The organism is Archangium sp. (genome assembly GCF_057119385.1).
This window is the reverse complement of the sequence record NZ_DBNGVP010000001.1, coordinates 1-114,234: the sequence shown is the minus strand read 5'-3', so window position 1 is coordinate 114,234 and position 114,234 is coordinate 1. Positions and strand designations below refer to the sequence as shown.

Sequence of the window (114,234 nt, the reverse complement as noted above, 5' to 3'; positions counted from 1 at the left end):
GTGGAGGCCCTCTTCAAGCACGCCTTCAAGGAGCGGCTCGACACCCACACCCGGGCACGGCTCAAGAAGATCGGCATCGACCTGGATCACCCGTTCCTCGTGGCCTACTCGGTGCCGACCTGGTTCGCCGCCGTGGGGGTGTGCTCCGAGGTCCTCTTCCCGGACCTGTCCAACGAGCAGGCCCGCTACAAGATTGGCCGCAAGCTGGTGGACGGGTACGGCCAGACCACCATGGGCCGGGCCGTGTTCGCCATGCTGCGGATGCTGGGCTGGGAGCGCTCGCTGGGCCGGATTTCCCGCGGGCTGCAGTCGGGGACGAACTTCCTGTCGGCCCGGACCCGCTTCCTGCCGGATGGCGCGCTCGAGGTCACCTTCGAGGTGATGCCCGAGTTCTTCGCCGCCCTGGGCACCACGCCAGGCATCGACCCGCACTTCATGCACGGCAACATGGACGCGATGATGGAGCTGGTGGGCGCGCCCTTCACCCGCAGCGAGCTACAGCCCATCGAGCCCGGCTCGCAGCGCGTCGTCTACGTGCTGCGCCGCCCGGCCCCCTAGCCGCCGCCTAGTCCTCCAACGGCTCGAAGTCGGCCTTGCCCGCGCCGCACTCGGGGCAGTACCAGGTGTCGGGGATGTCCTCGAAGGCCGTGCCCGGCGCGATGCCGGAGTCGGGATCGCCCACGGCCGGGTCATAGATGTACTGGCACATCATGCAGCGGTAGCGCTTTTTCATCCCGTCTCTCTAACTCCGGCCGAACCACCGGCTCAACTCCACCGGATCAGGGCTCGCTCGCGTTCATGTACCCGGCGATGCGCAGCCTCAGCCCCAGCGGGGTCAGCGGCATGAACCAGGCCGAGAGGCGGTTGGAGAGCCCGGGTACCACCACCGGCTTGCCCCGCATCAGGCCCCGGAAGCCCGCCTCGGCCACCTGGCGCGCGGTGCTCGTCCCCATGGGGCCGCTGAAGAGCCGGGCCTTCTGGTGCTCCCCCGCCCGCGCGGCGAACTCCGTCTCGGTGAACCCCGGGCACAGCGCCGTCACCCTCACCCCCTGCCCCTTCAGCTCCCCGTGCAGCGCGGTGGAGAAGGACAGCACGTACGCCTTGCTCGCGTAGTACACGGACATGAACGGGCCCGGCGTGAAGGCCGCCAGCGAGGCCACGTTGAGCACGTACCCGCGCTTGCGCGCCACCATCCCCGGCACCAGCTCGCGGGTGAGCGCGGTGAGCGCCCGGACGTTGAGATCCAACATCCCCACCTGCTGCTCCGCGGGCAGCACCTCGAAATTCCCCGCCAGCCCGAAGCCCGCGTTGTTCACCAGCACCTCCACGTCCAGCTGGCGCGTCTTCAGCTCGTTCACCACGGTGGACACGCCCTCGGGCGAGACCAGGTCCGCCCCCACCACCACCGAGGGCACTCCATGGGCCTGCTGGAGCTGCTCCGCCAGCTCCTGCATGGGCCCGGTGCGCCGGGCCACCAGCACCAGCGCATACCCCTCGCGTGCCAGCAGCGACGCCAGCTCCCGGCCGATGCCACTCGAGGCGCCCGTCACCACCGCGTACCTGCGTGCCCGCACCATGTCGTCCATGACGCCACGCTTCCAAGGGAGCGAGCCCGGCGTCAATGGCCATGTGGATCGCCCGGGGTGTACCTTCTGGGGGAACCCCATGAAGCCCTCTCCCATTGACTGGCGTGCGCGCCTGGAAGCGTGTGGATTCGAAGGGGCGGAGCTCGTGCCCGCCACCTACGCGGCCCACGTGCTGTGGTCCCGGCGCGAGCCGCTGGCGGCGGAGGCGGCGCTGCGCGAGCACCTCGACCAGCAACCGGACGACAAGGACTCGCTGAAGATGCTCATCTCCATCCTCCAGGAGAACGGGCGCGCCAGCGAGGTGGTTCCGCTCCGCCGCCACCTGTACGAGCGGCGCTGCCACGAGCTGCGCATCCCCGAGTCCGCCCGGGACGCGGCCATCGCCTACATGGAAGCGGCCGAGTCCGGTGGCCCCCCGCCGGAGCGCATGGCCGACGCTCATGTCGCCGCGCTCTTCGACCTCTACGCCCCCAGCTTCGACGACAGCCTGCGCGGCTTCCTCTCCTACCGCGCGCCCGAGCGGCTCATGGACGCGGTGCGCTCCGTGCTCGGCGGACGGCGGGAGCTGGACGTGCTCGACCTGGGGTGCGGCACCGGACTGGCCGGTCCCCTCCTCCGGCCCTTCGCCCGGCGGTTGGAGGGCATCGACCTGTCCACGGGCATGCTCGACAAGGCGCGCGAGCGCGGCGTGTACGACGTGCTCCGGGCCGGGGAGATCACCGCGGAGCTCGCCGCCTCCCCGGCGAGCCATGAGCTCATCGTCGCCGTGGACGTACTCGTCTACTTCGGCGCGCTGGAGACGCTCTTCCAGCACGTGGCCCGGCGGCTCGCGCCCGGCGGCCTGTTCGCCTTCACCGTGGAGAAGGGCACCGCACCCGGGTACCGGCTCCAGCCCACCGCGCGCTACGTCCACCACCTCGATTACCTGCGAGGTTGCGCCAGCGCGGCCCACCTTCACCCGGTGTTGGAGCGGGAAGAGACCCTGCGCAAGCAGGCCGGACAACCCGTCACCGGCCACGTGGTCGTGCTGTCCAGAAGTGAAAGCCATGTGGCCCCACCGGTGGAAGGCGGGTCTTCCTGAGGGGGGGTCGGAAAGCGCGCGGTCCACACGCTATGCTCCGCCCCCCATTGAATCTGGGGTGGACTCCATGACCTCACAGGTCGAGACGGTGGCAGCGAAGATCCAGGGCTACACACAGGACCTGGGCAACTCCGGCGCGCAGGGGCGCCGGCGGTTGCAAGCCATCGAGGGAATGGCCGATCACATCACCCTGCGGCGCATCGAGGGGTTGGGCATCCAGGAGGGGTGGCGCTGCCTCGAGGTGGGCTGTGGCAGCGGCTCCATCGCGCGCTGGATGAGCTACCGGGTGGCACCGCACGGCCACGTGCTCGCCGTGGACACGAACACCCGGTACGTGGCCGGCGCGGCCAGTGCCATCCTCGAGGTGCGCCAGCAGGACGTCCCCACGATGCGGCCTCCCGAGAAGACCTTCGATCTCGTGCACTCGCGGATGCTGCTCCAGCACCTGGCCGAGCGGGAGGAGCTGGTGGAGCGGCTGGCCGCCTCGCTCAAGCCGGGCGGCTGGCTGTTGCTGGAGGAGATGGAGACCTTCTCGCTCTTCCAGAACGAGACGGGGCCCTTCCTCCAGGTGGTGGAGATCATGCACGCCATGGGGCGCGCCGCGGGCACGGCCGTGGACTGGGCCCGGACGCTGCCGCGTACCTTCCAGCGGCTGGGGCTGCAGAACGTCAACGCCGAGGGCGAGATGCTCTACTTCTCCGGGGGCAGCCCCACCGCCGAGTTCCACCAGCTCACCGGCGAGCAGTACTGGCCGTACGCGGAGAAGATGCGGCTGCTCACGCGCGAGCAGTTCGACCAGTACTCCGAGCGGCTGAAGGATCCGAACACCTGGTTCTACGGCCCCACCATCTTCGGCGTCTGGGGCCAGCGTCCACCCGCGTAGCCGCGGAAGGCCGCGCTCAGCGCCGGCCGCGGATGATGATGGGCCCGGACTTCTTCTTCCGGGGCAGGGCCTTCTTCAGCTCCTTCTGGATGTCCAGGTACTCGGGGTTGCCCGCGTCCTGCTTGAGCGCCTCGGCGATGAGCTTCAGGCCCCGATCGGGCCGCCGCCGCGTCTGGGCGTACAGGTTCGCCAGCGCCACCTTCTCCTCCAGCGAGGCCTCGTTCGCGTCCATGATCCGCTCCAGGGAGACCAGCGCCTCCTCCTTCTCGCCGGCCTGCTCCTGCAGCCGCCACATCCGAGAGAGCGCGGGCACCAGCCGGGGATTGTGTTGGAGGGCGGAGCCGTAGTCCTCCTTCGCGCGCTTCAGGTCCCCCTGCGTCTCGTGCACCCGGCCCCGGACATAGAGCGCGCGGGCCGAGTCCGGCTGCGCCTTCAGCGCCTGCTCCACCGCCGCCAATGTCCCGGCCTTGTTCCCCAGCGTCAGCCGCGTCTCGGCGAGCCGGGCGATGAGGTCCGCGTTCTGCGGGTACTTCGCCACCGCCGAGGCCAACAGCGCCTCCGCGTCCGCGTGGCGCTCGAGCTTCGTGAGCACCCGCGCCTTCAGCGCGACGAAGTCCGGCTTCGTGGCCTCCTCGCCCTGGACGGCCGCCAGGTCCTGCTCGGCGTACTCCGCGTAGCCACTCTGGAGGAAGTAGCGGGCGCGCAGCTTCCGCGCCGCCGTGAGCCCCGGCTGCTCCTCCAGGAGCCGGTCCATCAACTTGCCGGCGAGCACCTCGTCCCCCTTGGCCAGGAGGATCTCCGCCTCCACCACCTTGGCGTCCACGTCGTCCGGGCGCTCGCGCAGGATGCGCTCCAGCGTCTGGAACGCGGCCTGGTGCTCGCCCATCTCCGTCTGCAGGTGCGCCAGCTTGAGCACGTCCAGGTCCCCGAGCTCGTCGGCCTCGCGCAGCTCCAGCAGCATGCTGATGGCCTCGCGCAGGCGCCCGTCCTGCTCGTGGCGCTCGGCGATCTTCCGTTTGATCTCCGGCGCCTGCCCCGGATTGAGCGTCATGGCCCGCTTGAGCGCCAGGATGGACGCCCCCGTGTTACCCTCCCGGCGCCGGGCCTCGGCCACCAGGAGCAGGGGCTCGGGGTTGTCGGGCTTCAACCCCGAGGCCGCCTCGAAGGCCCGCGCCGCCTGCTCGGGCTCTCCGCTGTCGAGCAGCGCCTGGCCCTCGCTCATCTTCGCCTGGAACTTCTGCTCCTGGGTTTGAACGGAGAGTGTGTCCGGGTCCTTGCAGGCAAGCGGCAGCAGCAGGGGCAGGACGCAGAGCAGGCGGGGAAATGTCGATTGCATCGCTGAGATGCAGGGTAGCGGATGTTATCCTGCGCCGTCGATGGACCCATTCGTTCGGCGCCTCGTGGAGAGGCTCCATGATCCCGCGCGCCCCCTGTCGCGCAACCGGCACTTCCACACGTTCGACACCCCCGAGGGCCGGATGGCGCTGAAGGTGTCTCGACGGCTGAAGAGCCTCCACCAGGACATCCTCGCCTGTGTGCGGGAGGGCCGGCGCGCCCGCCTCTTCCGCCACATCGACGCCGAGGGCGAGCACCGGCTCGAGCTCCACTTCGAGCGCATCGCCGGCCGCCGCGTCTCCCACTTGAAGGCCGCCGAGCTGGAATTGCTCGCCCAGCTACCGGGCGTCCGGGACGCACTCGCAGGCGACCTCTGATTTCCCTGGAGCACCGGGTGTCCGGTCCTTCAGCGGTGAAGGACCGTGGACGGCGGAAGATCCCGGAAAATCCCCGTGGAGCCACTCCTCGTGGAGCAACCCCTCGCGAGCACTCCCGCTCTGGGGGTGAAGCACCGGGGCTACCGCCCGGGGAAACCTGTCGCCCGGATGACTCTTGCTCCGGGGACTCGCTATGCTCGACAGGCCTCAAGCCCTGCCATGACCGCGACGCCCTCCTCGAACCTGCCTCCTGACGAGCTGGCCGAAAGCCTCTTCCAGCCTCAGTACCAGCCCCTGTTGCGGGCCATCCTCGATAACGCAGCGGAAGGACTGGCCGTCGCCGACGCGAAGGGCCAACTGCTCTACTTCAACGACACGGCCCGCCGGATTCTCGGCGTGGGACTGGTGGACGCCGCGCCCGAGGCGTGGAGCGAGCGCTATGGCGTCTTCCTCCCGGACACGACGACGCGCTGCCCTTCCGAGCGGCTGCCCATCTACCGCGCCCTCCAGGGCGAGGCGTCGCCCGAAGAGGATCTCTTCATGCGCAACGAAACGCACCCGGAGGGCCGGCACGTCCACTCGATCGCCCGGCCCGTGCGCGACAGCCAGGGGAAGATCCTCGGGGTGACGCTCAGCCTGCGCGACACCCACGAGCAGCGGATGGCCGAGGCGGATCAGCGCCGCACCGAGCTGCGCTTCCAGCTCCTGGTGGAGTCCGCGCAGGAGGGACTGTGGACGGTGGACGTGGACGGCCACACCATCTACGCCAACCGCTACCTGGCCCAGATGCTGGGCTACACGGTGGAGGAGATGCTGGACAGGACGCTCTTCGACGTCATCTGTCCCGAGGACATCCCCCTCATGCAACGGTACGTCGAGGAGCGGCGCCAGGGCAGGTCCGCCGTCCTCAACGACTTCCGCATGGTGCGCAAGGACGGGACGGTGCTGTGGACGCTCGTCTCCACCGGCCCGCTCTACGATGAGACCGGCAGGTACATCGGGGCCATGGCGATGATCACCGACATCACCCAGCGCCGCCAGGCCGAGGAGCAGGTGCGCCAGCTCAACGCGGAGCTGGAGCGCCGCATCGCCGAGCGCACCGCCCAGCTCGAGTTCTCCAACCGCGAGCTGGAGGCCTTCGCCTACTCGGTGGCGCATGACCTGCGCGCCCCGCTGCGCAGCATCTCCAACTTCACGCTCGCCCTGTCCGAGGACTGCGCCGACAAGCTGGATGCCACGGGCCTGGACTACCTGCAGCGCATCCGCGCCTCCTCGCAGCGCATGGCGGAGCTCATCGACGGCATCCTCGCGCTCTCGCGCGTCAACCGCACCGAGTTCGTGGAGACGGACGTCAACCTGTCCGGCATCTCGCGCTCCATCTCCGAGCAGCTCCAGCGCTGGCAGCCCGAGCGCAGCGTGCGCTTCCAGCTCCAGGACGGCCTGGTGGACCGCGGGGACTCGCAGCTGCTGCGCCTGGTGCTGGAGAACCTGATGGGCAACGCCTGGAAGTTCACCCGCGAGAAACCGGTGGCGGAGATCGAGTTCGGCACGCTGCCGGAGACGGGCCCTGGGCGCGTCTACTTCGTCCGGGACAACGGGGCGGGGTTCGACATGGAGTACCAGAAGAAGCTCTTCGGCGTCTTCCAACGGCTGCACACGCAGCAGGAGTTCGAGGGGAACGGCGTGGGACTGGCCACCGTGCAGCGCATCATCCGCCGCCACGGTGGGCGCGTGTGGGGTGAGGGCCGGGTGGGCCAGGGCGCGGCCTTCTACTTCACCCTCCACGAGCCCGCCGCACCCGCGGCGCCTCCCGCGCCCCGCGCGGCCAGCGGTACGTGAGGAACCGCCATGTATGATCCGCACCAGCGCATCATCCTGCTCGTCGAGGACAACGAAGATGACGAGCTGATGACCCTCCGGGCCTTCCGCAAGAGCAACATCCACAACCCGGTGGTCGTCGTGCGCGACGGCGCCGAGGCGCTCGACTTCCTCTTCCTCCAGGGCCGGCACGCGGACCGGGATCCAGACATCCGGCCGCAGGTCATCCTGCTGGATCTGCACCTGCCTCGCATCGACGGCATCGAGGTGCTGCGGCGCATCCGCGCCAACCAGCACACCCGGGCGCTGCCGGTGGTCATCCTCACCTCGTCCAAGGAAGAGCGCGACCTGGTGGAGGGCTACGAGGCGGGCGTCAACAGCTTCGTCCACAAGCCCGTGGACGTCACCGCCTTCTTCGAGGCGGTGCGGCAGCTGGGCATGTACTGGCTCGTCCTCAACGAGCTTCCTACCCCGAGACGGAGTGTCTGATGGCCACACCGCTCCACCTGCTCCTCATCGAGGACTTCGAGGACGACGCCCTGATGGTGTTGCGTGAGCTGCGGCGCAGCGGCTACGACGTGACCCACAAGCGCGTCGAGACAGCCGAGGCGCTGGCGAGCGCGCTCGACTCGGGTCCCTGGGACGCCATCATCGCCGACTACGCCCTGCCGCGCTTCGACGCGCTGGCCGCCTTCTCCCTGGTGCAGCAGCGGGGACTGGACGTGCCCTTCCTGATCGTCTCCGGACAGATTGGCGAGGACACCGCCGTGGCGGCGATGAGGGCCGGCGTCCACGACTTCCTCCTCAAGGACCGGCTGAGCCGGCTGGGACCCGCCGTGGCGCGCGAGCTGCGCGAGGCGTCGCTCCGGGCCGAGCGCCGGAAGATGCAGGAGCAGCTGCTCCTGTCGGACCGGCTCGCGTCGCTGGGTCTGCTGGCCGCCAGCGTGGCCCATGAGATCAACAACCCGCTGGCCTCGCTCATGGCCAACCTGGACTTCGTGCTGAATCCGGAGGCGGGCTCGACGACCGTCTCCGCGGACCAGGAGCAGGCGCTGCGCGACTGCATGCTGTGCTCCGAGCGCATCCGGGAGATCGTCCGCGACATCAAGATCTTCTCCCGGCCGGACGAGAAGCAGCGCGGCCCGCTGGACGTGCACCGGGTGCTCGACTCGTCGCTGCGGATGGCGTGGAACCACATCTTCCACCGCGCCCGCATCGTGAAGGACTACACGGCGGTGTCCCCGGTGCTCGGCAGCGAGGCGCCCCTGGGCCAGGTCTTCCTCAACCTGCTCGTCAACGCCGCGGACGCCATTCCCGACGGGGACAGCACCACGCATGAGATTCGCGTGGTGACGCGCCAGGACGGGCCCAACCACGTCCGGGTGGAGATCCACGACACCGGCCGGGGCATCCCCGCGGAGCTGCGCGAGCGTATCTTCGAGCCCTTCTTCACCACCAAGCCGGTGGGGGTGGGCACGGGCCTGGGACTGGCCATCTGCCGCCGCACCCTCAACGAGATGGGCGGGGAGATCTCCGTGGACAGCGAGGTGGGGCGCGGCACCGTGTTCCACCTCCGGCTGCAGACGGCCCACGGCGACGCCGAGAAGCCCGAGAAGCCCGCTCCGGGCAAGGTGCTCAAGCAGCGGCTGCTGATCCTCGATGACGAGACGGTCGTCGGCCGGGCGCTCCAACGGCTGCTGCAGGCGCACTGCGAGGTGCTGGTGCTCAGCCAGGGCCGGGAGGCGCTGGCGCTGCTGTCCGCGGGCCGGCGCTTCGACGCCATCCTGTGCGACCTGATGATGCCGGAGATGAGCGGTCCCCGGTTCTACGAGGAGCTGTCACGGCTGGCGCCCGAGCAGGCCAGGCGGGTCATCTTCATGACCGGCGGAGCCTTCACGGAGCAGTCGCGCGCCTTCCTGGCCACCACGGGCATGCCCTGCATCGACAAGCCCGTCGAGTTCCAGCGGCTGCGCTCGCTGCTCGCCGCGATGCCGCCGCTGAGCGAGGAAGAGGACGCCGCGACCAAGACGGCGTGAGGGAGGCGTGAGCCCCCTTTCAGGAATGTGACCGATATCCCCTCTCCCGGAGGGCGAGGGGAAATGGGCGCGGACGGGCTCAGCCAGCGGTGAGGTTGAGCCGGGGCCCCTGCGCTTGAGGCACCCCGGGCAGCATCGGCGCCGGGTTGAGCGCCAGCAGGAGCAGGCTGCGCACCGCCTCCGTGAGGTCCTCGCCCACGCTGGCCGCGCCCGCGGGAGCCCCATGCAGCTCCGGCGGAACCGGATGGCCCACCAGCACCACCGGCATGCGGATGTCCCACGCCAGGAAGTGCGCCAGCTTCACCGCCGGCTCCGAGGCATCGAACAGCAGCGCGCCCACGCCCCCCGAGCTGAACGGGCGCCACAGCGGCCTCGCCGCCTCCGCCGGAGGCAGCACGCAGAAGTCCAGGTGCAGCAGCTCGTTGAGATCCAACCGCCCCAGCGTCCCGAAGCCACTCCGCACCGCCGCGGGCTCGGCCGCCACGGCCGCGATGTCCGGCAACTGCGACAACAGCCGCCGCGCCACCGCCGGGCCGCTTCCACAGACGAAGACCTTGGCCGTGGCCTCGCGCGAGGGGCCCCTGCCCCGGAGGATGCGTCCGCGCAGTGAGTGCAGCTCCGCGGGCCCGAGCAGCGGACCCGAGCCCTCGTCCCGATCGGGCTCGGACATGCGGGCCACGCCCTTCTGGAGGAGCGTGTGCAGCACGCCCACCACCTCCAGGTCCGTGGCCGGCGCCAGGTCCAACACCTCGCCGAGCGCGCGCGGCTGGCGCAACAGCTCCACCACCTGCGCCGTCACCGGGTGCTGGTCCTGCGTCAGGTCCGCCTCCGGCGCGAGCACCAGCCGCACATTGCGCGCCGGCAGCCCGGGCAGCAGCCGGTTCACCTCGTCCGCCTGGCGCATCGCCTCCAGCAGGGCGTCGTCCACGGCGCGCTGGATGCGGGGCTTGCCGCCCGTGTTCCCCGGCGAGAAGGTGAAGGAGCCCTCGGCCCACACCAGCAGCCGGAAGAGGGCCTTCTCGCCCTCGGCACGGCCCACCCGCGCGTTCACCGGGCGGCCGTCCACCACGACGATCTCCCCGCGCTCGCTGCCCCGCTCCAGCGTCAGCTTCCCGCTGCGCTTGTTCATCCCGAGGATCTGCATCAGATCCGGAATGCTCAGCTGGCTGAGCGAGCCTTCGATCTCCTGCACCTCGCTCTTGAGGTCCTTCGCCGCCTCGTTGCGGCGGAAGACGTGCTCGATGCGGGAGAGCACCTCGTCGATGTTGAAGGGCTTGCGCAGGAAGCCGTCGCGCAGGCCGCGCAGCTTGTCCGCCTCGAACTGGCCGGTGGAGACCACCACCGGGATGTCGTCCGTGCGCGGGTTGGTGCGCAGGATGTTGATGAACGTGCGCGCGTCCAGCATCCGGCACGCCTCATCGAAGAGGATGAGATCCGGATGGCGCAGCACCGCGACCTCCAGCGCGCGCGAGCCATCCGGCGCGTAGTGCACCTGGTAGCCCCGCGTGCGCAGGGAGCGCGACAGCGGACGGACCGACTCGAGGTCGGGATCGGCGATGAGGATCTTTCGAACCTGGGCCATGGTCGCTCCCTACCGGGTCAGTACGGCTGAAGGTCGTATTCGGCCTGCAGGCGGGTGATGAGCCCATCCACCACGGCCGTGTCCGACGAGTGGAAGCCCCACGTGGCGCCGAGTCCCCGGCGCTGGATGAGCGCGTACGAGGCCGTCTCCGACATCCAGAGGATGAACTCGTGCCGGGCCATGCGCTCGTCCCCCTCCAGGAAGACGGGCGTGAGCGCCGGGTGCGAGTCCAGATCCCCGCGCCGCCCCAGCAGGTAGATCCGCGAGGCCATCTCCGGCGAGGCCGACTCCAGCCCCTGGGCAATGGGCAGGTCCGCGCGGATCTCCGGCCCGCCCACGTACAGCAGCCCGCGCGAGCTCGGGTCGCGCATCAGCTCGCGGGCGATCTCCGCCTGCAGCTCGTCGAAGAGCACGTCGGACACCTTGCCGCGGCGCGAGGGCTCCGCGTTGTCCTCCACCGGCAGCTTGGGGCTGGAGGCATTGCCGAGCAGCAGGTCCACCTCGTCCCAGAAGGGCAGCGTGTCCAGCATCAGCTTGCGCTGCAGCGAGCAGCGCCGCTCGTCCATGCGCCGGCGGCACCGGTGCACCAGCTCGTCGAAGTCCTCGCCGTCCTTGGGGAAGGTGCTCGCCCCGCCCACCAGCGCCAGCGGCAGACGCGACTCCACCTCCTGCGCCTCCGGCTCCGCGCGCACCGCGTCCAGCGCGCGCCGCACGAACATCATCGCGCCGAAGAAGTCCGTCTCCGGCAGCAGCAGGTAGAACTCCTGGTCGCTCGCCTTGGCGATGACGTCCGAGTCCCGGACGATGCGCCCGAACGCCTTGATGATGCCGCGCACCGCCAGCTTCGCGTCCGGCACGCCCAGGCGCATGCGCACCAGCGGCAGGTTGTCCACGCTGAACGTCAGCAGCGAGAACATCCGCCCGTAGCGCCGCGCCTTGTAGATCTCCTTGGAGGCGTAGTCCGTGAAGTAGCTGAGGTTGTAGGCGGCCGTGTCCCTGTCTCTCAGGCCCAACCGCTGCAGCGCCAGCATCCTCCGGCCGTTCTTCACGCCCACCGCCGCCGAGTCGCCCAGAATCTTGGCGTAGCGCACGTGCTCGGAGCGGAAGTCACCGGCCACCGGATCCGACAGCTGCGCCAGGCCCATGATCTCCCCGGCGATGACGAAGGGGACGTAGAGCACCGGCGAGCGCTCGTCGCGGGCGATCCACGGCATGGCCTCGCGCAGACGGTTGCCGAGCGGCCCGTCCGGGCTCATGCGCTCGGCGAGGAACTGCTTGTCCAGCAGGCCCCGGTAGGCGCGCAGGACGAGGTGCCCCCGGTCATCGGCGATCCACAGGGCGGCGCTCTGCGCATCGCAGACGGCGGCGAGCTCGCCGGCCACCCGCTCCTGGAGCCACTCGAGGTCCGGCTGGGAGAGGAACTCCAGGCAGCGCTGGTGGAGGTTCTGGTAGCGGGCGAACTCCAGGTTCTCGGTCTGGAGCTGGGAGCGCTCGCGGCGCAGCTGGACGCGCTCCATGGCGCGCTCCACGGCGAGCAACAGGTCCGTCTCGTCGACGGGCTTGGTGAGCACCACCGCCACCCCGGCGCTCAGCGCCATGGCCGAGCCCTTCACGTCCGTGCGCTGGGTGACGAGGATGACCTCCTGCTCGGGGTCGCGCTCGCGCAGCTTCGTGGTGAGACCGAAGCCGTCCATCTCGGGCATCACCACGTCGGTGATGACCAGATCGAAGGCCTCGTGCGTGGCCGCTTCCAGGGCCTGGGCCGCGTTGGCGGCGGGGACGACGAGGTAGCCCTTCCGGGAGAGCATGTCGGAAGCGAGCTGCCGGAAGAAGTTGTCGTCATCGACGACGAGGATGGGGCCAGCCACAGCGGAGGACTCGACGAGCAGGGGGGAGACGGCGAGGTTACCGGCCCGGGAGATCCGGGACAACGCCCGTGAAGACGAAGGAGACGGGCCCGCGGAGGCGCACGTCCGACAGGTCCGAGGGCACCCGGATATGCAGGTCCCCGCCCGGCAGCGTGACGCGCAGCCAGGCATCCGCCGGGAGCCGCCGGGCGAGCACCGCCGCCACGGCCGCCGCGCACGCCCCGGTGCCACAGGCCTCGGTCAGGCCACAGCCCCGCTCCCACACCACGGCGGCCATGCCCTCCTCCGTCAACCGCACGAACTCCACGTTGGTGCGCTCCGGGAAGTCCGGGTGGCGCTCGAGCACGGGGCCCAACCGGGCGGCGTCCTCCAGGGGCTGATCCAACAGGACGAGGTGGGGGTTGCCCATGTTGATGGCGTAGCCGCGCAGCCCGGCGTGGCCGGGAACCTCCTCGCCCAGGAAGGGCTGGCCGGTGGCGCCCGAGGGCAGGTTGGGGGCGATGAGCCGCGCGGGCCCCATGGAGATCTCCACCTCGGCGACGCCGTCCGTGCCGTACCCGGGCATACACGTGAGGATGCCGGCGCCCGTCTCCACCTCGATGCGCTCGGGCTTCTCGCCGGAGTGGTCCACCAGGTACTTCACCGCACAGCGCAGGCCATTGCCGCACATCTCCGCGATGCTGCCATCGGCGTTGTGGACCACCATGCGCGCCAGGGCCGTCTCCGAGGGCAGCAGGCTGAGCACCCCGTCCGCGCCAATCCCCCTGCGCCGGTCGCACAACCACTGGGAGGACTTCGCGTCGATGTCCGGGCCACCCTGCCGGTAGTCCAGCACGATGAAGTCATTGCCGAGGCCGTGATACTTGAAGAAGAACTCTGCCGTAGTGCTCATGGTCGTCGGGTCTCTTCAGCCCGGGTCATCGGGTTTCTGGGTGGACGCGGGTGCCGCAGAAGGGGGTGTGCTCCCCTTCGGACGGCGAAGCAACTCATTCTTGACCGCGTTCAGCTCGGCGTTGGCCCGAGCGTAGATGTCCTGCACGGTGTCCGCTCCCTTGCGGGCCGAGAGGCGCTTCAGGGAGGCCAGCTCGGACTCTTGCTCCTCCAAGCGTCGTTTCTGCTCGGCCAGCGTCAGCTCGCGCTCGGCCAGGGTGGACTTCAGGGCGTCGAACTCGCCCTGCAGCTGCTCGAGCTCCTCGGACATCTCCAGGATGGCCTCGGAGTCCGACACCGGCTTGCGCGCCTGGAGCTGCTCGATGCGCTCGCGCATCTGGGCCCGCTCCGTCTCCAGCATCTGGATGCGGTCGGCCAGGGCCTGGGCCGCCCTCGCCTTCTCGGCGCGCTCGGCGTCGAGGAACTTCACCGCCTCGGCGGAGGCCGCCTCCAGCGCCGTCACCCGGCCCTCCAGCCGGATGCGCGCCGCCCGGGCCACCGTGAGGTCCGAGTTGAGCCGCTCGCGCTCGGAGACGAGCGTGCCCTTCTCCATCTCCAGCTTGGCGAACTGCTCCTGGATGGCCTGCGTGGAGCCCTCGCGCTCCCGGAGCCGCCGCTCCGCCTCCTCCGCCCGCGACTCCAGCCCGGCCTGCTTCGCCTTCGCGGCCTCCAGCTCGCCCCGGGCCTCCGCCAGCCGCGTCTCCAACGCGTCCGCCGAGCCCCGCGCCTCGGCCACCCGCTCCCGCTCCGCCTCGCGCTCCTCCTGGGAGCGGGCCAGCTCGGCGCGAAGGGTCTCCAGCTCCGCCCGGGCCGTCTCCAGCCCGCCGCGCGCCGTCTCCAGCGCCTCGCGGACACTCCCGAGCTCCGCGCGCTCCTCCTCCAGGGCCGTCTCCAGCGAGGGCGCCTTGCCCGCGATGCGCCGCGCCGACTCGAGCTGCAGGGTGACCAGCTCCATCTGCTCGTGCTCGGCGGCGAGCCGCGTCCGGACGTCGGCCACCTCCTTCTGGAGGTGCGCGATGTGCATGTCCCGGTCTCGCAGGCCCTGGTGCGCCTGCTGGAGCGCCATGGAGGCCTGATGTGCCTGGAAGCGGGTCATGTCGAGCTGCGCCACCTGGGCCCGCAGCGCCTCCAGCTCCTGGTCCTTCTTCGCGAGGTCGTCCCGGAGTCCCTCCAGCTCCATCCGCACTTCCAGCGCGTCGCGCTTGCGGGTGTCGCGCTCGGTGGAGATGGCCTCCTCGCGTGCCCGGGCCTCCGCGAGCGACTCCTTCACGGCCGCCAGGCTCGCGCGCTCCTCCTCCAGGGTGGCCCGGAGCGCCGCGGAGTCCCGCCGGGCCTCCTCCAGCGCCTCGAGCCGGGCCCGCTCGCGCTCGTCCGCGCCCGCCCGGGCGGACTCCAGGTCCGAGCGCGCCTCGGACAGCGACTGCGCCAGGGCCTCGCGTCCGGCGCGCTCCTCCTCCAGCTTGCGCCGCGTCTCCTCGAGGGACGCCTCGGACAGCTCGCGAGCGCGATCCAGATCCAGGCGCAGCGCGTCCCGCTCCACCTCGAGCCCGGCGCGCACCTGGGCCAGGAGCGCCTCCGCCTTCTCGCGCTCGGACGCGCGCGACACCTCGGCCTCGGTGAGCTGCCGCCGCTCGGCTTCCAGCTGCGTCCAGGCGAGCTCCAGCGACTCCTCGGTGCGCGTCCTGTTCGCGCGCTCCGCCTCCAGCTCGGCCCGGACGGCCGTGAGCTGCCGCCGCTCCTCCTCGAGCTCGGCGAGCACCCGCGTGGTGGACTCCTTCGACGCGCCATGCGCCTGCCACGCGGACTCGAGCCCGGCCCGGGCCAGGGCCAGCTCGGACTCCAGGGCGGTGCCGCGCTGACGCTCCGCCTTGAGCTCGGCCCGCGCCTGCGCCAGGGACTCCTCCACCAGAATCCGCTGCTGCCGCTCCACCTCGAGCCCGGACTGCACCTCCGCCAGCTCGGACGCGAGCCCGGTGCTCCCCTGCCGCTCGGCGTCGAGCCCGGACTGCACCTCGGCGAGGGCCTCCTCCGCGCGGGCCCGCTGCTGGCGCTCCTCCTCGAGCCCGGCCTGGAGCCGCGTGCGCTCCTCCTCCACCTGGACGCGCTGCTGCCGCTCCGACTTCAGCTCGGCACGGACACTCGAGAGCGCCTCGCGCGTCTCCTCGAGCCGCTGGTGCTCCGCCTCCAGCCGGGCCTGGGCCTGGGCAGTGGCCTCCTCCAGCCGCGCCCTGCCCTCGCGCTCCAGCTCCAGCTCGGCCAGCGCCTGCTCGCGCTCCTCTTCGGCCTTCGCCCGCGCCTGCTGCTCCGCCGTGATGGAGCCCTGCGTCGCCTTCAGCGCCGCGTCGAGCCGGGTGATCGACTCCACGTCCGAGGAGCGCACCCGCTCCAGCTCGGAGAGCGTCGCCTCGGCCTCCACCACGCGCCGACGGAGAGCGCCGCGCTCATCGGCCCACTGCTGGCGCTGGGCCTCCAGCCCGGCGAGGGCCCGCGAGGCCTCCTCCCGCGCGGCGGCCTCCACGCGCACCTGGTTCTCGAGCCCCTCGGCGCGCGACTCCTGTTCCTCGCGAGCGGCCTTCTCGCGGGCGGCCTCCGCCTCGGCCTGCTCCGTCCGCGCCCGCTCCTGCGCCACCCGCGTCTCCGCGCGCTGGCGCTCCTCCTCGATGGTCTCCTCCAGCTCGGCCGCGGACCGGACCCGCTCCTCCTCGAGCGACTCCAGGCTGCCCCGGGCCTCGTGCAGTTCCTGCTCGAGCCGGGCCGCCGCCGCGCGCACGTTCTCCTCGGCGCGAGTCCGGGCCTCCACCTCGGCCGTGAGCCGCTCCAGCTCGGCGCGTGCCGCCGTGAGCTCCGTCTCCAGTCCGCGCCACTCGGCCTCGCGGGCCGTCAGGCTCACTTCCGCGTCGCGCCGGGCCGCCTCCGCCGCCGACACGCGCCGGGAGCCGTCCTCCACCTCGCGCGTCAGGCGCGCCAGGTCCGCGTCACGCGAGCGCAGCAGCGAATCGGACGTCTGGCGGGCCTGCTCGGCCCTGGCCACATCCGACTTGAGCAGCTCCACCGCGGCGAGCGACGTCGAATATTGCTCGGCCAGACGCAGCTCGCGCTCACGGGCCGCCTCCACCTGCCGCCGCAGCTCCTCGGCCTGCTCCCGCGCGCGCTCCGCCGAGAGCCGATCCTTCTCGCGCTCGACGCGCAACCCGGCCAGCTCGTCCTGCAGCTCGCGCAGCTGGGCATAGGCCTGGGTGAGGCGCTCGCGCGACTCCTCCAGGGTGGTGTTCAGCTCCTCGCGGCGGGCGCGCTCCAGCCGCAGCGTCTCCTGGGAGCCCAGGGTCTGGACCTCGGCCTCCTTCCGGGCGCGCTCCGCGGCTTCCAGCTCCAGCCGCTGCTGCCCGAGCCGCCGGTCCGCGTCGGCCACGCGCTCCAGGGCCACCTGCAGCTCCAGCTCGGTGCGGCGCAGGCGGGAGGACAGCTCATCGCGCTCGCGCGTCGTCTCCGGGGTGCCGCGCGCCTGCTCCAGCTGGGCGGTGAGGCGGGCCACCTCGTCGCGGGCCAGCTCCAGGGCGGGCTTGAGCTGCGTCACCTCGTTCTCGCGGTCGGTCAGCTCCGCGCGCAGCCGGGTGAGGGACTCCTTGAGGCGGCCGGTGCGCTCCTCCCACCCCTTGGAGCGCTGGGCCACCTCGTCCAGCTTGCCGCGGGTGAAGGCGAGCGGCTCGGGAGGCAGCTGCACCCAGGTGGGGTCCACGATGCGGGCGGGCTCGGCGCCGGCCATCACCACGTAGTAGGCGGCCTCGCTGCCCCGGATGAGGGAGCCGTCCACCTGGAGGCCATCGCCCTTCTCGAAGGCGAGCTGGTAGCCCAGCACGGGCGCCTGCGTGGCGACCTCCACGTTCGGGAAGTGAGGGGAGAGCGCATCGAGCAGCTGCCCGTACGTGGGCGGCACGCCCTCCTCCGTATCCATGAGCTGCCAGAGGGCGAGCCCGGCCGTGTTGCGCAGGCCGCCGATGAGGTAGCCCTGACGGCTGACGAGCCGCGCCAGCTCGGCCAGGAGCGTGGGGGCGCGCACGTAGGGGGCGAGGTCGGCGACGAGCACCAGGTCGAAGCTGCCGGGCTCGAGGTCGTCGTAGATGTTGGCGCGGTAGCGCAGCGAGGCGCCGCCATGGGCCTTCTGGGCCGCCGCCACGGCCGCGAGGTCCGCGTCACAGGCCACGACGGTGCGGGCGCCGCGCTCCAGGAGGAAGCGCGCGCTCTCGCCGCCGGTGGTGGCGACCGCGTCCACCTCCAACACGCGACGGCGTGCGAAGAGGCTCTCCGCGAAGATGTACCGGGGCAACAGCTCGCTGGTCCCCAGGCGGCGGAATGTGGGATGCATGAGTAGGGCCGGCCGAGTATAGCCCTGGAGACGGTTGTCCCAAGGAAAGCACTGGGGCCGGGAAATCGGCTCGCCGCCTGGACGTTCGGGGAGCAAGCGACATGAATCCCATGATGAACCCACAGCAGAACCGCCCGGGCTTCGGCCGCCGGGCCACGAGCGCCTTCACGCGGCTGCTCATCACCCTCCTGATTCTGGGCCTGGGAGGGGCGGTGGCCTTCCTGCTCTCGCAGCTCAACGCGCGCACCTTCACCCTGGCCCAGGAGAACGGGCAACTGGTGGTGATGAAGGGGCGGATGCTGCCCACGGGGGCGGCACCCTACCGGCCAGGTGACGCGCGGCTGGCGGACGCCTACGCCCCCCTGCCCACCGAGGGCCGGGACGTCTCGGGGCTGCTGGAGCAGCGCTTCACCGAGCGGGACGAGCTGGACCGGGCCCTCTTCCCGATACTGGAGGGGCTGGCCCGGCCGCGGGTGCAGTCGGACGAGCCGGCGGTGCTGGAGAAGGGACTCTACTTCCTGCGTCGGGCGGAGCTGCTGTCCGGGCTGACGGAGGAGCAGCGCCGCACGCTGGAGACGATGAAGGCGGACGTGGCCTTCTTCCAGGCGCGGCAGAAGCTGGAGGAGGCGCGGCGGGACGTGACGGAGGCGCTGACGCAGCTGAAGCTGGCGTCGGAGAGCCGCAACCGGAACACGCAGCGGGCCAACCAGATGCTCACCGTGGTGGGCCCGGCGGCCCAGGCGCTGGAGAAGGCCCTGAGGGCGGTGGACGCCAGCCTGGCCGAGTCCGGCTCCTCCCCCACCCCGTCCGGAACGGGCCTTCCCCCTCCGGCTCCCGAGGGCCAGCAGGCAACGCCCCCGCCGCAGCCGCAGGGCACCGGGGCCACGCCGCCGCCCACGACGGCGCCGGCGGGAGTGCGCACCAGCGACAGCGAGACGCAGCAACGCCCCCAGTAGCGGGCCGAGGAATTTGCCCTGATGCCCTCCGGAAGCTAGGTGCGCGGGTTGGCTCCAGAGCGAGCCCACCCAAGGAGGGGAAGAGAATGCGCAAGACCATCCTCATGGCGGTCCTGACCGCGGCGCCGATGCTGAGCTGTGTCAACAACGCGCCCGCGGAGGAAGCGTGGACGCTGAACACCATCGCCGATGCCCGCAGCGGCATCGCCACGCCGGTGGATCTGGGTCCGCCGGGAGACTCGCCGGGCGACATGTTCGTGTTCGACCAGCCGTTGTTGAACGAGGCGAAGGAGACGATCGGGAGCAACAGTGGCTACTGCGTCCGGACGCTGCCCGGGCAGTTCAGCGAGTGCCAGTGGACGCTGACGATGGCCGACGGAACCATCACGGTGGCGGGCCGGGAAGCCGAGACGGGCACGTCGCGGATTCCGATCATCGGAGGCACGGGCACCTACGAAGGGGCGAGCGGCGTGCTGACCACCACCCCCAACGGTGACAGGACGTTCACCCAGGTGCTCACGCTGCTGAAGCCGAAGAAGTAAAGGCGTGTCCGCGTGGGATATATCTGAGGGCCCCACGAGGAGACGCACTCCATGACGATGACGCCGGTTCCCCCCGAGATGAAGCGACTCGAGCCCTTCGAGCTGGCCCTGCGCGAAGCGGGTATGGGCTACCCCGAGGTGACCGAGGACTTCCCGTGGGGGCACCGGACGCTCAAGGTGAAGGGGAAGGCCTTCGTCTTCCTGTCGCTGACGGGCGAGGGCCTGTCGATGTCCATGAAGCTGCCGCAGTCGAACGGCGCGGCGCTGATGCTGCCGTTCGTTCAGCCGACGGGGTACGGCCTGGGCAAGAGCGGCTGGGTGTCCGCCAGCTTCGGTGCGCGTGACACGCCGCCGCTCGACATGCTGCGCAAGTGGCTGGACGAGAGCTACCGGGCGGTGGCGCCCAAGAAGCTCGTGGCACAGCTGGGCGGTGCGGCGGGAGCACCCAAGACGGAGGCCGCGCCCACCAGGACCCGGAGCGCACCGGCCCGGAAGTCCGCGCCGGCCGCGGCGAAGAAGACCGCGACGAAGAAGGCTCCTGTGAAGAAGGCCGCGGCGAAGACGGCCCCCGCCAGGAAGCGAGCTCAACGCGCCTGAGCTCATGGGCGCGGGCCCACCGGATGGCGGCGGTCATGTTACGGTGACCCACCTGAAAGGTGGTGCACATGAACGAGCCCGGGGCGGGCACCCCCCAGCCTGGAGGCACGCGGGCGCGAGGGGTGACGGACAGGCGGCGCGAGCTGGCGCGGCTGCGGGGGCTGGAGGCGGAGAGCGACGCGGCCCTGCTCGCCGCGCTGCCCCCGCTGGGGACCGAGGTGGAGGGGCTCGTCCTGGAGCGAGTCCTCGGCCAGGGCGGCTATGGCACCGTGTACCTGGCCCGGCGGGAAGGCCGGCCGTACGCCGTCAAGTTCACCTCCCTTCCGCGGGCGGCGCAGTGGGCGCTGCGGGAGCTGGGCGCCATGGTGCGCATGGAGACGGTGGGCGGCGTGGGCCTGCGGGGCCATGGCGTGTGGCCGGCCGAGCAGCCGCTCTTCCAGTTCATCGTCATGGACTACGTGCCCGGCCAGGAGCTGTACACCTGGGCCCTGCACCCCCACCGCACGGCCCTGGAGGTGGTGGAGGTGTTGCTGGACCTGGCGCGAGAGCTGGGGGCGGCCCACGGGGCGGGAGTCGTGCACCGCGACGTGAGGGGTGACAACGTGCTGGTGCGCGAGACGGACGGGCGCGCGCTGCTGGTGGACTTTGGCGTGGCGACCTTTCCGGGGGCGCCGCGCGCCACGGGGCCGGAGGTGCCCGGGTGCCGCGAGTACCTCAGCCCCGAGGTGGTGCGCTTCAACCGCGGAGAGCGCGAGCACCACGAGGCCAGTGGGCTGGATGACCTGTGGTCGCTGGGGGTGATGACCTACCGGCTGCTGACGGCCAGCTACCCCTTCCAGGGGCACAACGCGGCGGAGCTGGAGCGGGCGATTCTCCACGAGGCACCCGAGCCGCCGCACGTGCGCAACCCACGCGTGCCCCAGGCGATGAGCGGGCTGTGCCTGCGGTTGCTGGAGAAGGAGCCGCACGCGCGCTACCCGGACACCCAGGCGCTGGACGCGGCGCTGATGGAGGTGAAGCGCGGGGCGGACGAGACGTGGAAGGTGCCGCTGCGCGAGCCCGGTGAGGCACCCGCCACGAAGGACGAGCCGCCCGCCGTGGCCGGGCAGCGTCCACGGCGCGGCCACCGGGGCGCGGTGCTCGCGGGCGGACTCGTGCTCCTCGCGGCGGCATGGCTGTCCCTGTTCCTCTTCACGGGGGCGCCCTCCATCCCACGCGAGGGGACACCGCGAGCGGCCCTACCCGAAGAGTTTTTTCCGGTCGGGTGGGAGCCGGCGGGCCAGGAAGTGGCGCCCCCGAGGAAGGGGCCGGAAGGTGATGGCGGCGCGGCGCCCTCCGGGGCCACCACCCCCGCGCCCGTCGCCAGCGCGACGCTCGCAAAGGACAGCCAGCGCGTGAAGACCGCACGCAGTGCCCCTCCTCCGTCCCGACAGAAGCAGCAGGCGCCAGCCACGGGCCCCATGGCCGCGGGCATGGCCGCCGTGTGCACCCTGCTCTCCGGCTGCCCCGGCGCCCAGGTGCGCCCACCGCCCCCGCCCGTGGAGTGCCCGGCCGGGGCGGTGAAGGCCATGGAGGAGCTGGGCGTCTTCGAGCCGGGGTACCCCATCGGCACCGCCCTCACCGCCCCCAACCTGGGGCAGAGCATGATCACCGTGCGCGGGGGCCCCGTCACCGTGGTGACCATGGACGACAAGGGGAAGCTGGAAGCGGGCTCGGCGCTCTCGGGCCAACTCATCATCGGGAAGGATCGCGTATACGGCCGCCTCACCGAGGCCAGGACGCCCCGGGGAGACACCTTCCCCGTCTGCTTCCAATTCATGCACCGGGACAAGCCGGGCGTACCGATTCGGGGAGAGGGCCCCGGACCGGAACTGCCCCGCATCACCTCCTTCGCGGCGGTGATACCCGTACGCCGCTTCGAATAGCCGCAGCGCGGTGAATCCACCTGGACAAGGCGCGCCCGAACACAGCGAGGCCAACGGCGGAAGTAACTGGTATACTGGCTCACTCTGGAGGTTCTCTCCCCTTCATGCCTGCCCTGCCCGCCGCCCTCGCCGTGCTCGCGCTCCTGGCGAGCGTTCCCGCCGCTGCCCAATCCAGCCCCGCCACCACGGAAGCGGGAGGGGGGCGCCAATTGATGCTGTCGGTGGACGCGCCCGAGCGGGAATACGAGGTACGCATCGGCCCCAATACCCCCCTCAACCTGTTCTTCGACGTGCCGGTGCAGCTCGTCGGACTGGAGGAGCGCGAGCACTTCCGGCGGGTGACAGTGACAGGCGACTCCCTGCTGCTCATGGCCTCGCGTGCGCTGAAGCCAGGGCAGCGGCTGCACATGCCGGTGCGCTTCCTGGACGGCCAGGTGCCAGCGCAAGTGGAGTTCCTCCTGGTGGTGGTGCCCCCAGCCCAGGCCGAGCACCATGTGGAAGTGTACCGCCCGCGCTCCATGGAGAGTGGCCGGGAGCAGGCGCGGGAGGAACGCGAGAAGGCGCGGCAGTGTCAGGCGGAGCTCGCGGAGCGCAAGAAGCTGTCGGGCCTCATGGGCCTGCTCGTCTCCAGGCTGATGAACGCGGAGGGCGTGGTCACCCGTGAGTTCGTCGACGCCCTCACCCGGCTCGCCGGAGAGCAGCTCACGGCGTGGGAGCCCATCAGCTACCGCGCCACCAGCCCGGACAGGGGGAACCCTGAAGTGCAACCCAGGAAGGTACGCGTGGCCATGGAGCTATGGCTGAGCAATGCGAGCACGCTCCCGTGGTTGGCGGCGGGCGCGGAGCTGGTGTCCGGGAGTGGCGTCCGGTGGAGCGCCACGGTGTGGCAGGAGGCACCGGTCCTTCCCGGCCCGCGCAAGCAGCGCGTGGTGGTGGAGGCGGAGATGCCGGAATCGGAAGCGCGAGGCGACTTCCTGCTGGAGCTCTGGGAGGAGGGCCGGACGAGGCCCGTCACCTTTGGCGGTGTGTCCTTCCCGTGAGACGGCTCACATCCGACTGGTTCATGGGAGGATCAGACCCGGTGATACCCTGGGTGAACACAGGGAGGCCCCATGCCAAAGAGACCTTTGCTGTTCCTGCTTTCCATGCTGACGAGTTGCACGGCCTTCGGACCGGACGGCACCATCCCCATGGCCCTCCACAGGGACATGGTGAATCGCTTCAAGCACTGCCCGCTGAGCAATGAAGAATGGATGGACAAATGCGGTGAAGACTACTGGAGCAGACTGCCCTCGCAACAAAAGAGATGTCCTGACGTATGTAAACCCAGGGATTAACAGGAATGGCGCATGAAATGGCGCAAAGTAGTGTCCACCTTACTCGTTCTCCTTATGCCTCTGCCCCTTGTCTGGTTGGTCTACATCGCCATGTCCGGGCATGGGTCCAGTGCGCAGATGACGCTGCCCCCGGGTAGGGCGCTCATCCCCGTACTCTCTCATGAGGAGCGCATGCGCCTGACCACCTATGCGCATGACTGTCGCACGGACGCGGACTGCGATCCTCCACTCCGCTGCGCCTACGACGTACCGACAAGCCGCTACCACTGCACGGACAGTTTGTGCACGGGGGATGAACATTGCCCACAAGGCTTCACCTGCATCCCCTGGTCCGTTGAAAATGACAAGGACCTGATCGGTATCTGCTCGCTCACCGGCGTGCGCAAGGAGGGGGAACTCTGCGAACGCCTGCCTGAAAGCCCGAAGGACGGCTGTGCCAAGGGCCTCTTCTGCCATGGGTTCTGCGGTCGCCCATGCCGGGTGGACGAGTCCGCCAGTTGCCCGAAGGGGTACTATTGCCGTTCCGACGAAGAAGGTTCCTACTGCATGCCCACCTGTGAAGACCGTCCCTGTCCGGCGGACCAGCGCTGTATCGGGTTGATGGCAGGACAGGGGTCTGTCTGCATGACGATTCATGGACAAGATTGCGAGCAAACCCCCTGTCCGCAGGGCCAGCACTGCACACTCAACGCCAATCCGCGCACTCCGGGTCACATGTGGATGGAATGTCTGCAGGGTTGTGGCACGAGCCAGCCTCCCTGCCCTGACGGAACGGCCTGCTTCCTCTTTCAATGCCGCAAGTCGTGTGACCCCGAAAACCCCACGACTTGCGGACCCGCTTTCCATTGTGGCCGCAAACACCCCAGTCAGCCCTGGGTGTGCCTTCCGGGCTCCAAGACTTGAACGCAGGGCGTTGCACTGCCCTATTCCATTCCAACCATGACATGTCGCACTCGACTGGCTGCACTGCTCGGTCTTCTACTGCCCTTGCCGCTGCTGTGGCTGCTTTTCACCTCCTTACCTGGCCCTCACCTGGGCAGGCCACGCGCTCAGCAACCGGATGTCATTCCCATGCTCACCGACGTGGAGCGGCAGAACGTGCTCACCTATGGCCGGGAGTGCAGCACGGACGCGGACTGTGATCCGCGGCTCCGCTGCTTCTTCAGTATGGTGACCCAGGACAGCTACTGCGTGGACAGCCGGTGCATGACGGACCAGCAGTGCCAGGATGGATTCACTTGCCAGACCTATAAAGCCAGGAATGGCAATGATCTGCTCAAGGCTTGTTCGTTGGTGGGAAAGCGCAAGGAGGGAGAGGTGTGCGCCATGTTCACCCGCGAGCTCCAATACGGATGTGAGCGAGGCCTGTTTTGTCATTTCCGGTGCGGCCGTCCATGCCAGGTGGACGACCCCAGGAGTTGCCCGGAAGGCTACTTCTGCGAGGAGCATCCCGCGGCCGTGGGTGCCGCCTGCCAGCCCACGTGCGAGGGACGCACCTGTCCCGAGGGCCAGCAATGCGTCTCCGTGGGCGGACGTGTCTCCATCTGCGCCACGGTGCATGGGCAGAACTGCAAGCAGACCCCCTGCCCAGAGGGACAGGTTTGTACGTTCAGTGAATATCCCCAGCCGGCGGACGAGGTATGGATGGGCTGCGCGCACACCTGTGGCCCCACGGAGGATGATACACCGTGCCCTGAAGGAACCGTCTGCGAGTTGTACCGGTGCCGGAAGACTTGCACTCCTGGCGTTTCCACGACCTGCGAACCGGGTTACAGCTGTAAGCGGCAGCCTGATGACAGGTGGCTTTGTAGACCCGACCACCGGACCGAGGGTGAGGATTGACACAGCCCTTCCCGCCGATGGGAGCCTCCACCGAGTTCGCCACACCCCACGAAATCCATGAAATGGCGCATGGTGCTGCCCGCGGTGCTGGTGCTCCTCATTCCCTTGCCCCTGGTGTGGCTGCTCTCTATCGCCATGTCCAGACCCGAACCCGGTGCGCGGATGGAGTTGCCCCAGGGCAGGAGTCTCGTCCCCATGCTATCGCGAGAGGAGCGTCTGTCCCTGCTCACCTACGCCCATGACTGCCGCACGGACACGGACTGCGACCCTCCACTCCGCTGCTCCTACGACGCGCCGACACAGCGTCACCACTGCACCGACAGTCTATGCACAGCGGACGAACATTGCCCGCAGGGCTCCACCTGCATTCCGTGGTCCGTTGAGAATGGCAAGGATCTGATCGGAGTCTGTTCCCTGATCGGCACGCGCAAGGAGGGAGAACTGTGCATGAGGTTGCCTTCGGACCGCGAGGACGGCTGCATCAAAAGTCTTGTTTGTCAAGGGTTCTGCGGTCGCCCATGCCGGGCAGACCCGCCCGACAGCTGCCCGGAAGCCTCCTTCTGTCATACGGGGAAAATAAGCTCTTCCTGCCTCCCCACATGTGAAGGCCGTCCCTGCCCAGCTGGCCAACGGTGTGTTCAGCTATTAGGAGAACACGCGTCTGTCTGCATGGCAGTCCATGGATACGACTGCGAGAAAGCCCCCTGCCCCCAGGGATTGAAGTGCATTCGAAACACGTATCCGAGCACTCCGGGCCATATCTGGATGGAATGCCTCCAGGGTTGTGGTGGGAGCAGACCGCCCTGTCCTGAGGGGACAGCCTGCTTCCTCTTCCAGTGCCGCAAGACATGCGACCCCGAAAACTCCTCGGCCTGCGGACCCGATTTCTCCTGCGGTCGCAACCATCCCAGCCAGCCCTGGGCGTGTGTTCCGGGCCTCCCTGAAGAAAATTGAGCATGGACCTTGTCGCTCCCTACTTCTCTGAACCATGACATGGCGTACTCGACTGGCCGCACTGCTCGGTCTTCTGCTGCCTCTACCACTGGTGTGGTTGCTGTTCCTGTACGGCCATGGACCCGGAGATGACAGGGTGTCGTCACCCGCGCAGCCAGGCCTCATTCCCATGCTCACGCCCGGCGAGCGTCAAAGCCTGCTCACCTACAAGCAGGAGTGCCGCACGGACGCGGATTGCGAACAACCCCTCCGCTGCTTCTTCAACATGCTGGTGCAGCACAGTTACTGCGCGGACAGCACGTGCATGACAGAGCAGCACTGCCCGGAGGGATTCACCTGCCAGACCTGGGCCGCCAACAACGAGCGGGATCAACTCCGCACCTGCTCGGTCGTGGGAGTCCGCAAGGAAGGAGAGGTATGCGAGATGCTCCCCCGCGAACGCGAGGATGGTTGCGAGCGGGGCTTGCTCTGCCGGAGCCGGTGCGGTCGTCCGTGCCGGTTGGAAGACGCCTCGACCTGCCCCGAAGGCTCCTTCTGCGAAGATGATCCATCGGGCCCCTCCTGCCAACCGACGTGTGAGGGGCGCAACTGCCCCGAGGGTCAGCGGTGCGTCTCCAGAGGCGGGCGCATCTCCGTCTGCGCAGAGGTTCTCGGACAGGACTGCCAACGGAACACCTGTCCCCAGGGACAGGTCTGCTCCATCCATGAGTCCCCCAAGCATGCGCACACGGTGTGGATGGACTGCCTGCAACCCTGCGGCACCCAAGATGCTCCTACTTGTCCCGAAGGGACGGTCTGCCATCTATACCGATGCCGCAAGTCTTGTACTCCCGAGGACGCCTCAGCCTGTGAAAAGGGATTCAAATGCGGACGCCGCCCCGGAGAACCTTGGACGTGCATACCGGACACACGGTCCGCGCAAGAGGGTTGACCCCTCCCTGCGCCAATAAACGGAGCAGCACATGACAAATGAGCGCGCGCCCCGCGCTGTAAACGCTTTTGCAACGCGCGCCCCGATTTACAGCGCGAAGCTCCAGGCAGCAAACCCCGCACGTCCTTATCCGCCGCTGGACTTCGAAAGTACAGTCCGCCCCGCCTCCAGACAGCGGCGTCCACCCAGCGTCCGGGAAGGAGCCGCCTTCCACCGGAGGCAGGAGCGTTGCGCGCATGGGTTCGGGTTTCCGCAGGCAGACCGTCCGGGGCAAGGAGGCCACGAAGCATGTCCTCTTCTCACACCAGGGCACGGACTACCTCGTCGTCTGGCGGATGGGCTCCACCCCGAACGGGCTGGAGCACTACCTGGTCCGTCCGCGCAGCCACGGGCACGTGGGCGAGCCCCTGGAGGCGGAGCTGTTGCCGCACGGAGCGCCCGCCCCGGCACACCAACGGCTGGAGGAGCAGGTGCGGATGGCCTCGCGGCTCGTGCACCCGGCCATCGAGCGCGTCCTCGGACTGCACACGGCGGGGGACGAGACGTTCCTCCTCAAGGAGCATGTGGATGGCTGCTCCCTGGGGACGGTCATCAGCTTCAGTGTGCTGCGGGAAGACCGGTGGATGTCCGAGCCCTTCTGCCTCTACGTCGCCGGTGCGGTGGCCGAGGCGCTGCACCACCTCCACGCCGCGACGGATGAGGAAGGCCAGCCGCTGGGGCTCGTCCACCGCGCGCTCAACCCCTGTGGGATTCGTATCGGGTGGGAGGGAACGGTGAAGCTGGGAGACTTCGCATCGGCGTATTCACTGCTGCCCCAGCGGGTACCGACCCCCGGGGGGCTGCTGCGGGGCGAGCTCGAGTACGCCGCGCCGGAGCGCCTGGCACATCTCCGCACGGCCGTGCCGGACGCCCGCTGGGATGTCTTCTCGCTGGGCCTGGTGTTGCTGGAGGCGCTGACCGGAAACTGCCTCTATGGGCTGACCTCCTTGCAGGCAGCGGCCGGCCTGCCGGCGAGGCGCACCCTCCCACGGAGCACGGTGCGCGCGGAGCGGCCGAGCTGGGCCAGGCCCGAACACCTGAAGGCACTGGCCGCGGCCTTGCGTCCCGAGCACGTGGAAGAGGCCCTCCAGGGGGTGTCGGCGCCTGTGAAGCGCCTCGTCCACAAGGCGCTGCGCGTCAACCCCGACGAGAGGTACGCGACCGCAGCGGAGTTGCGGGACGACCTCCAGGAGAACCTCCGAGCCTCGCGAGAACAGCCTTATGGAGCGCGCATGGCCGCGATGGAGCTTCTCATGGCCCGGACCGAGGCGGCGGGCTCGCCCCGAAGGCAGGGAGCCTCGCTGATGGAGCGGGGCATCTTCCCGGAGGACGTGCCCGGGTATTCGTGAAGGCTGGAGGACATTCCCCCTGCCCACTCTTCATCGCCCGGGAGCCGGCTCTGTTCATTGGTGCTCGTGCCAGCGGCCTACCGGCGTCACGAACCCGCCCCCCGCCTTATCTCCGGGAAGCGCGCCCTTCCGGCGTGCATCCCGATGCTTCGAGATCCCGACGTCCCCAGCGATGACCCGGCGGAGGTCCTCGCCGAGGTGGCCCGGCGCCTGGGCCTGCGCTACTCGCGAACCCACGTGCGAGAGGTCCTCGCGCGCCATGCGCAACCGGGCACCCTGTTGGCCCTGGCGCAGGAGGCTCCCGCGCTGGGGCTGGACGTCACGGCCGGCCAGGGAGACCTGGAGACCCTCGATGCCCTGGATGCGGACGAGCTGCCCGCCATCCTCCACTTCCAGTCCGGACCCCAGGGGGGCTTCGGCCTGCTCGAAGCGGTCATCCCGCCTTCCGAGGACACGCCGGGCGGCTTCCGCATCTGGGACAGCCGGCGGGGCAGCCGGGAGATGGATCGGGACACGCTCTCGGCCCTCTGGTCGGGCGTCGTGGTCTTCCTGGAGTACGGCGGCGAGGGCGAGCCCGAGCCGGGCTATCTCCGTCACCGCGCGCGGGAGCTGCTCCTCCGGGAGTGGAAGCTGAAGACGGCCCTCGCCGGCCCGTCCGCCTCGCCCTGGATGCGTGGGGCCCTGGCCGCGCTGGTGGGCGTGCTGCTCGTGCTGGCCGTGCTCGCCCAACCTTCCGGGCTCCGGCTGCCCACCGCGCTGCTGGCCCTGCTCTGTGGAGTGGGACTCACGGCGTCCCTGGCGGCGCTCTCGTGGACCCGAGGTGGCAAGGCCTCGCGCCTGTGCGGAGGTGGTGGACCGCTGGACTGCGAGAGCGTGCTGCTCTCCGCCTGGGCGAGTCCCGCCGGAGTGCCACTGGCCGGGCTGGGCACCGCCTTCTTCGGAGCCCTGTTGCTGGTGCTGTGCACCGCTCCGCTCGGCGGAGGCCCCGTGCAGGCGTGGCTCACGGGAGCGGCCTTCCTCCCCACCCTGCCCCTCTCCCTGCTCCTGGTCGTGGCGCAGGTGCGGATGCGGCGCTTCTGCACGCTCTGCATGATGGTGCACGCGGTGGACCTTGGCGGCGCGGCCGTCTTCCTCCTGGGAGTCCTGCCGCACGGGCCCACACCGCCTCCGGGGCTGCTCCCCGCCGCGCTGTTGCTGGTGCTCCTGCTCGGGCTGGTGCTGTCCTCGGCGGTGCCCCTGCTCTCCCGGGGCGGCGAGGGCGAGTCCCTCCTCCGCGAGCACACGCGCCTGCTGCGCTCTCCGCTGGCGACGCTCGCCCAGCTCTCCCAGGAGCCACGGCTGAACCTGGACGGAGAAGCCCTCGGTCCCCGGCTGGGAGAGCCGGACGCACCGCACGTGCTCGTCGTCCTGGCGCACCCCGCATGCAGCCACTGCGGCCCCGTCCTCGAGGAGCTGGAGGCGCTGGTGACTCGGCGGGGAACGCAGGTGCGCGCACACGTGGCACTCGCGCCCATGGATCCAGATGACCCGGGAGACCAGGCGGCATGCGAGGCGCTCGCGGCGGCCGGCGTGGCCTGGGGAGGCGAGGTCTTCCTCCAGCTCTTCCGCGCGGCGAAACGGGACTCCGCGCGCCTGCGGAACGCCGGGGATCCCCTGGCCCTCGTGGCGGCCGATGCCGGACAGGAAGCCGGAACACTCAGGGCCGTACGGGAGAGCGCCCGGGACCGGGTGCGCGCGGCCGCGGCGCTCAAGCAGCGCCATGCCCGGGGCCTGCCCACGCTCTTCCTCGATGGCCGCCGCTGCGAGGCGCCGCTGGCCCATGTCGCCGTGTGGCTCGACCCACCTGCCCTGCTCGACACCCTCACGCCCCGGGCCTCCTCCAGCGAGCCCCACCACGACGGAGCACACGCACCATGACGACCCGCTCACCCGCCCGGCCCGTGCTCTTCGTGGGCTCCCGCGACGACGCTCACATCTCCGAGCTGGCGCGCCGGGTCGAGCAGGAGGGAGTCGAGGCCCTCGTGGTGGACACCCTCACCTTCCCGCAGGAGACGCGCCTGTCGCTGACGGAGGGCCTCGACGGCATCATCCTGGATGGGCGGCGGCTCGAGCGGCCCGGGTCCATCTACCTGCGCAGCTACCACGCCCATCCGCTCACCTTCGGCGTGGACGCGCGGGAGGCGATGGACGACGACTGGCGCACCACGCTCGTGGCCTTCCGGGAGAAGACCACGCTGCTGCGCGGGCTGGTGGGGCGCTGGGAGGCCATGGGTGTGCCGCTCTACAACCCGCTCGCCTCGGACTGGCGCACGCCCAAGCCGGTGCAGCTCGCGCTCCTGGCGGACGCGGGGCTGCCGGTGCCAGAGACACTCTGGACGAATGATCCGGAGGCGGTACGCCGGTTCGCCGCGGGCCGGCGCGTGGCCTACAAGCCCGTCGAGGGGGGCGCGGCCACGCTGGAGCTGGGGCCCGAGGATCTCACCGGCGCACGGCTGGAGGCGCTGGAAGCCGCGCCCGTCACCTTCCAGGAGTTGATGCCCGGCGAGGACGTGCGCGTCTACGTGCTCGACGGGGAGATCATCGCCAGCCTGCGCATCATCTCGCGCGCGCTCGACTTCCGGCAGAACGAGGAGCGCATCGAGTCCTTCGAGCTGCCACCCGAGGTGGCGCGCCAGTGCCTCCGGGCCGCGGAGGTGGTGGGGCTGCGCTGGACGGGGATGGACCTCAAGCGCGACGCACGGGGCACGCTGCGCTTCCTCGAGCTCAACGCCTCGCCCATGTTCCTCGGCTTCGACGCGCGCGCGGGCACGGACCTCCTCGGACAGCTGGCGAGGGCGCTCGTGCGAGCCGCGCGCATTCCCATTCCCTGAGCCCACGAGCGGCCGAGCGCCCGTGCCCGAGGCAGGCGGGCAATCGGGCACGGAATGGCTTCTCGGCTCTCCTGGACTGGGCTCTCTCCGGGAGTCGTTCTCTCGAATGCAGGTTCATCGAGCGCCTGCGGCACGTGGGATGGACCCGCGCGCCACCGAAGCCTGGAGAGACGACCATGGAGCCGAAGAAGGAGAAGAAGGTCAAGAAGATCAAGGAGCTCTTCGTGCAGGACCTCGCTCGCATCGAGGGTGGCGCCGGGGCGGAGAAGGGCCCGAAGTGCCCGGACATCACCACCTACGCGTGTGGCGAAGAGCCCGTGGGCTGTCTGGCCTGCTGAGCATCGCCGTTGAATCCGGGCAGAGGCCGGTGGGGCTCCCCCACCGCCCTGCCGTCCGGCCCCGCGGTCCGTTATCGCCACAACCCGGCGAGCACCGTGCGTGAGGCCACGAGCACGAGCGCGCCGAGCACCAGCGCGATCAGCACCAGCAGCACGAGGAGCCGCCCGGAGCGTGGACGCATGACGGTGCGCAGCTCCTCGGTGAGTGTCAGGTCGTCCTCGTCCTCCTCACGCGGGTGCATCCTTCAACCCTCCATCTGATTCTCCACGAGCGCGCGGTAGCGCCCGCCCTCGCGAGCCAGCAGCTCCTCGTGGGTGCCCTGCTCCACCACGCGCCCGCGCTCCAGCACGACGATGAGGTCCGCGCGGCGGATGGTGGAGAGCCGGTGCGCCACCACCACCACGGTGCGGCCGGCCACCTCGCGCTGGAGCGACTCGGTGATGGCGCGCTCGGTGGTGGCATCCAGGTGGCTCGTCGCCTCGTCGAGGAAGAGCACGCGGGGATCCCGGTAGATGGCGCGCGCGAGCTGCAGCCGCTGCTCCTCGCCGCCGGAGAGCCGGATGCCGGACTCGCCGATGCGCGTATCCAGCCCCTTGGGCAACGCGAGCAGGTCATCCAGGCACGCGGTGCGAGCGGCGTGCATCAACCGCTCCGGGTGGGGCCGCTCGTCGCCGAGGGAGATGTTCTCCGCGAGCGTGCCATCGAAGATGTCCGTCTTCTGGAAGACGTAGGCCACCGAGCGGCGCAGGCCAGAGGGAGGCAGCGACTCCAGGGGAGCGCCGTCGTAGAGGATGCGGCCCTGCTGGGGGCGGTAGAGGCCGTGCAGCAGGTGGGCGAGCGTCGTCTTCCCGGCGCCGGAGCGGCCGACGATGGCGGTCATCTTCCCCGCGGGCAGGGTGAAGCTCACGTCGTCGAGGATGGGAGGCTCGTGGGGAGAGCCATAGCGGAAGGTGACGTGCTCGAGCCGGATCTCCGGAGCGTGGGCGAGCCCCGGAGCCTGGGTGCCGGGAGCCTCGAGCGACTCCGGCTCGGCCTCGTAGACGACCTCCACGCGGCGCAGGGAGAGGGCCACGTCCTGCAGCTCGTGCACGAAGGTGACGAGGTTCTGCAGGGGGTTGAGCACCAGGGCGAGGATGGCGAGGGTGGCGACGAGCTGGCCGATGGACATGCGCCCCTGGAGGACGAGCCAGGCCTCGTAGAGGAGGATGCCCAGGTACATGGCCTGGTTGATGAAGAGGGTGCCGCCCTGGTGGAGGGTGTCGAGCAACCAGAGGCGGCGGCAGGCGGCGAAGTCACGGGCCTGGAGCCGCTCCCAGGAGGCGCGCATCTGCTGCTCGGCGCTGGCGGCCTTGAGGGTCTGGATGCCTCCGAGCATCTGAAGCTCCAGGCGGCTGGCCTCGGCGCCCACGCGGAAGCGCTCGGCGTCCAGACGGCCGCGGCGAGGCAGCAGCACCAGCGTCCAGGCCGCGTAGAGCACGGCACCGCCGAGGAAGAGGGCGAAGACGGTGGTGTCGTAGAGCAGGAGCACCCCGGAGTAGCCCACCAGCATCACCAGGTCGAGCAGCACGGAGGAGGCGGCGCCCTGGAGGATGCGGCGGATGCGTTGGTGGTCCTCGATGCGTTTGAGCAGGTCGCCCCGGTGGCGCCGGGCGAAGAAGGACAGGGGCAGCGACAGCAACCGCTTCCAGAAGCGGGTGAGCAGCAGCATCGAGTAGCTGCCGGAGAGCAGGAAGAGGGCGGCGCCCCGGGCGGCGGTGACGGCCACCTGCGCGGCCAGCAGGACGCCCAGGCCCACGCCGATGGCGGTGAGCAGCGGCACGTCGCGTCCGCCCACGGCCTTGTCCACCAGCCCCTGGACGAGGAACGGCTGCGCCAGCGCCAGTCCCTGGAGCAGAAGCGTGGCGAGGACGATCTGCGCCAGCAGCGCGCGGTAGCGCAGCATCCCGTGGACGAAGCGGCGCAGCGCGGTGGGGCGGCGCGCGGGAGCATCGGACACGGCCCGGGGCTGGAAGAGGGCCTCGGTGGGCTCGAGCAGCAGGAGGATGCCGTTCCAGTGCGAGGCCAGCTCGGCGCGAGGAATGCGCCGCAGACCCATGGCGGGGTCCCCCACCACGGCGTTGCGCGCATTCACCTCATAGAGGACGACGAAGTGGTTGCCCTCCCAGTGGGCGATGGCGGGCAGCAGGGCCTGGCCCTCCTCGTCCTCGAGGTCGGCCGCGTCCTCCACGTGGACACCGCGGGCCCGGAAGCCGAGCTGCTCGGCCGCCCGGGCGATGTCCAACAGGGTGGAGCCCGGGGCACGCACATACGCGAGCTCGCGCAGCAGGGCCTGGGCCTGCTCCGAGCCGTGGTAGGCGGAGAGCATCTCCAGACAGGCCGGGCCACAGTCCGCCTCCTCGACCTGACGGCGGAGCGGATAGCGGCGGCGGCGCCGGGAGAAGGCGGCGAGCCGGGTGCGGAGGCGCGGGGCGGAAGTGGCTAGCACGGCCCCTCGGATGGATGGACCCACGCACGTGACATGGGGCAGACCATGGGGAGGGGCGGACTGCCTCGCAAGGAGCGCCTGGTCCGCTGGCCGCCGGGCCGGGGACCCAGCGGGCCCCGGACACGGCGGAGGACTTCGGGACTACTTCCCCTTCATCACGCCGATGAAGGGCAGGTTGCGGTAGCGCTCGGCGTAGTCGAGCCCGTAGCCCACGACGAAGACGTCGTCGATGACGAAGCCCTTGTAGTCGATGGGCACCTGGGTGCGGGCGCGCGAGGGCTTCTCCAGCAGCGAGCACACCTTCACGGACGCCGGGTGCCGGGCCTTCAGGTTCTCCAGCAGGAAGCTCATGGTGAGCCCGGTGTCGATGATGTCCTCGATGACGAGCAGGTGCTTGCCCGCCATGGGCTTGCTCACGTCGGTGGTGATGCGCACCTCGCCCGTCGTCTCGGTGCCGCCCTGGTACGAGGACACCCCGAGGAACTCGATCGTCAGCGGCAGGTCCACGTAACGCGCCAGGTCCATGGCGAAGAACGCCGAGCCCTTGAGCACGCAGATGAACGTCAGCTCCTTGCCCTGGTAGTCGCGGGTGATCTGCTCACCCAGCTCGCGCACGCGCGCCTGGAGCTTCTTCTCGTCGATGTGGACGCCGACATCCTTCTCGTAGAAAGCCACGGTCCTACCTCTACACGTACGCGTTGTTCATGATCTCCCCGAAGCCGCCGCCACCGGGGACGATGTATTGCCGGTCATCCAGCCCCCGCTCCTTCTCCCACAGCTCGCCGGGCACCGTGCCGAACACCTCCGGCGGTGACAGCCCGCGGTCCAGGCGCAGCGCGTACACCACCACATCCGGATGCTCGCGGGAAATCCTCCGCAGGAACTCGGGGGTGACGATCAGGTTGAGGCTGAGGATTCGCCGGGGCGTGCCGGGGACCTTCTCCTTGTACATGCTCACCGCGGTGCTCAGGCTGCCGCCGGTGGCGCCCATCGGGTCCGGGAAGAGGACGATGGCGTCGTCGATGTCCCCGCCAATCTTGGCCCCGCCGATGTTCGACCCCACCACGTGCTCCTTGGCGTCGATCATCCGGCTCATGATGATGTGATCCTGGCGCACCAGCACCGGGTCCACCGTGGTGTTGAGCAGATCGTACGTCACCTGCGAGGGCAGCGTGCCGGCGCGGGCGATGTTCACCGTCACCGCGCGCACCGCCGGGTCGATGACCTCGCCCTGGTACATGCCCTGGGGCGTGTGGTCGATCATCCGGGTGGGCATGGCCACCATCTTGCGGGGGAACTCCGCGTTGATGACCGTCTTCACCAGGTCCGTGTAGAGCAGCGCCACCAGCCGGTTGATCTCCGGCTGCACCGTGCCCTTGCTGCACAGCTTCGCCAGCTGCGAGAGCAGGAAGGGGTTGCCCACCAGGTGCACGTTGGGGCCATACCGGTGGGGCATCTCGCTCAACTGGAAGGGGACATTGGCGTAGAGGGTGTCACGCATGGCCGGACCTCTGGAGCGTCAGTCGGGGCTTCAGTGTTCGAACAAATCGAGCGTCTGGGGAGGCGTGGCCTCGGTGGGCTCGGCCCGGTGGCACTTGCGGCAGCGGGCCTCGTAGGCCCCGGCGGCGCCCACCACCACGCGCTCTCCACTATCCACCAGACGCTGCGAGCGGTTGGCCGGATTCCCACACACCACGCAGATGGCCAGTTGCTTCGTCACGTACTCGGCGATGGCCAGCAGCTGCGGCATCGGCTCGAAGGGGCGGCCCTGGTAGTCCTGGTCCAGCCCCGCGACGACCACGCGGATGCCCCGGTTGGCCAGCGCCTCGCACACCGCCACCACCTCGGTGCCGAAGAACTGCACCTCGTCGATGCCCACCACCTGCGTCTTGGGGCCCAGATGGTGGAAAATTTCTTCAGCCCGTTCAATCGGGATGGACGTCAATTTCAACTGGGAGTGGCTGACCACCTGGGTCTCGTCGTAGCGGTTGTCCAGTCGGGGCTTGAACACCTGGACGACCTGCTTGCCGTAGACGGCGCGCTTGATGCGGCGGATCAACTCCTCCGTCTTGCCCGAGAACATCGAGCCGCAGATGACCTCTATCCACCCGATGTCATTGGGAAATTGTTGCACGCGGAGGACTCGTCGGCAGGCGGTGCGGGAGCGCGGGTCTCCTCTGTCACGCCCCTCCTGGCACGTCAACTTTCGAAATCCGCCCGGGCTTCCCGCACCAGGCCTCCCGGGGCCCCTCCACGTTGGCAAGCATCTTGAAGAACCCCGTCGCGGATTCCAACGGGGAGGTCCGGGTGGCGGCGACGACGCAGGCATCGCGGTGGTCGGGTATCGAGGGGGCTTCGTTCCACATCACTCCGGCGGCGGTCCTGCTGCTGGTGCTCAACCTGCTGGACGGGCTCTTCACCCTCACCTTTTTACAGCTGGAGGTGGCCGAGGAGCTCAACCCGCTGATGCGCGTGGCCTACGAGCACTCGCCCCTGGCCTTCATGGCCATCAAGGTCACCATCGTGAGCCTCGGACTCACGCTCCTGTGCCTGCACCGCTCCATGCGGCTGAGCCAGCGGGCCATCCAGGCGGGGGCCGCCCTCTACATCGTCATCGACGTCTACCACCTCGCGTTCCTGGCCCACATGTGTCATCGGGGCATCGGTTGACGCACAAGAAGCCCCGCAAGACTTGCTTTTCCGGCCCGGTCCGATTCAGGCTCCCCTCCAGCGCGTACCTCGAGGGTCTGTGGGGGGACCATGAACATCACCGACGTCAAGGTGTACCCGGTCGACGAAGATAAGCTGAAGGCCTACGTGACCATCACGCTGGATCACTGTTTCGTGATCCGGGATTTGAAGGTGATTCACGGAGCGTCCGGCTTGTTCATCGCCATGCCGGCCAAGCGCCGCAAGGACGGGACGTACAAGGACATCGCCCATCCGCTCAACGCGGACACGCGCAACCAGATGGAGCGGACCATCCTCCAGGAGTACGAGCGGCAGCAGCACACGGGGGGCGGGGTACCGAGCCCCTTCCTGGCCGCCGCGGGCGACCACGACTGAGCACCCGTCCGGGCAAGCACGTGGAAGGTACTTCCCTTCCGCCACGGGGCGCGTTAGTAGCGCGCCCATGCAGCAGCCCCGCGACTTCAAGGTGTTCACCGGGAGCTCCAACCCGGGTCTGGCCCATCGCATCTGCGACTATCTCAAGCGCCCTCTGGGAAAGGCCTCGGTGGGCCGCTTCTCGGACGGAGAGATCCACGTGGAGATCGGCGAGAACGTGCGCGGTCTGGACGTCTTCATCGTCCAGTCCACGTGCCCGCCGACGAACGACAACCTGATGGAGCTGCTCATCATCTGCGACGCCCTCAAGCGGGCGAGCGCCGGCTCCATCAACGCCGTCATCCCGTACTACGGGTATGCCCGGCAGGACCGGAAGGTGGCGCCGCGCACGCCCATCACCGCCAAGCTGGTGGCGGATCTGCTGGAGGTGGCCGGGGCCACGCGCGTGGTGTCCATGGACATGCACGCCGGGCAGATCCAGGGCTTCTTCAACATCCCCTCGGATCACCTCTACGCCTCGCCGGTCTTCCTGGATGATCTGCGCAAGAAGTTCCCGGACACCCAGGACATGGTCATCGTGTCGCCGGACGCGGGCGGCGTGGAGCGGGCGCGCGCCTACTCCAAGCGGCTCAACTGCGGCCTGGCCATCATCGACAAGCGCCGGCCGCGGCCCAACTCCTCCGAGGTGATGAACCTCATTGGAGACGTCAACGGCAAGGACGCCATCCTGGTGGACGACATGGTGGACACCGCCGGCACGCTCACCCAGGCGGCCGCCGCCCTCAAGGAGCGGGGCGCTCGCCGGGTGGTGGCCTACGCCGTCCACCCCATCCTCTCCGGGCCCGCCATCCAGCGCATCCAGGACTCGGTGCTGGAGGAGCTCGTCATGACGGACACGGTCCCCCTCTCGCCCGCCGCCCAGGCCTGCGGCAAGCTGAAGATCATCACCACCGAGCGGCTCTTCGGTGAGGCCATCGCGCGCATCCACCGCGCCGACTCGCTCAGCTCCCTCTTCGTCTAGGCGAAGAAGGGCCCTCCTGTCCGCCGGGCGGCTTGACTCCGGCCGCCCGCGCTGGCATGTCGCACCCACACCACGTTGGCCCTTCGCTTCCGGAAGGCGCCGTCTCGGGGCCCGCCACGGGGGCGGGATGCCAGAGGCGCCAGGGTCCAGCGCGGTCACACCGCAGTCCCCATAAAAGAGGAAATCCATGTCCATCGACAAGAGCACGCTCGAGGTGAAGGCGCGTGAGGGCTCCGGCAAGGGCGCCGCCCGCCGTCTGCGCAGCCAGGGCCTGGTGCCCGCCGTCGTCTACGGCAAGCACCTGGAGAAGCCCCTGAGCGTCGCCGTCGACCCCAAGGCCGTGCGCGCCGCCATCAACACCCCGCACAAGCTCAACACCCTCATCACCCTCAAGGGCGTGGGCGCCGACCAGCAGGTCCTCTTCAAGGACTATCAGCGGGATCCGGTCACCCGCGACATCCTACACGTGGACTTCATCGCCGTGCGTGAGGACGAGCAGGTGAAGGTGAACGTGCCGCTGATCCTCATCGGCAAGGCCGAGGGCGTGGCCGATGGCGGTCTGCTCTCCCAGGTCCGCCGTGAGATCGAGGTCTACGCCATGCCGCGCTCCATCCCCGAGAAGATCGAGGTGGACGTGACGCCGCTGAAGATCGCCATGGCCATGCACATCAACGATGTGAAGCTGCCCGAGGGCGTGGTGGTGAAGTCGAACGTCAACTACACCATCGCCGTCGTGAGCGCGCCCGAGGGTGCGGCCGAGGCGGCTCCCGCGGCGGCGGCTGCTGCGGCTCCCGCGGCTGCTGCGGCCAAGCCCGCGGCCGGTGCGGCGGCCAAGCCCGCGGCCGGCGCGAAGAAGTAGTCTCTTCGTCCTGCCGTACTCGCGGGGTCAGCCCACTGGGGCTGGCCCCGTCTGTTTTTCGGAGTCACCGCCATGAAGATCATCTGTGGACTGGGCAATCCCGGGCGCGAGTACGAGCGCCACCGTCACAACATCGGCTTCATGGTGGTGGAGGCGATGCTGGGGCGAGCGCGCGCCGAGCTCAACCACGAGAAGTTCCAGGCCCGGGTGGGCCAGGGCTCCCTGGGCGGCGAGAAGGTCCTCTTCCTGGAGCCGCAGACGTACATGAACCTGTCCGGCCGCTCGGTGGCCGAGGCGGCGCGCTTCTACAAGGTGGCGGTGGAGGACATCCTCGTCATCCACGACGAGTTGGATCTGCCCTTCGGGCGGCTGCAGCTCAAGGCGGGCGGGGGCAGCGGGGGCCACAACGGGCTGAAGAGCACCGTCTCCAGCCTGGGGGCGGACGGCTTCATCCGCCTGCGCCTCGGCATCGGCAAGCCCCAGGGGCCCAACGCCAAGGAGCGGGTGGCCGGCTACGTCCTGTCCAATTTCGATGACGGGGAGCGCCGGCAGCTGGAGGACCTGATCGCCCTGGCGGCGGACGCGGCCGATACCTGGGTGCGCGACGGGTTGGCCACGGCCATGAACCGGTACAACAAGCGGGCGCCTTGACTCGGGGTCCTCCCCCCCGTAGAAGGCCCCTTCCCCGCTGGCCGGAAGCTTCTGCCGGGTGGGTCTGTTCTTTTCCATCATCCCGGGTGCGCGAGCCTCCGGGACGTAACGCGAGGGAGACGGGCGCGTGGTTTTCCCGTTCCCGGCGGACGGTCCCCCTTGGACCGGCTGACCGTTTCCCCGCTCCTCGGACCTCCGGGGGGCACTCAACCCCAAGGGGAGAGAAACATGGCTGAGACGCAGGCCGCCAAGCGGCTTCGTGAGTACGAGACCATCTTCCTGGTCAAGCCGGACCTCACCGACGACAACGTGGACAAGCTCAAGGAGCGCGTCCGTGGCATCGTCGGCCGTGAGGGCGGCAAGGTCCTCCGCTTCACGGTGTGGGGCAAGAAGAAGACGGCCTTCCCCATCGCCAAGCAGCCCCGCGCCATCTACGTGCACGCCAGCTACCTGGGCGGCACGGGTCTGGTGGCCGAGCTCGAGCGCAACCTCCGCAACTACGACGAGGTCACGCGCTTCCTGTCCACCAAGCTGGCGGACGAGGTGGATCCCGAGTCCCGTCCGGTGCTCGAGGATCTGAAGCTGGCCGGTGACGTCGAGGAGACCCGTCCGGGCGCTCCCGCGGGCGTCGAGCGCGCCGCGGTGGTGGACGATGTCGCCGAGACCGAGGAGGAGGGCACCGAGGAGGCCTAGTGCCCCCGAGGTCGTCTTCTACGGATCCATTCCAGAGAAGAGGAAACACTCATGATTGGCAACGACAGGAACGCTTCCCGCGGCGGTGGTGACCGGGACCGCGGTGGTGACAGGGACCGGGGCGGTGACCGCGGTGACCGCGGCGGCGCCGGGGGTGATGACGAGAAGCGCGGTGGCCGCGGCTTTGGCCGCAAGAAGGTCTGCCGCTTCTGCGCCGAGAAGAACTCCAAGGTCGACTTCAAGGATCAGCCGACCCTGAAGTACTTCGTCACCGAGCGCGGCAAGATCATCCCCCGCCGCATCTCCGGCAACTGCGCCAAGCACCAGCGCGAGATCGCCACGGCCATCAAGCGCGCCCGCGGTCTGGCGCTGCTCCCCTACAACGCGATGGTCGGCTGACAGCCGCACCTCACGCACCAACGGAGACATCACATGAAGGTCATTCTTCGTGAGGACGTCGCGAACCTGGGCAAGTCCGGTGATCTCGTGACGGTCAAGGACGGCTTCGGCCGCAACTACCTGCTGCCGCGCAAGATGGCGGTGCTGGCCACCGAGCAGAACGTGCGCCAGCTCGAGCACGAGCGCTCGGTCATCTCGGCGCGCAACGCCAAGCTGAAGGGCGCGGCCGAGGAGCAGGCCAAGAAGATCGGCGCGGTCAAGGCCGTCATCCGCCGCAAGGTGGGAGAGCAGGACAAGCTGTACGGCTCCGTCACCGCGCTGGACATCGCCGAGGCGCTCGCCTCGCAGGGCCAGACGGTGGATCGCCGTCACATCCACCTGCCCGAGCCCATCAAGGCCACGGGTCAGTACGAGGTGGAGCTGCGGCTGCACCGTGACGTGGTGGCCAAGATCAAGGTCGAGGTCGCCGCCGAGGCCTGAGCCTCCATCCCCTCTCCCCCCGGGAGAGGGTCGGGGTGAGGGTAACCGTCACCGTCTTCAGTACCTGTGAAGACAAGGGCCGTCCGGGAGTCAACCCCCGGGCGGCCCTTTCGTTTGCGGGAGGAAGCCGGTCCCGGGGCCCCAGGCATGTCAGAGGCCGCGATCAGGCTGCTGCTACATCCTCGTAGCGGAGCCTGTAGACTGGCCGGGCATCCATGGACAACATCCTCGACATTCGGACGGGCGGGCGCAGGTCTCACGAGGACCTCGCCGCCGAGCGCGCGGTGCTGGGCGCCGTGCTCGCGGACAACACCATCGTCGACAGCCTGGCGGAGGTCGTTCATCAGGACGACTTCGCCAGTCCGGCACACGCGCAGATCTTCGCGGCGATGATCAAGCTGGCCGGCTCCTCGCGGCAGGTGGACCACCTGACGCTGGCCGAGGAGCTGAAGGTACTCGGGCAGCTGGCGGCGGTGGGCGGCCCGGCCTACCTGATGAGCCTGGACCAGGTGGTGCCCGTGCCGGGCAACGCCGTCCAGTACGCGAAGATCGTCAAGGACCAGGCCCTCCGGCGGAGGCTGGCGAACGCGGGGCGGGAGATCCAGGAGCTCGCCAGCCAGGAAACGGGCGAGCTGGACGCGCTGCTGGACGAGGCCGAGCGCAAGGTCTTCCTCCTGGCCGAGAAGAAGCGCGTGGGAGATCTGCGGCCCGTCAGCGAGCTGATGGAGCACACGCTGGACCTCCTGGACAAGATGAAGACCGCGACGACGGGCATCACCGGCCTGTCCACGGGCTACGTCGACCTGGACAACCAGCTCACGGGCCTGCACGGCGGCGAGCTCATCATCCTCGCGGCGCGCCCCGGCGTCGGAAAGACGTCCTTCGCGATGAACATCGCCACGCACGTGGGCCTGGCGGAGGACCCCAAGGCGGCGGCCATCTTCAGCCTGGAAATGCCCGCGGACCAGCTGCTGATGCGTCTGCTGGCCTCGAGCGCGCGCGTGGACATGAAGAAGCTGCGCGGCGGCCGGCTCACCCCGCATGACGAGGAGAAGTTCCAGGAGATGGCGGGCAAGCTCTACAACGCCCCCATCTACATCGACGACTCGGGTGGTCTGTCCCCCTTCGACCTGCGCGCCAAGGCGCGGCGGCTCAAGCAGCGAGACCCGCGCCTGTCGCTGATCATCATCGACTACCTCCAGCTGATGCACCAGAAGGGCAAGGTGGAGAGCCGCCAGCTGGAAATCTCCGAGATCTCCCGAAGCCTCAAGCAGCTGGCCAAGGAGCTGGAGGTGCCCATCATCGCGCTCTCGCAGCTCAGCCGTAAGGTGGAGGAGCGCAAGGGCGGCAAGCCGATGCTCTCGGACCTCCGTGAATCGGGCGCCATCGAGCAGGACGCCGACGTGGTGATGTTCATCCACCGCGAGGATCAGGGCGAGGGGGGTGAAGGCGGCGAGGTCCAGCGCACCAGCTCGGCCATCCCCGTGCAGCTCGTCATCGCCAAGCAGCGTAACGGCCCCATCGGGGACATCGACCTGGTGTTCCTCGCCGAGTACACGCGCTTCGAGAGCCGGGCGCGCGTCGAGTAGCGCTCACACCACGAACACGGCCCGCACGCGCCTGCGTCCCTTCTCCAGCTGTCTCACGAGGGACTCGGGCGTGTCGCCGGACTCGCTCCAGGCGTCGATCTCCTCCAGCTCCCAGTCCTCGAAGAGGCCCGCCCCGGAGAAGCCGGGGATGAAGCCCTCGCGCATGGCCTGCTGCACGCCGCGCAGCGGCCCGACGACGACCACGTCTCCGAAGCCGAAGAAGCGCATCGGCGTGCCGGTCGGCTCCAGCGCCGCGTTGAGCAGCGCCAGCAGCGCGTTGATGTTGAAGAAGCCCGAGAAGTCATGGAACGTGACGCTGTACCGCCGCCCACCGTGCCGCAGGCGCAGCGTGTACCGGTTGTCCGTTCCGCTTCCCTGCTGGTCGGCGTCCTCCGGCGGGGCGTGCTCCTCCCCTTCCGGATCCGGCTCTCCTGGCAGCACCTGCGTGAACCGCGCTCCGTCCAGCAGCGGCGCCACCAGCCTCGCGAGATCCAACACCAGCTGCCCATGGTTGACCGGGTACTCGCCCGCCTCCGGCTCGAAGCCGTAACCGCGCCCCAGTCTCATGAAGGTCTCGTCCCAGTACTCGGGCCTGTCGTCCTCGGGTATCCAGGCATCGGGCGGAATCTGGAGTAGCTCGCGCAGCCGGTGCTCGTTCTGGATGGCCATGTCTCCTCTCCGTGCTAGGGATCTCCTGTGTCCCATACCGGTCTGACAGTGGTTGCACGGATGTCCTGACTGGAGGCGACTCAGTCCCGGCCGGTGCGCAGGTAGCGCGTCACGTAGGACTTCGCCCGCCGGGCCGCGGCCGTGGGGGTCCTGCCCCTCCCCAGCTCCACCGCCAGGGCCGAGGCCAGCCGGCACCCCGTTCCCCGGCGCTCGGGCGCGCGCTCCAGCCGCTCCCCTTCCAGCAGCACCTCCCGGTCCGGCAGGCCCAGCACGTCCACCGCCCCCGTGTCCCGGTGCCCGCCCTTCACCAGCACCGCGCCGAAGCCGTGGGCCACCAGCGCCCTCCCCGCCTCGCGCGCCTCCTCCACCGAGCGCACCTCGCCCCCGCCGAGCAGCCACGCCGCCTCGTCCAGGTTCGGGGTGAGCACCACCTTCGGCCCCGCCAGGCCCAGGTAGTGCCGCCGCGTCAGCTTCGAGAGCGGCTCGCCCCGCGACGTCCGCACCACCGGGTCCACCACCCACCACGCGTCCACGCCGTCGAGCGCCTCGCGCAGCGCCTCCAGCAGCGCCGGTCCGGGCACCTGCCCCAGCTTCACCGCGTGCAGCGGCCCCAGCTCGAGCGCCGCCTTCACCTGCGCGCCCAGCACCCGCGCCGGCGTGGGCTGGTACAGGAACGTCCCCCGGCCCTGCGCCGTCTGCGCCGAGGGCACGGCCACCGGGGCGCCACCGAGCGCCCGCACCGCGGCCACGTCCGCCAGCAGTCCCGCGCGGCCCGTGGGCTCGTGGCCCGCGCACAGCAGCACGCGCGGCGCTCCGCTCACCGCCGGTGCTCTCGCGCCTTCTGGATGAACAGCCGGTACACCCCCACGTGCACCGGCACCGTGTGGAGCATCAGCTCCGGGTGCCACTGCACGCCCAGCGCGAAGCCGTACTGGGTGGACTCGATGGCCTCCACCACCCCGTCCGGCGACACCGCGCTCACCACCACCTGCGCGCCCATCCGCTGCGCCGCCTGGTGGTGCGTGGAGTTCACCATCAGCTGGCCCTTGCCGAGCGCCTCCGCCAGCAGCGTCCCGTCCCGCACGTCCACCGGGTGCTGCGGGTGCGTCCGGTCGTGCTTCTGCTCGTGCTCGTGCGCGCCCTTCACCTCGCGGCCGATGTCCTGGTGCAGCGTGCCGCCCAGCACCACGTTGAGCAGCTGCATGCCCCCGCAGATGCCCAGCACCGGCATGTTCCGCTTGAGCGCCCCGCGCATCAGCGCCGACTCGAAGGCCGTGCGCGACAGCTTCAGCGGCCCCATGCCCTCGCGCGCCGTCTCGCCGTACGCCTCGGGCGGGATGTCGAAGGCCCCACCCGTCACGAGCAGCCCGGAGATGCGATCCAGGTACGCGTCCACGCACGCCAGCTCGTCCGAGTACGGCAGCACGAAGGGCAGGCCCCCCGCGCGCAGCACCGCGTCCGCGTAGGGCACCTTCAACTCGTAGTACGGGAACTGCGAGTCCGGCCGGCTGGCGCTGAAGTCCGGGGTGATGCCGATGTTGGGCCGGCGCGGTGCCTGGCCATGGCCATGAGGTTTCATACGTCTCCGCCCACGAGGCTAGCCCCCTGGGCGCCCCTGTCAAAAGCAGCGGACAGGCGCCGGACACGCTCGGCGATGTCCCCGGCGAGCAGGGCATCCGAGGCCACCGCTCCACCGTGTGCCCCCGTGGCGGCCAGGCCAGCGATGTTCTCCAGCTTCACCCCGCCAATCCCCACCACCGGCAGGGGACTGGCGCGCACCACCGCGGCGAAGCCCTCCAGCCCCAGCACTGGCGCGTTCACCTGCTTGGTCGTGGTGCCGAAGACCGGGCCCAGGCCCACGTAGTCCGCTCCGGCCGCCCGCGCCGCCTTCGCGTCCTCCACGCCTCGCACCGTCACCCCCACCAGCCCCTCCGGGCCCAGCAGCGCCCTCGCCTCCTCCGCCGGCAGATCCTCATCTCCCACATGTACCCCGTGCGCTCCCGACAGCAGCGCCAGGTCCACCCGGTCGTTCACCAGGCACACCGCTCCCGCGCGCCGGCAGGCCGCCACCACCTCGCGCGCCGCCGCCAGGGCCTCCCGCAGGGGCGTCCGCTTCATCCGCAGCTGCACCACCCTCGCCCCTCCGGCGAGCAGACCGGCCGCCTTCTCCCTCAGCGGCAGCTCGGGGCGCACGGTGTCGTCACAGAGGACATAGAGGCCTCGGGGAAGGGACGGACGGGCGGGGGCGTTCATCGGCTCCGGATGGGTGGGGGTTCAGCGGCGTTGACAGAGGGTAGCCCTGCTATAAGGTGGCGCGCCCTTTTCCAAGAGATTCCGAGGAGTTGACCATGGCCAACCCGACAGACCCCAAGCAGCTCGACAAGCGTACGGCCGAGCGTTACCTGCGCTCCGGCGCCGTGGACGAGAAGGCGTACCAGCGCCACATCGAGTCCCTCCCGGATGTCTCCGAGAAGAGCGTCCCCGTCGAGACGGTGATGCACGACGAGCTGGAGAACGACGAGGACGAGGACTTCGAGGACGACGAGGACGAGGGCGACGAGGACTCCGAGTCGGACGAGTGATGCCATGAGCGAGGAGAAGCGCGGAGAGACCTTCGTGATGCGGGGTGAGGCGCCCGAGGCGCCCATCACCTTCAGCACCTTCCTCATCGGGCTGGCGTCCAGTGCCCTCATCCACCTGGGGGAGGCGCCCAACCCGGAGACGGGCACGGCCGGCAAGGACCTCGTCCTCGCCCGGCAGAGCATCGAGTTGCTGGGAATGCTGCACGAGAAGACGCGCGGCAATCTCACCCCCGAGGAGAAGCAGCTCTTCGACAACCTCCTCGCCGATCTGCGCCTGCGTTTCGTGGAGGCCAACAAGCGGTGACGTCCCCCAACTCCCCCACCCCGCTCCTGCCGCGGCGCATCCGCTTCGCGGCGGCGGTGTGCCTCGTGCTCGCCGCCCTCACGGGCTTCTCGGCCCTCCGGGAGACCCTGGAGCTGGGCCACCTGGGGGAGCTGCGCGACGAGGTCAGCAACCTGTCGCGCTTCTCCCGAGATCCGGATGTGCTCGTCGCCGCGCACATCTCCGAGGCGCAGATCGCCGCGCTCGAGCCCATGCGCGAGGCGCGCTCGCTGGTGCTGGGGGCGCTCTCGGTGGCGTGCTCCTTCGCCTTCGTGGCCGCCGGCCGGCTGCTGCGGCCCGGAGGACTGCCCCTGGAGCGGATGCGCCGGGTGCTCTCCATCTCCGCCATCCTCGCCGCCCTGCTGCGCACCATCGACGGCGCGCAGTGGGCCGTGGTGGCCCGGCGCATCGGCCCCGTCATGGCCGAGCACCTCAGCACCCTGCCCGCCTTCCAGAATCCCCAGGCCGCCGCCCAGCTCAAGGCCATGCTGCCCGGCATCGCCGCGGCCTTCGCCATGGGCATGACGGCCCTCATCGCCGGCACCTTCGCCCTGCTCGGCCAGTACTTCCGCTCCGAGAGCGTCCGCCAGGCCATCACCGCCCAGGATGGCGAGCTGGCCGTCGAAGAAGAGGACTGAGACGAGGACGGACTAGGCCGCGATGCCGCGCAGCAGGTGCTCCAGCGGCCGCTCCGACTCCGGCTCCGAGCCGGTGAGCCCCAGCCGCGTCCCCGGCATGCGGTGCAGCTGCAGCAACAGGTCCCGCTCCACCCCGTACACCCACGCCAGGTGGCCCAGCGGCCAGCGCTCCTGCATCCGCGCGAAGGCCTCGTCGTCGAACTCCCCGTCCAGGCACTCGGGCAGCTCCACCTCGTCATAGAGCAGCCGCTCCCCGCCCACGTTCTGGCCTCCACCGAAGGCCATGACCTCCTCGTACTCCTGGGGGTCGTAGACGTAGGAATGGACGGTGAGGCCGGCCTCCTTGGACAGCAGCCGGGCGAGCGCCTGGTGCTCGCTGTACCAGTGCGAGCCCCGGCGCCCCGCGGTGTGGGGGCCGTCCAGGGCCAGCCGGACGACCTTGCGCTTGCGGTAGACGGACACCGTCAGCTGGGTGTCCGCCGGAGCACCGTCCTCGACGAGCGCACGCCGGGCCAGCTCCAGGAGCTTCAGGCCGCCCAGGGATTCAGTTCGGATGAGATAACCGCCGTGCGCTTCCAGAGGATGCCCCCCAAGTGGGCGCGCATATACCCGGGGTGGTGGGAGGAAGGCAACTCCCGGAGAGCCTGGAAGTTCGTGGAGGCTCCAAGCATCCAGGCTCACGCGACAAGTGAAATCTGGGTGGTCCCCCCGTTCTTGCCAAGGCTGCCCCGGCTCTTACGTTGGGGGCATGAGACTCGACAAGTACACAGTCAAGGCCCAGGAGGCCATCCAGGAAGGGCAGTCTCTGGCGCGCCGGGCTGACAACCCGAACTACGAGCCAGAGCATCTCGCGACCGCGTTGCTCGGGCAGAAGGAGGGCATCGTCGAGCCCCTGCTGCGCAAGATTGGCGTGGACGTGAAGCTGTTCGCCGGCCGGTTGGGCGAGGCGCTCCAGAAGCTGCCGCGGATGCAGGGCGGCGAGGGCGCGACGCTCAGCCAGCGGCTGCTCAAGACATTCGACAAGGCCGAGGACGAGGCCAAGTCGCTCAAGGACGACTTCGTCTCCAGCGAGCACCTGCTGCTGGCGCTCGCGCAGGACAAGGGCGCGGTGGGCGAGGTGATGAAGTCCTCGGGCGTGACGCGCGATCGCGTGCTGTCCAGCCTGAAGGAAGTGCGTGGCTCCAGCCGCGTGACGAGCCAGGACGCGGAGTCCACCTACCAGGCGCTGGAGAAGTACGGGCGCGATCTGACCGAGGCGGCACGCTCCGGGAAGTTGGATCCGGTCATCGGCCGTGACGAGGAGATCCGCCGCTGCATCCAGGTGCTGAGCCGGCGCACGAAGAACAACCCGGTGCTCATCGGTGAGCCGGGCGTGGGCAAGACGGCCATCGTCGAGGGCTTGGCGCGGCGGATCATCGACGGCGACGTGCCCGAGGGGCTGAAGAACAAGCGGCTGGTGACGTTGGACCTGGGCGCGATGGTGGCCGGGGCCAAGTACCGCGGCGAGTTCGAGGAGCGCCTCAAGGCCGTCCTCAAGGAGGTGGCGGACGCGGCGGGGGAGATCATCCTCTTCATCGACGAGCTGCACACCCTGGTGGGCGCGGGCAAGGCCGAGGGCGCGATGGACGCGGGCAACATGCTCAAGCCGGCCCTGGCGCGCGGTGAGCTGCACTGCATCGGCGCGACCACGCTGGACGAGTACCGCAAGCACATCGAGAAGGACGCGGCCCTGGAGCGGCGCTTCCAGCCCGTCATGGTGGGCGAGCCCAGCGTGCACGACACCATCAGCATCCTGCGTGGCCTCAAGGAGCGCTACGAGGTGCACCACGGCGTGCGCATCCAGGACTCGGCGCTGGTGTCCGCGGCCAACCTGTCCAACCGCTACATCTCCGACCGCTTCCTGCCGGACAAGGCGATCGATCTCGTGGACGAGGCGTGCAGCCGCCTGCGCATCGAGATCGACTCGATGCCCACGGAGATCGACGACATCCGGCGCAAGATGAACCAGCTGGAGATCGAGCGCGAGGGCCTGCGCAAGGAGACGGATCCGCACTCGGTGGAGCGGCTGGGGAAGATCGAGAAGGAGCTGGCCGAGCTCAACGAGCGCTTCACCGGGCTGAAGGCGCACTGGGACTCGGAGAAGAAGGCCATTGCCGGCATCCGCGAGCAGAAGGAGAAGCTCGAGAAGGCGAAGAACGACCAGGCGGCGGCCGAGCGCCAGGGTGACTTCAACAAGGCGGCGGAGATCAAGTACGGCGTCGTCCCCGGCCTGGAGAAGGAGATCGCCCAGCAGAACGCGAAGCTGGCCGAGTTGCAGAAGAGCCACAAGTTCCTCAAGGAGGAGGTGGACGCGGAGGACATCGCCGCGGTGGTGGGCAAGTGGACGGGCATCCCCGTCTCCAAGCTGATGGAGGGCGAGGTCCAGAAGCTGGTGCACATGGAGGACCGGCTGGCGAACCGGGTCATCGGGCAGCGCAGCGCCATCGAGGCGGTGAGCAACGCGGTGCGCCGGGCGCGCTCCGGGTTGCAGGATCCGAACCGGCCCATCGGCTCGTTCATCTTCCTGGGCCCCACGGGCGTGGGCAAGACGGAGACGGCCAAGGCCCTGGCGGAGTTCCTCTTCGACGACGACAGCGCGATGGTGCGCATCGACATGTCCGAGTACATGGAGAAGCACTCCGTGGCCCGGCTGGTGGGCGCGCCTCCGGGGTACGTCGGCTACGAGGAGGGCGGCCAGCTCACCGAGGCGGTGCGGCGCCGGCCGTACACGGTGGTCCTGTTCGATGAGATCGAGAAGGCCCACCCGGACGTCTTCAACATGCTGCTGCAGATTCTGGACGAGGGCCGGCTGACGGACAGCCAGGGCAGGACCGTGGACTTCAAGAACACGGTGCTGATCATGACGAGCAACATCGGCTCGCAGGCGCTGCAGGAGGGCATGCAGGGCAAGGAGGAGCTGGACGAGGCGACGCGCGAGGACGTGCTGGGGATTCTGCGCCAGCACTTCCGGCCGGAGTTCCTCAACCGCGTGGACGAGGTCATCCTCTTCGAGCCGCTGCGCAAGAAGGACATCCGGAGGATCGTCGAGCTGCAGGTGGCGCGGCTGCAGAAGCTGCTGAGCGACAAGCGGCTGACGCTGGAGCTGACGGAGAAGGCGCAGGACGTGCTGTCCGACCGCGGGTACGATCCGACGTACGGCGCGCGGCCGCTGAAGCGGGCCATCCAGAAGTACCTGATGGATCCGCTGGCGCTGAAGGTGCTCGGGGGCGAGTTCCTGCCCGGGGACCACATCGTGGTGGACGCGGGCAAGGACGGGCTGACGTTCGGCAAGGGCCAGGCGAAGGCCGCCTAGCTCCAGCCAGTCGCCGCACTCCAGAAGTCCCCTGGCTCCCCAACATCCCCTCTCCCCTCGGGAGAGGGACGGGGTGAGGGTATCGAGGGCTCCGGGTTGAACCCCGGGGCCCTTTGTCATGTCACGAGCCCGCTCGGCTGGTGTGGGCCCATTGACGCAAGGGAGCATCCGGCCGAGAGTCACCCCGTGATCCTCCCCCTGGTGGCCGCCCTCGTGGTGAGCCAGCCGATCGACCCCCCGCAGCCGGACGTGGGCGCCGCCACCCCCGACGCCGCCACGCCCGCCGTCTCCGAATCCCCCCCTGCCCCGCCTCCGGCGCCGCCCGAGCCCGAGGAGCCGGACCGGCGCAAGCAGACGGTCGTCACCGCCGCGCGCTCCGAGCGCAAGCTCGAGGACGTGGTGGTGGCCACCGAGGTCATCACCCGCAAGCAGATCGAAGCGGTGGGGGCGCGGGACCTGGGCCAGCTGCTGCAGCAACACCCGGGAGTGGAGCTCGTGCAGACCTTCCGGGGCACGGGCATGCGGCTGCAGGGCCTGGATCCCGAGTACGTGCTCATCCTCGTGGACGGCGAGCGCGTGAGCGGCCGGGTGGGCACCACGCTGGACCTGGGACGCTTCAGCCTGCGCGACGTGGAGCGCGTGGAGATCGTCAAGGGACCGGCCGCGGCCCTCTACGGAGCGGATGCCATTGGCGGCGTGGTGAACCTCATCACCCGGCACGTGCAGCGCCCGCTGGAGCTGGGAGTCCGAGGCTCGTTCGGCACGCTGCTGGAGGGCGACGTCCGCGCGAACGCGGGCACGAAGCAGGGCCCCTTCGAGGTGCGCGTGGGCGGCGGCTACCGCACGCGCAACCCCTACGACTGGGTGCCGGCGGACGCGGCGACGAGCGGCTCGGGCATCCGCCGGATCGACGGGGACGTGGCCCTCGCCTACACGCCGGATGAACGGTCGCGCCTGTGGCTGCGCAGCCAGTACACCTTCCGCGACGAGAACGCCGTCGACCTCAACCCCTCGGGCGCCGTGCTGGACCGGCGGCAGCGCCAGGAGCAATTCGATGTGTCGCTCGGCGGCAGGAACCGGCTCGCCAGCGACACCGCCCTGCTCGTCCGGGGACACTTCGGCCTGTTCCGCGATCAGCTGCAGCAGGACCAGCGCGGCTCGCGGGGGCTCGACGACTACACGCAGAACGTCAACCGGCTCTACGAGGGCGTCGTCCAGGCGGACCACCGGCTCGGCGACCATGCGCTCACCGGAGGCATCGAGGTGCTCGGCGAGCGGCTCACCTCGGCGCGGCTCGAGGAGAGCCCGGTGGCCCGCATCCGGGGCGGCGCGTTCCTCCAGGACGAGTGGGACGTGGCGCTGTCCTCGGACGGAGCCGGGCCGAAACTGAAAGTGGCACCGGGCTTCCGCTTCGACCTGGACTCGCAGTTCGGCGGAGCGCCCTCGCCACGGCTGGCGCTCAAGCTGGATCCGTCCCCGGCGGTGACGGTGCGCGCCTCGGTGGGACTCGGGTTCCGCCCGCCGTCCTTCCAGGAGCTGTACCTGCGCTTCACCAACCAGGGCATCGGCTACATCGTCGCGGGCAACCGGAGCCTCACGGCCGAGCGCTCCGCGGCGGTGAACGCGAGCGTGGACTGGCGGCCCCCGATCGACGGGTGGGTGCTCTCCGCGAGCGCCTTCCACACCCGGCTCACCAACCTCATCAACATCACGGCGGGAGGGGCGCCGGACCCGGACAACCCGGTGACGTTCAGCTACGAGAACGTGGCCAGGGCCTATACACAGGGCTTCGAGCTCAACGGGCGCTTCAAGCTGCCCATCCGGGCCACGTACCTGGACCTGGCGTACATGCTGCTGGACGCGAAGGATCAGACGCGCAACCGCCCGCTGGAGGCGCGCTCGCGGCACCGCGTCAACGCGCAGCTGGCCACGAAGTACCGCCCGTGGAACCTGGAGGCCACGGTCCGGGGCTCGTGGGTGAGTGGACGGCCGTACTACCTGGGCACGGACGGAGGCATGGCCAACGTGCTCGGCCTCGGCGAGGAGCGCGAGGTCTGGGCGCCCTCGTATTTCGATCTCGAGGCCCAGGTCACCTACAAGCTGCGGGGCGGGTTCGACGTCTTCGTCAACGGCTACAACCTGCTCAACGTGGGTGACCAGCAGTTCAACCCGCGCCCTCCGCGCGGCGTACTGGGCGGAGTCCAGTGGGAGTATTGAGCCAGAGGGCACGACCGAGGTGCCCTCCGCACCTACTCGTCGGAGTCGTCGGAGTCATCCTTCCATTCGTCCGTCTCCAACTCCTCCGGGAGAGGGGCGATCATGAAGTACAGCTTCCCTGACACCTCGACCACCATGAAGCCCTTGCCGGCGATCTTCACACGCTCGGAGTCCTTGGCCTTCCCACTGGCAAGCCATTGGTTCGCCTCTTCCCGCGTCGCGAACTCATGAGCGACCTCGACCGTGAAGTCGGTGTCGAAGCATGCCCTATGGAATTTTGCGAACTCCTCTCGCTTCACGCGGTCACGGATGTAGAGCAACGCAATCTGAGCAAGCCCGAATAACCTCCTCTCCTTCGAACCTTCTGCATGATTCTCGATGAAGGGGTTCAGAAAATAGATCGCTTCATCCAAATCAAATCCTGGAATGTCTGCCATCTCTGCACCAGACCTTCGGTCCGCTCACAGCGGGGCCAGAACCAACGCGCCACCCATCACAGCAATGACGTAAGGAGCGGCGACCATGCCCCCCACGATGACGACTGTTCCAATCGCTACCTCGGTCTTGTGCACCCTGATCCAGTCGAGAGCCGCGTCCACAGTTGGGAAATGGAGCTCTTTGCGCTGAGACTGTGACTCCTGCCGCTCCAGTTCCTCCTGCTCCTTGAGACACTGCATGAACACCTTGAGACATTCACTGGAGCAGTATTTGTGATGGTTTTCGGTATGCTTCTCGATACTCGGCTCCTTGGGCTTGCGCCTCCAGCACTTCTTGAAACACTGTTTCTCCATTTCGTTGCAGTAAGCTTCCGCGCCAGCCCCGCCCGTTCCGCTCTCGAGGTTCGAGCCCACTCCGCTCGCGTCCTCGGAAATGACGTAGACCCTTCGCTCTGGCTGCTGCGTGTGGGAGCATCCGCCACTGGCCACAGCCACGACCATCAGCAGAAACGTCCATTGCGTCAGGACGACTGACCTCATTGCACTCTCCCTCATGCCGCGCGGCCTTGCCTGCCTGCCCGCCGGCTCGGACGGTACCAGCCGCGAACACCTCCAGCCCGACAAGTTGCTCCTCGCGGCACGGACTGCTCACCGCTGGACAGGCCCCCTCCTCGCCTGGGAGAAAGTCACGGTGAGGATCGACATGCGGATGCGGATTCACGAGACGGTGCTGCTCCTCGGGCTCGCGGTGGCGGGCTGTGCACCCGACCTGCGCTCGGACTACCCCTTCGATGGTCAGACCAACAGCGGACCCCTCGTCGAGGTGACGGATCAGGAGGACGGAAGCTCCCACGCGCTGATCGACGCGACGAACAAGTCCGCCCTGGTCTTCTTCGACATCGACGAGGGCCGGGAGATGAAGACCGATGAGGCCTTCGACACCAATGCCTGGGATCTGTCCTTCCAGCGCTACACCATCACGATGAACGGCGGGGGCGGCAACCCCACCGGCCAGGTCCGCGTGGCGGTGCTCAAGAACACGCCCTGGGACTCACTCACGGCCGCGCCCGCCGAGGGCTACCAGCAGGATGCCTCGGAGCCCGTGTTCAGCGGCGTCGAGGGAGGCTGGTACTTCTACGATCTCTCCGTGCACCGGCTCACCCCCCGCGAGGAGCTGCTGTACGTGGTCCGCAGCAACACCGGGCAATTCTTCAAGCTGCAGATGCTCTCGTACTACGACGGCGCGGGCACACCGGCCCGCCTCTCGTTCCGCTACCAGCCCCTGCCTCCTCCCACCGCGGCGCCCTGAGCGGAGGGCGGCGCGGGAATTGTGGCCATCGGGGGCGCATGCGGGTCCTCCCTCCAGTCCCAGGAGTGGAGATGCGCTCAACGTCCGGTATTTCGATCGCGCCCCTGCTGTGCCTCGTCTGGATGGCTGGCTGTACCGACGAGCTACCCGAGGCCGAGGTCCTTCCCGAGTCCCCCAGCCCCGTGTGCGAAGGTGTGGCCCCTCGTACGTTGGACGAGGTGTTCGCCGCGCACTTCTCGGGACGACAACCGACGGGCTGCACCACGGCCTGTCACGAGCAGGGGCTCGGAGGCCTGACCTTCCGCGACGCCCAGGAGCTGTGGCGGGCCACCGTCAACCAGAGTTCCACCGGAGTGCCCACCCGCCGGCTCGTGGTCCCCGGCCGGCCCGAGCGCAGCCAGTTCTACCTCAAGCTGCTGCCAGACGCGCCGGGGCGGATGCCCCAGGGCGGGCCCTACCTCGATGAGGCGGCGCTGCGCGACGTCGCGGGGTGGATCTGCTCGGGAGCACCGGAGCCCTCGGGAACCGGTGGAACGGATGGGGGCGCGGACAACCCGCTGCCCCGGCTGGACTCCCTCACGCCCGCCTCGGTGCTGATGGGCACGGGCGAGGTGGGGGTGGCCCTGAACGGCGGAGGCTTCGTCTCCACCAGCCAGGTGCTCTTCGATGGCGTGCCCCTCGCTTCCACCCATGTGAGCCCGGAGCGGCTGGAGGTCCTTCTGGCTGCGGCCATCACCTCCGAGAGTGGCACCCACCGATTCCGGGTGAGCAACCCCTCTCCGGGCGGTGGCGATAGCGCCGAGCTCGAGTTCCTCGTCACCCACCCGGTGCCAGCCTCGAGCAGCCTCGAGCCCTCCAGCGTGGCCACCAACGGCGCGCCCTTCACCCTGACGCTCACCGGCACGGGCTTCACCCCCGCCTCCACGGTGACGTTCAACGGGGCCGACGTGACGACCACCTACGTGGGACCCACCACACTGACGGCCCGGATTCCCACCCTCGCCACGCCGGGCAGCTACCCCGTCACCGTGCGCAACCCGGCCCCCGGCGGAGGCACGAGCAATGGCCTCACGCTCACCGCCGTCACCTCGAGCGCCCCCACCATCACCGGGCTCGCCCCGGCGCGCGTGGCCGCGGGCACCGCCTTCACCCTCACCGTGACGGGCTCGGGCTACGTCTGCTCGCCTCCCGCCAGCCGCTCCACCGTCCTCTTCAACGGAGCCTCGTACACGGTGTCGACCTGCGCCTCCACGCAGCTCACGGTGGCGCTGCCCGCCACGCCCGCGGGCGACTACCCGGTGCAGGTGAAGAACAGCACGGGCGAGACGAGCAACACGCCCACGCTCCAGGTGCGCGAGGCCAACCCGGTGCCCACGCTCACAGCGCTGTCGCCGTCCCAGGCCGTTCGCGGAGGGGTGGCCTTCACCCTGCGGGCCACGGGGACGGGCTTCGTGTCCGGTGCCACGCTGTCCTTCAACGGCGCCGCCCGGAGCACCACCTCCGTGAGCCCGACGGAGGTGACGGCATCCATTCCCGCCTCGGACCTGGCCACCGCGGGCAGCTTCCCGGTGACGGTGACCAATCCCACGCCGGGTGGAGGAGCCAGCAACAGCCTCGGCTTCACCGTCGAGACACCTCATCCCGTGCCCGTGGTGTCCTCGCTGTCTCCCTGCGGGCTCGTGGCCGGTGCGGCGGGCTTCACCCTGACCCTGAGTGGCACGGGCTTCGTGGAGGGAGCGAGCGCCACCTTCAACGGAAACCCGGTGACGGTGACCTTCGTGAGCTCGGGTGAGCTGCGGGCCGCCATCCCCTCCTCGCTGGTGGCCACGGCTCCCACGGGGAACGCGGCGGCCGTCGTCGTCAGCAATCCAGCGCCAGGAGGCGGCCCCTCCGCCCCGGCCTACTTCGGGGTGGCCACGCGGGCCGCCACGCTGGCCAATGACGTCCAGCCCATCTTCACCGCGAGCTGCGCGAATGCCGGGTGCCACAGCAGCCCGTCCACGCCCGTCAACCTCACCGCGGGCCGCGCCTACGGCGAGCTCGTCGGCGTCCCCAGCAGTGGCTGCTCCTCGCGTCCCCAGGTGACGGCCTGCGGCCCGCTGCGCACCCAGAGCTTCCTCGTCGACAAGATCCTCGCCACCAACACCAGCCCCGCCTGCTCGGGCTCGCCCATGCCCAAGGGCTCTCCACTCACCGCCGCGCAGAAGCAGGCCATCATCGATTGGGTCGCCCAGGGCGCCCCTCCGTGAACAAAGAGAAGTCACCCATCCCACGCCCGTCGCCACCGCGACGAAGCGTGAGGAGCCATTCATGAGATAACGCGGTGGCGCTGTCAGCCTGGCTCTTCTAGAGTCCGTCAGATGAAGCCGCCCCCTTGCCACATCATCCTGGAGACAGCGCTCCATGCACTGAGGCCAGTAGCTGCTCTGGCTTCATCGGAAGTGGTCCGCGCTCCCTCCATCACGGCGGTGGCACCGTGACCATCTTCGACCGAATCATCGAAGCACAGGAGCTCCTCGGAAAGAATCGTGAAGACACGCAGTCTCCGAAGGAGCAGGAGTTGTTTCTCCTGGCCATCGATGCACTCTGGTTCATCTGGAGAGATGGCCGGACGAATGATTTCGAGGGTTATCGGAGGGATGCCGAATCCAAGGGCCCTGCCCGGGTGATTGCGGCCTTCAAGACGCGCGAACAAGCGGAGGCCTGGCTCAGCGCCAATCCACATCCGCCTGAACTGGCCTATGTCCTGATCGACGATGAATACCATGTCATCATGTCTTCTCGTGATGGCAAGCGCTGCTCGTTGGTCCCTCACCCGGACCTCGAATACCATCTCGAGGAGATGACGAGGGACGGCCTTCCGCCAGCCGTGGCCACGTTCGAAACGCGTGAAGAGGCAAGCGCCTGGTTCAACAGTCAGACCGCTCCTCCCGCTCAAACCGTCATACAGATTGGTGGCCAGCACTACCTGGCGGCGTATTACCGCAACATCCATCACCGCGCCCTCTTCCCCTTCTCGCTCGTCGAGAAGCTCCATGAAAGGCGGAGTAGAAGAAAACAGGAGGGGCGAGGAGAGGAAGAATAGAAGCACTGCTGCCCGAGCCTGGTCCTCCACCTGTTACCCAACCTGCCGCATCCGGGTCATGGGCCCATCTCCCTGGTAGCCTCCACGGTTTTTCGGAGGCAGGGAGATGCTCGACGAGAGGGATGAGCTTCTTGGGCCGCGCTTCGCGCCGGGAACGGAGGTGGCGGGCTTCACCATCGAGGCGACGATTGCCTCTGGCAGCTTCGGCACCGTGTACCGCGCGAGGCGGAGCGGACGGCCCTACGCCATCAAGCTGGTGCGCATTGATCCGCGAGGCGACCGGGAGGCGACCGCACTGCGTCTGATGCGGCACCCCAACGTGGTGTCCTTCCACGGCTATGGCCTCTGGCCAGAGGATGCTCCGCACTGGCTCGTCCTGGCCCTGGAGCTGGTCGAGGGCCTCACGCTCGATGCCTGGGCGGCCCGGGAGAATCCCTCCGCGCTCGAGCTGGTGACGCGGGTGTTGTTGCCCTTCGCGCTCACCCTCGCGGACGTGCATGACGCGGGCGTGGTGCACAGGGACATCAAGGAAGCCAACATCATCGTTCGCGAGGCGGACGGGCAACCGGTGCTGGTGGACTTCGGCGCGGCGGGCATCAAGGAGGGGGCGCCGCGTCTGACGATGCGGCTGCCACCGGGCACCGCCGAGTACCGCAGCCCCGAGGCGTTGCGCTTCGCGAAGCAGTGGGAGGGCGAGCCCTACCCCTTCTCGCCTGGAGACGACCTGTGGGCGATGGGGGTCGTCATCTACGCGCTGATGACGCGCACGCTTCCCTTCGGAGACCGGAGCCATCCGGGGTTGAACCGGGCCATCCTCGAGACGACACCACCCGCTCCGCACGTGCTCAACCCACGTGTCCCCGTGGCACTGAGCGAGTTGTGCATGGGGATGCTGGAGAAGGACCCCGAGGCCCGCTACCCGGATGCACGGGCGCTCGCGGAGGACCTGGCGGAACAGTGCACCCAGGCGGACAAGAGCTGGCGCACACGGATGTTCCCGGAAGCCAGTCAGGACCCGCAGCCTGCACCCGCCCCGGCGGCGCCCCGACGCAGGGTCCCCGGGCGATGGTGGGTTGCCGGGCTCGTCCTGGCCACGGCGCTGGGAATGTCCGGAGTGTTTTCTCTGCTTGCTCCATGGTGGCAGCCATCCTCGATGGAGAGCCCTCCTGACCAACGCAAGGAGTCTCCCTCCCCGACTCCACCGCCGCAGGTCATTCCTCGCCAGGAATTGGCGCCAGACGGGCTGACGAGAGAGGTTGGTGACGGCGCGGCACCCGGGAAGTCATCCACCCCCGCGCCCGCCGCCACCGCGACGAACCGAGAGGAACAGTCCATGACGAAATCCAAGACGACCAAGGCCCTGCTTGCCGCCGGCTGCATTGCCGGGTCCGCTTGCGTGAGTGGTCCGCAGCATCGGCAGCCTCCGAAGCCGGCGGACTGCCCGCCCGGCGCCGACGCAACCATCAGACGACTCAACATCCTCCCGCTCACGATGGAACGCATCATCATCCATCCATTTGATAACGACTACTCTGATGCCTGGGTTTCGGAGGGGCCTGTCACTGGCGAGATCCTCCCCCCCTGGGGAGCGTTGCCCGGACACACCCACATCTACGGCGAGCTGTTTTTCGGCGAGGGCCGTGTCTACGGCCGTTTCACCCGGGTTCGCCTGCCTGATGGTGAGATGGCTCCGATTTGCCTGGAGATGAGGACCACGAGGGGACGCGGTATTGCCATGGAACCCGGCAGCACGTCCAAGAAGGCCCGTGTCTCCAACATCATGTCCGTCGAGCACGTCCTTCACTTCCAATAGACCCGTGCTGCAAAAGGCTGCCCGTGCCCTCCCCTTCCTTCATCCTGCTTCTCGTGCTTCAGCAAGGAACACCGCTGATCCAGCCGCCCATCGACGCGGTGTGCAAGCAGTTGCAGCACGTCGAGCTTGCGTTGGTACCTGTGGCAGCGGCCCCGGAAATCTGCATCAGCCCAGGACTCATGACGAACTTCGTCTTCGACTCGCTCGTGAAGGTGGAGTTGCAAGACGAAGTACGCTTCCAGGAGCTGACACGAGGGCGCAGCACGCTCAGCCTCCTGCCCCCACCAGACCTGGTGAAGGGCGAGCGCCTCCGGCTGACAGCAACGCTGGGGGAGGGCTCGACCCAACAGCGTGTCACCTTCTCGCTGGTCGGCTACCCGGGACGCGCCACACACCAGGTGGAGGTGTACCGCGACGAACGCCCCCGAGAGGCCCTGCTGCTCGAAATAGCTCAGGAGCAGGCAAAGACCCGGCAACTGCTCGACGAGCTCGAGCGGACACGAGACAGGCTCGTTCAGCTACAGGTCAGACTCGAGCAGTCGAGCGGGCTGCTGGGCCTGATCGCCAACCAGATGCTCAGCAAGAAGGGCGTTGAGTGCCAAGAACTCAAGAAGAAGGAGTTCGTCCGCTCCGAGGGGGTACTGACCTATGAGTGGGGTTTCGGCTACCGTTCGGACAAGAGCATGGCAGCGGAATTGTGGCTGAAGAACTCGAGCCCAGAGCCCTGGACAGCCGCTGTGGGCTCGCTGGTGGACGCCCAGGGCCATGAGGTAGGGAGGATGAAACTCCGGCAGGAGAATCCCATTGGGCCCAACAGCGAAGGTTCGGTCATCTTGGAGGTGGACGCACCGCGGACCGAGGGCCGTGGCGAGTTGACGCTGTGGCTGAGGGATGAAAACTCACGCGGAATCACCGTGCACGGTTTGACGTTCCCGTAGAAGGAGGGGGAGGCGGCACCCTGGCGGCCTTCCTCGCGTGTGTGATGGCCTCGGTGTGTTCCTCGCGCAGAGGGTTCTCTCGACGGAGTCGGCGCACTCTGCGCTCGGCATCCTCCAACATTTCCCACGCCTCGCGGGCCTGCCGAGGAAAGAGGTGGAGGGACTGCACGTAGAGGCAGGTGACGTGGACGCGCATGCCCAGATCTCGGAAGCCGAGTTGTCGCAGACGACGAAGCCACCGGCCAAACTCCTTCCACGGCATCCTGTCACCGTACGCCTCGGTCAGGAGGGTATTCGCAATAACGCGCTGCACCGCGAGGCGCTGCGCAGCGGTCTTTGCCTTTTGGAGCCAGTGCTTCTCCAGCTCGAGGAGTTCGCGCTTGCATCGCTCATAGGGCGCCTTCTCCTTGAGCAACTCCAAGTAGTGATGATCGAGATCTTCGCTGAAGGTTGAAGAATGTTGCTGGCGTGAAGTCTTCATGTGGTGTGCAACCCCGCATGCCCGAGCCTCGAAGCCGCCTCGCGCGCCGCGGCGCTCTGTGGATCTCTCTCGAGCACCCGCCTCCACGCCTCGCGGGCCCGTTCACCCCGGCCCAGTTTCTCGAGACAATCACCCCACGCCAGCAGCGCGCCCCCACCCTGCCCCTGGTACGGGTGCGCCGCACCGGCCTCGAAGTGACGCGCGGCCTCCTCCAACCGCCCCGCAGCCAGCGCGATGTGCCCGAGCATGAACAGCCCGTTCCTCGTGCTCGCCACCCGCCGCGCCAGCTTCAGCCCCGCCCTCACCTCGTTCCCCGCCTCGTCGTACCGCCCCAGCGCCAGCAACGCCGCGGCCCGCGTGAAGGCCACCTCGCTCCAATACACCCGGGGAATGTCCTCACGGTTCAACCGCTCCAGCGTCTCGAGCGCTTCGGCCCCCTTCCCGGTGTGCGCTTGAATCCACGCCCGCTGCATGAGGATCGCATGCCGGAGCAGCGGCTCCCCGGCCGGTGACTCCTCCACCGCCCGGAGCCGCTCCCGAGCCGCCTCCCACTCACCCAGGTTGTAGAGCGCCTCGCAGAGGTTGAACCGCGCCAGGGCCTCCTCCTCGTCGGCTCCCTGCGCCTCCGGGTCGTCCACCTCCTGGGGCTCCCACCGCCGCTCCACCTCCAACGCCTCCTGGTAGAGGCCCGCGTTGATGAAGGTGTTGATGGCCGTGTTGGCGAGACTCCAATCGCCCACGCTCCTCGCCTCGTCCGCGAGGCGCCGCGCCCCCTCGACGGCCCGTGCCGTCTGTCCGAGCGCCTCGCGGGCATGCACCTGGAGCTGCCGCAGCGACCGCCACGTCAACTCATCGGCCCCCAGCATCCCGATGGCCCGGGTGAGGCGGAGCGTGCCGCGATAGGCCCCCCACTGGAAGCTGCACGCCTCCGCCAGCGCCAACAGCGCGCCGATGAGCGGCTGCCGCAGCAGCACGGCAATCACGGCGAGAAGTGCGAGGGCGAGCCAGGGCATGGGGTGAACCGGGCCAGCCTACCGTGGGAAGCCCGGCCTCCACAGGCGTTCCCGCTCCGCCCCCGGGGACGTATCCTGCGCCCCGGAACAGGGCCTCCCTTCCAAGGCCCGGAGTCGGACGGACACGCCATGGCAGGCGCACGCAACGGTCTCGTGGGCATCTGGGATCGCCCCTTCATCAACCTCGAGCCCTACCTCGACCTGGCCCCGCTCGCCTCGCTCGATGACGAAATCTGCTACGCGCTCGCCCAGGTGGGCACCAGCTACACGGGTGGCAGTCACAAGGCCATGGGCATCGTCCCGCCCTCGCTCGCCGAGGACCCCTACATCGACTACGGCCAGGTCATCCGCGGCTTCTCCGAGAAGGAGTTCGCCACCTTCGTCTCGCTCGGAAGCGACCCCGGCGCCTTCGACGCGCGCCGCCGCCATGCGTACGAGTTCGGCGAGGAGCGAGACCACCCGCTCACCCGCGAGCAGATGCGCTTCCTCGAGTTCAAGCACGGCGTCTACTTCCCCTGGAAGGTCTTCTACGAGCTCGTCCCCGGTGGCTACTGGAGCGAGAAGAGCACCAGCGCCGGCAAGGACTTCACCCGCGAGGCCCGCCTCTACTTCCCCCGCACCGTGGCCTTCGTGAAGTCCCTCCCCTTCCAGGAGATCGGCCGCTGCACCCTGCTCGGGCTCAACGCCAACGACCACGGCACCGTCCACCGCGACGGCGAGCCCGAGGACCAGACCGCCCCCGACCACTTCATCACCGTCTGCCCGCGCGGCAACAAGCGCCTCTACCTCTGGAACGAGGAGCGCCAGGAGAAGACGCACGTGGACGGCCGCGCCTACTGGTTCAACGACTTCGACTACCACGGCGTCGAGGCCGCCCCCTTCTTCCGCTACTCACTGCGCGTGGATGGCGTCTTCACGCCCGCCTTCCTCGAGCAGCTCCAGCGGGACCATGCTCCTCAAGGGGAGCGGGATTCCTCCTCGTAGGCCACCGGCGGCGGCACGCGGGACGTGGCCCTCCACCGGCACGTGGGCCCGATGAGCGTGAGCGCCCCCTGCGCCGCCAGCGCCAGCAACGAGCGCAGCGCCTCCGAGCCTCCCCGCGCGGGCGCCCCCAGCGGCACGCTGAAGCACAGCGACTCCTCGTCCTGCTCGGGCTCGCAGGGCGCGAGCGTCTGGACGAGCTTGTACATGGGCACGTTGCCCGCCAGCACCCGGAAGTCGAAGCGCTCCACACCCCGCTCGCGCGCGGCCTCCACCAGCCTGTCCAGCAGGAGCCGGCCGAGCCCCTTGCCCTGCGCATCGTCCACCACGGTGATGGCCACCTCCGCCACCTCGGGAGCGTGCGCCAGGCGGAAGAACCGGGCCACCCCCAGCCCCATCTCCTTCCCCCCCGGGCTCCACGTCACCGCGCCGATGGCCACGTGCCGCTCCCCATCCACGCTCGTCAGGTAGTTCAGCTCCTCCGCCGACAGCCTCGGCTTCGCCGACAGGAACCGCTGGAAGCGCGAGCGCGTGGAGAGCCGCTCGAAGCCCTCTCGCAACAGCGCCGCGTCCTCGGGCCGGACCATCCGCAGCTCCGCCCACGTCCCGTCCGACAGCGACAACCGTTCTCGATACTGAGAATGGAAACGACGGTACGGCTGCATGCGGACCTCCCCCGTGGTCCGCGCAACCTGGGTTCGATGCCGCAGCGCGGCAAGCCGCCCCCTCGCCTGTTCCTCTCGGATGGAAGCCAGCCGACAGCAGGTGCGTCCACGCCAAGTGATTCCAGGCGCTTACCGGGGCGTCCGGTGTAGCATGCCGGTCCTCATGGAGCTCCGCCCCCTCTACCTGCCCGCCTTTGGCGCGATCACCACGGTCGTGCTCCTGCTGCTCCTGCGCGCCGGACAGCGGCTGTTGTCTCCCGCACACACCGTCCGCGCGGACATGGAAGAGGGCCACATGGCCCATGCGCTCGTCCAGGTGGGCCAGGTGCTCGGACTGTTCCTCATCTCCGGCTCGGTGGTCGCCGGGTGCGTGCAGGGCGAGAGCATCAGCCATGACGTGCTGTGGGTGTCCGCCTATGGCCTGGCGGCGCTGGTGCTGCTCGTGGTTTTCGGACACCTCGGCGTGCGGGTGCTGCTGCGCGCGCGGCTGGCGGCCGAGGTCGAGCGCGGCAACGTCGCCGCCGGACTCGCCGCCGGCTCGCACTACCTCGCCACCGGCATCCTCCTGTCGCGCTCGGTGTCCGGCACGGACCTGAGCACGCTGGGCGTGGTGCTCGTCTTCGTCGTCATCGCCCAGGTCACCCTGCACCTGTTCGTGATGCTCTTCCGCACCCTCACCGCCTACGACGACGCCGAGGAGATCCTCGGGGAGAACCTCGCCGCGGCCCTCAGCTACGCGGGCATCACCGTGGCGCTCTCCCTCATCATCGGCCACGCGGTGGAGGGCACCTTCGAGGGTTGGGCGGTCTCACTGCGCGGCTACGCGCTGGCGCTCGTGTTCGCCCTGGCGCTCTACCCGGTGCGCCAGCTCTTCGTTCAGACGCTCCTGCTGGGCGCGCGCTTCACCCTGCGCGGCGGCCGGTTGGATCAAGGCATCGCCGCCGAGCGCAACCTGGGCATGGGCGTGCTGGAGGCCGTCTCGTACCTCGCCGCCGCCTTTCTGGTGACCCGGCTGGCATGAGCACGCCGCCCCTCACCTACGAGGCACTCGCCGAGCACCTGGTGCGCACGGGCCTCGTCACGGACCCGTGGCTGGAGGGCGCGCCCCGCTTCCGCGCCGAGCCCCTCCTCCTCCCCCGCGAGCGACAGGCCGCGCTCTTCCGGGCCGCCGAGGACGTGGCGGCCGTCTACCACGAGCTGGTGCTGGCGTGCGCCGCCTCGCCCGAGGTGCTGGACGGCTTCTTCGCCCTCACGCCCGGGCAGAAGCTCATGTGGCAGGCGTCGCAGCCCTTCTGGCACGGCTTCGCCCGCGCGGACGTCTTCCTCACGAAGGACGGGCAGCTCGCGGTGTGCGAGCTCAACAGCGACACGCCCACCGGCGAGGTCGAGGCCGTGCTGCTCAACCCGCTGGTGCAGCCCGCCTGGCCGGGCACGGTGGACCCCAACACGCAGCTGGGCGAGCGCATGTGCTCCCTGGTGGAGTCGCTCGCGGCCCGGCTGCTGGTGCCCGCGCCCGAGCAGCTCTCGGTGGGCATCCTCTACCCCACGGAGATGCCCGAGGACCTGGGGCTGGTGCGGCTCTACCGCCAGTGGTTCGAGGCGCGCGGGTGGACGGTGCACCTGGGCTCGCCCTTCAACCTCACCCCGGGGCCGGACGGGCGGGTGCGCCTCTTCGGCGAGCCGTGTGACGTGCTGCTGCGCCACTACAAGACGGACTGGTGGGGCGAGCGGCTCCCCGTCTGGGACGACGAGGAGCCCTTCGAGGACATGGTGCCGCTGGCCGGCCCGCTCTCCGTGGTGCTCCAGGCGTGCCTGGAGGGCCGGTGCGTGGTGGTGAATCCCTTCGGCGCCGTGCTCACGCAGAACAAGCGGGCCATGGCCTTCATGTGGGAGCGGCACGACTGCTTCTCCCCCCGTGCACGCGCCACCATCCGCGCCCACATCCCGTACACCGTGCGGATGGAGACGCTCCCCATCGAGGAGCTGGCGAGGGATCGGGAGGCGTGGGTGCTCAAGTCCGACTACGGCGCCGAGGGAGACGAGGTGCTGGTGGGCCGCTTCACGCCCCAGCAGGAATGGAATGCCGCGCTGGTGCACGCGGTGCCCGGCCGCTGGGTGGCCCAGCGTTACTTCGCCGCCGAGGAGACCGCGGGCGGAGAGATGATCAACCACGGCGTCTATGTGATCGCGGGCGAGGCGGCCGGCCTCTATACCCGCGTGCAGCAGGGCGCCACCGACACGCGCGCGCTGAGCACTCCGGTGCTGGTCACTCCGTGAAGGGAAGGAAGACGAGACGATGAGCAGCGAGACCGACCCGAACCCCTTCCACCGCAAGGTGATGACCCGGCAACCGGGCCTCGTCGGCGCGCAGTGGTGGAACGAGGGCCTCTCGGCGATGAGCGACCCCGTCTCCCGGCGCAGGGCCCTCCAGGCGCTCGCGGTGTTCGGCGGCGCGGTGGCCGTGGGAGGCTTCGTGCTCGCCGGCTCGGGCGAGGACGAGTACCTGGAGCTCCACGACGCCCTGCAGATGCAGCGCGAGCGCGGGTGGAACTTCGGCGCCACGGGCGACAGCCTCACCTTCGCCAACCCGGTCAAGGTTCCCCTCAAGCCCGAGGATCTCAAGTCACTCGCCACCGAGATGACGCCGAGGCAGGACGCGCTCAAGCCCTTCTACCAGGCCACGCTCTTCCAGTCGATGTCCTCCAGCTCCGCCGGCTCGCTGGCCCTCGCGCTGCGCCCCATCTTCACGCCCGAGATGGACACGGCGTTCAAGCAGGGCCAGGCCCTGGCCGCCCTCTTCGCGGAGCAGCCGGAGACGGCGCGCGCCACGGCCGTGCTGGTGGACCTGCCCGGCCCCGAGGCCATCGCCTTCGCCACCGCCCTGGCCGAGCGCTTCGAGCCCGTCTTCACCTTCGACAACTGGCCGCACCCGGTGGGCGTCGTGCCGGCGCACCTCACGCTGGCCGCGGCGACGTACTACCAACCCACGCTCCGGGGGCTCGCGAACAAGCGCACGCTCCCCGCGCCTCCGGTGTTCGTGCTCGATCGTCCGCGGCTGGCGCCCTACGACGACCAGGAACGGGAGTTCGACAACCGCTACATGGCGCGCATGCCCTCCGCCGAGCAGCTGCGCAAGCTGGGCATCCAGCACGTGCTGTACGTCGTCCCCGGCGGGAAGGGGCAGTCGCAGGAGCTGGACGATCTCAACGAGGACTTCGTGGCCTGGCGCACCGCGGGCCTGGACGTGAAGCTGGTGGCGGCCAAGGACTTCCAGCCCGAGCCCGCCCCGCCCGCCGTGGCCACGGGCCCGGGCACGGGCACTCCCGACGGGGGCACGCCCATGGACGGGGGCACGCCCATGGACGGGGGCACCTCCGCGATGGCCGCCGCGAGCCTCCCCCCGGCCCGGCCCTATGCGGGCACCGACGCCGGCACCGACGCGGGCACCGACGCCGGAGCCACCGCGCGCACCGCCTCGGACGGCGGAACCCCGGGCCCCGTCGCGGCGGGGACGGCCTCGGGGACTCGCCCCTGGTACTACGGGGGCTCGCGCACGGCGCACGACTCCTTCTGGTTCATCTACCCCTGGGGCCGCACCCGCATGAGCACCGGCCTGGTGCACGGGCTCCCCTCGGCCGGCATCCTCTCGGCGAAGGACGTGCCCCAGGTGCCCCAGAATGTCTCGAAGGGGTATGCCTATGAGCCGAAGCGGCGCACCACGATGTTCTCCGCCATCCCCCGCGGAGCCACCGGTGCCTTCCGGCCCTTCCCCGCCGGCTTCGGCAAGGTGGCCATGCGGACGTCGAGCAACAGCCGCGCCATCCTCGGCCCGGCGTTCTCCTCACGCAGCTCGTGGAGCCGATCCTCGAGCTACTCCTCCTCGGGCGGGTGACAGGAGCGGCGCATGAACTACTCCGTCTTCTCCATGCAGGTGGTGCTGGAGCTCCAGGGCCCGGACGACTCCACGTACCGCGAGCTGCACAAGATCATCCGCTCCTCACCCGAGCGCACCAACTACGCGCGGATGCACGACTTCTACGGCCGCGTCTGCAGCGTGCTGCGCCGGCAGTCCGACCGCTTCGAGATGGGCGTGTGGGACTACTGGGATGACCCGGCCCGCGCGCCCAAGGACTTCCAGGACTGGGTGGACGGGCTGCAGGGCAAGGAGGCCCGGACCGAGCCGGCCCCCGAGGATGGGACTCCGCGCTACCTCGCGTGCACCCTGGCGCTGCTGCTGCAGAACGGCAGCACGAGCGACCACCGGCTGGGCGCGCACTGCGACATCGCCGAGGCGAAGCTCTGGAAGAAGAACACCTTCCATCACCTGCTCAAGGGGCCCGGGCTGCTCAACTTCCTGCACGTGAAGTCCGACGTCGTGTACCTGCTGCCGGGAGACGACCCCGCCTGCGGCCTCACGAAGGAGGATCTGTCGGGCGGGAACTTCCACTACCTGCGCCAGCTCACCTGACGGCGCGCGGGCCTAGAACCAGACCTCCCAGCACGAGCCCGATTCATCCAGCGCCGCGTGCGCCGTGGCCGAGATGCGGTCGCGCGTGCCGGTGAAGGGTTGGATCTGATGCAGCCGGTAGCTGTTGAGCACGAGCAGCTCCCCCACCCGGTAGTCCACATCCGCGCGCGGGGACTGGAGCTCCTGCTCGGAGACGTCGTCGGTCCCCGCGAAGGTGACGTCCCACAGGCGGAGCGCCCCGCCCGACTCCGGCGGCTGGAGCATCAGCACGAGCGTCAGCGCACGCGAGCGGCGGGCACACTGCTCCTCGGAGAGGCCCTCGTTGTCGTAGTGGACGTCTCCCCCGTGGTGGGAGAGCCACTCGCCGGCCGGGAAGATGTGGACGCCGGGGCCGCACCAGCCCTCGCGCTTGACGGCGGGCGCTCCCACCAGCGTCGAGATGGCCTCGCACAGACGGCCCTGCAGGCCCGGCAGCATCCGCTCCACCACCGCGTCCGAGGTGCGGGCGTTGGCGAAGTACTCCTCCTCGCGATCCTGCTCGAGGTGCGTGTACCAGGCGCGGCCCAGGGAGAACTGCACGCCGTCGAAATCGGAGATCCAGAACGGCCGGCCCGCGTACACACGGCGCGCGAGCGCGGCGCACTCGGAGGGCGGCAGGAAACCGGGGATGCGCACGCCCAGGTGCGCATCGAGCACGGAGAGGAAGTCCGAGGTACCCGAGCGCAGGGACTCCCACGAGCACTCGGCTACCGTGGCACGAGGGGGCACGGCCATGGTGGGGGGACGATGCGTGGCTCCCGACGGAGCGTCAAGCGCCCCTCGAAAAAGAGCCACCCCGTCCACCTCCCGACAACATCCGCGCGGAGTGGAAAGGCTATGGTTCCCCTCCGCGAGGCAAGGAGCGCATTCTGGAGAACGAACAGGAGTCGAGGCAGGGCGGTTTCGAGCGCGTGGCCCCCGGAGTGGTGGCGCTGGTGCTGGCGGGCTTCTACGCCCCGCTCTGGTTGGGACAGCAGCTCTACCGGCGCGACACGTGGCGGATGATGGTGCCGTGCCGGGCCTACGTGGGCGAGCGGCTGCGCGCCGGAGAGTTCCCCTCCTGGTTCCCCTATGAATCGCTCGGGAGCCCCTTCCATGCCCAGGCGGTGTGCGGGGTGCTCCACCCGCTGACGTGGCTGTCCGTATTGCTGCGTCCGGAGCTCGTCATCACCGTGCAGAGCCTGTGCGCGGTGGCGCTCGCGGCCTGGGGCACCTGGCGGCTGGCCCGCCTGCTCGGCGCCACGCGCGGGGGCAGCGCGGCGGCGGCGGTGGCCTATGCGCTCGGCGGCTACCTCACCTCGGAGACGGCCAACATCGTCTACCTGTGGGGCGCGGCCGTCCTGCCGGTGCAGCTCTACGCCTTCGGCCGCGTGGCGCTCCGCGGCTGGGACCGCGCCCACCTCCTGCTGGCACTCGGCGCGAGCGCGTCCACGCTGCTCATCGGCGACCTCCAGGGGGCCTACCTCTTCACCCTGGCCGCGGGGTGCTTCGGACTGGCCCTGGCCGAGGGACGCTGGCGGCCCTACCTCGCCGGCTCCGCGGTGTGCGCGGTGCTGCTCGCGGGGGTGTGCGCGGCCCAGCTCCTGCCTTCCTGGAAGCTGCTGCAGTCGAGCGCTCGTGCCGGGGGCGTCAGCTGGGAGGACGCGACGTACTGGTCACTCCACCCGCTCCGATTGCCCGAGCTCCTCCTGCCGGGCCTGTCTCCGCTGGGAGCCCCGGGCCGGGCCCAGGCCCTCTTCGGCTCCGTCCCCGGCTACCTCCTGTGGGCCGAGGCCCTCGGCGGCAGTGCCCTGGTGTCCTGCCTCGCCGTGTTCGGACTGCTGCACCCGGGCGTGTCCCGGCGCGTGCGCGGAGTGCTCGGGGGCCTCGCGCTGGTGGGGCTGCTGCTCGCGCTCGGCAGGTACGGCGGCCTCTACCGGCTCGCTTATGCCGTCCTCCCGTTGCTCGACAGCTTCCGCTGGCCGGAGAAGCTGGTCCCCTTCTTCCTCGTGCCCTGGGCCGTGCTCGCCGCGCTCGGTTGGAGCCGCGCCCTGGAGGGACGCTGGCGCCCCACCGCCTTCGCCGCGGGCGGCCTGGGACTGCTCGCCGTGGGAGCCCTCGGCGCCGCGGGCGCGTTCTCCGCCGAGGCCGGCGGCTACCTGGGGGACCTGGGCCTCTCGCTCGCCTTCGGCGCCGGCGTCCTGGCCCTGTGCGCGCTCCTGACGCGGGTCAACGCGGGACTGCGCGGCCCCGTCCTCTTCGCCCTGGTGCTCCTGGAGACCACCTCCAGCAGCCTGCCCGCCCTGGACGTGCGGCCCCTCGAGGACTCCGCCTCGCCCCCCGTCACCGTCGAGCCGCTGCGGGCCATGGGCGTGGGGCTCGGACAGAAGCGCGTCATGAATCTCGGCCTCGGCACCCTTCAACTCGACGAGAGCGGCTTCGCCACCGAGGCCGAGCGGCGCCGGGTGGATCTCGATCGCGACGCGCTGATCGCCCTGATGGGAGGCCCCTACGGCATCGAGGTGCCCGACCTCTACTTCCAGGGACACCCCCCGCGGCTCCCGGAGATCCTCGATGCGGGGCTCGCCTGGGTGCAGGCGCTCGCGCCCCGCTTGAACGTGGGCGCGGCGCTCACCCTGGAATCCTACGGGCCGGACCTGGTGAAGCTGGGCTTCCAGCCGCGCGGACGGACGAGCACGGGCGTGTTCCTCTTCGAGGTGCCCCAGGTCTGGCCCCGGGCCTGGCTCGGCGCGCCCCGGGCGCTGGAGCCAGGAAGGGCGCCGGTGGAGCAGCTCGCCACCTTGGAGCGGGGCACCGTGCTCGTCCCCGGGTGGGCGGAGCCTCCCGGGCCTCCCGCCACCGGCTCGGCCCGCGTCACCGCGTATGCCCCCGAGGAGGTGCGCGTGGCCGTCCAGGCCGAGGCCCCCGGAGTGCTCGTCCTCAACGACCTGCACAGCCCGGGCTGGAGCGCCACCGTGGGAGGCGAGCCCGCCCCCATCCTCGGCGTCAACCTGGTGGTGCGGGGCGTGCGCGTCCCGGCGGGCACGCACGAGGTGGTGTTCCGCTACGAGGCGCCGGGACTGACCGCCGGCATGACCCTCAGTGCGCTCTCCCTGGTGCTCCTCACCCTCCTGCTGCTGTGGCGGTGGCCCTGGCACCGGATTCGTCCGATGTCTTGAAATCTAAGTTTTCCTGAAAAAAGGGTCTTCCTATGAGGCCCAAGAATATGCATCCTCCTCGCGTCGTCCCCCGTTCCCCCCCCGAGGAGTGTGCATGAAGACCCTGTCCAAGCCGTTGGCCACCCTGGCCGCCGCGCTCGCCCTGGCGGCCTGCGGTCCCCAGGAGCCCACCGCCCCCCAGACGCCGGCCGCGCACGAGGACGTTCGTCCCGAGGCCGAGCGGACCCCGTACCAGCTGGACGCCGCCTTCGCGAAGGCGGGCGCTGATTTCGGCGTTCCGGCCGACCTGCTCAAGGCCATCTCCTACACCGAGACCCGGTGGGAGATGGTGCGGGGCGAGGTGGAGTTCGAGGGCATGCCAGCGGCGTACGGCCTGATGGCCCTGCGCGGCGAGAAGCTCGCCGAGGGCGCGCGCCTGGCGGGAGTGACCGAGGAGGCGGCGCGCACCGACCCCACGGCCAACATCCGGGCCGCCGCGGCGCTGCTGTCCTCGTACGCGGACGCGCTGAAGGTGGACCGTGCGGACGTGGGCGCGTGGGCCCCGGCCGCCGCGAAGCTCAGCGGCATCGAGAACGCCGAGGCGCAGGCCCAGTACGTCCACCAGGGCGTGTATGACATCCTCCGCAAGGGTGCGGTGGCCCAGACGCCCGCGGGCGAGCTGGCCGTGTCGCTGATGCCCACCCAGGCGCAGGCGAAGTTCCCCTCGCCGGACATGGTGCGCTCGATGAGCGCGGACTACGCCCCGGCCATCTTCCGCGCCTCGCCCAACTACAACGCGCGTCCGTCGGGCACGGACATCTCGATGATCGTCATCCACACCTGCGAGGGTGGCTACTCGGGCTGCTGGAGCTGGCTGACCAACTCGTCGGCCGGGGCCAGCGCGCACTACGTGGTGAACGAGAGCGGCTCGGAGATCACCCAGCTGGTGGCCGAGACGAACCGCGCCTGGCACGTGGCGGCCAGCTACGACTGCGGCCTCAACGGCAGCGTGATGTGCGGCCTCAACGGCTCGTCGGTGAACAACTTCTCGGTGGGCATCGAGCACGGCGGCTACGCCAGCCAGTCGTCCTTCCCCACGGGGCAGATCGACGCCTCGGCGAAGCTCTCGTGCGACATCTCGCGCGACCGCACCGTGGTGCGTGACAGCTACCACATCGTGGCGCACGGCCGGCTGCAGCCGTACAACCGCACGGACCCGGGCCCCAACTGGCCGTGGTCCACGTACATCAGCAAGGTGAAGTCCTACTGCGGTGACGGCACCCCGCCCCCGGCGACGGGTCTGATCATCGACAACAACAACGCCGCCAACGACACCAGCAAGGGCTACATCCAGCTGACGGGGACCTGGACGGCCACGACCTCGACGGCGGGCTACTACGGCTCCAACTACCTGTACGCCTCGACGGCGGCGGTCTCCGAGCCGGCGGTCTTCTTCTTCTACCTGCCGTCGGCGGCCACCAAGACGATCGACGCGCGGTGGACGTCGGGCACCAACCGCTCGGCGGCCGCGCCCTACATCATCACCAACGCCAGCGGCACCAACCTGGCCACGGTGTACAAGAACCAGCAGACGGGCGGTGGCGCGTGGAACACGCTCGGCACGTGGAGCTTCCCGGCCGGCTGGAACAAGGTGCAGCTGAGCCGCTGGGCCGCCGACGGCTTCGTGGTCGTCGCGGACGCCATCCAGGTCCGGTAGGTCCGGTGGTGACGTGAGGGAGGTCCCGGGCGCGGCATGAGGCCCCGGGGCCTCCGGCGGGAAACGGGGGGCCCTCCAGGCTCCCCTTCCCGAGCAGGGGCCCAGGCCTTGTCCGCCCGTCTGCTTTCCGCCGGAGATGCGTCTCCGCGTCGAGAGCCCGGGTGGTAGAGTGCCGCCCCTCGCTCCCACGACATCGGGAGCGGCGGGAGAAGACACACCGTGAAGGAACTGGAGGAGATCCTGCGTGCCCGGGCCCGCGCGCGGGGGCCGCTGGTGCTGGCGACCGTGGTGGCCGTGTCCGGCTCGGCGTACCGGCGGCCCGGGGCGCGCATGCTGATGGCCGAGGAGGGCCGGCTCGCCGGAGGCGTGAGCGGCGGGTGCCTCGAGCGGGACGTGGTCCGCAAGGCCTTCTTCTGGACGTCCGGCGGCCCGCACGTGCTGCGCTACGACTCCACCGTGGACAGCACCGAGGACGAGGACGGCCTGACGTTCGCGCTCGGGTGCAACGGCGTGGTGGACATCCTGCTGGAGCGCTGCGAGCCCGGGCCGGTGGATGCGCTCGCCTTCGCGGAGGAGGCGAGGAAGCGGGCCCAGCGCGGGGTGATCGCCACGGTGTACCGGGGGGGCGAGGTGGGCGCGCGGCTGCTGCTGCGCGAGGACGGCGAGGAGGCCAGCAACCTGTCCGGGCCGCTGCGAGACGCGGTGCGGGCCGCGGCCGGCGAGGCGCTCGAGGCGGGGCGTACCTGGAGTGGCCCGTGCGGCGGCGCGGAGGTGCTGGTGGAGGTGGTGGATCCGCCGCCCCCGGTGGTGCTGTTCGGCGGCGGCTTCGACGTGGCGCCGGTGGTGGTGCAGGCCGCGAGCCTCGGCTGGCACGTCACGGTGGTGGCGGACAAGCCCGCGGAGCTGCTGCGGCAGCGTTTTCCCCGGGCCCATGCGGTGGTGGCGACGAAGGCCCGGGACATCCTCGACACGGTGGCCCTCTCGCCGCGCACGCTCGCGGTGGTGATGACGCACAGCCTGCCGCAGGATCGCGAGCTGCTCGCCCGGCTGGTGCCGCAACCGCTGCGGTACCTGGGGGTGCTGGGGCCGCGCTCGCGCACGGACCGGGTGCTGGGGGAGCTGTCCCCCGCCCCGGCTCCCGCGCAGCTGGAGAAGCTGCACGCGCCCATCGGACTGGACGTGGGAGCCGAGGGCGCCGAGGAGGTGGCGCTCTCCATCGTGGCCGAGCTGAGGGCCGTGCTGGCGCGGCGCGAGGGCGGCAAGCTGCGCGAGCGGCAGGCCCCCATCCACGCGGACGCCCCGTCACCGGCGGCGCGGAGGCTCGCGTGAAGGTGGGCGCGGTGGTGCTGGCCGCGGGGGGTTCCTCGCGGCTGGGGCGCCCCAAGCAGCTGCTGGTGCACGAGGGACGGACGCTGGTGCGCCGTGCGGCCGAGGCCGCCGTGGCCGCGGGCTGCGAGCCGGTGGTGGTGGTGGTGGGAGCGCATGGCGAGGCGGTGGCCGCGGAGCTCGCGGACGTGCCGGTGCGGACGGTGGACAACCCGGAGTGGCAGGTGGGGATGGGCCGCTCCCTGAGCGTGGGCGTGAGGGCCCTGCCCGAGGTGGAGGCGGTGCTGGTGCTGCTGTGCGATCAGCTCCGGGTCGACTCCGCGCACTTGAGGGGGTTGGTGGACACCTTCGCGCGGACACGCTCGCCCATCGTGGCCTCGGGTTACGACGGGGCACGGGGTGTGCCCGCGCTGTTCTCCCGCGCGCTGCGTCCCGAGCTGGAGGCACTCGAGGCGGACCAGGGGGCGCGCAAGGTCATCGTCCGGGAGCCCTCGCGCGTGGTGGAGGTGCCCCTGCCGGGAGGGAGTGAGGACGTGGACACGGCCGCGGACCTCTCCCGGCTCTCCACCTGACGTTCAGCCCGGCTCCATCGCGCGGACCACGTCCGCCAGGCAGTGGGGACAGGCGGTACGTCCCTCCGCCATGGGCCGGCCGCACCCCTCACATCGCACCCTGCGCGGCAGGCGGCAGGCCGCGTCGCCCGGGGCGCACTTCGGAGCACCGGGAGGCCCGGCCTCGCGCTCCAGGTGCCGCCGCACCGCCTCGTCCTCCAGGTGCAGCCAGCCGGACAGCTTGCGGCGGTTGCTGGAGAGCAGCTCGAAGGCATTGCGCGCGAGCGGCATCAACGCGGGCCGGGACAGGCGCTGCGCCCAGGCCCGGTAGTCCTCCAGCGCCCACAGCACCATCAACCATGCGTGGGTGTCGCGGTAGACGCCTCCCTCGTCGTCCACCACCACCAGCTCCTCCTTGGAGGCCGAGCGGCGCAGCTCGGGAAAGCGACTCGCCGCCGCCTCGCCTCCCGCCGGGAGGCACTCGAGCTCCACCAGTGTGTGCTGCGCTTCCAGCCATCGGGCACAGCTCACGCAGAAGCCACATGTCTCGTCATACAGCACGCTGAGGGCACGCATGACGGGCCTCACACGCCCTCGGACACGGGGGTCTGCTGCGGCACGGCCACCCGGGTGAACTCGCGCGGCAGCACGGGCGGCGGCTGGTGACGCACCTGGCTCGAGCGGCGGATGCGGTTGAAGACATACAGGTTGAAGAAGTGCATGGCGCCGAGCACCACCATCACCCAGCCCACCTTGGTGCAGACCAGCTCGATGATCTCCTGCACGGTCCAGATGGTGCGGTGCTCCTTGAGCGACAGGGACACGTAGCCGATGTTCATCAGGTAGAAGCCCACCACCAGCAGGTGGTTCACCGAGTCCGCCAGACGCTCCTTGCCCAGGAAGGCGTCGTGAAGGAAGTGTGCACCGTTGCGTTGCAGTGTCTTCGCCACCCACACCGTGAGCCCGATGCTCACTCCGAGGTAGAGGAGGTAGGCCACCACCATGAAGTGGCTGGACTCGGGTACGGGGGTCGCCAGCGAGGTCGGCTCCATGACACGTCTCCCTCGGGGAGCGCGGCCGTCCGGGGCTCCAGTGCCCCTGTGGGTTGGCGCCGCCCTCCCCTTCCATCAGGGAGTACCGGAAGGAATTTTCGCGGTTGCGGGGCGGCTTTTTATTCACGTGCTCGCGGCGAGGAAGTGTGCGATCCACGCGGGATTCACTACAGGGCCCCCCTCATGAGAACGACATCTGTCACCCAGCGAGCCACCGCGTTGAGTCTCGCCCTCCTCCTCGTGGCCTGCGGCACGACACGTGCGTCAGCCACCGGGCCCACAGGCCCCGAGGACCTGGCCAGATACGTCCTTCTCATCACGCAACAACCGGACGGACAGGTCACCCACAGCTGGCGGCCGGTCGCTGGGTTCGAGCTGAACGCGTACCAAAGCCAGGTCCACGCCAACGGGTTCTACGGACGGGTCGTTACCGCCTCGTTCACGGCCGAGGAGTGCCGGCACGAGTACGACGTCTGCGTCCCAGAGTGTCTCGCCAGCACGCGGATACGTCAGGTCAGCAAGTATGTATACGACTCCCGTATTCATGGCCCATGGCGCACTGGCAAATACTCATACTGTGAAGGGGCCTGTATGAAGCAACTGGCGAACTGCCTGCACGACGTGGAGCCCGAGCCCGTGAAATTCGAAGCCATCGAGCCCGCGATCGAATGGGTCAAGGAGAACCGCACCACCCTCCTCGTAGGGGCTGTCGTGGTCATCGCGGGTGTTGCTTTCGTCGCCGTCTTCGTGGGCTCTGGGGGTGGTGGGCTCGCGCTGTTGCCCCTCATGGCCATGGCTTCGTCAAGCCCGATGCCCACGTTCCGAATGCTGGCGGTGAAGCCGTGACGATCTTCGAGCTGCTTTCGAATGCCGGGATGTTGGTCGCCAACCGCTGGCGAGCGACACGGACGCGTGAGGAGGAATCACTGTATCGCTTGATCCAAGAGGCGAACTTCTACATCTGGCGCACGGGTCAGGTGTATCGCTTCGAGGATTACCTCGGGCGCGCCGCCGCGGATCGTCCCCCTGCCGAGGCCTCCGATTGGAGCGGTGAGTACAGCGAGCGACTCACCCAGGCACGGGAGATCCTCTCACGGATTCGCGATTCCCAGCAGTCCCCCAGCGACCAGCATCTCGTTCAAATCGCCATCGACGAACTCGAGTTCATTCGTTCAACCGGCCAGCAGGACGACTTCTACGACTATCTCGAGACGTTCTACGGGAATCCGCCGCCCGTCATCGCCCGCTTCGACACACGGCAAGAGGCAGAGGCGTGGCTGAACAATCTCGCCGAGCCGCCGAGCAGTGCCCACGTCCTCGTGGGGGACGACTATCTCGAACTCTTCTACTTTCGTGACAGGGCCGTGCGTGGATTCGAGCGCCAGTACACCCTGGAACGATTCATCGAGGCCGTCACGTCGCGAGGGTTTCCGCCTCCAGCAGCGGTATTCGCCACCCGCGCGGAAGCGGAGGCGTGGTGGGCGAACCAACCGGCGCCGCCCATCTGGGTATTCGTCCAGATCGCGGGTGAGCACTACATCGCCATTCATCACCGGAGAATCGCTCACAGCACACTTCATCCCATCTCCATCCTGAAGGGTTGGGAGCAGGAGAAGAAGAGAATCGAGGAGAGGGAGAAGGAGCAGCAGGCTGAAGGGAGTACCTCCGATAGGGATGAATGAGGCGCAACGCTCTCCACATGTGAACAGGTCACTCCAGTCCGTGCAGTCGATGCGCTGCTGGGCAACTCACTTGCCCACGGCCCGGAGTTGAGCGATCCACTCCCGGATTTCCGCGTGACGCCGTTGGGCATCAACTCCCTCCCGGAACATCAGGAAGTCGAAGCGGCCTTCCACCAGCATGTTCATCAGCGTCCGGTCGGTGGCGATGATCTCCGGCACTTCATTGGGGAAAAGGGGCCTCGCATCGGGACAGTCCCTGAATTCGGGCGTCTCGTAGATGAGCTCCAAGTAGCGGGCGTAGGCATCGAAGAAACGGTCCACATTGGAGGCGATAGGAACCGCGTAGATGTCCTCGTAGGAGTCGATCTCGACGACGGGTTGGAGGCCCTGCGCATCCGCCAAGCTCGGAATCGTGGCATAGGTATAGGCCAGCGCCTCCTGGCCTCCGAAAACGAGGAGGGACCGGAACGGCTCGGGCCATTGCCGCTGAACGCGCTCGTTGGCCATGAGGATGCCATTCACCTGCTCATCGCATGCGTTGACATAGAGGCCGGAATCGAGCAGGAGCCCACCCAGCCGTGAATAGAAGGCGGCCAGCATCGGGTCGAAAGACCGACCCAACAGGAAAGAACCCGCGATCGGCGCTCCTCCCCAGGGCTTTCGAGTCTTGGCTTGGACGGGGTACTTCTCGCAGGCCGCCAGCAGCCGCTCCAATCCGGGCATGGGAACGTCCGTCATATGCGTCACTCCTCTTCACCTCGCAACACATCCGTCCGCGTCCAAATCACGTGCTCACGGCCCGGAGTTGAGCGATCCACTCCCGGATTTCCTCGTGGGTCCTCTCGGCACCGACTCCCTGCCGAAACATCAGGAAGTCGAAGCGTCCTTCTACCAGCATGCGCATCAACGTCCGGTCCGTGGCAATGAGCTCCGGCACGTCCCAGGGAAAAACGGGCCAGGCTCCCCGCTCCTCCCGGATTTCTGGGTCCATGTAGACGAGTTCCAGATAACGAGCGTAGGTGTCGAAGAAGCGGTCCACATTGGAGGCAATGGGAAGGGCGTAGAAATCCTCGTAGGGGTCGACCTTGACGACTGGTTGCAAGCCTTGCGCATCCGCCAGACTCGGAACCGTGGCATAGCGATAGGCCGACGCCTCCCGGCATCCAAAGATGACAAGGGAGCGAAATGGCTCGGGCCAATAGGGCTGGACCTCCTCATTCGCCATGAGGATGCCGTTCACCTGCTCGTCACAGGGTTCCACGAAAAGATCGAAGTCAAGATGAAGCCCGCCCAATCGTGAATAGAAGGCGGCCAGCATCGGGTCAAGCGGCAGACCCAAGAGGAGAGTACCCGCGTCCGACGCTCCTCCCCAAGGCTTTCTAGTATTGACTTGGACGGAATACTTCTCACAGGTCGCTAGCAGCCGGTCGAGTCCAGGCAATGAAGTATCGTTCGTCATGCGTATCTTTCCTGTTACTTCGGAACCAGGGCTCGGACGTCATCCAGTGCCGCCGTCATGGCCCGTTGGAACAGAGCGTCTGACTGGCTCGGCTCGTAGACTTTGTTGAACCAGCTCTCGAAGTGTCGCCGGGTGATGGCTGTCATCTGTCGAACCTGCTCGGGACTGGCCCTGTCGCCAACCTCCATGCGGAAGAGATTCCACAGCTTGTTGATGCCCTCATGAACGGGCTTGCCCAAGGCCTTGAGGTTGGCGGCGGCATTGATGTCCAACTCGGGGAAGAGGTGGGCATACTCCAGGGGAATGAGGTGGTGGATGTCATATCGTTCTCCCCGGGAGCCTTTCAGCACTGCGGCCAGTTCGGGATGGAAGATGCCATAGAAGTCCTGTTGAGCCTTGGCACGAAGTGCATCTTTTGGCTTGTCCTTCAATTTGACGGTGAGCGACTGCTCCATGCGCCGCAGGAGTTCGGTGAGCTCTTTGCGTTCGGCGGTGGAGAGGGAGTCGAAGCCCTCCGTTTCCACCCTTACGAAGAGCCGCCGCAACAGCTCCTGGTCCTTGCGCCCCGCCCGGACGAGTTGCGTGCGCAACCAGCGCATCCCCGCGGTGCCGCCCCGAGTCACCACTCGCATCACCGTGGGCGCCAACGCCTCGAAGGCGACGTGCAGGCCCTTGCCCACCAGTCCTCCGATGGCGCAGAGGGCCACCTGCTCCAGGGTGAAGGCGCCCGCCAGCTTCACCGAGTCCACCATCTCCTCGCGGTAGCGGTGGAAGATCTCCGCGTGCAGCCGGCGGTACTCGCGCAGCACGTCCTCCACCGCCTCGTCCGGAGGCGCCGGCCGCAACGTCTCCGCCCGCTCCACCCACCAGTGCGAGGTGGCGCTCGCCCCCTCATGCGTCCCGGACAGCTCCACCCGCACCGTGCGGGGGCCCAGTCCCCGCGTGAAGGGCAATACCGCCAGGGTGAGGGACTGCGCCGTCCACCCATCCGCGGGGCGCACCCCGCCACCTGACCCGGCCTGGTAGGGCCCCGATTTCCAGCCCGTCAGCCGGTCATCCTCCAGGGTGAGCTCCACCGTCATCCGCGCCGAAGCGCCCGCGGGCACCTGGAGCAGGCGCACCACCTGCTTCGTCATGGCCTGCACCGCCAGGAGCGGCCCGGCGGTGGTCTCCATGCGCCGCGCCGGATGTTTCCTCGCCTCCGGGGGCTCCTCCCGGGAGGCCGCCGCGGAGTCCACCCGCCAGCGGCTCCGCTCCCGGTGCAATGTGAAAACCAGCGCTCCCGTGCGCGTCTCGGCGAGCACGGCGAGCAACCCTCGCAGCTCCCGCGTGAAGGACTCCGCCTTCGCTGGCTGGCCCTTCTCCCCTCCCGCTGCGCTCCGGTGCTGGGACAGCAGCGTGAAGGCCCCGCGCTCCACCCAGAAGGTGAACTCCAGCACCGTGCCCACCTGCTCCACTCCACTGGCGACTTCCCACATCCGCGCCAGTGCCCACTCCACCTCCGCTCGCCGTGCCTCGGCATCCTCGCTTCTGTCTTCGGGGGAAGAGCTGCTCCACTGGGTGGAGACAAACGTGGCCTCACCCGGAGACGACGCGCGCTCCGGCAGGGAGAAGCCACTCCGCCCCGTGTGCGACACGGTGGAGCATCCCTGCGCCAGCAACACCGCGAGCCCCACCGCCACGGCCCGCCCGCACGTCCTGCGTGTCATCAAGGAGTCCCTCTCCGCGGAGTCCACCGGAGCACTCGCACAGCCTCGCTCCTCAAGGCTGCCAGCGCCACAGGTACATGCCGAACTCGAGCACCGGTGGGGTCAGCATCAGCACCAGCCCCGCCCACAGCATCGGCTCGCGGGAGAGCGGGCGCTGGCGCCGCCAGGCCTCCAGGATGGAGACGCACAGCAGGTACAGCGCCGACAACTCCAGCAGCCCTCCCACCAGCGGCATGAAGGGCGGCATGGAGATTCCCGCGCCCCACTCCAGCACGCCCCGCAGGGCGAACAGCCCTGAACAGGCCGACGCCACTCCCAGGAAGCTCCGGCCCTCGCGCAGCGGCACCTCCGGCGCGGGCGCGTCCAGGCCCTCGTGGCGCCAATGTCTGCGCAGCAGCCCATACGCCGCCAGCGCCACCGCGAGCCCCGCCACCGCTCCCAGAATCGGGCCCGTCTCGAAGCGCGCCCGCGTCACCCACCGGCCATCCGCCAGCCGGGCCGCGGGCTGCATGGTGAGTGGATCCAACTCGTGCGGCGCCACCACCCGCGGCGTCACCGACACCACCAGTGCCCAGAGCACCAGCGCGCTCGCCACCGCCTGCAGAACCGCCACCGCGCGCAGCCAGATGGCCTCGTCCGGAGGCAGCGCCGCCTCCTCCGCTCCATCCGCGAGCCGCCTCAAATCCAAGCCCAACGCCCGCGCGCTCGCGTAGCGCCGCGAGGGCTCGAGCGCCACCGCCCGCCGTACCACCGCACCCAGCGCCCCCGTCAGCGCCGGCGCCCCCGCCACCGGTGGCCGGCCCGTCACCAGCTCGTTCAGCAGCACGCCCACCGCGTACACGTCCATGCGCGGATCCGGCGGCGCTCCGGCGAGCGCCTCGGGTGCCATGTACTCGGGCGTGCCCACCACGGCGTGCGCGGCGGTGAGCGTGTCGCGCGGGCCCTCCTGCCGCACGATGCGGGCAATCCCGAAGTCCGTCACCTTCACCGGGCCGTCGTCCGCCACCAGCACGTTGGCCGGCTTGATGTCCCGGTGCACCACGCCGCGCTCGTGCGCGTAGGCCAGCGCGTCGCACACCTGGAGCACCACCCGCACCGCCTCCGCCGGAGCCATGGGCAGCAGCTCCGCCAGCGACCGGCCCTCCACCAGCTCCATCACCAGGAAGCGCTCACCCTCCTCGTCGCCGAAGTCGTGCACCCGGACGATGTTCGGATGGTCCAACAGCGCCAGCGCTCGCGCCTCCCGGGCGAAGCGGGCCTGTGCCTCGGCGCTGGAGGCCCCCTCCCCCGCCAGGAACTTCACCGCCACCGGCCGATCCAACCGCACGTGCCGCGCCCGGAAGACCCGGCCCATCCCTCCCCGGCCGATCTCCTCCTCCAGCTCCAACGAGCCGATCCGCCCCGGATCCTCCACGTCCTCGTCCAGCAGGCAGCCCGGACACACCGCCAGGCGCCCGCCCACCCCGGGCGTGCCGCAGCGTGGACACCGGACACTCCTCGCCTCGGCGCTCATCGCTTCAACACCCGGAGCAGCTCGGCGAGCTCGGCCTGCGCCTCCTCGGGCCCTCCCACCGTGTCCGCCACCTCCTCGCGCACCAGCTCGCGGTAGCGCACCCGCGCCCGGTGCAGGAACGTCTTGAGCTGTGGCAGCGACATGCCGTGCGCCTCCGCCGCCTCCCGGTAGCTCGGCGGCTCGCCGGGACGGAAGAACTGGAGCACCAGCGCGAAGGGGCCCTTGCGCGCCCCACTCTCGAACTCCTCCTTCAGCCTCGCCAGCGCCCGCTCCATGACACTCGCCGCCCACTCCCGCTCGAAGGCCTCGTCCGGGCCCCGCGCGTCCTCCGAGGCGATGCGCTCGGCCAGCTCGAAGTCCAGTGGCATGGGTGCCACGCCCCCTCCGCGCCTCGCGGCGCTCTCCCGCTCATGCCGGTGCACGAGGTGGTTGCGCGCCGCCGTCAGCAGGTAGCCCCGCAGCCGGCCCTTCTCGGGGTTCAGCCGCTCCAGGAAGTCATGCTCCAACAGCCGCACGAGCAGATCCTGCACGGCGTCGCGCGCGGGCTCGGCGTCCAGCCCCTGGCGGCGCATGAAGACGTAGAGCGGGCGCCAATAGGTGCGCAGCAGCGACTCGAGCGCCGCGCGGCGGGCCTCCGGCGAGGCCCGTGCCGACCGGATGAGGGTCCAGCGCGTGGGTGGGAAGGTGCCCGGCCCTTCCTCTCGCGGATCTGCGCTCATGAGTCCGTTCTAGCGCACTTCCGGGATGACCTTCTCGGGGGGGCGCTGACCGGGAGTGCACATCCGCGCCGGGCACTGCTCTCTGCCGGACACGCCTTCTCCGCCGCCTGGAGCAGCGCCTCCGTTTCACTGGAGGAAAAGTCCTCACCGCGTTGTCCGGGACAACCCCACTCTCTACTTTCCCGCCCCCGAAGCAGCACTCCCAGTCACACCCGCACGAGGACGAACCATGACGCCTGCCTCCCAGATGCCGATGCCGATGCAGTCCGGAATGAACCCCATGATGGGCATGAACCAGATGCCGATGATGGGCATGAACCCGATGATGAACGGCATGATGCCCATGCCGATGATGGGCGGGATGAACCCGATGATGGGCGGCATGATGCCCATGCCCATGCCCATGCCCATGCCGATGATGGGCGGGATGAACCCCATGATGATGGGCATGAACCCGATGATGGGCGGGATGATGGGCATGAATCCGATGATGGGCGGCATGCCGATGATGATGCCCATGATGATGCGCATGCCGATGATGGCCCGGATGACCTGTGAGATGGGCAAGGACGGCATGATGTGCCGGATGATGCCCATGGAGGCCGGCCAGATGGAGATGATGAAGGAGTGCTGTGACGCGATGAACTCCATGATGGCCATGGGGATGCCGATGATGATGATGTGCAACGGCATGCCCATGATGATGTGCACCGCGAAGTAGCACCCGGGCCCTCGAGGGCCTGAAGCACGAGAGCCGGCGCGCGCCCCACGGGCCCGCCGGCTCTTCGTGTTTCCACCCGGCTCAGCGGGCGGTGAACGCGGCGAGGTCGTGGATGCCCACCGCCGTCTCCAGCTGAGCCACCTCCGCCACGGCGCTCTCGAAGCCGCCAGCGCCCAGAATCTGGTGCTCCTGCTCCTCGAAGCGCTCGCCCAGCTCGTGGAACTCCGCCTCGGCGAAGAGCGCATGGAACGCGGGGAAGAGCTCGGTGTCCTCGCGCGCGGCATGCGGCTGGTACATGCGCACGAACGCCTGGAGCGAGGAGGCCAGGGCCTGCCTCCGCCCCGCGTCCTGGAGCGCGACGGGGGTGGCGGATTTCAGGATGCCGTCGGTGAGCTTGCGCCCCGCGGCGTGTTGCTCCCGGAGCACCCGGATGAGCTCGCCCTGCTTCCCGGCCTTCTCCAGGCGGGGGAAGACCTGCTCCTCCTCCAGACGCTCATGGTAGTTCTCGGCGAAGCGGCGGATGAGGTTCGCGGCGGAAGCGAGGACGTCCGCGCGCGGCGGGCTCCCGGTGCCGAGCTGACTCGCGCAGGCCTCGTAGACGAGCAGCGTGCGGCGGATGACCCCATGCTCGCGCATGAGGTCCTCGGTGGCATTGACCTCGGCGGGCTCGGACTTCTCCTTCTTCTCCTTGCCCCGGGAGGGAGGGGCGGCACCGGCGGTTTCACCCCATACGAGCCCCGCTCCCATGAGCGAGGTCATCGAGAGGAACAGGCGGCGGCTGGCGTCTCGGGACATGTGGACCTCCGGAAGAGGGCCCAGCTTGTCGTCCCCGTCACGCGCCGCCATCGTCCCCCGAGGCCAGTGCCCACCACCGGACGCACACGGCGGCGAAAATAGCCGCCGTGACGTGGCGTGTTGCTCGAATGAGGAGAAAGCGAGGGAGACATGGCTGGGGACTTGTCCATCCAGGAGAGGTTGCTCGTCAAAGGAGCACCTGGGACACCGAGGAAGGCCATCGACGGGCAGGAGACCGGGCGGGTGCTGCACCGCTATGGCGACCGCGTCCGGATTGTCGAGCCGCTGCCGGGAGCGCGTGAAGAAGAAGAGGGGCCGCTCGACCCGGGGACACGCGCGCGGCTCTCCCCTGTCGAAGCGCTGGGCCTCGCGGCCTTCCAGCTGAGGAGCTCTCCCGCGTACGCCCAGGCCAAGAGCCAGCGGCCGCGCCAGGGCCAACCCTGGAATTTCCCCCCGGGAGGCTGCGCGAGGACACCCCAGGCCGATCAGGTGAGGGCCCTGCGAGCCCTGGCCGGGCCGACCAGTGCCTACCTGGAGGGGAGCGTCGCCGTGGGGGTCGTCATCGTCGGGGGGCCCGGCGGACTGCAGTTCAGCGCGGCCGAGCAGGCGAAGGTCGTCGCGGAGGTGCAGAACGGGCTCTCCTACTACGCCGGCACCTACCCGGCGGCCGGGCTCTCCTTCACGTATGACATCCAGCTCGTCCAATTGAACGTGGCGCCCGATCCGAACGCGCCCGACCTCGAGGGGCTGTGGCGCAATCCCGCCATGGTCTCGCTCGGCTACCCGGGCTCGGGGGAGGGTGTCACCCAGTACATCGAGCATCTGCGCCAGCAATTCCAGACGCGGTGGACCTACTGCGCCTTCTTCACCAAATACCCCGTGTCCTGGTTCGCGTATGCGTTCGTCGGGGGGCCGTATCTGGTGATGCATTACGACAACGACGGCTGGGGGCCCGACAACATCGACCGGGTCTTCGCGCACGAGTCCGGCCACATCTTCATGTGCCCCGACGAGTACGCGAGCAGTGGCTGCAGCTGCGGAGGGAGCCATGGCCGCTGGGGCAAACCGAACTCCAACTGCGAGAATTGCGCTCCCGGGGGCGGCGTCCCCTGCATCATGAAGGGCAATGACTGGAGCATGTGTACGGTGACGCCGGCCCACCTCGGCTGGATGGCCGCGCGCCTGGTGGCCAGCCATAGCCGGAAGACGCTCGATGTGGCGAATGCGTCCACCCAGAATGGCGCACACCTCATCCAGTACCGCTACCACGGCGGAGAGAATCAGCTGTTCCGGCCGGATCCGCTCCCCGGGGGCTACTTCCGCTTCGTCTGCCAGCACAGCGGCAAGGTGCTCGACGTGGAGGGGGCCTCCCTGGCCAACTCGGCGCCGCTCATCCAGTACGACTGGCACGGAGGAGACAACCAACAGTTCCGCATCGAGCCGCTGAAGGATGGGAACGTGCGCATCATCGCCAAACACAGCGGCAAGGTGCTCGACGTGGCGTATGGCTCCACCAGCGACTCCGCGCTCGTCATCCAGTATGACTGGCATGGCAGCTCCAACCAGCGGTGGCTGATGACGGCCCCCATCGTGGCGAAGCACAGCGGCAAGGTGCTCGACGTGGAGGGCGCCTCCTCCAGCAGCGGAGCGCACATCGTCCAGTTCGCCTACCACGGGAGGGCCGATGAGCTCTTCCGGCCCGAGCCGCTCGGCGATGGCTGCTACCGCTTCGTCTCCCAGCTCAGTGGCAAGGTGCTCGACGTGGAGGGAGCCTCCATGGCCAACTCGGCGCCGCTCATCCAGTACGACTGGCACGGAGGGAACAACCAGCGGTTCCGCATCGAGCCGCTGGGGGATGGGAACGTGCGCATCGTCGCCAGGCACAGCGGCAAGGTGCTCGACGTGGCGTATGGCTCCTCCAACGACTCCGCCCCCGTCATCCAGTACGACTGGCACGGCGGAAACAACCAGCGGTGGCTCGTCCCCCACTGGTGAAAACCCGGGCCGGGTGCCGCCAGCCGGCGCCGGCCCTTCTCCGCTGCCCACGGGTGGTGTGGCCTGCCATGACGGATGCCCTGCTCATCATCGATGCCGAGGTCTCCCGCGCCAGCGACGTGCTGTCGCGGGTGGCCGCCTCCCTTCAGGTGACACAACGCCTGCCCCCTCGCCTCGCCATCGTCCGGGGTACGCCCGGACAGCTCGAGGCGCTGCGCGAGCAACCGGGCGTGGCCGCGCTCTGCGAGGGTCCCGTCCCCCCCGAGGTGCTGGAACAACTGGGCCCCACGGAGCAGCTGTTCGCGAAGGCGTGGGAGACGGGGCGTCAGCCCAAGTCACGCCCAGGAGAGGGGCTCCCGTGGGATGCCCCGGGCTTCCAGCCGCCGGACGGGCCAGGCAAACACTGACCCGTGCCTGGAAAGGCAAGAAGGGCTTGTCATACGCCCAGGGTCCATACCGCTCGACCTCCGCGCGCGTCACCGTCTTCATCAGGGCGCCGTCGATGTACCCCGCCCCGAGGTGAACGGGTAGCCGTTGTTCCACTCCCGCCGCGCGATCAGCTTCAGCACGGACGCGCGGCTGGCGTACAGCGGCGCGTTGGCCCCCCCGGTTCAAGTCCGCGGACACGTACAGGCCGGATTCGCTGGCGCGCAGCGCGATGAGGCCGCCACCGGCATCGATGACCCTGGTACTGCTCCCACCAAGGCGAACTCCAGCGGACCCGTCAGGTCTCGCCTGGCGTACATTGGAGGGGGGAAAGAAAACATCATGGGCCTGGCGAAGAAAGGCACCCGGTTGATGACGGTCGAGGGCGCGCGGTTCCGCTGGGTCGTTGCACCTGGCGACGAGCCCGGCCTGGGTATCGTGGTGGAGGCCGCGGATTCACCCGGGCAGCGCATGGTGACCTGGGTCGATCATGGCACGACCATCTCCCCCTGGCTGGTGCGTGAGGCGATTCTTCACGCCCTCGCCCAGGGCTGGAGTCCACGGGCGCGCGGGCCCGAGCGCGTGTTCCGGTTGGAGACCCCCAGTCTCCGGAAAGCCCTCAGCGACAGGCTGGACGCACGACTGTCCCGGTTCTGCGACGCATTCCAGGAGCGCGTGGGCGGCATGGAAGACGTTCGCCACTTCGCGAGTCACGGGGAACGTGCGATTGCGTTTGAAACACTTTGCAGCCGCATCATGGATGCGGACGACCCGCCGACGCTGAGCCTTTCAGAGTTCGAGCAGCTCGCCGCACTTGGAGAGGGATTGGGATGCCGCTCCGATTGGGTAAGTCTCGTCGAGCGCCTGACGCCCACGGACCGGAAGCGCATCCCTTCCCGGCTTCGGACCCTGGCCATGAATCATCTCACGCACGAGCTCGCGAGCACGCCCAGCCACCGAAAGCGGTTGGAGCAGCTTCTCGCGATGCTGGAGCCGTAGCGAGCGCAGCCGCCGGAACTAGCCCACCGTCTCCGCGTACGTCATCACCAGGTACATCACCGCTTCCGTGTTGCCCGGGTTGCGGTAGACGTGCGCCACGTCCGCCTCGAAGAGAATGGCGTCTCCCGTGGCCAGCACGTGGTGCTCGTCGCCCCGGTCGATCTCCACCGTCCCCGCCGTCACCACCAGATTCTCCATCGTCCCCGGCGGGTGCGCGTCCGCCCGCTCCTCCGCGTGCGCCGCCAGCCGCAGCTCGTAGAACTCCACGCGCCTCGGCTCGTCGAACGGGAAGAGCGCTCGCGAGCTGAAGCTCCCATCATGCGACGCCAGCCGCTTGGACTGCGCGGTGCGCATCAACCGCGTGCCGCTCTGCGCCGTGGTGCTGATCAGCGCCGAGAACGGGATGCCCAGCGCCCGGGCGATCTTCCAGATGACGTTGATGGTGGGCGCGCTCTGGCCCAGCTCGATCTGCCCCAGCATGGCCCGGCTCACCCCGGACGCCTTGGCCAGCCGCTCCAGGGACAGGCCCCGCTGCGTGCGCAGGCGGCGCAGGTTGCGGCCCACGATGGGCGCCAGGTCCGTCGACGCATCCGCGTGCGCCACCTCGTAGGCCCACTCCTCCTCGGAGCCCGGGGCCTCGGGCGCGGGAGCCTCCGCCTTCCTGGCCCCCTGCTCCTTCTTCTTGCCCCGGCCCTTGGCGGCGGGGACCGTCTCTTCTGTTTCCTCCCCGGTGGGAGGGGTGTTTTCGCGGACCGATTTCACGTAGGCCAGACCATGACCCACACCCACACCGGCGTCCAGAGGCTCATGGGGGCGGGCGACCGAGTCGACGAAGGCCTGGACTCACGCCGCTTCCGGAACTCATCGAGGTTGATCACTTCGGCAGCCGAGCTCATGACAGAGGGTCTCTCCGATAGCGGAACCATGTCCGCCGTAGCGGACGAACGCAATATCCGTTTTAACGGACGTCCTGTCAATGGCACGGCCCCGGTGGGAGGGCAGCCAGGCGGCCAAACCCCCCGGAGCGCCTCCCCGCCCCCGCATCAGGGGCCGCCGTGGGCCTCCAGCCACGCCGTCACCTGGGCGGCCTCGGGAGCCTTGTGCGCCTGGAGGAGCACCTCCCGCGCCCCGGTGGCCAGCTCCCGTGCCTTCTCCCGCCCCGTGCCCGCGTCCCACAGGGCCCGGGCCAGGAGGAAGCGGAGGTCCGCCGCATCCTCCGGGGCGATGCGCGGGGAGCCCACCAACGCCAGCGCCCGCTCCAGCGGAGCCACCGCCTCGGCCGGTGCGTTCAACGCCACCTGGCTCCTGCCCACGCCCACCAGCGGCTCGAAGAGGTCCGGGTGCCCCGGCGGGCTGTCCTTCTCCCGGATGGACACGGCCCGCTGGTAATGCGCGAGGGCCTGCCGGTGCTGCCCACCCTCCAGGTGCCAGGCGCCCAGTCCCTCCAGCGCGGAAGCCGTCTCGACGGCGTCCTTGCCCATCTCCTTCTCCGCCAGGGCGAGGGCACGCTGGAGGAGCGGCAGGGCCTCGGCACGGCGGCCTCGGGCCCGCAGGGCCTTGGCGAGCTCGACCCGGGAGAAGATGACATCCGGGGGATAGGGCGTCTCGAGGGACTCCGCCACCCGCAGCGCCTGCTGGAAACGCTCCAGGGCCTCCTGCTTCCTGCCCAGGCCTTCCAGGGCCGTCCCCACCTGTCTCAGGCTGGCCGGAAGCTCCGTGTGCTTGGGCCCGAAGGCCTTCGTCCGGATGGCCAGGCCCCGCTCGGAGATGGCGAGGCACTCGGTGTACTGGCGCAGGTTGCAGTAGCTGACGGCCATGGAGCCCGAGGTGGCCCCCACCTCCGGGTGCTCCGGCCCCAGCCCCGCCTCGCGCGCCGTCAGGGCTCCCCGCAAATAGCGCAGGGCCGCCGCGTCGTCCGCGAGGTGCTGCGACAGGCGCCCCAGGTTGTGCAGCGCGTTGCCCGTCTCCGGATGCGTGGGGCCCAGGGCCTTCTCGTAGATGGCCTGCGCCTGGACGAGCTGCTGGCGCGCCTCCTCGTACCGGTTCAGCTTGGTGAGCGCGGCGCCCAGGTTGTTGAAGCCCGCCGCCACCTCGGGGTGATCGGCCGGGTAGACCTTCTGGCGCAGCGCCACCACCCGGCGGAAGTGCTCCAGTGACTCGTCCATCCTGTCCTCGCGCAGGAGGATGGCCCCGAGCGCGTTGGTGACGAAGGCCTCGATGCGGTCATCCCCGCCCATGCGCTCCAGCACCGCGCGGGTGTGCTCGGCCCACTCGCGGCCCTGCTCGAACTCGGCCTGCAGCATCCCCGAGCGCACCAGCCGGGCCGAGGCCGAGGCGATGACCTCGTCGTGGCGGCCGGCCTCCGCGGCCCACACCGCCTGGCGCAGCGTGGCCTCGGAGGCGGGGAAGTCCCCGGCCTTCTCCTCCAGGGCCCCGCGCAGCTCGAGCACCTCGGCCTCCAGCGGGCGGTAGCGCGGGGCCACCGCCTCCCCGGCGAGCGTCCGGACGCGCTCCAGGGCGGGCTTGAACTGGCCGCTGTCGAAGAGGGCCCGCGCCTCGGCGAGCCGCAGCCGCAGCTGCTCCACCTTCTCGCGCGTGGCCGGCTCCTCCGGCGGGCGGACGGTGGCGCGCAGGGCCTCGACGTTGGCGCACCCATCCAGCGTGGGCAGCGAGTGGGCGGCCTTGGCGGCCTGGTCCACCAGGGCGGCGTCCGCGTGGGAGTAGACGTCCGTGAGGGCCCGGAGCGCGTGCAGCCGCCGCTCCAGACAGGCCATGCGCAGCGAGAGCACCTCGTCGGACTGCTCGCCACGGACGCGGGTGGCCTCGCAGGCCTCGGCGTGCATGGACACCCAGCCCCGGGCATAGGTGTCCAGCACCTGGGCCGTGCGCGACCAGGACTCGTCCGCGTTGGACTTGCCGGTGGCGTGGAAGGCCTTGCCGAGCGACTCCCTGCGCGCGGTGTCCCACAGCCCTTCCAGGTGGCGGGCACCGCCCCGGCAGGGCTGCTCCGCCTGGGCCCGGTACTGGAGGGGCAACCCCACGCCGAGCGACAGCAGCAGCAGGCTGGTGGCGGCCACCAGCCAGTAGCGCTGGGGCATCGGCAGCGTCTGGCCGAGCGCCTCGAGCAGCGCCTCCATGGAGGGGAAGCGCTGCTCGGGCTTGGGGTCCAACCCGCGCAGCACGAGGCGCCGCAGGCTGGCGGGCACGCGGGAGTCCCGAGGGGGCTCGGGGGTGCGCCACGTGGAGGGCGGGCCCGGCGTCCGGCCATGGGGCCGCTCGCCATAGAGGGCCTCGTAGAGGGCCACGCAGTAGCTGAACTGGTCCGAGCGCGCGTCGAGGACACCGCCGCTGTAGAGCTCCGGCGCCATGTAGGCCGGCGTGCCGATGACGAGGCCCACGCGGGTGAGGGGCGTGTCCAGTGGCGAGCTGCTCCGCTCGGGCAGGGGGAGCGCGGCGGGCGCGGGCAGCGGCTCGTCGGCGGCCGAGGCGGGCCGGGCCAGACCGAAGTCCAGCACGCGCACGCGGCCGTCCCCGCCCATCAGCACGTTGTCCGGCTTGAAGTCGCGGTGCACCAGCCCCGCGGCGTGCGCGGCCGCGAGCCCCCGTCCGGCGGCGGTGAACACCTCCACCACCTCGCGCCAGGAGCGGGGCGCCTGCTTGAGCCAGTCGCGCAGCGTGGGCCCCTCCACCAGCTCCATGGCGAGGAAGACACGCCCGCTCCACGTCCCCACGTCGAAGAGGGAGATGACGTTCGGGTGGGCCAGCCGCGCCAGAGCCTGGGCCTCGCGCATCAGCCGGGCCTGGCCGCCGCTCTTCTCCACCTGATCCGAGCCCGGGTGGAGCAGCTTGAGGGCGAGCTTGCGATCCAGCTCGGGGTCATACGCGGCGTACACGACGCCCATACCCCCAGCGCCGAGCTTCTCGAGCACCATGTAGCGGCCCACCATGGCGCCGCGGGGGAGCACCTCCTCGGGAGGAGGCTGGGCCAGCGGGGCCGGCGGGGCCACCACGTGGGTGGGCACCTCCTCCGGCGAGGCGAGGGTGCCACTGCGCACCAGCAGGCGGCTGCACGCGGGACACCGCTCCGCGTGCGAGAGCAACCGCGCCACCTCGGCTTCCGGGAAACGTCCCGACAAGGCCTCGCGTACGGCGCCTTCCTCGGGGCAGATGCTGTCGTCGATCGGGCTGTCCGCCATTCGCTCTTTCCCCATGTGCCGCCGCATTCTCGCCCGAGGCGCGGAGGATTGGCCACCCTGGAAGCGGCTGACATAGGCCCCGGCGAGTTCCAGGACATCCTCACGCGGCTGGTGGGACGCCGGGTGCCGTGAGCGCGATGATTCAGGGGTACGGCAGGGACTCGTCCAGCCGCGGCTCCGGCCGCTCCAGCCACCGCCCCCACTCCGTCAGGACACGCCGCGCGTAGATGCGCGTGCCCTGCCTGCGAGCGCTCTCCAGGACCCGCAGGAACGCCTCGCGCGCCTCCGGCGCCCGGCCGCGCAGCACCAGCAACCGGGCGCGGACCAGATGCGCATAGGCCTCGAAGCTCGTCTCACCCGTGCGGAGCTTCTCGGGCGTCAGCGCGTGCTCGATGGCGGCCAGTCCTTCCTCGGCCCGGCCCAGCTTCAGGTAGATGTCGGCGAGCATCGCGGAGTTATGCAGGGTCCCGAGCACGAAGCCCGAGCGCGCCCACTCCTCGAGCGCCCGGAGCATGAGCGCCAGTCCCTCCTCCGCCTGCCCCAGCTCGGCCAGGGCCCAGCTCTTCAGCAGGGTGGACCACCACAACCAGAGCCGGAACCGGTGCTCGCCCGCGACCGCGATGCCCTGCTCCGCCCACTCCAGCGTCCTCCGGCCATCCCCGCGGATCTGCGCGCCCATGGCCGCGTAGGAGAACACGCCGGCACACGTGTGGGGATGGCCGAGCTTGCCGGCCAGCTCCAACGCCTCGTGTGCATGGCGGCGGGCCACCTCCTGCTCGTCGAGCGCCGAGTGGATGACGGAGCTGAAGACGAGTGCCATCGCCCGCGGGTTCACCGTCTGCTTCAGCGCGAGGGCCCGGTGGTGCTCGAGCGAGGGCTCCTCGGAGTGCACCAGGGCCTGCTCGATGTGGGCCAGGGCGGTGGGCATGTCGCCCCAGGTGAAGGTGTTGGTGGCCATCATCCGGTGCCCCATCACCAGCAGCTCCCGGTTGGACTGGCGCCGGCCCAGGCCCACCAGCAGCTCTGCGAGCTCGTTCGCCTCCTGGAACTTCATCCGCGTGAAGTAGTAGGCGTACGCGCCCCAGTACGGCAGCTCCATCCGGGCCACGCCCTCGCCCACCAGCCGGAAGAGCTCGCGCACGCGCTCGTACACCCGCGCCACCTCGGGCGAGTGGTAGCCCCGCAGCTGCACCAACGGCAGGCCCAGGGCCAGCAGCAGCTCCAGCTCGTCGGGCAGGAGCGACGCGGCATCCGGCAGGCTCCGCAGCAGCTTCAACGCCTGGGTGAGGTGGCTCACGGCTTCCTGGTTCGCGTAGCGCCGGCTGGCGCGCAGGCCCGCCTGCTTCCACGCGCGGATGGCGGGCTTCACCTCCCCGGCCTCCGTGTAATGGTGGGCGAGCAGCTCGGGCCGGTTCTCCACCATCCCGGGGAAGTGCTCCACCAGGGCGAGCGCGATGCGCCGGTGGTGCTCGCGCCGCACTCCGCGCGTCTGGGATTGATACGCCGCCTCCTGGAGGAGCGCGTGGCGGAACTGGTAGCAGGGCCCGGCGGCCTCCTCGTAGCGCTGCAGCAGGCCCGCCGCCACCAGCCCCGCCAGGTCCCTGCGCAGCTCGGCCTCGCGCAGGCCCGTCACGGTGAGGAGCAGCTCGCGCGTGAAGCCGCGGCCCAGCACGGCGCACCACCAGGCCAGCTCCTTCTGGCGCCGCGGCAGCGTGTCCAGCCGCGCCAGGAGCAGCTCCTGCAGGGTGACCGGAATGGACGCCGCCGCCCCGCCCTCCAGCAGCATGCGCGTCATCTCCTCGGCGAAGAGCGGAACGCCATCCGTGCGCGCCACCAGCTGCTCCAGCACGGCCTCGGGCAGCTCCTGGCCCCGGGCCATCTCCTTCGCCAGGCGCACGGTGCACTCCGCCGACATCCGCTCCAGCGTGAGCCGGTGGAACTCCGGCCGTGCGGACCAGGGCGGGCGGAACTCGGGACGGGCACTGAGGACGCCCAGGACACGCGCCGACCCCAGCCGCTCCATCAGCGAGCCCAGCATCCGCAGCGTGGAAGGGTCCGCCCAGTGCAGATCCTCCACCACCAGGAGCACCGGGTGCGCCGCGGCCACCCGCAGCAGCAGCGTGCCCAGCGCGTCCAGCAGCTCTTCCAGCTGCCGCTCCGGCGTGAGGCGCAGGTGCGGCGAGGACTCCGCCACCGGCAGCGACAGCAGCGAGCCCAGCACGCCCACCTGCACGGGCGTCAGCGCCCACGGCGCGAGCCACTCCTCCAGCACGCGCAGGTTCTCCTGGGGAGAGCGCTCCGGGGAGAGCCACAACCGCTGCAACGCCTCGATGAGCGGATGGAAGGCGCTGGTGGAGAACTGGGACCAGCACTGCAGCCGCAGGGGCAGCGCCTGCTCCCGGCCGATCCGCTCGCGCAGCTCCTGGATGAGGCGGGACTTGCCCATGCCCGCCTCGCCCGAGAGCAACACGAAGCCGCCCTCCCCCGCCCGCGCCCGCTCCCAGAGCGAGAGCAGCTCCGCCACCTCGCGCTCCCGCCCCACCAGCGGGGTGAGCCCTCCGCCCACGGCCAGCGTCCGGTCGAACCGGGACACCGTCCGGCGCGCGCCGAGCACGCGGTACACCCGGACGCTGCGCGAGCCCTCGTAGGAGCGGGAACCGAGCGCCTCCGTCACGAAGGCGCGCTGCACCAGGGCATGGGCCTCGCGGCTGAGCACCACCTCGTCCGGCCCGGCCTGGAGCGCCAACCAGGCCGCCACCTTCGGCGCCTCCCCCTGGATGCCGGGCGTGCGCCCCCGCAGCTCCTGCGGCAGGTCATCCAGCATCACCATGCTGGTGTGGATGCCCACGTGCACCTTCAACTCCGGCCGCTCCCTCCACGGCAGCCGCTCCCCGAGCGCCTCGCGGATGGCGGGCACCAGCAACAGGCCCGCGTGCACGGCGCGCTCCGAGTCCTCCTCGCGCGCCACCGGATAGCCGAAGCACGCCAACGCCTCGTCGCCCATGCACAGGGTGACGAAGCCGCCATGCTGTTGGATGACCCGGGAGAAGCCACGGTGGAAGGCCGCCTCGCACTCGCCGAAGTCCTCGGCGTCCATGTCCTCCGCCAGGTGGGTGAGCCCCTGGAGCTTGCACGCCACCAGCGTCACCTGGCGCCGCTGCGGGGCCACGTTCCGCGGCTGCCTGCGTCCGGGGCGCAGGTGCTCCTCCAGCTCGCGCAGCTCCTCCTGCAGCTCGGCCGCGGACAGCAGCCGCCGGGCTGGATCCTTCGCCAGCATCACCGCCAGCAACGACTCCAGCTCCCAGGGCAGCTCCGGGTGGCGCTCGCGCAACAGCGGCACGGGCTCGGAGGACAGCACCCGGGCCCGCAGCTCCTCCAGGTTCACGCTCGAATAGGGCAGCTCTCCCGTGAGCATCTCGTAGAGCACCACGCCCGCGGCCCAGATGTCGGTGCGCTCGTCCAACGCCTCGCCCCGCCACTGCTCCGGCGCCATGTAGGGCGGCGTGCCCGCCATGGGCAGCCGGGGCGCCAGCGCGGTGGTGGGCTCCAGCAGGTACGCCAGCCCGAAGTCCAGCAGCTTCACCCCGCCCTTGCGGGTGATGAGGATGTTGCTGGGCTTGAGGTCGCGGTGGACGATGTGGTGCTCGTGGGCGTGCGCCAGCCCCGCGGCCACGGCCATCATGATCTCCAGCGTGCGCCGCAGCGTGGGCCGCTCGCGCCGCATGAGCTGGGCGAGCGACTCGCCCTCCAGGCGCTCCATCACCAGGAAGGGGATGCGCGGCTCGTCCGGGCGCCCGGCCCACTCGGCCACGTCGAAGATGCGGACGATGTTTTCATGGTCCAGCCGCGCGATGGCCCGGGCCTCCGCCAGCGCCAGGCCCGCCAGCTCCTCGCGGGGCACGAGGAACTTGAGGGCCACCTCGCGCCGCAGCTGCTCGTCCCAGGCGCTCAGCACCTGGCCCATGGCGCCCGCGCCCAGCTCCTCGAGGAGCTTGAAGCGGCGGCCATCCAGGCCTCCGAGGCGCTCCCCGGGAAGGGGCCTGCGCAGGGGCACGGGGACCTGGGCCACTTCCCGCAGGAAGGAGTCGTCCAGGTCCGACTCCCCGGACATGCTGCCGAGCCTGTCAGAAGTGTCATCGCCACCTTGCATGGCATTCTCCCGCGCCCCCTCGACGGAACCCGCTCCGGCGCCCTGCCTGCCCGCCCTGAAAAGCTATGGACCCGGCGGGCAGCGGGCAACGAAGCTCAACCCACCCCTCGTTCCCGAGCCTCGTTCCGGGACGAGAAGGCAGGTGGGACGTTCACGTTCGTGCGATGGCTCGCCCCGGAGTCCGGGAGGGTGAGCCGGGTGCCAGGCCGTAGCGCCCTCCTCGGAGTCTCGGGGCGGAGCCGCCGCGCCAGGTGGCTGGCGGCATAGGGGAACACCCGCAGTCCCTGCAGGAAGCCGATCGGACGCAGCCCACACCCCGCGGCATGCGGGGTGAGCCGCAGCTCGTCCTCCAGCTCCACCCGGCTCTCGAGCCGGACATCCGCGAGCGGCTGGTAGTCGTTCGTCCCCCACGGAGCCATCTCGAGCCGCAGACTGGCCGTGCCCGCCTGGACCGCGTCCTCGAGCCGCTCGTCCCGCGACGAGCCCGGGGCGCCCGAGCCGGAAGCGGTGATGCGCAGCGAGACCTGGCCGAACCCCTTCACCTCATAGGGCGTGATGGCCCAGTAGGTGTTGGCCAGATAATCCCCGGGGTTGGTGGCCTTGATGTCGTGGGCGATCGCTCCGAAGGAGTGGAAGGAGACGAGGAAGAGATCCTGCCCGCCCCGCTCATTGGTGGCGCACGGCCCGGGCTTGCCGTGGAAGCGCACGCCGAGCCCGAGCGAGTCCGTCCTCACGGCCGTGCCATGCTGCTTGAAGATACCTCCCGAGAAGCGGACGAGGGCGCAGCCGGACAGACGCTCGGCAGCCTCCATGCCCACCACGGACGCGAGTCCGGGAGCCGGATACGCCGTGGCCGTGTAGACCACCCCCGTGGGGTGGAAGAAGCGGGCCCGGCGGAGGAAGGACAGCAGGAAGAACACCCAGGACAGGAGCACCAACCCGAAGAAGACACCCAAGCCGTAATAGATACGTCCTCTCGACACACAAGCCCCCTGTGGATTGAACCGTCAAAGTGGACGGAGCACGATTCGCGTGGTTGTGATGACGCTCGGCGGGGGCTCGTATGACAAGACAGACACAACCGGAGAGCGGCGGGCCACGAGAGAAGGGAGCCGAGCACAGCGAGGGCTCGGGCCGTCCTCTGGCCTCTGTCACCCCGGGCACGGACGGCATGACGGAGCCCGGAGATCCCTGGGCGCACGCGGGGCTCCCCCGTGAGCCCGTGCGGGACGACAGGGGGAACATCGTCCTCGCGCATACGCCCACCACCCGAGAGGGGCGGCCCTGGGCGGACCTCGCCTGGCGCATGCCGCATGTGGACGCGGCCCGGTGTGCCGACGTGCTGTGCTCCACCCTGCGCGGCTGGGTCCTCTCCACGGAGGATGAGGCCCTGGGCACGGAGCTCATCGGCCGAGGCGCCCGGATCCTGCGGCACGCGCACGGGTACTCCCGTGACCTGCGGGCCGCTCCCGCGCCCTCCGCATGGAGCGCCCCCGAAGTACCGGCGGGCCTCCGTCTGACAGGGGTCGAGCGGACCGCCGAGGAGCTGGCGCGGCTGTTGCTCGTGGCCTATCCGCCCGGGCACCCGGACTGCTTTGGATGGACCCCCACTGAGGCACGGCAGGAGGTCGCCGGGATTCTCGCGGGGAAGGTGCTGGGTCCGCTCCTGCCGTGCAGCGGGCTCGCGCTGGATGGGGACAAGGTCGTTGGGGTCTGTCTCGTCACCCTGCGTGACGGGACGCCTCCCCATGGAGGCCCGTGGGTGATCGAGGTGTACCGGCATCCCGCGCCCCGATATGCCGGGGCTGGCGCCGCGCTGTTGCGCCGTGCACTGTGGCTCGCGACCCGGGCGGAGCTGCCGGCCCTGAGCCTCGTCGTGAGCGACGGCAACCCGGCACGGCGGGTATATGAGCGCCTCGGATTCCGGCACGTGGGCGCATCCCGGACACTCGAGCTGCCCACCTGACACGTTGGAGCCCGCACGCGGGAGGTGACATGGCGAAGCAGGATCCGAAGGAGAAGGGCTTCAACAACCCGTTCGCCCGGCTCGGGGCGCTGCGAGACACGCTGCCCTCCACGAAGCCCCAGCTGCGCCGGGAGGACTTCCCCGACACCCCGCCCCCGGGAGGACCCGAGCGCGTGGTGGTGCGGCTCGAGACGGACCGAGCGGGCCAGGAGGTGACGGTGGTGGAGGGGCTGGGCCTGCCCGCCGCGGGGTTGCAGGAGTGGCTCCAGGCCTTGCAGCGGGGACTGGCCTGTACGGGCGCGGTGGAGGGTGAGCGGCTGGTGCTGCGAGGAGATCACCGCTTCAAGCTGCCGGACCTCCTGCTGCGCAGGGGCGCACAGCGCGTGGTACATGGCTGAACCGTCCCTGGCCCGTGAGGCCCCATGACCGGCTCGACGGGGCTGTTCGTGGGCGTCACGCCGGTGCTCTACGCCTTCAGCATCTACTACTGGCCGCTCTCCTTCATCGTGGGCCCCTGGCTGCTGCGTACGCCCAGCCTGGCCCGCCAGGGGCGCCTGTCCCTGCTGTGGGGCTTCTCCGTCGGCGCGGCCTTCCTGCTGGCCTTCTTCGTCGCGAGCCTCCTGGCACAGCTCTGAGCCCGAGAGCGGCAAGGGCCACGAGGAGTTCCCATCCGAAGGGATTCTGGTAATGAAGTTGGAGGAACTCGTCGAGCAGTTCGCCCAGAACGTGGCCGCCCAGACCGATGCCATTCGGCGAGGCGATGCCAGAACGGGGAACAAACACGCGAAACGCTACACGGCCGCGCTGCAGGAGTTACGAGCACAGGGCAACGCCGGGCGGGATGCCCTCTCGGTGCTGTTGAAACACCCACGCACAGATGTTCGAGCCATGGCGGCAGCATTCCTGCTGCGCTACCGGACGGCAGAAGCCAAGGCTGTCCTGGAAGTAGCAGCGAAGGAAGGAGGAGTCGCCGCTATCGGAGCGATCATGACCCTGAAACGATGGGAGGAAGGTACCTGGACCCTCGACCCGGAATAGCTCACGACAATGGCCATGACCCTGAGCAGCCTGCTCGAAGAGGTCTCCCGCGATCACTTCCCGTATCCACCCGCTACGCCCGAGGAGCTCGAGGAGTTCGAACAGCGGGTGGGCTGGCGGCTGGACCCAGACCTCTGGGCCTTCTATCTGCACTGCAACGGGGCGGAGCTGATTGAGCGGTTGCCGGACACTCCCTACCGCATCCTTCCCCTGTCCAAGATCGTCCGGGCACGGGTGGCCATGGAAAGGCCAATGCCATGGTGAAAAAGAAGCACCCAGGTCCTGCGGTGGGGGAGGGCGGCGGAACGCAGCTCGAGGTCCGGCGGAGTTCGCGCGGCAGGCCCTGGATTGTCTCGCGTGCTTTGGTGCTGGTGGTGCTCGGGCTGCAGGCGGCGTGCGCGACGAGCTACCCCATGGGAGGGACGCTCACCGGCAGGCGCAGCTGGCGCCGTGGGGGTGGTGCCCAGGTGGCGGCCGAGGTGCCGCGCGAGGACCTGGTGGTCACCCACCTCCGGCGGGCGGCGAAGCTGCCCTGGACGGACGGGGGCCGGTGCGTCGTTGAGGCGGGCCAGCCATGGGCCGACCTGGTGGAGCGGTGCTTCTACGCGCTCGACCAGGAGCGGGTGCGGTTCAGGGACCCCACGGGACGGTGCTCTGTCGCCTCAGCGGGCGCCGGGGCCTTGGGCATCGGGCTCTGTGTCCTCGCGGCGCCCGAGCTGGCAGTGGGCGCGGTGGTCGTCGTGGGCGTGGTGGTGGTGGGGTTCGCGATCTCCGAGGCGCTGGAGGCGTACGAGAAGCGGGGCCGTCCCCAGGTGCGTCCGCCGCCGACGCTGCCCGTACCGGAGACACGACCGGTGCCGGAGACACGGCCCGTACCGGAGACACGGCCGGTGACAGAGACGAAGCCCGCTCCGCCGGAGCTCAAGAAGAAGCGGGCTCCCAAGCCCAAGCCCACCGGCGAGAACTGGCCGCCAGGGCCGGCCCCCGAGCCCACCGACAGGGAACGCGAGCGCAAGTGCGAGGCCCTTCCGGTGCCGCATAAGGGAGGCAACAAGGCGCACAACACGTGCGCCGACGGGTATCCGCCCAACCGCTGGCCCGGGAAGGATGCAGAGGTCGATGGCAAGAGCTTCGACGCGCTTCAGGTGGGAGTACGGGTGCTGTGGGAAATCAAGGTCGAGTACTTCGACGGGTACAGCGACTTCCTCAAGGGGATCACGGTCAAGAAGGAGGTTGAGGAGTTCAGGGAGTACCGCGCGATTGCTCTGGCCTGTGGGTATACCTTCAAAGTGGGGGTGATCAGCGAGGCGCACAAAGCCGCTCTGCTGGATGAGGACGACAGCTTTGATATCGTCGTCACAGGGTGCAAATGATGACTACTCGGGCTCGCCTCCATCTGCATGTCTTCGCGCCAGCGCTCACGAGCGACGACGGGAGGCCGCTCGCGGCTATTGAAGGGATGGAGCGGGCTCTCCCCGGCTTGCGCCTGGCGTGGCGGGTCTCCGACGCGGGGCGGCCCGTCGCGCTTCGTCAGCGCGCGGCGTGGCTGGCGGAGTCGGCCGCGGACGGTGGGTTTGGGTTGTTGTGCAATGGGGACGAGAGCTACCCGGTGTTGGTGGATGGGCAGCGAGAGAGTGCGATTGCGAGTCCGGGGGGCGAGCCGTTGCTTATCGTCCATGCGAAGCTCCCCCATGACGAGCCCGTTGTCGTGGCGGCAGTGGATATGCTGGAGAACGTCGCGGAAGGAGTGCGTGCCAGGTGGGGGACCGTGGCCCCCGGGCCGGTGAGGCAGGTCATCGCAGCGCAAGTAGGGCCGAAGTCCGGGAATCCTGACGGGCCGCCGCTTGGGCTGCCAATGCTCAAGCTCCCGTGGAACATCCGCTCGCCCAAGGTGCCCCGGTACCTGGGGTGGATCAACTACTGGTCGGCGGTGGCCGCGGAGGCCATCGGCTTCCCGGACCCCTCGCGCGACGCGGAGCTGCTGTCGCGCGCCAGGCGAACGGCGTCGGGGGGATGGGTTGTGAGTCTCACCGCGGCGCCGCTCGACTTGGACAAGCCCGAGCACCTCGAGGCCCTCAAGCGAGCCTATGCGCGCTTCCCGGAGATTGGTGGGCGTTCGGAGGCGTGAGGAAGAAAAACCCCGGCCCGAGGAGACCTCGGAGCCGGGGATCGCTGCTGAGCCTGCTGCTGGGCCCACGACTCGGGGAGGAGCTCCGCGAGGCGGGAGGCGGGGAAGCGGGTGTCACCGAGCTTGGGCGGCACGTCGCGGAAGCAGGCCCAGGGGTCCATGCCCAGCCGGTATCCCCGGGGTAACCACTCCTTGCCGGGAGGGGCGCGCTCAGGCGGCGGGAGCCTTCGGCTCGCCCGGGGGCTTCTGCTCGGACGTCTCCTCGGAGGCAGCGGCCGGCGCCGCGGGCTGCTCCGGCAACGGCAGCGACTGCACGGGAGCCCCCTGCCCCTCGGGCTTCGCGGCCTCCCGCTGGGCGCTCTTCTCTCCCGCCAGCTCCGCCTCCCGGAGGAACTCGGCGTACTCCTCCTTGCGCTCACTCGCCTGCTGCTGGGCCTTCGTCTCCTGCTTGCCCGCGTCGGCCCGGCCCCGGACCACCGCCCGCTGGCTGAGCACCACGCCCCCCGCCACCACCCCCAGCTCCAACACCAGCGACAGTCCTCCCGCCGCCAGCCACCCATCGATTCCCTTGCTCGTGAACTCGATGGCGAGCGTGAAGCACAGGCCCGTCGCCGCGGCCCCCAGCGCCGTGGCCCATGGCTTCAGCTCGATGATCCGGGCGGCGCCGTAACAGAGCACCGGCAGCACGGCGAGCACCCACAGGTGCCGCAGCACCGGAGCCAACAAGAAATCAATGAGCCAGGACGGCAGCGCTCCGATGCTGTCGGACAGCCGCAGCGAGAGCGACAGCGTCAGCGCGGTGCCCATCACCAACGCGAGGAAGCCGAGCCCCACGGTGAACTGGATACGGCGGACGCGGACGCGCAGCGGATCGAGGACGCTCTTCTTCTGAGTGCTCACGGGAACGGCAGCCTAGCGCAACCCCGGCCCCGGCACGCACTCGGAGTCCTCACTCCGCGTCTTCGCCGTCCGCCGTGCCGCCCGGGGTCCGAGGAGGCGGGCCATCTCCATAGAAGACCTCCTCCAGCACCAGCCCATGGGCCGGCGCCGTGGGACCCGCCCGCTTGCGCTCTCTCGAGGCGAGCACCTCGGCCACCCACGTGTCGGGACGGCGCCCCTTGCCCACCTCCACCAGGGTGCCCACGAGGTTGCGCACCATGTGCTTGAGGAAGGCGGTGCCCTCGACGGTGACGGACAGCTCGTCGCCGGACGTACCCTGGATGTCCACCCGGCGCACCTCGCGCACGGCATGGGCCGCCTGGCAGTCCGCGGCCCGGAACGCGGAGTAATCATGCCGCCCCAACAGGTGTGCCGCACCGCGCCGCAGCGCCTCCACGTCCAGGGGGGAGAACACCTCCCAGTGCGTGAAGCGGCGCAGCGGCGAGCGCGAGGGCCTGTTGCTCACCCGGTACCGGTAGCGCTTGCCGTGGGACCAGCGGCGCGGGTCGAACTCGGGGGGCACCTCCTCGGCCCGGACCACGGCGATGTCCTCGGGCAGCAGGCCGTTGAGCCCCTTCCAGTACGCCTTGAGCGGCAGCGCACGCGGCGTGTCGAAGCACACCACCTGCCCCGTGGCATGCACGCCCGCGTCCGTGCGGCCGGCCACCTCCACCTCTACCCGCTCGCCGAGCAGCTTCTCGAGCGCCTGGACGAGCTGGGACTGGATGGAGACGCCGTTGGGCTGCACCTGCCAGCCCACGTACCGGGTGCCGTCGTATTCGAGGGTCAGCTTCAGGCGGGGCATGTCAGCGGTACTTGAGCCAGACCGAGAGGAGCTCCCCCACCATCTTGCCCACGGGGACGCCGTGCTTGCGCGCCAGGGCCTCCAGCGACTCGAGCTGCGCGGCCGTCACGGGCACCGCGACGATGCGCTCGCCGCCCGACGGCTCCTCCACGGGGAGCACGGACTCCAGCTCCGGCTGCGTGGTGGGCGCGGGCGCGGAGAACGGCGCCGGCCGCTGGGGCTTGAGCCGCTGCTGCTCCTCCTCCAGCTCGTCCAGGAAGAGCTGCTTGAGGAAGTTGGAGAGGTGAAGGCTCGAGGGGGTGAAGTCGTACGTGTTGAGGAAGCGGTCCAGATCCTGCTGGAAGTGCCAGGCCGTGGGGTAGCGCTTGTCCCGGTCGCGCTCCAGGGCCTTCATGAGGATGGCCTCCACGGGCTCGGGGATGTCCGCCCGGAAGTACGAGGGCGCGTACACCTTCCCATCCACGATGCTGCGCATCACGGACACGTCCGACTCGCCGGTGAAGAGCTTGAAGCCGGTGAGCCACTCGTAGAGCACGGAGCCCAGCGAGAAGATGTCGCTGCGGTGATCCAACGGCTTGCCCAGGCACTGCTCGGGGCTGAGGTAGCTGAGCTTGCCGCGCAGCTCTCCGGCGCGCGTCTGCTCCGCCCGGTTGGCCGCCTTGGCGATGCCGAAGTCCAGCACCTTCACCGTGCCGTCGAAGCACACGAAGATGTTCTCCGGCGTCACGTCCCGGTGGACGATGTTCAGCGGCGCCCCGTACAGGTCCACCTTCTGGTGCGCGTAGTACAGGCCCTCGCACACGGACGAGGCGATCTTCAGCGCGTACACCATGGGGAAGGGAATCCCCAGCGACTCGGCCTTGGGCACCACCCGCCGCATGTCCCGGCCGAAGAGGTACTCCATGCCGATGTAGTAGCTGTCCCCCACCTTCCCCAGGTCGTGGATCTGCACGATGTTGGGGTGGTTGAGCTGGGCGGCCAGCCGCGCCTCGTTGAGGAACATGCGCACGAAGGGCGACTGCCGCGACAGGTGCGGGCGGATGCGCTTGATGACGACGGGCTTCTCGAAGCCGTCCGGGCCGGACTGCTGCGCGAGGAACAGCTCCGCCATGCCGCCCACGGCGAGGCGATCGATGAGCTTGTACTGGCCGAACGGCACGGGGGCGCGGGGGGCGGCGGTGGACATCAGTGCCACCACGATAGCGCCCCCGAGGCCCTTCTGGCCAAGTTCAACGCGGCCCGGCCCCCGGAAAGGGCCGCCGTGGCCGCTGCGCCGCCCCGGGGGTCAGCTCCTCGCGCCGGGCTGGGGGAACTGCGTACGCAGGAAGGCGTCCCACATGCCGTCCGGCATCATCGCCCGCTGCGCCAGCATCACCTTCGCCGAGGCGGTGACGGTGTAGCGCGCGCGGGGCCGGCGGGCCTCCACAGCGCGCTGGATGACCCGCGCCACGTCCTCCGCCTCGCCGCCCAGCTTCGCCAGCGGCCCCTTCACGTAGGCCTCCTGGGTGGACCGCGCCACCGCCGAGTTGAAGCCCGCGTAGGGCCCGTCCGCCTTCTCCAGGCTGGCGCTCATGCCGCCCACCGCCGTCTGGCTGAACTCGGTGCGGATGAGCCCCGGCTGCACCAGCACCACGTCCACCCCGAAGCCCTTCACCTCGAAGCGCAGCGCATCACTGAGCGCCTCCACCGCGTACTTCGTCGCGTGGTACGCCCCGCCCCCGGGGAACGTCAGCTTGCCGCCCATGGAGCCGATGTTCACCACCTTCCCCCAGCCCTGCCGCCGCATGCCCGGCAGCACCAGCTGCGTGAGCCGCAGCAGCCCGAACACGTTCGTCTCGAACTGCCGGCGCACGTCCCCGAGCTCCACCGTCTCCAGCGCCCCCGACTGGCTGTAGCCCGCGTTGTTGATGAGCACCCCCACCGCCCCGTCCTCCCGCTCCACCTGGCGCACCGCCGCCACCATGGACGCCTCGTCCGTCACGTCCAGCGCCAGCGTGCGGCAGCCCGCCGCCTCCAGCTCCCCCAGCTTCTCCACGCTCCGCGCCGTCGCGTACACCTTCCACCCGGCCCGCACCAGCCGCAACGCCGTGGCTCGCCCGATGCCCGTGGAGCACCCGGTGATGAGGACCGACTTCGACAAGGCCTGGTTCGACATGACTGCCTCCTGGATTCCGCGAGGACGAAAGGTTCCGGCCAGCCGCTCGCTGACCATGAGTCACTTATTAAATGACCTAGGGTCAGGAGTCAAGCCGGACAATGACAGACATCCCCACCCGGCGGACAGGCAACCCGGGGGCCGTCCAGCAGGCCCCTGCCGTGTCCTGATTGACGCTCCAACCTCCGCTCCTCCCCCCGGCCCCCCGCGGACGCACGGAACTGTTGCGCCCGCGCGGATTTACAAGCACGTTGGGGGAATCACGTAGCTGGAGAGGAAGACCATTCTCATGAAGAACGCTGAAGGGGGCGCACATCCCTTTGAGCTGCTGGACCGAAGGCTGAAGGACAGCACCGCCCAGTTGAAGGACGTGACGAAGGTGTTGGAGAACCTGGGCCGGTCCGCGGGTGCGCTCCGGCGCATGGTCGGGACGGAGCAGTTCCAGGAATCCACCCGGACGGGCGGCCGGAACCCGAAGGCGCAGAGCGCGCCGCCCCCGCCGCCGCCCGCCCGGGGATCCCACGCCACGCAGGGCAATGCCTCGTCGGCTTCGGCCGCCCAGGACGACATTCCCGAGTGGCGCAAGGTGTTCCCGGACCTGTCCAGCAAGGTGCCGGGCCGAGGCAGGTAGGCAGCACCCCGAGCCACCCGCCTGGAGACAGTCGCCAGGCAGGTGGCTCCCCGGGACAGCGAGCGGCCTGGTGTGAGGGACGTGCCCGGCGAAACCGGGTCTCCCTCGCTACAAGCCCGAACCGCCCTCGCGATCGAGACCTGGAATGCACAAGAACGACCCCTCCGCGCCCGGCGTCTCCGGCACCCAGGAAAGCTGTCTCGCGGAGGGCGGTGAGCTGGGCGCGCTGGTGCGCTCGCTGGACTGGTCCAAGACGCCCCTGGGCCCCGTGTCCGGCTGGCCCACCAGCCTCAAGACGATGGTGGGCGTCGTGCTCCGCAACCGCTTCCCCATGCTCCTCTGGTGGGGACCGGACCTCATTCAAATCTACAACGACGGCTACCGGCCCATCCTCGGAGAGAAGCACCCCGCCTCCCTGGGCGCTCCCGCCGTACAGGTGTGGAGCGAGATCTGGGACGTCATCGGGCCCATGGCCCGGGGCGTGCTCGACGGGGCCCCGGCGACGTGGAACGAGTCCTTCCTGCTCCTCATCAACCGGCGCGGGTTCCCCGAGGAGACCTACCACACGTTCTCGTACAGCCCCGTCCCCGCCGAGGGAGGCCAGGTGGGCGGCGTGCTCGTCACGGTGCAGGAGACGACCGGGCAGGAGCGGGACAACCGCCAGCTGCGGATGTTGGGCGAGCTGGCCGCACGGGCCGCCGAGGCGAAGTCCGCGGAGCAGGCCTGCCGCACGGCCGCGGGCATCCTCGCGGAGAACGACGCCGACCTGCCCTTCTCCCTCCTCTATCTGCTGAGCGAGGACGCCCGGGAGCTCCGGCTCGTGAGCACCACCGGGCTGGACCGCTACGAGGGCCCGGGCAAGCCCACCCACGTGCCCTTCGACGCCAACGCCCGCGACACCGCGGGGTGGCCGTTCGCCGAGGCGGCCCGCGCCGGACGCGAGGCCCTCGTCGACGACCTCTCGGAGCGCTTCGGTCCCATGCCGGGAGGCCGCTGGGGGATTCCCTCCGAGCGGGCGGTGGTCTTCCCCCTGTCGCGGCCCGGCCAGCCCCACCCGTACGGCTTCCTGGTCTCCGGCGTCAGTCCCCGGCGCGTGCTGGATGACCACTACCTGGGCCTCTTCCGGCTGACGGCGGATCAGGTGGTGACGGCGATCGCCAACGCGCGCGCCTACGAGGAGGAGCGCCAGCGCGCCGAGGCGCTGGCGGAGATCGATCGCGCGAAGACGGCCTTCTTCAGCAACGTCAGCCACGAGTTCCGCACCCCGCTGACGCTGATGCTCGGGCCCACGGAGGACGCGCTCGCCTCCCCCTCGCGAGCGCTCACCGGCGAGAACCTGGAGACCGTCCACCGCAACGCGCTGCGGTTGTTGAAGCTCGTCAACTCGCTGCTGGACTTCGCGCGCCTCGAGGCCGGCCGCGTCCAGGCCGTGTACACCCCGGTGGACCTGGCGGAGCTGACGGCCGGCCTCGCGAGCGCCTTCCGCTCGGCCATCGAGCGCGCGGGGCTCTCCTTCGAGGTCCACTGCCCTCCCCTCCCCGAGCCGCTCCACGTGGATCAGGACATGTGGGAGAAGATCGTCCTGAACCTGCTCTCCAACGCGCTGAAGTTCACGTTCGAGGGCGCCATCCACGTCTCGCAGCGGTGGGTGGGCGATGGCGCCGAGCTCCAGGTGCGCGACACGGGCACCGGCATCCCCGAGAGCGAGCTGCCCTACCTCTTCGAGCGGTTCCACCGCGTGCAGGGGGCGCGCTCGCGCACGCACGAGGGCTCCGGCATCGGCCTGGCGCTGGTGCACGAGCTGGTGCGCATGCACGGGGGCACCATCACCGCCACGAGCACGGCCGGCCAGGGCACGGCGTTCACCGTCCGCATCCCGGCCGGAACGGCGCACCTGCCGAAGGAGCGGGTGGCCGCCGGCCGCACGCGGGAGTCCACGGCGCTCGGGGCCGCGCCCTATGTGAACGAGGCACTGCGCTGGCTGCCCGGCGCGCCCGAGGTGCCCGCCGTGGAGCCCTCGCGGCTGAGCGCGCCGGTCCACCCGGTGATGGACATCGTGGCCGGGGCCCGCATCCTGCTCGCCGACGACAACGCGGACATGCGCGAGTACGTGGGCCGGCTGCTCGCCGAGCGCTGGCAGGTGGAGACGGCCCCGGACGGCGTGGCCGCGCTCGAGGCCGCACGCACGCGGCCGCCGGACCTGGTGCTCACGGACGTGATGATGCCGGGCCTGGATGGCTTCGGGCTCCTGCGGGAGCTGCGCGCCCACGAGCACACGCGGAACGTGCCCGTCATCGTCCTGTCGGCACGCGCCGGCGAGGAGGCGCATGTCGAGGGACTCCGGGCGGGGGCCAATGACTACCTGGTGAAGCCGTTCTCGGCCCGGGAGCTGGTGGCGCGCGTCGAGTCCCAGCTCGCGCGGGCCCGGCTGCGCACCGTGGAGCAGGCGCACCACCGGCGGCTCGCCCGCGTCTTCCAGCATGCCCCGGTGGGAATCGCGATCCTGCGGGGCCGCGAGCACGTGTTCGACTTCCTGAACGCGAGCTACCTCCAGCTGTTCTCCACGCGCCCGGTGCTGGGCCGGAGCGTGCGCGAGGCCCTTCCGGAGCTGGCCAACCAGGGCGTCTACGAGCTGTTGGACACGGTGTTCACGTCGGGCGAGCCGTACATCGGCAGGTCCGTGCGCATGATGCTCAACCGGGGCACGGCCGGTGTGCTGGAGGAGTGCTTCTTCGACTTCGTCTATCAGCCGATGCTCGACGAGGCGGGCCAGGTGGAGGGCATCGTGGCCGTGGCCTTCGACGTGACGGAGCTGGCGCTCGCCCGGCGGGGAGCGGAGTCGGCCAACCGCGCCAAGGACGAGTTCCTCGCGATGCTCGGCCATGAGCTGCGCAATCCCCTGGCCCCCATCCTGACGGCGCTGCAGCTGATGCAGCTGCGCGGCGGCGCGGAGATGGAGCGGGAGCGCACCCTCATCGAGCGGCAGGTCAAGCACCTGGTGCGGCTGGTGGATGACCTGCTGGACGTGTCGCGCGTGACACGGGGCAAGGTGGAGCTCAAGCGGGAGAAGCTCGAGCTGTCCACGGTGGTGGCCAAGGCCCTCGAGCAGGCCAGCCCGTTGATCGAACAGCGCGAGCACACGCTGACGGTGGACGTGCCCCCGCGAGGCCTGCGCCTGGACGCGGATCCAACGCGGCTCGCCCAGGTGTTCTCCAACCTGCTGACGAACGCCGCGAAGTACACCGAGCCCGGCGGCCGCATCTCGGTGAAGGCCGTGCGGGAGGGCCACCAGGCCGTCGTCCGGGTCCGCGACAATGGCACGGGCATCGATCCGGAGACGCTGCCCCGGGTGTTCGAGCTCTTCGTCCAGGAGAGCCAGGCCCTGGACCGGTCCCAGGGAGGACTCGGGCTCGGGCTCGCCATCGTCCGGAGCATGGTCACGCTCCATGGCGGCAGTGTGGAGGTGCACAGCGAGGGCCGGGGGCACGGCAGTGAGTTCACGGTCCGGCTCCCGCTGCCACGGGTGGAGGAGGAGCAGAGCGTGGCCGCCCCCGTCCAGGTGGAGCCGGCACCGCCCGCGCGAAACACCGTGCCCGGCCGCGTGCTCGTGGTGGACGACAACCGGGACGCGGCCGACATCCTCTCCGAGTCGCTCGAGGTCCTGGGGTGCGAGACCCGGGTGGCCTATGACGGCCCGAGCGCCCTGCAAATGGCGGAGACGTTCCAGCCCGAGGTGGCCCTGCTGGACATCGGGCTGCCCGTCATGGACGGCTACGAGCTGGCGCGCCTGCTCCGCCAGCGGCACGCGGCCCGGGGCATCCGGCTCATCGCCGTGACGGGCTACGGCCAGGCCTCGGACCGGCAGCAGTCCAAGGAGGCGGGCTTCGATGCCCACCTCGTCAAGCCGTTGGATCTCGACGTGCTGGAGTCCCTGCTCAAACGGCTGGCCACGGCCTGATCAAGGCAGCTCCAGCACCCGCACCTTGAGGGCGGCCGGGTGCGCGGCGGACGCGGGAAAGTCCACCGGCGAGGGCCCCAGCGGCAGCAGCCCCCTGCCCTTGCGCTTCGCCCGGGACACGCCCTCCGTCACCATGGCCTCGAAGCGGCGCGGCTCCAGCGTGGCGAGGTTGCAGCACGCCACCAACCGGCCTCCCGGTGCCACCACCCGGGCGGCGGCCTCGGCCAGCTGCGCGTAGTCCCTCGCGGCGGAGAAGCGGCTGGTGCGCGTGGTGGCGAACGAGGGCGGATCCGCCACCACCACGTCGAACGTCTCCCCCTTGCGCGCCAGCCGGCCCAGCCAGTCGAAGACATCCCCGGCCACGTAGTCGTACCGCTCCACCGGCTGCCCGTTGAGGCGGGCATTCTCCTCGCCCCAGTCCAGCACGCGGCGGCTCGCGTCGATGTTGAGGACACGCTTCGCCCCACCCGCCGTGGCCGCCACGCCGAAGCCACAGGTGTACGAGAAGAGGTTGAGCACGGTGAGGCCGCGCACCTCTCCGGCCAGCCACGCCCGCGTGTCCCGCATGTCCAGGTAGAGGCCCACCGACAGCCCCTGCCCCGGACGGATGAGGAAGCGCAGCCCGTTCTCCAGCGCCACCAGCGACTCCACCGGCTCGCCGCGCTCGGCCTGCTCGGGGGCGAGCTGCTCCTTCGCCACGTTGGCCAGGTGGCGCGCCTCCTTCGGCCGGCGCTTCAGGTACACGCTGCGCGGCGCCCACGCGGACATCACGCCCTCCAGCAGCGCCTGCTCCTCGTCCGGGGTGAAGTCCCGGTAGAGACTCACCACGTGGAGGTACTCGAAGACGTCCACCGTCACGTCCGGCACACCATCGGGCTCGCCGTTGACGAGCCGGAAGGCCGTGGTGCGCGGGTCCTCGCGCAGCGGGGCGCGCCGCTCGTGGGCCTGGCGGAGGAGCTCCACCAGGGAAGCGGTCCCCGGGCTCATCCCTGGCGCACCGGCCAGAAGTGGGCCGCCGACTCCGGGATGCGGGTGCGCGCCCACAGCCGCGAGAGCACGAGGGACGCCTCGCGCGCCAGCCCCACATCGTCCATGCCGAGCACCTGCCCCTCGCGCACGGTGACGCGGCCATCCACGATGTTCCACGCCACCCGCGAGCGCCCGAGCTGGCCCAGGAGGAACGGGGCCTGTCCGCTGTCGGGGTCCAGCGCGGGCACGCAGTCGAACACCACCAGGTCCGCCAGCCGCCCCTCCTCCACCGAGCCCGAGGGCACGCCGTAGAGGCGCGAGCACAGCTCGGCCGGGCCATCCGCGAAGAGCTGCACCAGCACGCCATCGGGGTCCACCAGCCGAGAGCCGCGCGCGGCGCCCAGGGCCGTGATGAGCGAGGCGGCGACCGCGTCCCAGAGGTTGCCGTGTCCGGCGCTGCCCAGCCCCATCAGGTTCTGGCGTCCATGCAGCGTCTCCAGGGCCCGGCCACTGGGCTCCACCAGGAGCGCCGACCCGGGACCGAGCGCCACGCAGGTGCCAGTCTCCGCCAGGCGCACGGACTCGGTGTCGTCCACGGCGCGCGCGTACGCGGCCACCGACAGCGGCCCGAGCAGCCCGAAGGCCTCCAGCCGGGGCACCACCCGCTGGAAGTGCTGCTCCCAGGTGGTGGCCAGGTCGTGGTCCCCCTCGGAGAGGTGGAAGACGACGGGCGCTCCCGAGGACTCCCGCAGACGGCTGAGCCGCTGCAACAGGGGATTGGCGCACGTCCACGAGGCATGGAAGCCGAGCGCGCCCCGCACCAGCGGATGGGAGCCGCGGCGCCGCACGAAGTCGGCATTGGCCTCCGCCTGGGCCAGGGACTCGGAGGTGCCCTCGAGGCTGGTGGTGGCATGGCTCGCCACCAGCCGCAGGCCGAGCTGCTCCGCCGCGCGCGCCTGGGCATCCAGTCCCCCGGACACGTCCCCCGGACACGACAGGTGGTCCACCACCAGCGTGATGCCCGAGCGCAGCGCACGGGCCATGGCGTACAGGGAGAGGACCTCCACTTCCGAGGCGGTGAGCTGGGCGGCCAGACGCCGCTCGTGCTCCAGGCGCACCTGGGGCGGGTGCAGCAGGAGCTCGCCCGAGGTGGGCACCATCAGGTCCCCCACCAGGTGCGCATGGCAGTCCACCAGGCCGGGCATCACCAGCCGGCCCCGGCAGGAGACCTCCCAGTCCCCGGGCAGCACGGGGACCTCGGCATCGGGAGCGACCCGGCGGATGAGGCCGCCCTCGATGACGACGGCCATACCGGCACGTCCACGGCCGTCGGCGCGGAAGATGGAGCAATTCTTGAGAACCAGGCGGCCTTCCATAGAGGCGCCGAGTATACGCAGGGCGCGGGCCAGTGGATCGCCGAGGTGTTCGGAGACTGTTACCCGGAGTAACCCCGACCCCGAACCCGGGTGAGCCCGGCCCCCCGGGAGGCTCAGAACAGGCGCATCTGGGACTTGTCCTCCTCCTTGCCCGGGCTGCGTGCGGGCAGCGGGGTGAAGCCGTGCTTCGTGGCCCACTCCTGGCTCGGCCCGGCCCAGCGGAAGCGGTCCAGGAGCACCTTGCCCTTGTCGTCGAACTCGACGCCCTCGGCCACCAGCAGCTCGCGCTGGTTGTACCCCTGCGTGCTGATGCCTCCCGAGCGGTTGATGATCCGCTGCCAGGGCACCTTGGCCGCGCGCGGCCCCAGGTCCCCCATGGCGAGCCCCACGATGCGCGCATCGCACCCGCCCCCGACGATGATCGCGATGTCCCCGTAGGTGGACACCTGGCCGTGCGGCACCTGCTCGGCGACCTGGTAGATGCGCTCGAAGAACCTTCGCTCCTGCATGGTGATGGTAACGGTCGTGGACATGTCTTCTCCAGTCAGGTGCCGTGTACTACCTCAGAGGACCTGTCCAGGGAAGTCGGTACTACGTCCGCCGTCGGGCACCCGACCCGACACGTGAAGTCGGCGGGCGGGAGACCTCCCGGTCAGGACATCACCAGCCGTTGCCGGATGACGGCCAGCGCCGTCTCCACGAGCGGTTCGAGCGCGTGTGCACCGGTGTCGAACAGGAGGGTATCGATGTCCGGCGGTAGCAGCCGGCCCCGCTCCCTGTCCTGGCGATCCCTTTCTTCAATCTCCTCGACGGAGCAACCGCGTCTGGCGGCGCGTATCTCCGCGGGAGCCGAGAGGAAGAAACGCGCCACGGGGTCCACGTGGAAGCGGCCCATGGCGCGTCCGGTGACGACACAGCGCTCGCGTGTCAGCTCTCCGAGCATCGCGGCCAGTTCCTCCGCCGCCGAGGGATTCCGGGCCACCTCCGAGCAGGCCCGCGCCACGGCGTGACTCCCCAGCTCGTCCGTCACCTCTCGCGCGCCCACGAAATACCGCGCGCGGCCCTCGTCGAAGCGAACCTGGACGGGCTGCGAGTGCGATTGGGCGAGCCCTCTCCAGGCGAACGCACGCTGGAGCTGGCCGGAATCCACCAGCATCCATTCCAGCCGTTGGGCGAGCCTCGCGCCGAACGAGGTCTTCCCGCTCGCCGCCGCGCCATCCACGGTCACCAGGGAGCGCCGGGAACCTGGTTTCTGCGCGACGAGCAGCCAGAAGCGCGGACTCCTCCCATCTCTCGGGTGGTCCGACACCGGCTCATGCACGGCGATGAGCTCGAGCCCCGCCTCGCGCAACAGCCGGACCCAGGAGCCCATCGTCCGGTGGTACACGCGCACGGGCGACGGGTGTCCGAACCACTGGAACACCCGCCACCCTTCCTGGTCGTAGTCACGCACCCGGGCGGAGCGCGCTCCGCCCGGCTCCTCCACCCAACGGGGTCCATCCACCGGAGCCGTGCGCAGTGGGTGCTCCGTGGTCACGATGAGCCGGCCATGGGAAGTGAGGTGCCGGGCCAACCGGCCCAGGACCGGGGCGACGTGCTCGACATGATCCAACGACATGCTCGCCAGCACCGCGTCGAAGGTTCCCTCCGGCACATGCTCCTCGATGGGACCGGGCACCAGCCGGAACCGCTCCAGGCCAAGTGCGGCCGCTGCGGCCGCCATGGGAGGTGCCGGCTCCACCCCCACCACCTCGCGAGCCCCCGCCGCCACCCACCGGGAGGCCCAGCGTCCCGCCCCGCATCCCACATCGAGCAGACGTGAGCGCGGCAGCCGCTCGCCCGCGGGAAGCGCCCGGGCCACGAGGGCAGCGACGCGCCGGACACGTCCAGCGATGGCGGGGCGCTGCTGCTCAGGCAATCCCGGCCTCCAGCGCCGGGGTGAGGCTGTCATGGCCGCCGCCAGTGAGCTGACGCGCGGTGCACGCCCCGCTTCTGCTGCTTCGGCCACCTGGCCGACACGGCCGAGGTGCGTCCCGTGCTTGCGCGCGAGTCCTTGGCATCCAACCCCCACGGATTTCGCGCCCCTTTACCAACCTGACCGCCACTCACCTGCCAGATAGGGGCAACGAGCCAGATCGTACCCCCGGGCCCTGCGCATGGCTGCTTCGCGGCTCCCCACCAGGCCCTGGTGAATAATCCGGGCTAGTCTCTGGGGCTGCTGTTGGAGGCGCCGATGACTTCCACACTGCTGGTGCTGTTGCTGCTGTCCCAGGCAGGAGGGGCCGACCCCACTCCCGCTGAGGCTGAACCTCCGCCGCTCCCGGCGTCCT

At 69.8% G+C, this 114,234-nt stretch carries 101 protein-coding genes and 1 pseudogene (1 of these 102 only partly in view); 59 read left to right on the top strand and 43 right to left on the bottom strand.

Annotated elements, in window-relative coordinates; translation table 11 throughout:
- Nucleotides 1–558: the 3' portion of a DUF2378 family protein gene (locus AC16DP_RS00510; protein ID WP_329727638.1), read on the top strand. It extends 51 nt beyond the left edge of the window; the window shows 558 of its 609 coding nt (coding positions 52–609); its start codon lies off the left edge, out of view; it ends in the stop codon at nt 556–558.
- Between the two features lie 7 nt (nt 559–565).
- On the opposite strand, the gene rd is transcribed toward AC16DP_RS00510, so the two are convergent.
- Together rd and AC16DP_RS00500 are read right to left on the bottom strand one after the other, a co-directional pair.
- A complete protein-coding gene (gene rd / locus AC16DP_RS00505) occupies nt 566–733 on the bottom strand; it encodes a rubredoxin (RefSeq protein WP_329727637.1) in 168 nt (55 codons plus the stop codon).
- 46 nt (nt 734–779) lie between these two features.
- Entirely contained in the window at nt 780–1,586 is an 807-nt protein-coding gene (locus AC16DP_RS00500) for an SDR family NAD(P)-dependent oxidoreductase (protein ID WP_329727636.1), read from the bottom strand.
- Between the two features lie 79 nt (nt 1,587–1,665).
- On the opposite strand from AC16DP_RS00500, the gene AC16DP_RS00495 reads away from it, so the two are divergent.
- On the top strand, nt 1,666–2,667 hold the full coding sequence (locus AC16DP_RS00495; protein ID WP_329727635.1) for a class I SAM-dependent DNA methyltransferase: 1,002 nt from the start codon (nt 1,666–1,668) through the stop codon (nt 2,665–2,667).
- Between the two features lie 67 nt (nt 2,668–2,734).
- On the top strand, nt 2,735–3,550 hold the full coding sequence (locus tag AC16DP_RS00490) for a class I SAM-dependent methyltransferase (RefSeq protein WP_329727634.1): 816 nt from the start codon (nt 2,735–2,737) through the stop codon (nt 3,548–3,550).
- A gap of 16 nt (nt 3,551–3,566) precedes the next feature.
- Here AC16DP_RS00490 and AC16DP_RS00485 read toward each other — a convergent pair whose 3' ends face one another.
- Nucleotides 3,567–4,886 carry a tetratricopeptide repeat protein gene (locus AC16DP_RS00485; protein ID WP_329727633.1) on the bottom strand — a complete coding sequence of 440 codons (1,320 nt, stop codon included), beginning with the start codon at nt 4,884–4,886 and terminating at the stop codon, nt 3,567–3,569.
- 40 nt (nt 4,887–4,926) lie between these two features.
- Here AC16DP_RS00485 and AC16DP_RS00480 point away from each other — a divergent pair, with 40 nt between their 5' ends.
- The 4 genes from AC16DP_RS00480 (at nt 4,927) to AC16DP_RS00465 (ending at nt 9,116) form a co-directional block, all read left to right on the top strand.
- Nucleotides 4,927–5,262: a hypothetical protein gene (locus AC16DP_RS00480; protein ID WP_073567959.1), complete on the top strand. Its 336-nt coding sequence runs from the start codon at nt 4,927–4,929 to the stop codon at nt 5,260–5,262.
- Nucleotides 5,263–5,481: 219 nt separating this feature from the next.
- Nucleotides 5,482–7,101, top strand: a complete 1,620-nt coding sequence (locus tag AC16DP_RS00475) for a sensor histidine kinase (RefSeq protein WP_329727632.1) — start codon at nt 5,482–5,484, stop codon at nt 7,099–7,101.
- 9 nt (nt 7,102–7,110) lie between these two features.
- The gene (locus tag AC16DP_RS00470) at nt 7,111–7,569 is read left to right on the top strand and encodes a response regulator (RefSeq protein WP_329727631.1); all 459 of its coding nucleotides are present in this window, start codon (nt 7,111–7,113) and stop codon (nt 7,567–7,569) included.
- Nucleotides 7,569–9,116, top strand: a complete 1,548-nt coding sequence (locus tag AC16DP_RS00465; RefSeq protein WP_329727630.1) for a hybrid sensor histidine kinase/response regulator — start codon at nt 7,569–7,571, stop codon at nt 9,114–9,116. Before AC16DP_RS00470 ends, AC16DP_RS00465 begins: the two co-directional genes overlap by 1 nt.
- A gap of 79 nt (nt 9,117–9,195) precedes the next feature.
- Here AC16DP_RS00465 and AC16DP_RS00460 read toward each other — a convergent pair whose 3' ends face one another.
- From AC16DP_RS00460 to AC16DP_RS00445, 4 genes are read right to left on the bottom strand one after another with little or no spacing between them, the layout of a single operon-like run.
- Complete coding sequence (locus AC16DP_RS00460) at nt 9,196–10,698, bottom strand: DUF4388 domain-containing protein (protein WP_329727629.1); 1,503 nt, start codon at nt 10,696–10,698, stop codon at nt 9,196–9,198.
- A 17-nt stretch (nt 10,699–10,715) separates the two neighbouring features.
- Nucleotides 10,716–12,566, bottom strand: coding sequence for a GGDEF domain-containing response regulator (locus AC16DP_RS00455; protein WP_329727628.1), 1,851 nt, complete (start codon nt 12,564–12,566; stop codon nt 10,716–10,718).
- A gap of 37 nt (nt 12,567–12,603) precedes the next feature.
- Nucleotides 12,604–13,458, bottom strand: coding sequence for a diaminopimelate epimerase (gene dapF, locus AC16DP_RS00450; RefSeq protein WP_329727627.1), 855 nt, complete (start codon nt 13,456–13,458; stop codon nt 12,604–12,606).
- 15 nt (nt 13,459–13,473) lie between these two features.
- Nucleotides 13,474–17,859 (bottom strand): coiled-coil domain-containing protein, encoded by a 4,386-nt coding sequence (locus AC16DP_RS00445; RefSeq protein WP_329727626.1) that lies wholly within the window; start codon nt 17,857–17,859, stop codon nt 13,474–13,476.
- Between the two features lie 101 nt (nt 17,860–17,960).
- Here AC16DP_RS00445 and AC16DP_RS00440 point away from each other — a divergent pair, with 101 nt between their 5' ends.
- From AC16DP_RS00440 to AC16DP_RS00400, 9 genes are all read left to right on the top strand, one after another.
- Entirely contained in the window at nt 17,961–18,815 is an 855-nt protein-coding gene (locus tag AC16DP_RS00440; RefSeq protein WP_329727625.1) for an IF-2 protein, read from the top strand.
- A gap of 86 nt (nt 18,816–18,901) precedes the next feature.
- Nucleotides 18,902–19,357 carry a dirigent protein gene (locus AC16DP_RS00435; protein WP_329727624.1) on the top strand — a complete coding sequence of 152 codons (456 nt, stop codon included), beginning with the start codon at nt 18,902–18,904 and terminating at the stop codon, nt 19,355–19,357.
- A 51-nt stretch (nt 19,358–19,408) separates the two neighbouring features.
- The gene (locus AC16DP_RS00430) at nt 19,409–19,954 is read left to right on the top strand and encodes an MmcQ/YjbR family DNA-binding protein (protein ID WP_329727623.1); all 546 of its coding nucleotides are present in this window, start codon (nt 19,409–19,411) and stop codon (nt 19,952–19,954) included.
- Between the two features lie 68 nt (nt 19,955–20,022).
- A complete protein-coding gene (locus AC16DP_RS00425; RefSeq protein ID WP_329727622.1) occupies nt 20,023–21,879 on the top strand; it encodes a serine/threonine protein kinase in 1,857 nt (618 codons plus the stop codon).
- Between the two features lie 104 nt (nt 21,880–21,983).
- Nucleotides 21,984–22,919 (top strand): DUF2381 family protein, encoded by a 936-nt coding sequence (locus AC16DP_RS00420; protein WP_329727621.1) that lies wholly within the window; start codon nt 21,984–21,986, stop codon nt 22,917–22,919.
- A 4,260-nt stretch (nt 22,920–27,179) separates the two neighbouring features.
- Complete coding sequence (locus AC16DP_RS00415; protein WP_329727620.1) at nt 27,180–28,331, top strand: serine/threonine protein kinase; 1,152 nt, start codon at nt 27,180–27,182, stop codon at nt 28,329–28,331.
- A gap of 144 nt (nt 28,332–28,475) precedes the next feature.
- The gene (locus tag AC16DP_RS00410) at nt 28,476–30,248 is read left to right on the top strand and encodes a vitamin K epoxide reductase family protein (protein WP_329727619.1); all 1,773 of its coding nucleotides are present in this window, start codon (nt 28,476–28,478) and stop codon (nt 30,246–30,248) included.
- Nucleotides 30,245–31,201: an ATP-grasp domain-containing protein gene (locus AC16DP_RS00405; protein ID WP_329727618.1), complete on the top strand. Its 957-nt coding sequence runs from the start codon at nt 30,245–30,247 to the stop codon at nt 31,199–31,201. The genes AC16DP_RS00410 and AC16DP_RS00405 overlap by 4 nt, the downstream gene beginning before the upstream one ends.
- 176 nt (nt 31,202–31,377) lie before the next feature.
- Nucleotides 31,378–31,539, top strand: a complete 162-nt coding sequence (locus tag AC16DP_RS00400) for a hypothetical protein (protein WP_329727617.1) — start codon at nt 31,378–31,380, stop codon at nt 31,537–31,539.
- Nucleotides 31,540–31,610: 71 nt separating this feature from the next.
- Here AC16DP_RS00400 and AC16DP_RS00395 read toward each other — a convergent pair whose 3' ends face one another.
- The 5 genes from AC16DP_RS00395 to AC16DP_RS00375 all read right to left on the bottom strand — a co-directional run bounded on the left by AC16DP_RS00395 (nt 31,611) and on the right by AC16DP_RS00375 (nt 36,159).
- Nucleotides 31,611–31,781, bottom strand: a complete 171-nt coding sequence (locus AC16DP_RS00395; RefSeq protein WP_329727616.1) for a hypothetical protein — start codon at nt 31,779–31,781, stop codon at nt 31,611–31,613.
- Nucleotides 31,782–31,784: 3 nt separating this feature from the next.
- Nucleotides 31,785–34,025, bottom strand: coding sequence for a peptidase domain-containing ABC transporter (locus AC16DP_RS00390; protein WP_329727615.1), 2,241 nt, complete (start codon nt 34,023–34,025; stop codon nt 31,785–31,787).
- Between the two features lie 141 nt (nt 34,026–34,166).
- On the bottom strand, nt 34,167–34,700 hold the full coding sequence (gene hpt / locus AC16DP_RS00385) for a hypoxanthine phosphoribosyltransferase (protein ID WP_329727614.1): 534 nt from the start codon (nt 34,698–34,700) through the stop codon (nt 34,167–34,169).
- A gap of 10 nt (nt 34,701–34,710) precedes the next feature.
- The gene (locus AC16DP_RS00380; protein ID WP_329727613.1) at nt 34,711–35,526 is read right to left on the bottom strand and encodes a uracil phosphoribosyltransferase; all 816 of its coding nucleotides are present in this window, start codon (nt 35,524–35,526) and stop codon (nt 34,711–34,713) included.
- Nucleotides 35,527–35,556: 30 nt separating this feature from the next.
- The gene (locus AC16DP_RS00375; RefSeq protein ID WP_329727612.1) at nt 35,557–36,159 is read right to left on the bottom strand and encodes a thymidine kinase; all 603 of its coding nucleotides are present in this window, start codon (nt 36,157–36,159) and stop codon (nt 35,557–35,559) included.
- Between the two features lie 134 nt (nt 36,160–36,293).
- Between AC16DP_RS00375 and AC16DP_RS00370 the strand changes: the two genes are divergently transcribed.
- The 9 genes from AC16DP_RS00370 (at nt 36,294) to dnaB (ending at nt 42,783) form a co-directional block, all read left to right on the top strand.
- Nucleotides 36,294–36,695, top strand: a complete 402-nt coding sequence (locus AC16DP_RS00370) for a DUF5658 family protein (RefSeq protein WP_414640693.1) — start codon at nt 36,294–36,296, stop codon at nt 36,693–36,695.
- Between the two features lie 90 nt (nt 36,696–36,785).
- Nucleotides 36,786–37,091, top strand: coding sequence for a septation regulator SpoVG (gene spoVG, locus AC16DP_RS00365; RefSeq protein ID WP_329727611.1), 306 nt, complete (start codon nt 36,786–36,788; stop codon nt 37,089–37,091).
- A 67-nt stretch (nt 37,092–37,158) separates the two neighbouring features.
- Nucleotides 37,159–38,112: a ribose-phosphate pyrophosphokinase gene (locus AC16DP_RS00360; RefSeq protein WP_047856544.1), complete on the top strand. Its 954-nt coding sequence runs from the start codon at nt 37,159–37,161 to the stop codon at nt 38,110–38,112.
- 193 nt (nt 38,113–38,305) lie between these two features.
- Entirely contained in the window at nt 38,306–38,971 is a 666-nt protein-coding gene (locus tag AC16DP_RS00355) for a 50S ribosomal protein L25/general stress protein Ctc (protein WP_414640696.1), read from the top strand.
- Nucleotides 38,972–39,043: 72 nt separating this feature from the next.
- A complete protein-coding gene (gene pth / locus AC16DP_RS00350) occupies nt 39,044–39,622 on the top strand; it encodes an aminoacyl-tRNA hydrolase (RefSeq protein WP_329727609.1) in 579 nt (192 codons plus the stop codon).
- Between the two features lie 228 nt (nt 39,623–39,850).
- Nucleotides 39,851–40,315 carry a 30S ribosomal protein S6 gene (rpsF, locus tag AC16DP_RS00345; RefSeq protein ID WP_047856541.1) on the top strand — a complete coding sequence of 155 codons (465 nt, stop codon included), beginning with the start codon at nt 39,851–39,853 and terminating at the stop codon, nt 40,313–40,315.
- A 51-nt stretch (nt 40,316–40,366) separates the two neighbouring features.
- Entirely contained in the window at nt 40,367–40,714 is a 348-nt protein-coding gene (gene rpsR, locus AC16DP_RS00340) for a 30S ribosomal protein S18 (RefSeq protein WP_116120511.1), read from the top strand.
- A 33-nt stretch (nt 40,715–40,747) separates the two neighbouring features.
- Nucleotides 40,748–41,194 carry a 50S ribosomal protein L9 gene (gene rplI, locus AC16DP_RS00335; protein ID WP_329727608.1) on the top strand — a complete coding sequence of 149 codons (447 nt, stop codon included), beginning with the start codon at nt 40,748–40,750 and terminating at the stop codon, nt 41,192–41,194.
- Nucleotides 41,195–41,409: 215 nt separating this feature from the next.
- Complete coding sequence (gene dnaB, locus AC16DP_RS00330) at nt 41,410–42,783, top strand: replicative DNA helicase (protein WP_329727607.1); 1,374 nt, start codon at nt 41,410–41,412, stop codon at nt 42,781–42,783.
- 3 nt (nt 42,784–42,786) lie between these two features.
- Here the strand turns inward: dnaB and AC16DP_RS00325 are convergent, their stop codons facing one another.
- From AC16DP_RS00325 to thiE, 4 genes are all read right to left on the bottom strand, one after another.
- Nucleotides 42,787–43,452, bottom strand: coding sequence for a hypothetical protein (locus AC16DP_RS00325; protein WP_329727606.1), 666 nt, complete (start codon nt 43,450–43,452; stop codon nt 42,787–42,789).
- Between the two features lie 80 nt (nt 43,453–43,532).
- Complete coding sequence (gene thiD / locus AC16DP_RS00320; protein ID WP_329727605.1) at nt 43,533–44,273, bottom strand: bifunctional hydroxymethylpyrimidine kinase/phosphomethylpyrimidine kinase; 741 nt, start codon at nt 44,271–44,273, stop codon at nt 43,533–43,535.
- Nucleotides 44,270–45,031 (bottom strand): gamma-glutamyl-gamma-aminobutyrate hydrolase family protein, encoded by a 762-nt coding sequence (locus AC16DP_RS00315; protein WP_329727604.1) that lies wholly within the window; start codon nt 45,029–45,031, stop codon nt 44,270–44,272. The genes thiD and AC16DP_RS00315 overlap by 4 nt, the downstream gene beginning before the upstream one ends.
- Nucleotides 45,028–45,705 carry a thiamine phosphate synthase gene (gene thiE, locus AC16DP_RS00310; RefSeq protein ID WP_329727603.1) on the bottom strand — a complete coding sequence of 226 codons (678 nt, stop codon included), beginning with the start codon at nt 45,703–45,705 and terminating at the stop codon, nt 45,028–45,030. The genes AC16DP_RS00315 and thiE overlap by 4 nt, the downstream gene beginning before the upstream one ends.
- 95 nt (nt 45,706–45,800) lie before the next feature.
- On the opposite strand from thiE, the gene AC16DP_RS00305 reads away from it, so the two are divergent.
- From AC16DP_RS00305 to AC16DP_RS00295, 3 genes are read left to right on the top strand one after another with little or no spacing between them, the layout of a single operon-like run.
- Entirely contained in the window at nt 45,801–46,034 is a 234-nt protein-coding gene (locus AC16DP_RS00305) for a hypothetical protein (protein WP_329727602.1), read from the top strand.
- 4 nt (nt 46,035–46,038) lie between these two features.
- Nucleotides 46,039–46,338: a DUF1844 domain-containing protein gene (locus AC16DP_RS00300; protein WP_329727601.1), complete on the top strand. Its 300-nt coding sequence runs from the start codon at nt 46,039–46,041 to the stop codon at nt 46,336–46,338.
- The gene (locus AC16DP_RS00295; RefSeq protein WP_329727600.1) at nt 46,335–46,994 is read left to right on the top strand and encodes a hypothetical protein; all 660 of its coding nucleotides are present in this window, start codon (nt 46,335–46,337) and stop codon (nt 46,992–46,994) included. The genes AC16DP_RS00300 and AC16DP_RS00295 overlap by 4 nt, the downstream gene beginning before the upstream one ends.
- A 12-nt stretch (nt 46,995–47,006) precedes the next feature.
- On the opposite strand, the gene AC16DP_RS00290 is transcribed toward AC16DP_RS00295, so the two are convergent.
- Entirely contained in the window at nt 47,007–47,675 is a 669-nt protein-coding gene (locus AC16DP_RS00290) for a hypothetical protein (RefSeq protein WP_329727599.1), read from the bottom strand.
- 67 nt (nt 47,676–47,742) lie between these two features.
- On the opposite strand from AC16DP_RS00290, the gene clpB reads away from it, so the two are divergent.
- Both clpB and AC16DP_RS00280 read left to right on the top strand, forming a co-directional pair.
- Nucleotides 47,743–50,346 (top strand): ATP-dependent chaperone ClpB, encoded by a 2,604-nt coding sequence (gene clpB, locus AC16DP_RS00285; RefSeq protein ID WP_329727598.1) that lies wholly within the window; start codon nt 47,743–47,745, stop codon nt 50,344–50,346.
- Nucleotides 50,347–50,532: 186 nt separating this feature from the next.
- Nucleotides 50,533–52,563, top strand: a complete 2,031-nt coding sequence (locus AC16DP_RS00280) for a TonB-dependent receptor plug domain-containing protein (protein WP_329727597.1) — start codon at nt 50,533–50,535, stop codon at nt 52,561–52,563.
- A gap of 32 nt (nt 52,564–52,595) precedes the next feature.
- On the opposite strand, the gene AC16DP_RS00275 is transcribed toward AC16DP_RS00280, so the two are convergent.
- A complete protein-coding gene (locus AC16DP_RS00275) occupies nt 52,596–52,976 on the bottom strand; it encodes a hypothetical protein (RefSeq protein WP_329727596.1) in 381 nt (126 codons plus the stop codon).
- A 48-nt stretch (nt 52,977–53,024) separates the two neighbouring features.
- A complete protein-coding gene (locus AC16DP_RS00270; protein ID WP_329727595.1) occupies nt 53,025–53,540 on the bottom strand; it encodes a hypothetical protein in 516 nt (171 codons plus the stop codon).
- A 151-nt stretch (nt 53,541–53,691) separates the two neighbouring features.
- Between AC16DP_RS00270 and AC16DP_RS00265 the strand changes: the two genes are divergently transcribed.
- The 6 genes from AC16DP_RS00265 to AC16DP_RS00240 all read left to right on the top strand — a co-directional run bounded on the left by AC16DP_RS00265 (nt 53,692) and on the right by AC16DP_RS00240 (nt 60,599).
- On the top strand, nt 53,692–54,309 hold the full coding sequence (locus AC16DP_RS00265; RefSeq protein ID WP_329727594.1) for an HmuY family protein: 618 nt from the start codon (nt 53,692–53,694) through the stop codon (nt 54,307–54,309).
- A 71-nt stretch (nt 54,310–54,380) separates the two neighbouring features.
- Nucleotides 54,381–56,558, top strand: a complete 2,178-nt coding sequence (locus AC16DP_RS00260; protein WP_329727593.1) for an IPT/TIG domain-containing protein — start codon at nt 54,381–54,383, stop codon at nt 56,556–56,558.
- Nucleotides 56,559–56,785: 227 nt separating this feature from the next.
- Complete coding sequence (locus AC16DP_RS00255) at nt 56,786–57,394, top strand: PH domain-containing protein (protein WP_329727592.1); 609 nt, start codon at nt 56,786–56,788, stop codon at nt 57,392–57,394.
- A 106-nt stretch (nt 57,395–57,500) separates the two neighbouring features.
- Nucleotides 57,501–59,207: a serine/threonine protein kinase gene (locus AC16DP_RS00250; protein WP_329727591.1), complete on the top strand. Its 1,707-nt coding sequence runs from the start codon at nt 57,501–57,503 to the stop codon at nt 59,205–59,207.
- A gap of 23 nt (nt 59,208–59,230) precedes the next feature.
- Nucleotides 59,231–60,145 carry a DUF2381 family protein gene (locus AC16DP_RS00245; RefSeq protein WP_329727590.1) on the top strand — a complete coding sequence of 305 codons (915 nt, stop codon included), beginning with the start codon at nt 59,231–59,233 and terminating at the stop codon, nt 60,143–60,145.
- Between the two features lie 55 nt (nt 60,146–60,200).
- Entirely contained in the window at nt 60,201–60,599 is a 399-nt protein-coding gene (locus AC16DP_RS00240) for a hypothetical protein (protein ID WP_483956597.1), read from the top strand.
- Nucleotides 60,600–60,622: 23 nt separating this feature from the next.
- On the opposite strand, the gene AC16DP_RS00235 is transcribed toward AC16DP_RS00240, so the two are convergent.
- Nucleotides 60,623–61,639 (bottom strand): tetratricopeptide repeat protein, encoded by a 1,017-nt coding sequence (locus tag AC16DP_RS00235; RefSeq protein ID WP_329727588.1) that lies wholly within the window; start codon nt 61,637–61,639, stop codon nt 60,623–60,625.
- Between the two features lie 129 nt (nt 61,640–61,768).
- On the opposite strand from AC16DP_RS00235, the gene AC16DP_RS00230 reads away from it, so the two are divergent.
- Nucleotides 61,769–62,623: a hypothetical protein gene (locus AC16DP_RS00230; RefSeq protein WP_329727587.1), complete on the top strand. Its 855-nt coding sequence runs from the start codon at nt 61,769–61,771 to the stop codon at nt 62,621–62,623.
- Here AC16DP_RS00230 and AC16DP_RS00225 read toward each other — a convergent pair.
- Nucleotides 62,596–63,285 (bottom strand): GNAT family N-acetyltransferase, encoded by a 690-nt coding sequence (locus tag AC16DP_RS00225; protein ID WP_329727586.1) that lies wholly within the window; start codon nt 63,283–63,285, stop codon nt 62,596–62,598. The genes AC16DP_RS00230 and AC16DP_RS00225 overlap by 28 nt on opposite strands.
- 163 nt (nt 63,286–63,448) lie before the next feature.
- On the opposite strand from AC16DP_RS00225, the gene AC16DP_RS00220 reads away from it, so the two are divergent.
- The 4 genes from AC16DP_RS00220 to AC16DP_RS00205 are packed head-to-tail and all read left to right on the top strand — an operon-like array spanning nt 63,449 to nt 67,753.
- Nucleotides 63,449–64,306, top strand: coding sequence for a DUF350 domain-containing protein (locus AC16DP_RS00220; protein ID WP_329727585.1), 858 nt, complete (start codon nt 63,449–63,451; stop codon nt 64,304–64,306).
- The gene (locus AC16DP_RS00215) at nt 64,303–65,562 is read left to right on the top strand and encodes a glutathionylspermidine synthase family protein (RefSeq protein ID WP_329727584.1); all 1,260 of its coding nucleotides are present in this window, start codon (nt 64,303–64,305) and stop codon (nt 65,560–65,562) included. The genes AC16DP_RS00220 and AC16DP_RS00215 overlap by 4 nt, the downstream gene beginning before the upstream one ends.
- Before the next feature lie 19 nt (nt 65,563–65,581).
- A complete protein-coding gene (locus AC16DP_RS00210; RefSeq protein ID WP_329727583.1) occupies nt 65,582–67,177 on the top strand; it encodes a hypothetical protein in 1,596 nt (531 codons plus the stop codon).
- Nucleotides 67,178–67,189: 12 nt separating this feature from the next.
- Entirely contained in the window at nt 67,190–67,753 is a 564-nt protein-coding gene (locus tag AC16DP_RS00205; RefSeq protein ID WP_329727582.1) for a hypothetical protein, read from the top strand.
- Between the two features lie 12 nt (nt 67,754–67,765).
- Here AC16DP_RS00205 and AC16DP_RS00200 read toward each other — a convergent pair whose 3' ends face one another.
- A complete protein-coding gene (locus AC16DP_RS00200) occupies nt 67,766–68,527 on the bottom strand; it encodes a 2OG-Fe(II) oxygenase (RefSeq protein ID WP_329727581.1) in 762 nt (253 codons plus the stop codon).
- Between the two features lie 176 nt (nt 68,528–68,703).
- Here AC16DP_RS00200 and AC16DP_RS00195 point away from each other — a divergent pair, with 176 nt between their 5' ends.
- The 4 genes from AC16DP_RS00195 (at nt 68,704) to AC16DP_RS00180 (ending at nt 74,544) form a co-directional block, all read left to right on the top strand.
- Nucleotides 68,704–70,950, top strand: a complete 2,247-nt coding sequence (locus AC16DP_RS00195) for a YfhO family protein (RefSeq protein WP_329727580.1) — start codon at nt 68,704–68,706, stop codon at nt 70,948–70,950.
- A gap of 94 nt (nt 70,951–71,044) precedes the next feature.
- Complete coding sequence (locus AC16DP_RS00190) at nt 71,045–72,646, top strand: golvesin C-terminal-like domain-containing protein (protein WP_329727579.1); 1,602 nt, start codon at nt 71,045–71,047, stop codon at nt 72,644–72,646.
- A gap of 219 nt (nt 72,647–72,865) precedes the next feature.
- A complete protein-coding gene (locus AC16DP_RS00185) occupies nt 72,866–73,975 on the top strand; it encodes an XdhC family protein (protein WP_329727578.1) in 1,110 nt (369 codons plus the stop codon).
- The gene (locus AC16DP_RS00180) at nt 73,972–74,544 is read left to right on the top strand and encodes a nucleotidyltransferase family protein (RefSeq protein ID WP_329727577.1); all 573 of its coding nucleotides are present in this window, start codon (nt 73,972–73,974) and stop codon (nt 74,542–74,544) included. The genes AC16DP_RS00185 and AC16DP_RS00180 overlap by 4 nt, the downstream gene beginning before the upstream one ends.
- A 3-nt stretch (nt 74,545–74,547) precedes the next feature.
- Here AC16DP_RS00180 and AC16DP_RS00175 read toward each other — a convergent pair whose 3' ends face one another.
- Nucleotides 74,548–75,099, bottom strand: coding sequence for a thiol-disulfide oxidoreductase DCC family protein (locus tag AC16DP_RS00175; protein ID WP_329727576.1), 552 nt, complete (start codon nt 75,097–75,099; stop codon nt 74,548–74,550).
- 8 nt (nt 75,100–75,107) lie between these two features.
- Nucleotides 75,108–75,575, bottom strand: coding sequence for a hypothetical protein (locus AC16DP_RS00170; protein WP_329727575.1), 468 nt, complete (start codon nt 75,573–75,575; stop codon nt 75,108–75,110).
- Between the two features lie 591 nt (nt 75,576–76,166).
- Between AC16DP_RS00170 and AC16DP_RS00165 the strand changes: the two genes are divergently transcribed.
- Entirely contained in the window at nt 76,167–76,421 is a 255-nt protein-coding gene (locus tag AC16DP_RS00165) for a hypothetical protein (protein WP_329727574.1), read from the top strand.
- The gene (locus AC16DP_RS00160) at nt 76,418–77,257 is read left to right on the top strand and encodes a hypothetical protein (RefSeq protein WP_329727573.1); all 840 of its coding nucleotides are present in this window, start codon (nt 76,418–76,420) and stop codon (nt 77,255–77,257) included. Before AC16DP_RS00165 ends, AC16DP_RS00160 begins: the two co-directional genes overlap by 4 nt.
- 66 nt (nt 77,258–77,323) lie before the next feature.
- Here the strand turns inward: AC16DP_RS00160 and AC16DP_RS00155 are convergent, their stop codons facing one another.
- From AC16DP_RS00155 to AC16DP_RS00125, 7 genes are all read right to left on the bottom strand, one after another.
- Complete coding sequence (locus AC16DP_RS00155) at nt 77,324–77,980, bottom strand: hypothetical protein (RefSeq protein ID WP_483956596.1); 657 nt, start codon at nt 77,978–77,980, stop codon at nt 77,324–77,326.
- Nucleotides 77,981–78,041: 61 nt separating this feature from the next.
- Entirely contained in the window at nt 78,042–78,716 is a 675-nt protein-coding gene (locus AC16DP_RS00150; RefSeq protein ID WP_329727571.1) for a hypothetical protein, read from the bottom strand.
- Nucleotides 78,717–78,730: 14 nt separating this feature from the next.
- A complete protein-coding gene (locus tag AC16DP_RS00145; protein ID WP_329727570.1) occupies nt 78,731–80,425 on the bottom strand; it encodes a hypothetical protein in 1,695 nt (564 codons plus the stop codon).
- A gap of 52 nt (nt 80,426–80,477) precedes the next feature.
- Nucleotides 80,478–81,938: a serine/threonine-protein kinase gene (locus tag AC16DP_RS00140; RefSeq protein ID WP_329727569.1), complete on the bottom strand. Its 1,461-nt coding sequence runs from the start codon at nt 81,936–81,938 to the stop codon at nt 80,478–80,480.
- Nucleotides 81,935–82,657, bottom strand: a complete 723-nt coding sequence (locus tag AC16DP_RS00135; RefSeq protein WP_329727568.1) for an RNA polymerase sigma factor — start codon at nt 82,655–82,657, stop codon at nt 81,935–81,937. Before AC16DP_RS00135 ends, AC16DP_RS00140 begins: the two co-directional genes overlap by 4 nt.
- A 174-nt stretch (nt 82,658–82,831) precedes the next feature.
- Entirely contained in the window at nt 82,832–83,356 is a 525-nt protein-coding gene (locus tag AC16DP_RS00130) for a hypothetical protein (RefSeq protein WP_329727567.1), read from the bottom strand.
- 103 nt (nt 83,357–83,459) lie between these two features.
- Nucleotides 83,460–84,173 carry a hemerythrin domain-containing protein gene (locus AC16DP_RS00125; RefSeq protein WP_329727566.1) on the bottom strand — a complete coding sequence of 238 codons (714 nt, stop codon included), beginning with the start codon at nt 84,171–84,173 and terminating at the stop codon, nt 83,460–83,462.
- 150 nt (nt 84,174–84,323) lie between these two features.
- Here AC16DP_RS00125 and AC16DP_RS00120 point away from each other — a divergent pair, with 150 nt between their 5' ends.
- From AC16DP_RS00120 to AC16DP_RS00110, 3 genes are all read left to right on the top strand, one after another.
- Entirely contained in the window at nt 84,324–86,168 is a 1,845-nt protein-coding gene (locus tag AC16DP_RS00120) for an RICIN domain-containing protein (protein WP_329727565.1), read from the top strand.
- 68 nt (nt 86,169–86,236) lie between these two features.
- Nucleotides 86,237–86,575 (top strand): hypothetical protein, encoded by a 339-nt coding sequence (locus AC16DP_RS00115; RefSeq protein ID WP_329727564.1) that lies wholly within the window; start codon nt 86,237–86,239, stop codon nt 86,573–86,575.
- A 361-nt stretch (nt 86,576–86,936) separates the two neighbouring features.
- Entirely contained in the window at nt 86,937–87,593 is a 657-nt protein-coding gene (locus AC16DP_RS00110; RefSeq protein ID WP_329727563.1) for a hypothetical protein, read from the top strand.
- Between the two features lie 18 nt (nt 87,594–87,611).
- Here AC16DP_RS00110 and AC16DP_RS00105 read toward each other — a convergent pair whose 3' ends face one another.
- The 4 genes from AC16DP_RS00105 to AC16DP_RS00090 form a co-directional block, all read right to left on the bottom strand.
- A complete protein-coding gene (locus AC16DP_RS00105; RefSeq protein WP_329727562.1) occupies nt 87,612–88,355 on the bottom strand; it encodes a helix-turn-helix domain-containing protein in 744 nt (247 codons plus the stop codon).
- A gap of 281 nt (nt 88,356–88,636) precedes the next feature.
- Nucleotides 88,637–91,789 (bottom strand): serine/threonine-protein kinase, encoded by a 3,153-nt coding sequence (locus AC16DP_RS00100; RefSeq protein ID WP_329727561.1) that lies wholly within the window; start codon nt 91,787–91,789, stop codon nt 88,637–88,639.
- Nucleotides 91,790–91,931: 142 nt separating this feature from the next.
- Nucleotides 91,932–95,939, bottom strand: a complete 4,008-nt coding sequence (locus AC16DP_RS00095; protein WP_329727560.1) for a protein kinase domain-containing protein — start codon at nt 95,937–95,939, stop codon at nt 91,932–91,934.
- A gap of 95 nt (nt 95,940–96,034) precedes the next feature.
- Complete coding sequence (locus AC16DP_RS00090; protein ID WP_329727559.1) at nt 96,035–96,922, bottom strand: hypothetical protein; 888 nt, start codon at nt 96,920–96,922, stop codon at nt 96,035–96,037.
- Nucleotides 96,923–97,002: 80 nt separating this feature from the next.
- On the opposite strand from AC16DP_RS00090, the gene AC16DP_RS00085 reads away from it, so the two are divergent.
- The 7 genes and pseudogenes from AC16DP_RS00085 (at nt 97,003) to AC16DP_RS00055 (ending at nt 101,071) form a co-directional block, all read left to right on the top strand.
- Entirely contained in the window at nt 97,003–97,905 is a 903-nt protein-coding gene (locus tag AC16DP_RS00085; RefSeq protein ID WP_329727558.1) for a GNAT family N-acetyltransferase, read from the top strand.
- A gap of 29 nt (nt 97,906–97,934) precedes the next feature.
- The gene (locus AC16DP_RS00080; RefSeq protein WP_329727557.1) at nt 97,935–98,303 is read left to right on the top strand and encodes a translation initiation factor; all 369 of its coding nucleotides are present in this window, start codon (nt 97,935–97,937) and stop codon (nt 98,301–98,303) included.
- A gap of 24 nt (nt 98,304–98,327) precedes the next feature.
- Entirely contained in the window at nt 98,328–98,540 is a 213-nt protein-coding gene (locus AC16DP_RS00075) for a hypothetical protein (RefSeq protein WP_329727556.1), read from the top strand.
- Nucleotides 98,541–98,592: 52 nt separating this feature from the next.
- A complete protein-coding gene (locus tag AC16DP_RS00070) occupies nt 98,593–98,943 on the top strand; it encodes a DUF2019 domain-containing protein (protein WP_329727555.1) in 351 nt (116 codons plus the stop codon).
- 9 nt (nt 98,944–98,952) lie between these two features.
- Nucleotides 98,953–99,186: pseudogene (locus AC16DP_RS00065) on the top strand (SMI1/KNR4 family protein); the annotation flags it as partial.
- 14 nt (nt 99,187–99,200) lie between these two features.
- Entirely contained in the window at nt 99,201–100,316 is a 1,116-nt protein-coding gene (locus tag AC16DP_RS00060) for a DUF6310 domain-containing protein (protein ID WP_329727554.1), read from the top strand.
- Complete coding sequence (locus AC16DP_RS00055) at nt 100,313–101,071, top strand: DUF5953 family protein (protein ID WP_329727553.1); 759 nt, start codon at nt 100,313–100,315, stop codon at nt 101,069–101,071. The genes AC16DP_RS00060 and AC16DP_RS00055 overlap by 4 nt, the downstream gene beginning before the upstream one ends.
- 210 nt (nt 101,072–101,281) lie before the next feature.
- On the opposite strand, the gene AC16DP_RS00050 is transcribed toward AC16DP_RS00055, so the two are convergent.
- The 4 genes from AC16DP_RS00050 to AC16DP_RS00035 form a co-directional block, all read right to left on the bottom strand.
- Nucleotides 101,282–101,971 (bottom strand): hypothetical protein, encoded by a 690-nt coding sequence (locus AC16DP_RS00050; RefSeq protein ID WP_329727552.1) that lies wholly within the window; start codon nt 101,969–101,971, stop codon nt 101,282–101,284.
- A gap of 49 nt (nt 101,972–102,020) precedes the next feature.
- The gene (gene truA, locus AC16DP_RS00045) at nt 102,021–102,815 is read right to left on the bottom strand and encodes a tRNA pseudouridine(38-40) synthase TruA (RefSeq protein ID WP_329727551.1); all 795 of its coding nucleotides are present in this window, start codon (nt 102,813–102,815) and stop codon (nt 102,021–102,023) included.
- 1 nt (nt 102,816) lies between these two features.
- Entirely contained in the window at nt 102,817–104,001 is a 1,185-nt protein-coding gene (locus tag AC16DP_RS00040; protein ID WP_329727550.1) for a serine/threonine protein kinase, read from the bottom strand.
- Nucleotides 104,002–104,100: 99 nt separating this feature from the next.
- Complete coding sequence (locus tag AC16DP_RS00035; RefSeq protein ID WP_329727549.1) at nt 104,101–104,970, bottom strand: oxidoreductase; 870 nt, start codon at nt 104,968–104,970, stop codon at nt 104,101–104,103.
- Between the two features lie 289 nt (nt 104,971–105,259).
- On the opposite strand from AC16DP_RS00035, the gene AC16DP_RS00030 reads away from it, so the two are divergent.
- A complete protein-coding gene (locus AC16DP_RS00030) occupies nt 105,260–105,601 on the top strand; it encodes a hypothetical protein (protein WP_329727548.1) in 342 nt (113 codons plus the stop codon).
- Between the two features lie 145 nt (nt 105,602–105,746).
- Nucleotides 105,747–109,559 (top strand): ATP-binding protein, encoded by a 3,813-nt coding sequence (locus AC16DP_RS00025; RefSeq protein ID WP_329727547.1) that lies wholly within the window; start codon nt 105,747–105,749, stop codon nt 109,557–109,559.
- On the opposite strand, the gene AC16DP_RS00020 is transcribed toward AC16DP_RS00025, so the two are convergent.
- From AC16DP_RS00020 to AC16DP_RS00005, 4 genes are all read right to left on the bottom strand, one after another.
- Nucleotides 109,560–110,546, bottom strand: a complete 987-nt coding sequence (locus AC16DP_RS00020; protein WP_329727546.1) for a class I SAM-dependent rRNA methyltransferase — start codon at nt 110,544–110,546, stop codon at nt 109,560–109,562.
- Nucleotides 110,543–111,838 carry an amidohydrolase family protein gene (locus AC16DP_RS00015; RefSeq protein ID WP_329727545.1) on the bottom strand — a complete coding sequence of 432 codons (1,296 nt, stop codon included), beginning with the start codon at nt 111,836–111,838 and terminating at the stop codon, nt 110,543–110,545. Before AC16DP_RS00015 ends, AC16DP_RS00020 begins: the two co-directional genes overlap by 4 nt.
- Nucleotides 111,839–112,017: 179 nt before the next feature.
- Nucleotides 112,018–112,437 carry an MGMT family protein gene (locus AC16DP_RS00010; RefSeq protein WP_329727544.1) on the bottom strand — a complete coding sequence of 140 codons (420 nt, stop codon included), beginning with the start codon at nt 112,435–112,437 and terminating at the stop codon, nt 112,018–112,020.
- 119 nt (nt 112,438–112,556) lie between these two features.
- The gene (locus AC16DP_RS00005) at nt 112,557–113,822 is read right to left on the bottom strand and encodes a (d)CMP kinase (protein WP_329727543.1); all 1,266 of its coding nucleotides are present in this window, start codon (nt 113,820–113,822) and stop codon (nt 112,557–112,559) included.
- Nucleotides 113,823–114,234 lie beyond the last annotated feature (412 nt).

Coding starts and splice junctions, on each gene's coding strand:
- AC16DP_RS00080 (WP_329727557.1), top strand. CDS start 97,935: ATGGCGAAGCAGGATCCGAAGGAGAAGGGCTTCAACAACCCGTTCGCC.
- AC16DP_RS00300 (WP_329727601.1), top strand. CDS start 46,039: ATGAGCGAGGAGAAGCGCGGAGAGACCTTCGTGATGCGGGGTGAGGCG.
- AC16DP_RS00430 (WP_329727623.1), top strand. CDS start 19,409: ATGACGATGACGCCGGTTCCCCCCGAGATGAAGCGACTCGAGCCCTTC.
- AC16DP_RS00425 (WP_329727622.1), top strand. CDS start 20,023: ATGAACGAGCCCGGGGCGGGCACCCCCCAGCCTGGAGGCACGCGGGCG.
- AC16DP_RS00135 (WP_329727568.1), bottom strand. CDS start 82,657: ATGAGCGCAGATCCGCGAGAGGAAGGGCCGGGCACCTTCCCACCCACG.
- AC16DP_RS00410 (WP_329727619.1), top strand. CDS start 28,476: ATGCTTCGAGATCCCGACGTCCCCAGCGATGACCCGGCGGAGGTCCTC.
- AC16DP_RS00440 (WP_329727625.1), top strand. CDS start 17,961: ATGAATCCCATGATGAACCCACAGCAGAACCGCCCGGGCTTCGGCCGC.
- rd (WP_329727637.1), bottom strand. CDS start 733: ATGAAAAAGCGCTACCGCTGCATGATGTGCCAGTACATCTATGACCCG.
- AC16DP_RS00230 (WP_329727587.1), top strand. CDS start 61,769: ATGGCAGGCGCACGCAACGGTCTCGTGGGCATCTGGGATCGCCCCTTC.
- AC16DP_RS00500 (WP_329727636.1), bottom strand. CDS start 1,586: ATGGACGACATGGTGCGGGCACGCAGGTACGCGGTGGTGACGGGCGCC.
- AC16DP_RS00205 (WP_329727582.1), top strand. CDS start 67,190: ATGAACTACTCCGTCTTCTCCATGCAGGTGGTGCTGGAGCTCCAGGGC.
- rplI (WP_329727608.1), top strand. CDS start 40,748: ATGAAGGTCATTCTTCGTGAGGACGTCGCGAACCTGGGCAAGTCCGGT.
- AC16DP_RS00140 (WP_329727569.1), bottom strand. CDS start 81,938: ATGAGCGCCGAGGCGAGGAGTGTCCGGTGTCCACGCTGCGGCACGCCC.
- AC16DP_RS00110 (WP_329727563.1), top strand. CDS start 86,937: ATGGGCCTGGCGAAGAAAGGCACCCGGTTGATGACGGTCGAGGGCGCG.
- AC16DP_RS00010 (WP_329727544.1), bottom strand. CDS start 112,437: ATGTCCACGACCGTTACCATCACCATGCAGGAGCGAAGGTTCTTCGAG.
- AC16DP_RS00420 (WP_329727621.1), top strand. CDS start 21,984: ATGCCTGCCCTGCCCGCCGCCCTCGCCGTGCTCGCGCTCCTGGCGAGC.
- AC16DP_RS00200 (WP_329727581.1), bottom strand. CDS start 68,527: ATGGCCGTGCCCCCTCGTGCCACGGTAGCCGAGTGCTCGTGGGAGTCC.
- AC16DP_RS00070 (WP_329727555.1), top strand. CDS start 98,593: ATGAAGTTGGAGGAACTCGTCGAGCAGTTCGCCCAGAACGTGGCCGCC.
- AC16DP_RS00085 (WP_329727558.1), top strand. CDS start 97,003: ATGACAAGACAGACACAACCGGAGAGCGGCGGGCCACGAGAGAAGGGA.
- AC16DP_RS00170 (WP_329727575.1), bottom strand. CDS start 75,575: ATGGAGCCGACCTCGCTGGCGACCCCCGTACCCGAGTCCAGCCACTTC.
- AC16DP_RS00150 (WP_329727571.1), bottom strand. CDS start 78,716: ATGACGAACGATACTTCATTGCCTGGACTCGACCGGCTGCTAGCGACC.
- AC16DP_RS00380 (WP_329727613.1), bottom strand. CDS start 35,526: ATGCGTGACACCCTCTACGCCAATGTCCCCTTCCAGTTGAGCGAGATG.
- AC16DP_RS00250 (WP_329727591.1), top strand. CDS start 57,501: ATGCTCGACGAGAGGGATGAGCTTCTTGGGCCGCGCTTCGCGCCGGGA.
- AC16DP_RS00035 (WP_329727549.1), bottom strand. CDS start 104,970: ATGTCGAACCAGGCCTTGTCGAAGTCGGTCCTCATCACCGGGTGCTCC.
- AC16DP_RS00115 (WP_329727564.1), top strand. CDS start 86,237: ATGACGGATGCCCTGCTCATCATCGATGCCGAGGTCTCCCGCGCCAGC.
- AC16DP_RS00470 (WP_329727631.1), top strand. CDS start 7,111: ATGTATGATCCGCACCAGCGCATCATCCTGCTCGTCGAGGACAACGAA.
- AC16DP_RS00025 (WP_329727547.1), top strand. CDS start 105,747: ATGCACAAGAACGACCCCTCCGCGCCCGGCGTCTCCGGCACCCAGGAA.
- AC16DP_RS00130 (WP_329727567.1), bottom strand. CDS start 83,356: ATGGGCATGCCGTTGCACATCATCATCATCGGCATCCCCATGGCCATC.
- rpsF (WP_047856541.1), top strand. CDS start 39,851: ATGGCTGAGACGCAGGCCGCCAAGCGGCTTCGTGAGTACGAGACCATC.
- AC16DP_RS00445 (WP_329727626.1), bottom strand. CDS start 17,859: ATGCATCCCACATTCCGCCGCCTGGGGACCAGCGAGCTGTTGCCCCGG.
- spoVG (WP_329727611.1), top strand. CDS start 36,786: ATGAACATCACCGACGTCAAGGTGTACCCGGTCGACGAAGATAAGCTG.
- AC16DP_RS00360 (WP_047856544.1), top strand. CDS start 37,159: ATGCAGCAGCCCCGCGACTTCAAGGTGTTCACCGGGAGCTCCAACCCG.
- AC16DP_RS00465 (WP_329727630.1), top strand. CDS start 7,569: ATGGCCACACCGCTCCACCTGCTCCTCATCGAGGACTTCGAGGACGAC.
- AC16DP_RS00155 (WP_483956596.1), bottom strand. CDS start 77,980: ATGCCCGGATTGGAGCGGCTGCTGGCGGCCTGCGAGAAGTACCCCGTC.
- AC16DP_RS00235 (WP_329727588.1), bottom strand. CDS start 61,639: ATGCCCTGGCTCGCCCTCGCACTTCTCGCCGTGATTGCCGTGCTGCTG.
- AC16DP_RS00145 (WP_329727570.1), bottom strand. CDS start 80,425: ATGACACGCAGGACGTGCGGGCGGGCCGTGGCGGTGGGGCTCGCGGTG.
- dapF (WP_329727627.1), bottom strand. CDS start 13,458: ATGAGCACTACGGCAGAGTTCTTCTTCAAGTATCACGGCCTCGGCAAT.
- AC16DP_RS00165 (WP_329727574.1), top strand. CDS start 76,167: ATGAAGCAACTGGCGAACTGCCTGCACGACGTGGAGCCCGAGCCCGTG.
- rpsR (WP_116120511.1), top strand. CDS start 40,367: ATGATTGGCAACGACAGGAACGCTTCCCGCGGCGGTGGTGACCGGGAC.
- AC16DP_RS00395 (WP_329727616.1), bottom strand. CDS start 31,781: ATGCACCCGCGTGAGGAGGACGAGGACGACCTGACACTCACCGAGGAG.
- AC16DP_RS00305 (WP_329727602.1), top strand. CDS start 45,801: ATGGCCAACCCGACAGACCCCAAGCAGCTCGACAAGCGTACGGCCGAG.
- AC16DP_RS00435 (WP_329727624.1), top strand. CDS start 18,902: ATGCGCAAGACCATCCTCATGGCGGTCCTGACCGCGGCGCCGATGCTG.
- AC16DP_RS00125 (WP_329727566.1), bottom strand. CDS start 84,173: ATGTCCCGAGACGCCAGCCGCCGCCTGTTCCTCTCGATGACCTCGCTC.
- AC16DP_RS00325 (WP_329727606.1), bottom strand. CDS start 43,452: ATGGCCATCCAGAACGAGCACCGGCTGCGCGAGCTACTCCAGATTCCG.
- AC16DP_RS00060 (WP_329727554.1), top strand. CDS start 99,201: ATGGTGAAAAAGAAGCACCCAGGTCCTGCGGTGGGGGAGGGCGGCGGA.
- AC16DP_RS00270 (WP_329727595.1), bottom strand. CDS start 53,540: ATGAGGTCAGTCGTCCTGACGCAATGGACGTTTCTGCTGATGGTCGTG.
- AC16DP_RS00485 (WP_329727633.1), bottom strand. CDS start 4,886: ATGCAATCGACATTTCCCCGCCTGCTCTGCGTCCTGCCCCTGCTGCTG.
- AC16DP_RS00225 (WP_329727586.1), bottom strand. CDS start 63,285: ATGCAGCCGTACCGTCGTTTCCATTCTCAGTATCGAGAACGGTTGTCG.
- AC16DP_RS00260 (WP_329727593.1), top strand. CDS start 54,381: ATGCGCTCAACGTCCGGTATTTCGATCGCGCCCCTGCTGTGCCTCGTC.
- AC16DP_RS00480 (WP_073567959.1), top strand. CDS start 4,927: ATGGACCCATTCGTTCGGCGCCTCGTGGAGAGGCTCCATGATCCCGCG.
- AC16DP_RS00175 (WP_329727576.1), bottom strand. CDS start 75,099: ATGCGTGCCCTCAGCGTGCTGTATGACGAGACATGTGGCTTCTGCGTG.
- AC16DP_RS00220 (WP_329727585.1), top strand. CDS start 63,449: ATGGAGCTCCGCCCCCTCTACCTGCCCGCCTTTGGCGCGATCACCACG.
- pth (WP_329727609.1), top strand. CDS start 39,044: ATGAAGATCATCTGTGGACTGGGCAATCCCGGGCGCGAGTACGAGCGC.
- truA (WP_329727551.1), bottom strand. CDS start 102,815: ATGCCCCGCCTGAAGCTGACCCTCGAATACGACGGCACCCGGTACGTG.
- dnaB (WP_329727607.1), top strand. CDS start 41,410: ATGGACAACATCCTCGACATTCGGACGGGCGGGCGCAGGTCTCACGAG.
- AC16DP_RS00055 (WP_329727553.1), top strand. CDS start 100,313: ATGATGACTACTCGGGCTCGCCTCCATCTGCATGTCTTCGCGCCAGCG.
- AC16DP_RS00190 (WP_329727579.1), top strand. CDS start 71,045: ATGAAGACCCTGTCCAAGCCGTTGGCCACCCTGGCCGCCGCGCTCGCC.
- AC16DP_RS00315 (WP_329727604.1), bottom strand. CDS start 45,031: ATGAAACCTCATGGCCATGGCCAGGCACCGCGCCGGCCCAACATCGGC.
- AC16DP_RS00405 (WP_329727618.1), top strand. CDS start 30,245: ATGACGACCCGCTCACCCGCCCGGCCCGTGCTCTTCGTGGGCTCCCGC.
- AC16DP_RS00075 (WP_329727556.1), top strand. CDS start 98,328: ATGACCGGCTCGACGGGGCTGTTCGTGGGCGTCACGCCGGTGCTCTAC.
- AC16DP_RS00210 (WP_329727583.1), top strand. CDS start 65,582: ATGAGCAGCGAGACCGACCCGAACCCCTTCCACCGCAAGGTGATGACC.
- AC16DP_RS00020 (WP_329727546.1), bottom strand. CDS start 110,546: ATGAGCCCGGGGACCGCTTCCCTGGTGGAGCTCCTCCGCCAGGCCCAC.
- AC16DP_RS00460 (WP_329727629.1), bottom strand. CDS start 10,698: ATGGCCCAGGTTCGAAAGATCCTCATCGCCGATCCCGACCTCGAGTCG.
- AC16DP_RS00490 (WP_329727634.1), top strand. CDS start 2,735: ATGACCTCACAGGTCGAGACGGTGGCAGCGAAGATCCAGGGCTACACA.
- thiE (WP_329727603.1), bottom strand. CDS start 45,705: ATGAACGCCCCCGCCCGTCCGTCCCTTCCCCGAGGCCTCTATGTCCTC.
- AC16DP_RS00120 (WP_329727565.1), top strand. CDS start 84,324: ATGGCTGGGGACTTGTCCATCCAGGAGAGGTTGCTCGTCAAAGGAGCA.
- AC16DP_RS00495 (WP_329727635.1), top strand. CDS start 1,666: ATGAAGCCCTCTCCCATTGACTGGCGTGCGCGCCTGGAAGCGTGTGGA.
- AC16DP_RS00215 (WP_329727584.1), top strand. CDS start 64,303: ATGAGCACGCCGCCCCTCACCTACGAGGCACTCGCCGAGCACCTGGTG.
- AC16DP_RS00030 (WP_329727548.1), top strand. CDS start 105,260: ATGAAGAACGCTGAAGGGGGCGCACATCCCTTTGAGCTGCTGGACCGA.
- AC16DP_RS00100 (WP_329727561.1), bottom strand. CDS start 91,789: ATGGCGGACAGCCCGATCGACGACAGCATCTGCCCCGAGGAAGGCGCC.
- AC16DP_RS00015 (WP_329727545.1), bottom strand. CDS start 111,838: ATGGCCGTCGTCATCGAGGGCGGCCTCATCCGCCGGGTCGCTCCCGAT.
- AC16DP_RS00400 (WP_329727617.1), top strand. CDS start 31,378: ATGGAGCCGAAGAAGGAGAAGAAGGTCAAGAAGATCAAGGAGCTCTTC.
- clpB (WP_329727598.1), top strand. CDS start 47,743: ATGAGACTCGACAAGTACACAGTCAAGGCCCAGGAGGCCATCCAGGAA.
- AC16DP_RS00415 (WP_329727620.1), top strand. CDS start 27,180: ATGGGTTCGGGTTTCCGCAGGCAGACCGTCCGGGGCAAGGAGGCCACG.
- AC16DP_RS00475 (WP_329727632.1), top strand. CDS start 5,482: ATGACCGCGACGCCCTCCTCGAACCTGCCTCCTGACGAGCTGGCCGAA.
- AC16DP_RS00040 (WP_329727550.1), bottom strand. CDS start 104,001: ATGTCCACCGCCGCCCCCCGCGCCCCCGTGCCGTTCGGCCAGTACAAG.
- AC16DP_RS00095 (WP_329727560.1), bottom strand. CDS start 95,939: ATGCAAGGTGGCGATGACACTTCTGACAGGCTCGGCAGCATGTCCGGG.